At 46.4% G+C, this 115,343-nt stretch carries 87 protein-coding genes and 4 tRNA genes (2 of these 91 running past the window's edge); 36 read left to right on the forward strand and 55 right to left on the reverse strand.

Translation table 11 applies throughout. The annotated features are described in order from the left end of the window. The 3 genes from ACYVD4_RS29685 to ACYVD4_RS29695 form a co-directional block, all read left to right on the forward strand. Positions 1-1,206: the 3' portion of a Gfo/Idh/MocA family protein gene (locus ACYVD4_RS29685; protein WP_460951815.1), read on the forward strand. It extends 78 nt beyond the left edge of the window; only the last 1,206 of its 1,284 coding nucleotides appear in the window; the start codon falls outside the window, past its left edge; its stop codon occupies positions 1,204-1,206. Positions 1,207-1,376: 170 nt separating this feature from the next. Beyond that, positions 1,377-3,422 (forward strand): transketolase, encoded by a 2,046-nt coding sequence (gene tkt, locus ACYVD4_RS29690; protein WP_460951817.1) that lies wholly within the window; start codon positions 1,377-1,379, stop codon positions 3,420-3,422. Positions 3,423-3,549: 127 nt separating this feature from the next. Next, a complete protein-coding gene (locus ACYVD4_RS29695) occupies positions 3,550-5,331 on the forward strand; it encodes a glycoside hydrolase family 9 protein (protein WP_460951819.1) in 1,782 nt (593 codons plus the stop codon). 3 nt (positions 5,332-5,334) lie between these two features. Here the strand turns inward: ACYVD4_RS29695 and ACYVD4_RS29700 are convergent, their stop codons facing one another. Beyond that, positions 5,335-5,682 (reverse strand): DoxX family protein, encoded by a 348-nt coding sequence (locus ACYVD4_RS29700; protein WP_460951822.1) that lies wholly within the window; start codon positions 5,680-5,682, stop codon positions 5,335-5,337. A gap of 746 nt (positions 5,683-6,428) precedes the next feature. Between ACYVD4_RS29700 and ACYVD4_RS29705 the strand changes: the two genes are divergently transcribed. Together ACYVD4_RS29705 and ACYVD4_RS29710 are read left to right on the forward strand one after the other, a co-directional pair. Then, positions 6,429-6,501: transfer RNA gene (locus ACYVD4_RS29705), tRNA-Gly, on the forward strand. A 72-nt stretch (positions 6,502-6,573) separates the two neighbouring features. Then, positions 6,574-6,659, forward strand: a tRNA-Leu gene (locus ACYVD4_RS29710). Between the two features lie 278 nt (positions 6,660-6,937). On the opposite strand, the gene ACYVD4_RS29715 is transcribed toward ACYVD4_RS29710, so the two are convergent. From ACYVD4_RS29715 to ACYVD4_RS29735, 5 genes are all read right to left on the reverse strand, one after another. Next, positions 6,938-7,021, reverse strand: a tRNA-Leu gene (locus ACYVD4_RS29715). A gap of 80 nt (positions 7,022-7,101) precedes the next feature. Further along, complete coding sequence (locus ACYVD4_RS29720) at positions 7,102-8,439, reverse strand: dihydroorotase (protein WP_460951823.1); 1,338 nt, start codon at positions 8,437-8,439, stop codon at positions 7,102-7,104. Continuing rightward, positions 8,436-9,410, reverse strand: a complete 975-nt coding sequence (gene hemB / locus ACYVD4_RS29725) for a porphobilinogen synthase (RefSeq protein WP_460951824.1) — start codon at positions 9,408-9,410, stop codon at positions 8,436-8,438. Before hemB ends, ACYVD4_RS29720 begins: the two co-directional genes overlap by 4 nt. A 121-nt stretch (positions 9,411-9,531) precedes the next feature. Continuing rightward, positions 9,532-10,215 (reverse strand): response regulator transcription factor, encoded by a 684-nt coding sequence (locus ACYVD4_RS29730; RefSeq protein WP_460951826.1) that lies wholly within the window; start codon positions 10,213-10,215, stop codon positions 9,532-9,534. 56 nt (positions 10,216-10,271) lie between these two features. Beyond that, positions 10,272-12,179 (reverse strand): sensor histidine kinase, encoded by a 1,908-nt coding sequence (locus ACYVD4_RS29735; RefSeq protein WP_460951827.1) that lies wholly within the window; start codon positions 12,177-12,179, stop codon positions 10,272-10,274. 177 nt (positions 12,180-12,356) lie between these two features. Between ACYVD4_RS29735 and ACYVD4_RS29740 the strand changes: the two genes are divergently transcribed. From ACYVD4_RS29740 to ACYVD4_RS29775, 8 genes are all read left to right on the forward strand, one after another. Beyond that, entirely contained in the window at positions 12,357-13,181 is an 825-nt protein-coding gene (locus ACYVD4_RS29740) for a T9SS type A sorting domain-containing protein (protein ID WP_460951829.1), read from the forward strand. Positions 13,182-13,351: 170 nt separating this feature from the next. Beyond that, positions 13,352-13,597, forward strand: a complete 246-nt coding sequence (locus ACYVD4_RS29745) for a hypothetical protein (protein ID WP_460951831.1) — start codon at positions 13,352-13,354, stop codon at positions 13,595-13,597. A 446-nt stretch (positions 13,598-14,043) separates the two neighbouring features. Beyond that, a complete protein-coding gene (locus ACYVD4_RS29750) occupies positions 14,044-17,136 on the forward strand; it encodes a glycoside hydrolase family 3 N-terminal domain-containing protein (RefSeq protein ID WP_460951832.1) in 3,093 nt (1,030 codons plus the stop codon). 492 nt (positions 17,137-17,628) lie between these two features. Continuing rightward, entirely contained in the window at positions 17,629-20,925 is a 3,297-nt protein-coding gene (locus tag ACYVD4_RS29755) for an Ig-like domain-containing protein (protein WP_460951834.1), read from the forward strand. A gap of 84 nt (positions 20,926-21,009) precedes the next feature. Then, complete coding sequence (locus ACYVD4_RS29760; RefSeq protein ID WP_460951836.1) at positions 21,010-21,444, forward strand: nucleoside deaminase; 435 nt, start codon at positions 21,010-21,012, stop codon at positions 21,442-21,444. 57 nt (positions 21,445-21,501) lie between these two features. After that, positions 21,502-22,116 carry a superoxide dismutase gene (locus ACYVD4_RS29765; RefSeq protein WP_460951838.1) on the forward strand — a complete coding sequence of 205 codons (615 nt, stop codon included), beginning with the start codon at positions 21,502-21,504 and terminating at the stop codon, positions 22,114-22,116. A gap of 91 nt (positions 22,117-22,207) precedes the next feature. Then, positions 22,208-22,283, forward strand: a tRNA-His gene (locus ACYVD4_RS29770). Between the two features lie 296 nt (positions 22,284-22,579). Then, complete coding sequence (locus ACYVD4_RS29775) at positions 22,580-23,458, forward strand: MerR family transcriptional regulator (protein ID WP_460951840.1); 879 nt, start codon at positions 22,580-22,582, stop codon at positions 23,456-23,458. Positions 23,459-23,476: 18 nt separating this feature from the next. On the opposite strand, the gene ACYVD4_RS29780 is transcribed toward ACYVD4_RS29775, so the two are convergent. Together ACYVD4_RS29780 and ACYVD4_RS29785 are read right to left on the reverse strand one after the other, a co-directional pair. Beyond that, the gene (locus ACYVD4_RS29780) at positions 23,477-24,010 is read right to left on the reverse strand and encodes a GNAT family N-acetyltransferase (RefSeq protein ID WP_460951841.1); all 534 of its coding nucleotides are present in this window, start codon (positions 24,008-24,010) and stop codon (positions 23,477-23,479) included. A gap of 18 nt (positions 24,011-24,028) precedes the next feature. Next, positions 24,029-24,994, reverse strand: coding sequence for a YheT family hydrolase (locus tag ACYVD4_RS29785; protein ID WP_460951843.1), 966 nt, complete (start codon positions 24,992-24,994; stop codon positions 24,029-24,031). Between the two features lie 54 nt (positions 24,995-25,048). On the opposite strand from ACYVD4_RS29785, the gene ACYVD4_RS29790 reads away from it, so the two are divergent. Then, complete coding sequence (locus ACYVD4_RS29790) at positions 25,049-25,492, forward strand: hypothetical protein (protein ID WP_460951845.1); 444 nt, start codon at positions 25,049-25,051, stop codon at positions 25,490-25,492. Positions 25,493-25,502: 10 nt separating this feature from the next. On the opposite strand, the gene ACYVD4_RS29795 is transcribed toward ACYVD4_RS29790, so the two are convergent. The 12 genes from ACYVD4_RS29795 to ACYVD4_RS29850 all read right to left on the reverse strand — a co-directional run bounded on the left by ACYVD4_RS29795 (position 25,503) and on the right by ACYVD4_RS29850 (position 39,251). Beyond that, on the reverse strand, positions 25,503-26,273 hold the full coding sequence (locus ACYVD4_RS29795; RefSeq protein WP_460951847.1) for a glycosyltransferase family 2 protein: 771 nt from the start codon (positions 26,271-26,273) through the stop codon (positions 25,503-25,505). A 46-nt stretch (positions 26,274-26,319) separates the two neighbouring features. Continuing rightward, positions 26,320-27,291 carry an aldo/keto reductase gene (locus ACYVD4_RS29800; RefSeq protein WP_460951849.1) on the reverse strand — a complete coding sequence of 324 codons (972 nt, stop codon included), beginning with the start codon at positions 27,289-27,291 and terminating at the stop codon, positions 26,320-26,322. A gap of 164 nt (positions 27,292-27,455) precedes the next feature. Further along, positions 27,456-28,247: a TauD/TfdA family dioxygenase gene (locus tag ACYVD4_RS29805; protein ID WP_460951850.1), complete on the reverse strand. Its 792-nt coding sequence runs from the start codon at positions 28,245-28,247 to the stop codon at positions 27,456-27,458. Between the two features lie 78 nt (positions 28,248-28,325). Further along, the gene (locus ACYVD4_RS29810) at positions 28,326-29,294 is read right to left on the reverse strand and encodes a glycosyltransferase family 2 protein (RefSeq protein WP_460951852.1); all 969 of its coding nucleotides are present in this window, start codon (positions 29,292-29,294) and stop codon (positions 28,326-28,328) included. A 106-nt stretch (positions 29,295-29,400) separates the two neighbouring features. Continuing rightward, on the reverse strand, positions 29,401-30,348 hold the full coding sequence (locus tag ACYVD4_RS29815) for a glycoside hydrolase family protein (RefSeq protein ID WP_460951854.1): 948 nt from the start codon (positions 30,346-30,348) through the stop codon (positions 29,401-29,403). 85 nt (positions 30,349-30,433) lie between these two features. Continuing rightward, a complete protein-coding gene (gene asnB, locus ACYVD4_RS29820; protein ID WP_460951855.1) occupies positions 30,434-32,311 on the reverse strand; it encodes an asparagine synthase (glutamine-hydrolyzing) in 1,878 nt (625 codons plus the stop codon). A gap of 55 nt (positions 32,312-32,366) precedes the next feature. After that, positions 32,367-33,329, reverse strand: coding sequence for a glycosyltransferase family 2 protein (locus ACYVD4_RS29825; protein ID WP_460951857.1), 963 nt, complete (start codon positions 33,327-33,329; stop codon positions 32,367-32,369). 10 nt (positions 33,330-33,339) lie between these two features. Beyond that, entirely contained in the window at positions 33,340-34,815 is a 1,476-nt protein-coding gene (locus ACYVD4_RS29830; RefSeq protein ID WP_460951858.1) for a hypothetical protein, read from the reverse strand. After that, on the reverse strand, positions 34,809-35,780 hold the full coding sequence (locus ACYVD4_RS29835) for a GDP-mannose 4,6-dehydratase (RefSeq protein WP_460951859.1): 972 nt from the start codon (positions 35,778-35,780) through the stop codon (positions 34,809-34,811). The genes ACYVD4_RS29830 and ACYVD4_RS29835 overlap by 7 nt, the downstream gene beginning before the upstream one ends. Before the next feature lie 42 nt (positions 35,781-35,822). Beyond that, positions 35,823-36,896: an NAD-dependent epimerase/dehydratase family protein gene (locus ACYVD4_RS29840; RefSeq protein WP_460951860.1), complete on the reverse strand. Its 1,074-nt coding sequence runs from the start codon at positions 36,894-36,896 to the stop codon at positions 35,823-35,825. A gap of 219 nt (positions 36,897-37,115) precedes the next feature. Then, positions 37,116-37,394, reverse strand: coding sequence for a hypothetical protein (locus tag ACYVD4_RS29845; RefSeq protein WP_460951862.1), 279 nt, complete (start codon positions 37,392-37,394; stop codon positions 37,116-37,118). Between the two features lie 123 nt (positions 37,395-37,517). Further along, positions 37,518-39,251 (reverse strand): M3 family oligoendopeptidase, encoded by a 1,734-nt coding sequence (locus ACYVD4_RS29850; RefSeq protein WP_460951864.1) that lies wholly within the window; start codon positions 39,249-39,251, stop codon positions 37,518-37,520. A 300-nt stretch (positions 39,252-39,551) separates the two neighbouring features. Here ACYVD4_RS29850 and ACYVD4_RS29855 point away from each other — a divergent pair, with 300 nt between their 5' ends. Together ACYVD4_RS29855 and ACYVD4_RS29860 are read left to right on the forward strand one after the other, a co-directional pair. Continuing rightward, positions 39,552-39,926, forward strand: a complete 375-nt coding sequence (locus tag ACYVD4_RS29855) for a BlaI/MecI/CopY family transcriptional regulator (RefSeq protein ID WP_460951866.1) — start codon at positions 39,552-39,554, stop codon at positions 39,924-39,926. 72 nt (positions 39,927-39,998) lie between these two features. Continuing rightward, entirely contained in the window at positions 39,999-42,266 is a 2,268-nt protein-coding gene (locus ACYVD4_RS29860) for a M56 family metallopeptidase (protein ID WP_460951868.1), read from the forward strand. A 75-nt stretch (positions 42,267-42,341) separates the two neighbouring features. Here ACYVD4_RS29860 and ACYVD4_RS29865 read toward each other — a convergent pair whose 3' ends face one another. The 3 genes from ACYVD4_RS29865 to ACYVD4_RS29875 all read right to left on the reverse strand — a co-directional run bounded on the left by ACYVD4_RS29865 (position 42,342) and on the right by ACYVD4_RS29875 (position 44,774). Then, a complete protein-coding gene (locus tag ACYVD4_RS29865) occupies positions 42,342-43,412 on the reverse strand; it encodes a 2Fe-2S iron-sulfur cluster-binding protein (RefSeq protein WP_460951869.1) in 1,071 nt (356 codons plus the stop codon). 204 nt (positions 43,413-43,616) lie between these two features. Next, on the reverse strand, positions 43,617-44,462 hold the full coding sequence (locus tag ACYVD4_RS29870) for a BadF/BadG/BcrA/BcrD ATPase family protein (RefSeq protein WP_460951870.1): 846 nt from the start codon (positions 44,460-44,462) through the stop codon (positions 43,617-43,619). 75 nt (positions 44,463-44,537) lie between these two features. Beyond that, complete coding sequence (locus ACYVD4_RS29875; RefSeq protein WP_460951872.1) at positions 44,538-44,774, reverse strand: cytochrome b5 domain-containing protein; 237 nt, start codon at positions 44,772-44,774, stop codon at positions 44,538-44,540. A 106-nt stretch (positions 44,775-44,880) separates the two neighbouring features. Here ACYVD4_RS29875 and ACYVD4_RS29880 point away from each other — a divergent pair, with 106 nt between their 5' ends. Together ACYVD4_RS29880 and thiL are read left to right on the forward strand one after the other, a co-directional pair. Continuing rightward, on the forward strand, positions 44,881-45,327 hold the full coding sequence (locus tag ACYVD4_RS29880; RefSeq protein WP_460951873.1) for a hypothetical protein: 447 nt from the start codon (positions 44,881-44,883) through the stop codon (positions 45,325-45,327). A 155-nt stretch (positions 45,328-45,482) separates the two neighbouring features. Then, positions 45,483-46,499 (forward strand): thiamine-phosphate kinase, encoded by a 1,017-nt coding sequence (gene thiL, locus ACYVD4_RS29885; RefSeq protein WP_460951875.1) that lies wholly within the window; start codon positions 45,483-45,485, stop codon positions 46,497-46,499. A 12-nt stretch (positions 46,500-46,511) separates the two neighbouring features. On the opposite strand, the gene ACYVD4_RS29890 is transcribed toward thiL, so the two are convergent. The 8 genes from ACYVD4_RS29890 to ACYVD4_RS29925 all read right to left on the reverse strand — a co-directional run bounded on the left by ACYVD4_RS29890 (position 46,512) and on the right by ACYVD4_RS29925 (position 56,823). After that, complete coding sequence (locus ACYVD4_RS29890; protein WP_460951876.1) at positions 46,512-47,105, reverse strand: hypothetical protein; 594 nt, start codon at positions 47,103-47,105, stop codon at positions 46,512-46,514. Between the two features lie 101 nt (positions 47,106-47,206). After that, positions 47,207-48,280, reverse strand: a complete 1,074-nt coding sequence (locus tag ACYVD4_RS29895; protein WP_460951878.1) for a mannose-1-phosphate guanylyltransferase — start codon at positions 48,278-48,280, stop codon at positions 47,207-47,209. A 136-nt stretch (positions 48,281-48,416) separates the two neighbouring features. Then, positions 48,417-49,910 (reverse strand): efflux transporter outer membrane subunit, encoded by a 1,494-nt coding sequence (locus ACYVD4_RS29900; protein WP_460952159.1) that lies wholly within the window; start codon positions 49,908-49,910, stop codon positions 48,417-48,419. Continuing rightward, the gene (locus tag ACYVD4_RS29905; RefSeq protein ID WP_460951880.1) at positions 49,910-51,010 is read right to left on the reverse strand and encodes an efflux RND transporter periplasmic adaptor subunit; all 1,101 of its coding nucleotides are present in this window, start codon (positions 51,008-51,010) and stop codon (positions 49,910-49,912) included. The genes ACYVD4_RS29900 and ACYVD4_RS29905 overlap by 1 nt, the downstream gene beginning before the upstream one ends. 6 nt (positions 51,011-51,016) lie before the next feature. Further along, the gene (locus ACYVD4_RS29910; protein ID WP_460951882.1) at positions 51,017-51,316 is read right to left on the reverse strand and encodes a DUF952 domain-containing protein; all 300 of its coding nucleotides are present in this window, start codon (positions 51,314-51,316) and stop codon (positions 51,017-51,019) included. Positions 51,317-51,358: 42 nt separating this feature from the next. Beyond that, entirely contained in the window at positions 51,359-54,586 is a 3,228-nt protein-coding gene (locus ACYVD4_RS29915) for an efflux RND transporter permease subunit (RefSeq protein WP_460951884.1), read from the reverse strand. Positions 54,587-54,901: 315 nt separating this feature from the next. After that, a complete protein-coding gene (locus tag ACYVD4_RS29920; protein ID WP_460951886.1) occupies positions 54,902-55,444 on the reverse strand; it encodes a 3-coathanger stack domain-containing protein in 543 nt (180 codons plus the stop codon). Between the two features lie 2 nt (positions 55,445-55,446). Then, positions 55,447-56,823 carry a hypothetical protein gene (locus ACYVD4_RS29925; protein ID WP_460951888.1) on the reverse strand — a complete coding sequence of 459 codons (1,377 nt, stop codon included), beginning with the start codon at positions 56,821-56,823 and terminating at the stop codon, positions 55,447-55,449. Between the two features lie 361 nt (positions 56,824-57,184). Between ACYVD4_RS29925 and ACYVD4_RS29930 the strand changes: the two genes are divergently transcribed. Then, positions 57,185-57,622 carry a peptidylprolyl isomerase gene (locus ACYVD4_RS29930; protein ID WP_460951890.1) on the forward strand — a complete coding sequence of 146 codons (438 nt, stop codon included), beginning with the start codon at positions 57,185-57,187 and terminating at the stop codon, positions 57,620-57,622. Between the two features lie 74 nt (positions 57,623-57,696). Here ACYVD4_RS29930 and ACYVD4_RS29935 read toward each other — a convergent pair whose 3' ends face one another. From ACYVD4_RS29935 to gcvP, 3 genes are all read right to left on the reverse strand, one after another. After that, positions 57,697-58,506 carry a tryptophan-rich sensory protein gene (locus tag ACYVD4_RS29935; RefSeq protein WP_460951892.1) on the reverse strand — a complete coding sequence of 270 codons (810 nt, stop codon included), beginning with the start codon at positions 58,504-58,506 and terminating at the stop codon, positions 57,697-57,699. 65 nt (positions 58,507-58,571) lie between these two features. Next, positions 58,572-60,578 (reverse strand): OmpA family protein, encoded by a 2,007-nt coding sequence (locus ACYVD4_RS29940; RefSeq protein ID WP_460951894.1) that lies wholly within the window; start codon positions 60,576-60,578, stop codon positions 58,572-58,574. Positions 60,579-60,768: 190 nt separating this feature from the next. Next, entirely contained in the window at positions 60,769-63,663 is a 2,895-nt protein-coding gene (gene gcvP, locus ACYVD4_RS29945) for an aminomethyl-transferring glycine dehydrogenase (RefSeq protein ID WP_460951896.1), read from the reverse strand. Between the two features lie 222 nt (positions 63,664-63,885). Between gcvP and ACYVD4_RS29950 the strand changes: the two genes are divergently transcribed. Continuing rightward, complete coding sequence (locus tag ACYVD4_RS29950; RefSeq protein ID WP_460951897.1) at positions 63,886-64,608, forward strand: class I SAM-dependent methyltransferase; 723 nt, start codon at positions 63,886-63,888, stop codon at positions 64,606-64,608. Between the two features lie 6 nt (positions 64,609-64,614). Then, positions 64,615-65,355, forward strand: a complete 741-nt coding sequence (locus ACYVD4_RS29955) for a hypothetical protein (RefSeq protein ID WP_460951899.1) — start codon at positions 64,615-64,617, stop codon at positions 65,353-65,355. An 18-nt stretch (positions 65,356-65,373) separates the two neighbouring features. Here ACYVD4_RS29955 and ACYVD4_RS29960 read toward each other — a convergent pair whose 3' ends face one another. After that, on the reverse strand, positions 65,374-66,585 hold the full coding sequence (locus tag ACYVD4_RS29960) for a glycosyltransferase family 9 protein (RefSeq protein ID WP_460951900.1): 1,212 nt from the start codon (positions 66,583-66,585) through the stop codon (positions 65,374-65,376). Positions 66,586-66,679: 94 nt separating this feature from the next. Between ACYVD4_RS29960 and ACYVD4_RS29965 the strand changes: the two genes are divergently transcribed. After that, positions 66,680-68,500, forward strand: a complete 1,821-nt coding sequence (locus ACYVD4_RS29965; protein WP_460951902.1) for a hypothetical protein — start codon at positions 66,680-66,682, stop codon at positions 68,498-68,500. A gap of 21 nt (positions 68,501-68,521) precedes the next feature. On the opposite strand, the gene ACYVD4_RS29970 is transcribed toward ACYVD4_RS29965, so the two are convergent. Genes ACYVD4_RS29970 through ACYVD4_RS29985 form a run of 4 tightly spaced genes read right to left on the reverse strand, consistent with a single transcriptional unit; the run spans position 68,522 to position 72,819 of the window. Beyond that, complete coding sequence (locus ACYVD4_RS29970) at positions 68,522-69,565, reverse strand: glycosyltransferase family 2 protein (RefSeq protein ID WP_460951903.1); 1,044 nt, start codon at positions 69,563-69,565, stop codon at positions 68,522-68,524. A gap of 8 nt (positions 69,566-69,573) precedes the next feature. Continuing rightward, the gene (locus ACYVD4_RS29975) at positions 69,574-69,987 is read right to left on the reverse strand and encodes a DUF2304 domain-containing protein (protein WP_460951904.1); all 414 of its coding nucleotides are present in this window, start codon (positions 69,985-69,987) and stop codon (positions 69,574-69,576) included. A 1-nt stretch (position 69,988) separates the two neighbouring features. Continuing rightward, entirely contained in the window at positions 69,989-70,741 is a 753-nt protein-coding gene (locus ACYVD4_RS29980) for a glycosyltransferase family 2 protein (protein ID WP_460951906.1), read from the reverse strand. Continuing rightward, complete coding sequence (locus tag ACYVD4_RS29985) at positions 70,741-72,819, reverse strand: DUF7657 domain-containing protein (RefSeq protein ID WP_460951908.1); 2,079 nt, start codon at positions 72,817-72,819, stop codon at positions 70,741-70,743. The genes ACYVD4_RS29980 and ACYVD4_RS29985 overlap by 1 nt, the downstream gene beginning before the upstream one ends. A 131-nt stretch (positions 72,820-72,950) precedes the next feature. On the opposite strand from ACYVD4_RS29985, the gene ACYVD4_RS29990 reads away from it, so the two are divergent. Further along, on the forward strand, positions 72,951-73,952 hold the full coding sequence (locus tag ACYVD4_RS29990) for a lysylphosphatidylglycerol synthase transmembrane domain-containing protein (RefSeq protein ID WP_460951910.1): 1,002 nt from the start codon (positions 72,951-72,953) through the stop codon (positions 73,950-73,952). 166 nt (positions 73,953-74,118) lie between these two features. Continuing rightward, the gene (locus ACYVD4_RS29995) at positions 74,119-78,270 is read left to right on the forward strand and encodes a hybrid sensor histidine kinase/response regulator transcription factor (RefSeq protein WP_460951911.1); all 4,152 of its coding nucleotides are present in this window, start codon (positions 74,119-74,121) and stop codon (positions 78,268-78,270) included. A gap of 36 nt (positions 78,271-78,306) precedes the next feature. Here the strand turns inward: ACYVD4_RS29995 and ACYVD4_RS30000 are convergent, their stop codons facing one another. Both ACYVD4_RS30000 and ACYVD4_RS30005 read right to left on the reverse strand, forming a co-directional pair. Then, positions 78,307-79,518, reverse strand: a complete 1,212-nt coding sequence (locus ACYVD4_RS30000) for a glycoside hydrolase family 88 protein (protein WP_460951913.1) — start codon at positions 79,516-79,518, stop codon at positions 78,307-78,309. 201 nt (positions 79,519-79,719) lie between these two features. Beyond that, entirely contained in the window at positions 79,720-80,889 is a 1,170-nt protein-coding gene (locus tag ACYVD4_RS30005) for an alginate lyase family protein (RefSeq protein ID WP_460951914.1), read from the reverse strand. Between the two features lie 334 nt (positions 80,890-81,223). Here ACYVD4_RS30005 and ACYVD4_RS30010 point away from each other — a divergent pair, with 334 nt between their 5' ends. The 5 genes from ACYVD4_RS30010 to ACYVD4_RS30030 all read left to right on the forward strand — a co-directional run bounded on the left by ACYVD4_RS30010 (position 81,224) and on the right by ACYVD4_RS30030 (position 89,958). Beyond that, entirely contained in the window at positions 81,224-84,364 is a 3,141-nt protein-coding gene (locus ACYVD4_RS30010; protein WP_460951916.1) for a SusC/RagA family TonB-linked outer membrane protein, read from the forward strand. 26 nt (positions 84,365-84,390) lie between these two features. Continuing rightward, the gene (locus ACYVD4_RS30015; RefSeq protein ID WP_460951918.1) at positions 84,391-86,160 is read left to right on the forward strand and encodes a RagB/SusD family nutrient uptake outer membrane protein; all 1,770 of its coding nucleotides are present in this window, start codon (positions 84,391-84,393) and stop codon (positions 86,158-86,160) included. Positions 86,161-86,187: 27 nt separating this feature from the next. After that, positions 86,188-86,583, forward strand: coding sequence for a hypothetical protein (locus ACYVD4_RS30020; protein WP_460951920.1), 396 nt, complete (start codon positions 86,188-86,190; stop codon positions 86,581-86,583). Between the two features lie 18 nt (positions 86,584-86,601). Continuing rightward, entirely contained in the window at positions 86,602-87,597 is a 996-nt protein-coding gene (locus ACYVD4_RS30025) for a DUF4466 family protein (protein ID WP_460951922.1), read from the forward strand. A 174-nt stretch (positions 87,598-87,771) separates the two neighbouring features. Next, positions 87,772-89,958, forward strand: a complete 2,187-nt coding sequence (locus ACYVD4_RS30030) for a polysaccharide lyase family 8 super-sandwich domain-containing protein (protein ID WP_460951923.1) — start codon at positions 87,772-87,774, stop codon at positions 89,956-89,958. Between the two features lie 55 nt (positions 89,959-90,013). Here ACYVD4_RS30030 and ACYVD4_RS30035 read toward each other — a convergent pair whose 3' ends face one another. Next, the gene (locus tag ACYVD4_RS30035; protein WP_460951924.1) at positions 90,014-91,642 is read right to left on the reverse strand and encodes an amidohydrolase family protein; all 1,629 of its coding nucleotides are present in this window, start codon (positions 91,640-91,642) and stop codon (positions 90,014-90,016) included. Between the two features lie 85 nt (positions 91,643-91,727). On the opposite strand from ACYVD4_RS30035, the gene ACYVD4_RS30040 reads away from it, so the two are divergent. The 3 genes from ACYVD4_RS30040 to ACYVD4_RS30050 all read left to right on the forward strand — a co-directional run bounded on the left by ACYVD4_RS30040 (position 91,728) and on the right by ACYVD4_RS30050 (position 97,338). Further along, a complete protein-coding gene (locus ACYVD4_RS30040; RefSeq protein WP_460951925.1) occupies positions 91,728-92,672 on the forward strand; it encodes a hypothetical protein in 945 nt (314 codons plus the stop codon). Positions 92,673-92,746: 74 nt separating this feature from the next. Then, positions 92,747-93,511, forward strand: a complete 765-nt coding sequence (locus tag ACYVD4_RS30045; RefSeq protein ID WP_460952161.1) for a hypothetical protein — start codon at positions 92,747-92,749, stop codon at positions 93,509-93,511. 362 nt (positions 93,512-93,873) lie between these two features. Further along, positions 93,874-97,338: an ATP-binding response regulator gene (locus tag ACYVD4_RS30050; protein WP_460951927.1), complete on the forward strand. Its 3,465-nt coding sequence runs from the start codon at positions 93,874-93,876 to the stop codon at positions 97,336-97,338. A 52-nt stretch (positions 97,339-97,390) separates the two neighbouring features. On the opposite strand, the gene ACYVD4_RS30055 is transcribed toward ACYVD4_RS30050, so the two are convergent. The 3 genes from ACYVD4_RS30055 to ACYVD4_RS30065 form a co-directional block, all read right to left on the reverse strand. Continuing rightward, a complete protein-coding gene (locus ACYVD4_RS30055; RefSeq protein WP_460951928.1) occupies positions 97,391-98,581 on the reverse strand; it encodes a PQQ-dependent sugar dehydrogenase in 1,191 nt (396 codons plus the stop codon). An 88-nt stretch (positions 98,582-98,669) separates the two neighbouring features. Further along, the gene (locus ACYVD4_RS30060) at positions 98,670-99,383 is read right to left on the reverse strand and encodes a LytR/AlgR family response regulator transcription factor (protein WP_460951929.1); all 714 of its coding nucleotides are present in this window, start codon (positions 99,381-99,383) and stop codon (positions 98,670-98,672) included. Then, on the reverse strand, positions 99,383-100,429 hold the full coding sequence (locus ACYVD4_RS30065; RefSeq protein WP_460951931.1) for a sensor histidine kinase: 1,047 nt from the start codon (positions 100,427-100,429) through the stop codon (positions 99,383-99,385). The genes ACYVD4_RS30060 and ACYVD4_RS30065 overlap by 1 nt, the downstream gene beginning before the upstream one ends. Positions 100,430-100,689: 260 nt before the next feature. On the opposite strand from ACYVD4_RS30065, the gene ACYVD4_RS30070 reads away from it, so the two are divergent. Then, positions 100,690-101,538: a hypothetical protein gene (locus ACYVD4_RS30070; RefSeq protein ID WP_460951934.1), complete on the forward strand. Its 849-nt coding sequence runs from the start codon at positions 100,690-100,692 to the stop codon at positions 101,536-101,538. Between the two features lie 89 nt (positions 101,539-101,627). Here ACYVD4_RS30070 and ACYVD4_RS30075 read toward each other — a convergent pair whose 3' ends face one another. The 9 genes from ACYVD4_RS30075 to ACYVD4_RS30115 all read right to left on the reverse strand — a co-directional run bounded on the left by ACYVD4_RS30075 (position 101,628) and on the right by ACYVD4_RS30115 (position 110,041). Next, a complete protein-coding gene (locus ACYVD4_RS30075) occupies positions 101,628-102,521 on the reverse strand; it encodes a metallophosphoesterase family protein (protein ID WP_460951936.1) in 894 nt (297 codons plus the stop codon). 25 nt (positions 102,522-102,546) lie between these two features. Continuing rightward, a complete protein-coding gene (locus ACYVD4_RS30080) occupies positions 102,547-103,194 on the reverse strand; it encodes a hypothetical protein (RefSeq protein ID WP_460951938.1) in 648 nt (215 codons plus the stop codon). Between the two features lie 3 nt (positions 103,195-103,197). After that, complete coding sequence (locus ACYVD4_RS30085; RefSeq protein WP_460951940.1) at positions 103,198-104,466, reverse strand: glycerophosphodiester phosphodiesterase; 1,269 nt, start codon at positions 104,464-104,466, stop codon at positions 103,198-103,200. Beyond that, positions 104,463-105,275 carry a hypothetical protein gene (locus tag ACYVD4_RS30090; RefSeq protein ID WP_460951942.1) on the reverse strand — a complete coding sequence of 271 codons (813 nt, stop codon included), beginning with the start codon at positions 105,273-105,275 and terminating at the stop codon, positions 104,463-104,465. Before ACYVD4_RS30090 ends, ACYVD4_RS30085 begins: the two co-directional genes overlap by 4 nt. A gap of 422 nt (positions 105,276-105,697) precedes the next feature. Continuing rightward, positions 105,698-106,048 carry a LytR/AlgR family response regulator transcription factor gene (locus tag ACYVD4_RS30095; RefSeq protein ID WP_460951943.1) on the reverse strand — a complete coding sequence of 117 codons (351 nt, stop codon included), beginning with the start codon at positions 106,046-106,048 and terminating at the stop codon, positions 105,698-105,700. Between the two features lie 284 nt (positions 106,049-106,332). Further along, positions 106,333-107,217, reverse strand: coding sequence for a Nif3-like dinuclear metal center hexameric protein (locus ACYVD4_RS30100; protein WP_460951945.1), 885 nt, complete (start codon positions 107,215-107,217; stop codon positions 106,333-106,335). A 229-nt stretch (positions 107,218-107,446) separates the two neighbouring features. Further along, positions 107,447-108,193, reverse strand: coding sequence for an SDR family oxidoreductase (locus ACYVD4_RS30105; protein ID WP_460951947.1), 747 nt, complete (start codon positions 108,191-108,193; stop codon positions 107,447-107,449). A gap of 26 nt (positions 108,194-108,219) precedes the next feature. Beyond that, a complete protein-coding gene (locus ACYVD4_RS30110) occupies positions 108,220-109,056 on the reverse strand; it encodes an SDR family NAD(P)-dependent oxidoreductase (RefSeq protein ID WP_460951949.1) in 837 nt (278 codons plus the stop codon). A gap of 82 nt (positions 109,057-109,138) precedes the next feature. Beyond that, a complete protein-coding gene (locus ACYVD4_RS30115) occupies positions 109,139-110,041 on the reverse strand; it encodes a helix-turn-helix domain-containing protein (RefSeq protein ID WP_460951950.1) in 903 nt (300 codons plus the stop codon). Positions 110,042-110,278: 237 nt separating this feature from the next. Between ACYVD4_RS30115 and gnd the strand changes: the two genes are divergently transcribed. Then, positions 110,279-111,733, forward strand: a complete 1,455-nt coding sequence (gene gnd / locus ACYVD4_RS30120; RefSeq protein ID WP_460951952.1) for a decarboxylating NADP(+)-dependent phosphogluconate dehydrogenase — start codon at positions 110,279-110,281, stop codon at positions 111,731-111,733. A 254-nt stretch (positions 111,734-111,987) separates the two neighbouring features. Further along, a complete protein-coding gene (locus tag ACYVD4_RS30125) occupies positions 111,988-114,276 on the forward strand; it encodes a GH92 family glycosyl hydrolase (RefSeq protein ID WP_460951954.1) in 2,289 nt (762 codons plus the stop codon). Positions 114,277-114,366: 90 nt separating this feature from the next. Here ACYVD4_RS30125 and ACYVD4_RS30130 read toward each other — a convergent pair whose 3' ends face one another. Continuing rightward, the gene (locus tag ACYVD4_RS30130; RefSeq protein ID WP_460951956.1) at positions 114,367-115,023 is read right to left on the reverse strand and encodes a hypothetical protein; all 657 of its coding nucleotides are present in this window, start codon (positions 115,021-115,023) and stop codon (positions 114,367-114,369) included. 296 nt (positions 115,024-115,319) lie between these two features. Here ACYVD4_RS30130 and ACYVD4_RS30135 point away from each other — a divergent pair, with 296 nt between their 5' ends. Next, positions 115,320-115,343, forward strand: the 5' portion of a protein-coding gene (locus tag ACYVD4_RS30135; RefSeq protein ID WP_460951958.1) for an ArsR/SmtB family transcription factor. 300 nt of this gene lie beyond the right edge of the window; only the first 24 of its 324 coding nucleotides appear in the window; its start codon is at positions 115,320-115,322; its stop codon lies beyond the right edge, outside the window.

The following is a 115,343-nucleotide window of genomic DNA, read 5'->3' on the forward strand; positions in this document are numbered from 1 at the left end:
ATGAAACGTAAAGTCGCACCCAGCGACAAGGTTCGTGTTGCACATATCGGATTGAACGGTATGGGGACCAATCACCTGAAATGGTTTGCCAATTTGCCGGAGGTCGACGTAGTAGGACTTTGCGACCTCGATCAGACGCACCTCGACAAAGCCCTTGCTACGTTAAAAGGTATTCATCCCGACGCCACTGCCAAAACCTACGCCGATTTTCGCCATATCCTCGACCGTAACGACATCGACGCCATTACGTGCGCTACGCCCGACCATTGGCACGCACAAATTGCCATTATGGCGTTTCAGGCCGGTAAGGATGTATATGGCGAAAAACCCTTGTCATATAGCGTGCGTGAAGGCCAGAAGATGCTGAAAGCCCTCAATCGTTACGACCGGATTTTTCAATTAGGTACGCAGATTCACGCGGGCGACAATTATCACCGTGTTGTCGAAATCATCAAGTCGGGGGTTATCGGTAAAGTACATACGGTACGTCTCTGGAAAACCGGATTTCCGCCCGTACTAGGGCCCGCCAATTACCAAACACCACCCGCTACGTTGAATTGGGATATGTGGCAGGGGCCTGCTCCAACGTCGCTTTATACACCCGAACGCTGTCATTTTACGTATCGCTATTTCCTCGATTATTCGGGTGGAGTATTTCAGGATTTCTGGTGCCATATTGCCGACGTAGTGTGGTGGGCCATTAACCCGACTGGTCTCAAACGCATTTCGGCCAAAGGCGAAACACCCGAAGGTATCGGCGATGCGCCCAAGTGGATCGATATTGACTACGAATTCGACGGGTTGAAACTACACTGGACCAGCACACCTCCCAATGTACCGGGTGCCGAAAAACGAGGTATTGGAGCTTACTTCGAAGGAGAGAAAGGTACGTTACTCTGCGATTACGGCTCCCGCGAAATCACTATAAATGGCGTTGTAATGACCGATGTAGCCGAAGTGCCGATTACTATCGAACGCTCGCCGGGGCACCAGCAGAATTTCATTAATTCGGTGAAATCGCGGAAACAGCCTGAGTCAAATCTGGCTTACGCCCGGCAAATGACAATGCCTATGCACTTGGGCCTGATTTCGTACCGATTGGGCCAACCGCTGGAATGGAACGCTCGGAAGGAAAAATTCAGACACAACTCCGAAGCCAACGCGTTGTTATCTCGTCCGTATCGAAAAGAGTGGGACTTACTATAGGTGCTATAAAAACTGATTAATTTTCAGGCCGCTTCGCGTTCTCAATAGTTATTCCTTAAAGTAGCTGTCTTTTCCAGTCTGCATTTGCTGGAGTAGGCTTGCTACGTGCGTCTAATTAAGTTTCAGGCTGTTTTAATTCGGATGGCCTGTAATCGTACAACGTAATAACTATGAGCGGGACTTCGAAAGACCTCGACCAACGTAGCATCGATACGATCCGACTTTTATCGGTCGATGCGGTTCAGAAAGCAAATTCCGGGCATCCGGGCTTACCCTTGGGCGCTGCGCCAATGGCCTATGTGCTCTGGTCGCGCTTTTTGCGCTTCAACCCAAACGATCCGGAATGGCCCAACCGTGACCGATTTATATTATCGGCAGGGCACGGTTCTGCCTTGTTGTATAGCCTGTTGCACTTGTATGGCTATGATCTGTCGCTGAACGATCTAAAAAACTTTCGGCAGCTACATTCCAAAACACCCGGCCATCCCGAATCGAATCTGACACCGGGCGTAGAGGTAACAACAGGACCACTCGGGCAGGGTTTTGCCAATGGTGTAGGTATGGCAATGGCCGAAGCTTTTCTGGCCGCTACGTATAACAAGGAAGATCATTCAATTGTCGATCATTACACGTATTCCATTGTGAGCGATGGTGATTTGATGGAAGGCATTGCGTCGGAAGCGGCTTCATTGGCTGGCCACCTCAAACTGGGTAAGCTGATCTATCTCTACGATGATAATCTGATTTCGCTGGATGGCCCGACGAATCTGGCGTTTACCGAAGATCGGATGGCTCGTTTCGAAGCCTATGGGTGGCACGTTCAGCACGTAGCAGATGGCAACGATCTGGAAGCAATCGAACAGGCGATTCGTGCCGCGCAGGACGAAACCGAACGACCGTCGATTATTTCAGTACGCACCATTATCGGCTATGGAAGCCCGCAGGAAGGTACGAGTAAGGTCCACGGTAGTCCGCTAGGTGAGGAGAATGTTCGGAAAACGAAAGAGTTTTTCGGTTGGGACCCCGACAAATCGTTTGTGATACCGGCCGACGTAAAAGAGCATCTGCATGAACTCGGCAAACGTGGAGCTGAAACGCAGGCTGAATGGAAAAAACAGTTTGCTACGTATAAAGAGCAGTTTTCGGAAGAAGCTGATGATTTCAGTCGGTCGTTTGTAGGTAAACTTCCAGCCGATTGGGACAAAGATTTGCCGACGTTCAAACCCGAAGATGGCCCCTTGGCAACCCGACAGGCATCGGGTAAAGCGTTGACAGCCCTAAAGCAGCGAGTTCCTTCATTGTTTGGTGGTTCTGCTGATCTGGCTTCTTCCAACGATATGCCTACGAAGGGCGATGTTAGTTTCCAGCCGGGCAGTTACGGAAATTCGAATATCTGGTTCGGTGTGCGCGAACACGCGATGGGCGCGGCATTGAACGGTATGGCACAACATGGCGGTATTCATCCGTATGGCGGTACGTTCCTGAATTTCTCCGACTATATGCGGGGAGCTATTCGCCTGACTGCTCTGGCAGAATCGTCGGCAACGTTTGTTTTTACGCACGACAGCGTTGGTCTGGGCGAAGATGGCCCTACGCACCAGCCCGTTGAACAGGTTGTAGCGCTACGTACCATTCCGAACATTATTGTGATACGTCCGGCCGATGCCAACGAAACCGTTGAAGCGTGGCGTGTGGCTATGCAGCAACCCAAAACACCCGTTGTGCTGATTCTAAGCCGTCAGAAATTGCCCGTTCTCGACCAGAGTAAATATGAATCGGCGCGAGGAGTGGAAAAAGGAGCCTATATTCTGAGCGAAGCTGATGGCGAACCTGAGCTGATTCTGATCGCTACGGGTTCTGAAATATCGTTGGTGCTGGATGCACAAATCGAACTCAAAAAGCAGGGAATTTCGGCGCGAGTTGTTAGTATGCCTTCCTGGGAGTTGTTTGAGAAACAATCTGATATGTATAAGCAAAAAGTATTGCCACCCAATCTGAAAAAGCGATTAGCCGTTGAAGCGGGTACGCCTATCGGCTGGCATAAATACGTAACTGACGAAGGCACGGTGCTCGGTATGAATAGTTTCGGCTTGTCGGGGCCGGGCGAAGAGGTAATGGAGTACTTTGGCTTTACAGTGGATAACGTAGTGAAAAAAGCGAAATCGGTGCTAAAAGGCCAGCCCGAAGAAAGCAAAAAGAAAGAAGTGTTGTCGTAGAATTAGTAAGCCCGGTCAATACGTTGGTCGGGCTATTTTTTTGTAGGGAATTCTCTAGTAAGTAAAACTAGCTTTTGATCGAACTTTATAGCTATTCCTGCTCATTAATCGCTACGTATTACGTTTTATGAATCGCCTGCTCATTATTTTTCTACCGCTATTATTTGCTACGCTTTTGCTGTTTGACTGTCAGTTAGTAAAGGGACAATCTGCTACCGAAGCTATTCGGCTGAATCAGATTGGTTTTTATCCGAAATCTACCAAAATAGCGGTGCTTGTTGTTGACTCGGGTAGTACGGCCCAACCAAAAACATTCCAGATTGCTACGTCTGATCGAAAAAAAATAGTTTTTACGGGTAAACTTGGCGAAACTCGAAAAGCTGGTTCTGGTAAAACGACTCGACTGGCTGACTTCTCGGCCTTTCAAAAATCCGGTACGTATGTGGTCACGATTCCGGAAATTGGCCAATCCTATTCATTTCGTATTGAACCGAATATTCACCGCAACGTAGCGATTGGCGCACTCAGAGGCTTTTATTACCAACGCGTATCGACCGAACTTCCAGAAAAATATGCCGGGAAATGGCATCGGCCAGCGGGCCATCCTGATACACACGTGCTGATTCATCCGTCGGCGGCTTCGGCCACACGTCCTGCCGGAACGACCATTTCATCACCCAGAGGTTGGTACGATGCGGGCGATTATAACAAATACATTGTCAACTCAGGTATTACCGTCGCTACGTTGCTGTCGCTCTATGAAGACCATCCGGCGTACTTTACTACGTTCAGTACCAACATACCCGAAACAGGTAACGCTATTCCTGATTTACTGGATGAGGTGCTCTGGAATCTTCGCTGGATGCATACGATGCAAGACCCGGCCGATGGCGGTGTTTATCATAAACTAACCAATGCCCGATTCGATGGGATGGTGATGCCCCATAAAGCCACAAATGACCGTTACGTTGTTCAGAAAAGCGTTACGGCTGCACTCGACTTTGCGGCTGTAATGGCACAGGCCAGTCGGGTGTTACGTGCCTTTAACAAAGACTTACCCGATTTGGCTGATTCCTGTCAGACTGCCGCTGTGAAAGCGTGGCAATGGGCGAAACAACACCCCGACGCGCTTTATCGACAAAATGAGATGAACACTCAATTCGACCCCGACGTAGTAACGGGCGACTACGGCGACCGTAGCGCCAACGATGAGTGGATATGGGCGGCTGCGGAGTTATACACCACAACGAAAGAGGATAAATACCTTGCCGATACTAAGCTTATTCCCGACGAAAAAATGCCGCTGCCGAGCTGGAATCAGGTGCGTTTGTTGGGTTATTATACGCTGGCTCGCTTTGCTGATCAGTTAACACCCGCTTCGAAGAAAGACGTTGATCAGATCAAAAAACAACTGGTCGAATTTAGTAATAAGTTATTGGATGGAGTTGATAAACAGCCCTATGGAACAGTAATGGGATGCTCGGCCAGCGATTATATTTGGGGGAGTAGTTCTGTTGCGGCCAACCAAGGTATTGCTTTGTTACAAGCTTATCGGCTAACCAAAGATGCCCGTTATCTGCAACGTGCTATCGGAAATCTTGATTACCTGCTCGGACGTAACGCTACGGGTTATTGCTTTTTAACCGATTTTGGGCATAGACAGGTAATGCATCCGCACCATCGCCCATCAGAAGCCGATAACGTAGCAGAGCCTGTTCCGGGTCTATTATCGGGTGGGCCTAACGGCAATGCGCCCCGGCAGGATAAGTGCCCTGGTTATCGAGCTACCTCGCCCGATGAGACGTTTATCGATGCTACGTGTTCTTACGCTTCGAACGAAATTGCTATTAACTGGAACGCTCCAATGGTCTATCTGGCCGCTGCGCTGGAAGCCCTGCAAACGAAATAGGCATTATGTAAATTGATAAGCCCACCAGATCAGAATAACCTGTAAAGGAAGTCGTAACCAACGTAGCAAAGCCGGGAATTTCCGAAAGCGGTTCGACATAGCCATATACACATTGGCGGGAAAAACTGCGACGAGTAGTAGCATAATTCCCCAGGCTGATAACGACCGCGTTACCGGAAAGAGCAGGCCAATGCCTAAAATTACCTCTGCTAATCCGCTCAGTTTAACCATCAACGAGTGGGCCGGAATATAGGGCGGCATAATAGCCAGATACATTTTGGGGCTAAGAAAATGATTGATCCCAGCAACGATATAAAGAAAAGCCTGAACGTAAAGGCTGATGGTGTTCATGGTTTACAAAATCTGTCTGAATGCATATCGTAAACCATGAACACAAATTCGAGCTATATTGATTTGCGGATTGCTTATGTAGGAAGAAAGCTCACACAAAGCTTTCAGGATATATTTCGAATGAAAAAGCCGTAGATAGGCCAGATTTAAGGGATAAAAGCTAATCATTTGCGAATAATTTCAATCGGTTCGGGCTCATCTTCGAAAACCGACTTTCAAGGCACTAACTTGAACCAGAAAATGCTTTTTTTGAAATGATCGCGTGCGGTGAGTATTGATGCAATTGGATGGAAAAAACGATCAGTGAACAGGCAGGTGATAGAAAAACGGACTATCTGATTGTCTTGAAAGCGAATCAGGACGAGTTATACGACTAAGTAGCTGCCTGGTTTGAGCGGGAGCACCGGTGGTAAGTTAGCTTAAGCAGGTGCGGCCAAGATGAGATTGAAGCGTAAAGTCAAGAAAACTGCTGGAAACGAAGCCTACTTAACGACGCTTCTATGTCAACTGGATATTCGATAACTCATTTATCAATCATAACTTTGTCAATGCCTGCACAAGGGCTTTCTTGTTTAAAGTCGGTAGCCATGAGGTGCCTGCTCGAAATTCATTCAGCTTTGGGGATTCTCACTAAAATACTGACAACACCATACGGATCTGATATTTTTTTTGGCTTTATACTTGACAAGAGAAAAAAAAACTCTAAATTTGCATCCACAATTCGCCACCAAGGTTGAATCAATAACGCGAAAGTAGCTCAGCTGGTAGAGCGCGACCTTGCCAAGGTCGAGGTCGCGGGTTCGAACCCCGTCTTTCGCTCTACGAAAAGGCACCTACTCTGGTGCTTTTTTTGTAAATGTCTGTACTATTAGTTAGCTATAGACATGGCTTGCCGGGATGGCGGAACAGGTAGACGCGCCGGACTTAAAATCCTGTGGTCCTTACGGGCCGTGCGGGTTCGATTCCCGCTCCTGGTACAAGACCCTCAAAAAGGGAAATCAGAAATACCGTAAAACAACAAAAGCACTAATAATTAGTGCTTTTGTTGTTTTACGGTATTTCTGATTCAATACAAAAAATTGTGGGAAGGACTCTATTGTTCTAAGTTTGAGCATTTGACCAAAGCGCGTTGTTTAGGAAAGTTTCGTGGGGGCAACTGGAATGCTCTACGCAATTTTGGGATTTGTCCTCTGAAAAAATAAGTGGTACTAAATGAAAAATGTCTGCAAATCGCTGATTTGCAGACATTTAAAGGTGCCGAAGGCGAGACTCGAACTCGCATGTCCGTAAAGACACACGCCCCTGAAACGTGCGTGTCTACCAATTTCACCACTTCGGCAGTACGTTCCCCGTATTGGGATAGCAAAGGTACGATTTACTGATGAAAACTTGCAAATTTTAAAAGCAAAAAATACGTCATCAGCGTACAAATCTTAATTGCTCACCCGACTTATCGGTTAGAATCTGGCCGTTTTTATAGACTAACTGACCCGATACAATTGTGTGACTAATAGTATGGGCAAAGGAGTGATCCTCTAAAGGCGACCAATTACATTGATACAAAATATTTTCCTTTGAAACGGTAGTTGGACGCGATTCATCAACTAATACCAAATCAGCCCAATAACCTTCACGAATATATCCACGTCGATCAATCTGAAAACAGTCGGAGGGTGCGTGACACATTTTTCGAACAACTGTTTCGATAGAAAGCTTACCCTGTTTCACAAAATCAAGCATCAGTAGAAGCGGGTGCTGTACTAGTGGCAGGCCAGATGGAGCTTGCCAGTAATTTTGATGCTTCTCTGCCCATGTGTGTGGCGCATGATCGGTAGCAATAATATCCAACCGGTCATCTAACAAGGCTGCTAGTAAAGCTTTTTTGTGATGGGGAGCTTTTATGGCAGGATTGCACTTTATAAGATTGCCTAACGTAGCATAATCTGTACTATCGAACCAGAGATGGTGAACGCAAACTTCAGCCGTAATACGTTTCTCCTTTAATGGCAATTGATTGTCGAATAAGGATAACTCATCGGCAGTAGAAATATGCAGGACATGCAAGCGGGCATTGTGCTGTCTGGCTAAGGCTACGGCTAACGACGACGATTTAAGACAGGCTTCTTCGTTACGTATCAACGGATGTAGCGAAGCAGTTGCAGCATCGCCGTACTCGGCCTTGAATCGTTCTGTGTTCGCTCGAATCGTGGCTTCATCTTCGCAGTGCGTTGCAATGAGCATGGGACTTTGCCGAAATAGCCCCTCCAACACCTGCTCATTATCGACCAGCATATTTCCGGTCGATGAACCCATAAAAACCTTGATGCCGCAAACCGTTTCCGGATCAGTACGTAGTACTTCATCGAGATTATCGTTCGAGGCACCCATAAAAAATGAATAATTGGCGAGCGAAGACTGGGCCGCAATCGCGTATTTATCGGCAAGAAGTTCCTGCGTAAGCGCATTTGGAACCGTATTGGGCATTTCCATAAAACTGGTAACACCACCTGCTACAGCCGCTCTCGATTCGGAGTAAATAGTGGCTTTGTGGGTTAGCCCAGGCTCGCGAAAATGAACCTGATCATCAATAATGCCAGGTAGCAGGTATTGGCCATTAGCATCGATGATCTGCTGAACACCCTGATCCGAAATTCCTGATTTAATCTGGGCTATAAAGCCTCCTTCAATCAATACATCTGTTTCGGTAATTTGCCCCTCGTTCACCATCCGGGCATTACGAATCAATAATTTACTCATAACAACCGGGCTGCTTCTTTGGCAAAATAAGTCAGTATAACATTGGCTCCTGCGCGCTTAATAGACAGTAAGGTTTCCATCATAGCCCGTTCGCCATCGAGCCAGCCGCGTTGGGCAGCCGCTTTTATCATGGCATACTCACCACTAACATTATAGGCGGCAATCGGTAAATGAAAATTATCGTTGAGTAGCTTAATAACGTCTAAATACGCTAATGCTGGTTTTACCATCAGAAAATCAGCACCTTCTTCAAAATCAAGCTGTGCTTCGATAAGGGCTTCGCGAACGTTGGCCGGATTCATCTGATACGTCTTCTTGTCGCCAAATTTCGGAGCCGAATCGAGTGCATCCCGGAATGGACCGTAAAAAGCGCTAGCATATTTCGCACAATAGGACATAATCGCTACGTCCTGAAAACCGCCTTCGTCGAGAACCTGACGCAAATAACCAATCCGCCCATCCATCATATCGGAAGGGCCAATGATGTTGGCTCCAGCTTGAGCTTGAGTCAATGCCATTTTTCCCAACACTTCCAACGTAGCATCATTCACGATTTTGCCATTTTCAACAACGCCATCGTGCCCGTCGGAGCTGTATGGGTCCATTGCTACGTCGGTCATTATCACTACGTCGGGAAAACGCTCTTTAATTGCCCGGATCGCCTGTGGATAAAGGCCATCAGGATTATGGCTTTCGGTAGCGTATTTATCTTTTTTCGATTCAGGCAGATTCGGAAACAAATCAAAAGTTTGAATACCTAAATCCACACATTCCTGAACTTCTTCCAGTAATAAATCCAGCGAAAGACGGTGAATGCCCGGCATTGAACTCACTTCAGAACGAACATTCTGGCCCTCCATAATAAAGAGGGGTAAAATAAAATCGGTGACTGAGAGTCTGGTTTCCTGCACCATATCGCGGATAACACCCGACTGGCGGTTCCGGCGAGGGCGACGTATTAGATTTGCCAAAGTAGTAACGTTGTTACGTTGTAAAGTTATAAGCTTATAGAGTTATAAAGTTGTGAGGCTAGTCAATCCAGCATAACCCAACAACTTTATAACTCTACAATCTTACAACCCGATAACGCATTTAAACAATTAGTTTGAATCCTTCGCCGTGTACGTTAACGAGCTGAACGGCGGGGTCTTCTTTGAGGTATTTGCGAAGCTTTGTTACGTACACGTCCATGCTTCGGGCGTTGAAATATGAATCATCACCCCAAACCATTTTCAGTGCAAAGCTACGACTGACAGGTTGATTGAGGTTCTGCGCCAGCAATTTTAATAATTCTGATTCTTTACTGGTCAGTTTTTGCGACGAACCATTGTGCTGTAAAAGCTGATGTTGATAATCAAACGCAAAACTGCCAATCTGATACATATTCGGTTCGCTTATGGTGTCGGCCGAGCGTTGAGTACGGCGAAGAATAGCCTGGATACGTAGCAGCAATTCCTCCATGCTGAACGGCTTTGTGATGTAATCATCTGCCCCCACTTTGAAGCCCTGAATGGTATCTTCCTGCATGGATTTGGCTGTCAGGAAGATAATGGGTACGTCGCGGTCGCCCATGCGAACTTCCTTGGCGAGCGTAAAACCATCTTTCTTCGGCATCATTACGTCGAAAATGCACAGGTCATACGTCTTTGCCATGAAGTATTGCAAACCCTGATTACCGTCGGTAGCTCGATCGGTTTCTAAACCTTTCATAATCAGGTATTCCTGCACCAATTGTCCCAGATTTGGGTCGTCTTCAACTAAGAGAATGGTAGGCATAAGCATAAAGAGTGAACGAGCAAAAGAGCAAAAAAGAGCAAAAAATCTGCGCTCTATCACTCTTTCGTTCTTTCGCTCATTTTATATGGTAAAATTATTTCGAACGAACTTCCTTCCCCGAGTTGACTGTCGACCAGAATCTGACCGTGGTGCTCTTCAACCATCTTTTTAACGTAGCTCAACCCCAATCCGAAACCTTTTACGTCATGTCGGTTACCAGTTGGTACGCGATAAAACTTCTCAAAAATTCGACTGGTTTGATCTTTGGTCATTCCCAGCCCCCGGTCGGCCACGGTTATACTAACTCCCTGAATAGGTGAACCTTCTGGAAGGTTACGCGTACTAAGCGTGATATGTGGCGTATCAGGCGAATATTTCAGAGCATTATCCAGCAGATTGTAAATAATGTTGGTCAGATGAACTTCATCCGCTTCTACGACTTCCTGATCCGCATCGAAATTAAGATCAAGTTCGCCATCGCGTTGTTCAATCTGTAGACTCAGGTTATTGAGCACTTTTTCAATAACGTCGTGGATGTTGACCGATGATACGTTCAGTTTAATTTCTCCCCGGTCGAGCAGGGCCATCTGAAGCACTTTTTCTACGTGCGAACCCAATCGGCGGGTTTCGTCCCGGATGATTCCCATGTAACGCGTCAACCGATCTTTTGGCTGATTATCTGGCTCAATACGTTCCACTGAATTTGCGGAGCGTAGTTGCTCCTGCGCCATTTCAACGGCTAGTGAAATTGTTGAAATAGGCGTTTTAAACTCGTGGGTCATATTATTAATAAAGTCATTCTTGATATCGGCCAGTTTTTTCTGACGAACAATGGTGCTTATCGCGATGTAAAAACACGCCAGAATGACCAGAATCAGCACTACTGATGCCGCGAACGTAAACCCTAGTCGGCCCAAAATAAATTGTTGCTGGGTTGGAAAATAGAGATAAACGTAATTGCCAGTTTCGAGTAGATTATTTGGAAACAAGGCTGCTTTATACCCATTTGTACTTAACTGCTGCACATCCATACCTGTCGACGCGAACAGAAATTTAGGTTGTTGGCGCGTTCGAACAGCATAGGCAAACGGAATACTAATACCCCGATCATCAAGAGTTTGACGAAGCAACGTATCAAGTGCTACCCGATTAATACGATCTTCAATAGGCCGGTCGGAGAGGAGCAGACCTTTCAGCACATCTTTAATCATGTGCGATTGTTCTTCGTTTTTCGACCGGCCAGCAGTTAATCTCGTTGTTGTATCTAACTTTCCTTCCGCTACAGCATTCGCCTGTCTAGCCCGTTGTTGCTGAGCGGCTATTTGCAATTGTTTCCGACGTGCTTTACGCATCGAATCCTGTTTATGGGCAGCCTGAACTGCTTCATTGTTGATACGTGGCAACTCAGTGTTCATTACGTTCTCAAACCAGTGGTCGAATTGTTGTTGCTGGATGAGCTGCGTTTGCCAGTCACCAATCGCCATCAATTCGTGTTGCTGTCGGAAAAACTCTTCCACTACGGCCATTTGCTCAGGCGATAGCGGATGGATGGTTGGGTGTAATACGTCGGACTGAACGACAACCGCACCTCCAAGAGGCATTCCCTGCCGGTAACTGGATTGTGTAGTCGGTGATAATTTTTCCGAGTGCTGTGCTATTGGTTCCGATGCCTTGGCGCTCTGTTGTTGCTTTGGCGAATTCCGACCTGTTTTATCTTCTTTTTTGGCAATGGCCATCAGCTTATTTTGCTGTTCGCGAGCCTGAATACGTTGTTTGGTCAGGTAGACAATTTCCTGCCGCTCCAGAGTCCGGACCACCTCCTGTAACGCGTCGGTCACTTTGTAAGCGAACTGTTCTTTCTGTAACCGGAGTGCGCTACTGATCCAATAAAGCTGAAGGCCGATTAAGCCCAGCAGCCCTATTGCCATGAGGGCAACAATCCAATTTATGCGTTGTTTCGACATTTTTTACTTGCTCATGCAACCTTTACTCCGTTTTTACATCTATTGAAAACCGAGTGTAGTGGTTAGTAAAAGTACGAATCGACTTGGCGACTCATTGACTCGTTAACAAACTTTAACAGCCATACTATCAATCGGTTCAGTAACCTATTGTTCCTTCGTTTGCAACATGTTTGTACTATGAAAAAAACAGTTTTTAGCGGACTACGGTTCGTACCGGCTCTGTTCCTGGCCGTTACGTTGAGCGGAGTGGCTATTGCTCAGAAGAAAGTAGCCCCTTTACCAAAATCGGCCGATAACGATTCCGAGGTGCATGTTCGCATCATCGAACGTGATGGTGAAGATGTTCGGGAAATCGAGCGGACGTATCGGCTCGATGGTAAAAAAGACCGTGATGAGTTGGTCATGAAACTGGTCGATTCGTTAAAAGCCAGCCGGAAAGGAGGAGGACGCCGTCAGATGACAATTACTGTCGATGAAAACAATGGTGACCGGATTGTAACCCGCGAACGGTTTGGAACGGGTAAGAAGCGTGTACCGGGAGATGCTTATGTATATCGTGGAAAAATTTCGCCTAAAAACAATCACGACTGGAATAAGAATGACTGGAGATATGAGTTCCGGCAAGGATTTGATTCGTTGGGTGATCGAATGAATCGGTTTCGGTTCGAATTTCCAAAAGATTTTGATCGGCAACTGGCTCGTCCATTTGAAGAATGGTCTAAGAATTTCAATGCGAAACCGTCGACAATTCGTGGGCTGGAGGCTTACCCGAACAATCCTGATCGCAATCAACTGAATGTACGCTTTACGGCTCCGGCCAAAGGGGATGTAAATATCATAGTGACGAACCCGAAAGGTAAAGAAGTTGCCCGGCGTGAGATAAAAGATTTTTCAGGGGAATTTGTTGGACAGATTGAGCTCGACAGCAAATCGCAGGGGGCGTATTTTATTACAGTTACCCAAAATGAAGATGGTGCTGTAAAGCGAATTATTATCGATTAAAAGTTTGTAAAGTTCCAGATTTTGAGGTTTTGTTTACTTTTATGACTTTGAATCTGGAACTTTATTCTAATTAACGCATATACAGCAAAAAAAAGAAAAAAATTTAGTACTATGTATTGCAAGATACCAACTAAAACATATAACTTTGTGCTGTCTAAAAAACTGAGGTCATGAAAAGTATTCTTATCGCCGGTGTTTTATTGGTAGGGTTGAGCGGACAGGCCATGAGTATGGGACATCCCCACAATGTATTTGCTGCACGTAAACAATTGCGCGCCAAAACTTGTGTATCAACTTCTAAATCGAAATTACGGGCAGCCACAGAATGGAAAAATGCTGTGCAGGCCACAAAAGTTGCCGTCAGTGAGCGGATTTTATCTGTATTGATGAACATTCGCCCGGCTCGTGCTTATTAATATTATTTATCAATAGCCACTAATCAGACATTACTACGTAGTGGCTGTGCGGCTAGCTTCCGTTCGCTGTTTTCGAAAAGGTGTAAACAGCTCCTACTGACTTCATCGTGTAAACCGACTGCTGTGGGCTCCCACGGCATTATTTTTGCTCTTTTTTTAGGGAATCCTATCCTATCAATCAGAACACGCAGCTACCAAAAGCAGTTATGCTACGTAGCAAATCGGGTTAATGACGTATTGCCCAGTACGTTATCATATAAAGAGCGCGGTTATTCTATTTTTAATTTGGATTAATCTAGTAGATAACACGATTAATCACTAATTTTTCGTTAAAAACTTAGACAATTCAAGGATTGGCTATGGTTTTTGACAGGCTTTGCCTATTTTTAAGGTTTAGCTAAGATACCACCGATAACTGATTGTACATTTTTACGTACTAAGTACCCATGCAGAACATCGTTGTACGACCCATTTTACTTGTCGCACTCTTGTTCGTGAGTTTGCTGACTGCTTTCGGACTAATGAAACCAGATCACAAATTCTGGGTTCGCCTTGTTCATACAGCTCACAGGGCTATTGAAAAGGCAGCACCTAAAAGCCCGGAGGTTATTCCGGCACGTACTAAGTTTGAAACCTATAAATTCGCCCCTGACGCTCGTCCAGTTGATGTTTTTACATTGCCCGATAGTGGTAACCATTGGGTAGATAGTGTTTTTCAGACACTTACGCCCGAGCAGAAAATTGGTCAGTTCTTTATGGTGGCTGCTTTCTCCAACCGTAGCGAAAACCATAATCAATACATCAGCCATCTTATCCAGAATAATCATATTGGTGGATTGATCTTCTTTCAGGGAGGGCCCTATCGGCAGGCAGTATTGACTAATCGGTATCAGGCGCAATCGAAAGTACCTTTGCTAATTGGTATCGATGGCGAGTGGGGGTTAGGTATGCGTCTGGATAGTACAATGGATTTTCCAAAGCAGATGGCTTTGGGCGCTATTCAGGATAATGAACTGATTTACCGAATGGGTGCCGAAATTGGCCGGCAATGTCAGCGACTGGGTATTCATATCAATTTTGCTCCAGTATCTGATATAAATAGTAACCCTGCCAATCCGGTTATTGGCGTTCGTTCGTTTGGACAATCGCGTGAGAACGTAGCGCTCAAAGCTTCGGCTTACATGCGCGGCCTACAACAAACACACGTTATTGCTACGGCCAAGCATTTCCCCGGCCACGGCGACACCAATGCCGATTCGCATCACACCTTGCCAACAGTGAGCCGCTCGCCCGAAGAAATGCGTGAAATTGATCTGTATCCGTTCCGCAAACTGATTGCCGACAGCCTCATGGGGGTTGTAACGGGTCATCTGCACGTACCGGTGATGGACAATACCCCCGCGCTGGCTGCTACTCTTTCCGAGAAAATCGTTACTGAATTACTGAAGAAAGAACTAGGCTTCAGAGGGTTAGTATTTACGGATGCGCTGAATATGGGTGGCATCAGCCGTTCGCCCAAAGCGATGGACGTCAATTTACGGGCGTTAATTGCGGGTAATGATATTCTCCTTTACCCGGAAAACGTTCGAGATGCTACGTTGAATATCCTAAGTGCGGTTCAGCAGGGAATTATCTCACAGGAGCTTATCGATGAAAAAGTAAAAAAAATCCTTCGAGCTAAATATTGGGTTGGTTTGAACCATTACAAACCCATCAGTATGGCTGGATTAGCAGGCGACCTCAACTCGTCAGAAGCGCAACTGCTTAAGCAAGACCTTTGTGAGCAGGCTGTTACGGTTACTGAAAATAAAAATAACCTGCTTCCACTAAATCGAATCGATACGTTGCGGATGGCCTCAATTGCGCTTGGCGCAGAACCGGGTAACTTATTTCAGAAATCGCTGAATCAGTATGCCCCTTTCCAGACGCTGGCTGTTGATAAACCGGTTTCGGATGCTGATTTAAACAATATTATGGCCGAAGTTGGTAATGCAAATACCGTGGTTCTCAGTTTCCACAAAATGGTCGAATCTGCCAATCGTAAGTACGGTATTACCAAGTCCTCGCTCGATTTGATTTCTCGTCTGAAGCAGCGCGGTATAAAAGTGATTGTTACGGCCTTTGGTTCGCCGTATAGCCTGCCCCAGTTTGCTGGTGCCGATGCGCTGGTTTGCGCTTATCAGGAACTTGACGCCATGCAGCGCGTAGTGCCTCAGGTTTTATTTGGCGGATTGGGAGCACGTGGTAAACTACCCGTATCGATTGGCTCTCTGGAGTTGGGAACAGGCCTGACGCTGAATCCCGAAGGACGTCTTTCGTTAGGGTCGCCAGAGAGCGTAGGTATGAAATCGGACGTATTGGCACAAATTGATGCCATTGCACAGGGGGCTGTAAAAAGTCATGTAGTACCGGGTTGTGAGATTTTAGTAGCACGGAAAGGGAAAGTAGTTTATAGTAAAAACTTTGGCGCACTCACCTATGCACCCGGTGCCGAAAAAGTTACCGACGAAACCCTTTACGATCTGGCTTCATTGACGAAAGTTCTTGCTACATTACAATCGGTGATGGTGCTTCATGATCGTAAGCTGATCGACCTTACCCAGAAAGCATCGCTTTATCTTCCCGAACTACGTAACACCAATAAGCAGAATATTACCCTTCAGGATTTGCTATGGCACCAATCGGGCATGGTTTCTTATTATCCGACCTCCTGGGATCGAACGCGCTTGCCCGGTGGTGGGTTAAAGGCCGAATATTATTCCGCAACGCATGATACGTTGCACACGCTCCAGATTGCACCAACGCTATGGGGCGTACCAGCTTTGAAAGACTCCGTCTGGAAATGGGTCGTGCAATCGCCGATGTCGCGTAAGGTCGATGAGTCGGGTAAGCCAGCGTATGTGTATAGTGATTTGAATTTCCTGACGTTGCAGAAAATTGTGGAGCGTATTAGCAAACAACCACTCGACAAGTTTGTAACCGATAATGTTTATAAGCCATTGGGGCTGCATCAGTTAGGCTTTACGCCCCTGCAACGTCTACCACGTCCGATATGTGCTCCTACCGAGCAGGATACGTATTATCGAAATCAGCTTTTAATTGGAACGGTTCACGATCAGATGGCCGCTGTTCAGGGTGGTGTTTCTGGACATGCCGGTTTATTTGGGAATGCTCGTGATATTGCTACGTTGTTACAGATGAATCTGCAAAAAGGGGTCTATGGCGATCAACGCATTCTGAATCCTATGACGGTTCCTTTCTTTACACAAACGCTCAGCAATCGGAGTCACCGAGCTTTAGGGTGGGACAAACCCAATCCGGAAAGTGCTACCAGCGTTTACATGGCTTCCAAAGCTTCTCCCCGTTCATTTGGTCATACCGGGTTTACGGGCAACGTAGTATGGGTTGATCCAGACCAGGAACTAATTTTTATATTCCTCTCAAATCGAATTTATCCTACGGCTGGCAACAATTCGATTAATACAACAAAGCTGCGTAGACGTATTCACGAGGTTATTTATAACGCTGTTCAGCAATGAATGTGATACAATGACCCAATTGGGTAACTAAGGCTTTATCTTAGTTAAATGCCACTTCCTGACAGAAGTGGCATTTTTATTGCTAGAACAAGCTATTAACTGTTATATAGTTCTTTTAAATAGGAATGTTTTCTTGTTAATATATTCACATTCAGTAGTTTATGTTAATTGTGGGAGTGCTACTATTAGGAACTATAGTTTGGGTATATGTAGATATAATAATCTGTAAACCTAGTTATTGTTAGCTAGTAATCAGCTAATTAAAGCTAACAAAGTTAATATGTTTAAAGCTGTTTTGCCTCTTTTCCTTAATAACTTAACTTTAATAAACACAATTGCTTTATCGCTTCTACTTTTATGAAAGGACGTAATTTTTACTCCTGTTTGGTAATTCTGCTATGGCTTATAAGTCTGGCAGACCGTAGTAGTGCTCAAGCGCTCACTGCTATAAAATTTACGCCGATAACCTCATGCCCAGGAGGCTCTATTAACGTGATTTTCACCGCAACAGGCACTTTTAGAACAGGTAACGTATTCATCGCACAATTATCGGATGCGTCTGGAAATATGCCTGCTACGCCAACAGTTATAGGTAGCATTGCACTCACAGCAAGCGGTACAATCGCTGCCGTTATTCCAAAAACGGCAGTGGCCGGAACAGGTTATCGAATTCGAGTGATCTCAAGTACGGTTGCCAGTGCTTCGATAACCAGTGCTTCTGCTCTCACGCTTACCGTTCCTGTTCAACCAACAGCAGCTACTCCGGCTCCATATTGTGAAGGTGTAACAGCGGCTCCCTTAACCGCAACGGCTTCGGCAGGAGGGTCGTTACTGTGGTATGGCCAGAATGCAACAACTGGAACCGGATCTGCCACGCCATCTGTACCTAACACAAACGTGACAGGCAATACGCTCTACTACGTTAGTCAGGTAGTTGGTGGTTGCGAAAGTGCGCGGAGAAGCATTGCTGTTACTGTAAGACCGAAACCCGCCATCCCAACTGTTGCACCCGCTCCTACGTATTGCGTAAGCCAGACGGCTACGGTATTATCGGCAACGGCTGCAGCAGGCGCAACACTGAACTGGTATGGTACTGCCGCTAACGGTGGAACCGCATCGGCAATAGCGCCCAGACCTACGACTACACAAGCTGGAACAATAAACTACTACGTTAGTCAGACGCTCAATGGCTGCGAAAGCGCCAGAATCGCTATACCGGTAACGGTAAGAACCAGCCCAACTGCTCCTACGGTAAAAAGCCCGACAATTGCCTGCCAGAACGGCGAACAAGTACCACTTTCAGCCACTGTCTCGGCAGGTGCATCGCTGAACTGGTATGGTACATCGATTACGGGCGGAACTTCATCTAGCGTAGCACCCAGACCTACAACCACGCAGTTAGGCTCAACCACGTATTATGTTAGTCAGTCGGTAGGCGGTTGTGAAGGCCCACGGGCACCGTTGGTAGTTACGGTTAATTCTGTTCCGTTTATGCCCAATATTGCTATCCCAAGTGCGTATTGCGAGGGTGCTACGGCTTTGCCCTTGTCGGCAGGTGGGCAGAATTTGAAATGGTATGGAGCTAACAGAACTGGGGGTACAGGTTCTGCATCGGCTACTATACCCAGCACTACCTCCTCGGCAATTGGCACAACGACGTATTACGTTACCCAGACCGTAAACGGTTGTGAAAGTGAGCGGGCATCCATTCCGGTGCAGGTAAAAGATACACCCAATGCCCCCGTTACGTCGGCAATTGATTTTTGTCAGGGAACAACAGCCCCAACTCTTTCGGCTTCATTTGTGACAGGTGCTACGCCAAACTGGTATGGAACATCAGCCACAGGAGGAGCCGCGTCGACTACGCCACCCCGGCCATCAAATACGTCAACAGGAGCGGTGGTTTACTACGTTAGCCAGACACTTAACGGTTGTGAAGGCCCACGGGCGAGTTTGCGTGTTCAGGTAAAAGCAATTCCTGCTGCACCAGGCGTTAGTCCCGTGAGTTTCTGTAATAATGCCACAGCAAGCCAATTGACAGCTACTGGTAGAAATTTGAGGTGGTATGACCCATTTGAGAATTTACTTGGCGTATCGCCAGTGCCAAGCACAAGGAATGTGGGTACGTTGGTCTATAAAGTCTCTCAGGTATCGGACGAGGGGTGCGAAGGGCCAAAAGCCAATATTTCTGTGACTGTGAATGCACTGCCGAATATGCCCGGTGTAAAGAATTTAAGCTACTGTCAGGCGCAAACTGATCAGCCGATACAGAACGTAGGTGTGCTTCAGGCCGAAGGCCAGAACCTGAAATGGTATAATCAGGCTGGCGGCTTGTTGTCGGGTGCTCCCATACCAGCCATTAATAACGCTGGAACAATAGTTTATCAGGTTACGCAGACTGTCAACAATTGCGAAAGCAATAAGGCTACGATTCAGGTAAACGTTGGAACGGTAGCAGCGCCAACCGTTGCTAAATCATTGCTTATTTACTGTATTGATGAAAAAGTTGGGCCACTCGAAGCAACGGGAGAAGCAGGTAGTAGCCTTCGTTGGATTGATCCTTACGGTCGTCTTCAGACAGTTACGCCTATACCATCGACACAGAATACAAATATTGACCCAAACGGTGATGTGTTTTATGTATATCAGATTAGCTCAGGCGGCTGTTATAGCCCACGCACGGCCATTCGGGTAATTGTAAATGCACCACCAACACTAGCATTGCGAACGTCTTCGACAACGATAAATCTGGGAGAGAAAATACCTCTGGAATTAAAATTCACAGGCTCTGGACCTTACAGTTACAGCCTGACCGATGGGTATGTTGGTACGTGTCGAAGATCCGATACCACGATTGTTGTTCAGCCGAGAGGTAACACTACGTATCAGGTACTAGGTGTTTCGAATGGTTGTGGATTAGGATTGCCTGGTAATCCGGCTACTGCAAGTGTTACGGTGCGAGTACCTACTGTTTCGACCAGCGCTCTTACTTCGGCAACGTTTTGTGCTGGTACGTCGGTTGAAGTCCCTTTTACTACGTCGGGGCAGTTTACGCAGGATAATCGCTTTGGAATCGAAATCGCCAGTGCAACCGATACGTCCAAGAAATATAGAGTAGTGGCCAGTGCATTAACTTCGCCCGTTGCTGGTACATTACCCGACTCGATTCCCAGTGGTCAGTACTACGTTCGGGTAGTGGCGTCGAATGCAGGGGTTGGCATAACGGGTTCAGCTAGCCCAACGCCTTTAGTTGTTCGCTCAAAGCCAACCGCAGCCTTGTCGGGTTCACTTGTTACGCAGGAAGGGGTACCTGTAAATCTTACATTTACGTTTGGCGGAGATGGGCCGTGGACCATTGCTTTTGCGGATAGCCTGCAAAGCTATTCGGCAACGACCACAACCAATCCATACATTGCCGAAGTACGCCCGATAGCTAATACAACGTATCGACTAACAAACGTATCGAACAACTGTGGTATAGGTGTGGCATCGGGCACGGCTACAGTGGCTGTTTTCTCTGTGCTGAATACAGAAAACAACCCGCTTGACCCATTGGTTAAAATATTTCCTATGCCCTTCTCGTCAACGTTTACAGTTGAACTGGATTTACCATTGATATTTAATCCGGCAGTTATTACAATTTCTGATTCGAGAGGACGTCCATTGGTACAACGAACAACTCGGCTCCGGCGAAATGAATTTGATTTGAGTGGACAGCCAAATGGTATCTATTTGGTACGTGTACAAATTGTTGAGCAGCAGTTAATTCGAAAAGTGCTTAAACAATAAAAGAAGTATTTCCCTCAAAAGTCGACAGCCGATAGCACAAAATTGCTACCGGCTGTCGACTTTTGAGGGCTAATTAAGACAAACATGCCTGACGAGTATTTTATGGAAATTGCGCTCGGTCTGGCCGAAGAAGCGGCTGAGAAAGGAGAAATTCCCGTTGGTGCTGTTGTTGTATGCCGAAACCGAATTATTGCTAAAGCCAGCAATCAGACCGAACAGTTGAACGACGTAACGGCGCACGCAGAAATACTGGCTATAACGGCCGCTACGCAGCATTTGGGCAGTAAATATCTGACCGATTGCACACTCTACGTAACCCTCGAACCCTGCGTTATGTGTGCTGGTGCGCTTTATTGGGCGCAATTAAGCCGGCTGGTTATTGGCGCAGATGATTCCAAGCGAGGCTACAATCGGATAGGTGCCACGTTGCTTCATCCTAAAACGAGAATAGAAACCGGAGTGTTGGCAGCCGAGAGTCAGATTTTACTAACTAAGTTTTTTTCGCGCTTAAGAACATAATTTTACGTCGGCTTGTTAACAAAACTGAATATCTTCCATTCTAACTAAATAAGTAAAATGGCTTTTGTATTAGACCCGCTTCCTTACCCAAGTGATTCGCTCGAACCGAATATCGACAAACAGACGATGGAAATTCACCACGGCAAGCATCACAATGCTTACGTGACGAACCTGAATAATGCCATCGCTGGTACCGAACTGGAAAATAAATCCATCGAAGATCTGCTGGCTAGTGTTAGCAAAGCACCGATTGCTGTTCGGAATAATGGAGGGGGGCACTATAACCACACACTTTTCTGGAATACTATTTCTGGAACAGGTGGTGGCCAACCCACTGGCGAATTAGCGGAAGCAATCGATAAAAAATTTGGCTCGTTTGATGCCTTTAAAGAAGAGTTTACGAAGGCTGCTACAACGCGCTTCGGTTCAGGATGGGCATGGCTTATTGTAACTCCCGAAGGTGAGGTGGCTGTTACGTCGACTCCTAATCAGGACAATCCGTTGATGGATATTGCCGAAGTGAAAGGTTTCCCTGTAATTGGCCTTGATGTTTGGGAGCATGCGTATTACCTGAAATATCAGAATCGTCGGCCCGATTATATTGCTGCGTATTTCAACGTAGTAGATTGGAACGCTGCTGAAAAGCGCTATCAACAGGCGAAACAGGCATAAGGAAAATTAATGTGTAATGAATAATGATGATCTTAATTGTTATTATTCATTGCACATTATTCATTATTGATTACTTTTGCATTCTCAAAACGGTGATTGTAGCTCAGTTGGTTAGAGCGTCGGATTGTGGTTCCGAAGGTCGCGGGTTCGAGCCCCGTCTTTCACCCTGCACAGCCCTGGTTATTCCAGGGCTTTTTTTATTGCATGTAGTCTAGCTACTGACTAACTGCTACGTTCGATATAGATGGTTTGAAAAATTTGATTTTGTTTACTTTTTTAAATGTAAAAGTTAAACAAGTTGTTCTAATTTCAAGTTAATTTTAAAGACTATACGTTCAGCAGCCCACGCTACAAGTACCATTATGATAACTGCTTTGAGAAGGTATCTTCTCTTCTGAAAAGTGGCTTTGACGGTATTCATTCTGATGGTTTCTGGGCAGTTTATCAATAGCTATTCTGTCTTATGAGTAAGTACTCTATTAAAGATTTAGAGCAACTTTCTGGAATAAAGGCTCATACACTTCGTATCTGGGAACAACGCTACGCCATTATTGACCCAGACCGGACGGATACCAATATTCGAACCTACGATGATCAGGATTTAAAACTGGTTCTGAATATATCGCTACTTAAAGAACACGGGTATAAGATTTCGGAAATTGCGAAACTACCACCCGATGTTATGAGTCGAGAGGTTACAAAAATTTCGGAAAGGCAATTAAACCAATCTGACCAGGTTCAGGCACTGGTGTTGGCTATGATTGATTTGGATGAAGAGCGATTCAATAAAATCATTAATGCCAATGTTCTTCAGCATGGTTTTGAGAATACGATGATTCGAATTGTGTATCCGTTTCTCAATCGAATCGGTACCTTGTGGGTAACGGGGGCAGTTGGTCCAGCTCAGGAGCATTTCGTTACAAACTTGGTCCGCCAGAAAATTATAGTCGCGATTGATGGGCAAATGAATAAACAGGAGTATACTGGTAAAAAATACCTGTTGTTCCTTCCTGAAGGTGAATTCCACGAATTAAGCTTGTTATTTGCTAACTACGTAGTGCGCGCCCGTTCGCACAACGTCGTTTATTTGGGACAAAGCCTACCTTTTAGTGAGCTGCTTTTTATTAGTAAGCGGTATCAGCCCGATTTTGTTTTCACCGTTATTACGTCCTCACCAATTAATCATCAGGTGCAGCCTTTTGTTGATCGGTTGGCCGAAGTCTTTCCCGATGCGCAGATTTTGCTAACAGGCTTTCAAGTTGTTGGGCAGGACATTACCACGCCTGCGAACACTCGGATTATTAATCAAATTGAAGAGCTAACACGTATTGCCAGTACGTAGTGCATTATAAGATCTAATTTAGGCTAGCGGCAGGAGTTCAAAACAGCGTTTTTCAGGACCATCACTTTCGATTTCATAAAAACCATTCTTGGTCAATACACCAATAGAAGCTTCGTTTTCTGGTAATGTATGAGCAATAATTCGCTGAACACCCGGTTGTTGCCAGGCGTGTTCAACTAATATGCTAACGATTTCGGTGGCAATACCCTGTCTGCGCCATTCGTTTGACACAGAATATCCGATTTCGAGGGTTCCTTCTGTATTGGGTGGCCCAAAATATCCCACGCTGGCTACGAGCGTAGCAGGCTTGTTAGGCGTTGGATAAGTTATTACGTACCAGTTATACCAGCCAATAAGTTCAGGCTGTTTGGCTAGTTGCTCCAGAAAGAATTGCATGGCATCCCGATCATACTCGCCAGGAGGCCAGTCGGCAGGCACTGCTACGTTGAGTAACTGAGCCAACTGACTTACATCACTTAATTCGATTTTTAACAGAGATGGTGAACCGGCAATAAAGATAAGTCGGTTAGAATACAGAAAAGCTGGGCTCATGCTGGTTAATAGTTAGTGTTAGAGTTTACCTTGTGCAAAAGCCAGCGCTCGGCGTTCGGCATAGGTGTGTTCGTCACGAGCGAGTTGAAAACCAACATGACCACCTAAACGGGGAGTTTCCAGAAAAACAGATGGATGTTGCTGAGCTAGCCATGCTGGCGAACACTCAGGCGAAAGTAATGGGTCATTCTGTGCGTTCAATAACAGCGTTGGAATCGTGATTGTAGGCATGAAATTTACAGCAGATGCCTGTGTATAAAAATCATCAGCATCCCGATAGCTATTAATCGGTGCCGAAAAAAACTCATCGAAATCTCGCCATTTTTTTATGTGCTGTAACTTAGACAGATCTAACTGACCCGGAAATAGGGCGTCTTTCTGGCGAAGCTTAACAATTAATTTTTTCATAAATCGATTCCGATAAAATCGATTGGCTGCTCTATCAAGTAAACCCGCACTCGCTCCTAAATCGGTAGGCGACGAAATTGCAATTCCTTTTTTAACGGCTTCAGGAAGCTCCCGGCCATGAACGCCTAAGTATTTTAACGTAATGTTGCCACCCATGCTATAGCCGACCAACACAATTTCATGGTATGATTTTGTTCGCAATGCATATCGAACAATTTCGCCTAAATCGCCTATTTCGCCATGATTATAGAGTCGGAAAGCATGATTCATTTCGCCACTGCACGAACGGCAATTCCAGGCGAGAACGTCATATTGTTGTTGGGCAAATAGTTTAGCCGTGCCACGGATGTATTGCCGATTGCTGTCGCCTTCGAGCCCGTGGGTTAAAATAACCAGCCGAGACTGGCCGCTATCTATCCAGTCCAGATCAACAAAATCACCGTCAGAAAGAATTAAGCGTTCGCGTTCATACGTAACGCCCAGTACGCGCCGTGTGAGGCTTGGAATAATGGTTTGAAGGTGCCCATTATACTGGTAGGCCGGTGGCCCATAATAAGAAGATTTAATTAGCGGCATATATCGTGAACAACGGATAGTTTTGTATCGTTGTTCCAGCATAAAAACAGAACCATGCCAGTTGCCAAATACCTGTCCGTTATAATTGCCAGTACACTCAAATTTGTGGGGGGACCTTTATCTGGTGTTGCCTTGGGGCTAACGTGGCCTGAAACGGCCTTGTTTACCATAATAGGTATGATGGTGAGCGTCGTTGTTGTGGTTTATGCGGGCGCTGCTCTCCAATTACTTCTCCAGCGTTATCGCTCAGCACCCCCCAAACGCTTTACGAAACGAACACGGATGGCTATTAAAATCTGGAAACGTGCTGGTCTAGCCGGAATTGCGTTTCTGACACCGATACTGTTGACACCCATAGGCGGCACCATACTCGCTGTTTCGTTTCGAGTGCAACGGCTTCAAATTCTGTTGTATATGCTTATTAGCGCTGTTTTCTGGGCTATACTACAATCGATTGCTGTCTACCAGATTCCGGGCCTGAAAGGGATTTTTGGCTGATGCTGCCAGGTTAATTGGTAATTTTATTGACTGGTGGTGCGGCTGTTTTTTTTCGGAAATCGCCCATTGAAAAAGATTTCTCTATAAAACAGTACATCAGAATAAAGAAGTAACGACTGCCCATTTCCTTGATTTTGAGCTTTGATTCGCCATACTTCCGATTTGTCCAGCTGTTTGAAACAACTTCGTAACTATAACCCCGAACAATCGCTTTGAGTGGGAGTTCAATGGTAAGATTGAAATGTGGCGATAGAAAAGGCTTGATGCCTTCCATAGTTTCGCGCTTGTAGAGCTTAAACGCGTTTGTAGTATCGTTGTATTTAATTCCCATCACCATGCGAATAATTAAATTGGCGATGCGATTAATGAATTTTTTCAGTGCGGGGTAATCGATAACTTTCCCGCCTTTTCCCCAGCGCGAACCAAACACAGCATCGACGTTCGTTTCGAGCATTTTGTTGTAAAAACGAACCAAATCTTCCGGGTCGTCAGACATATCGGCCATAAAAACGGCAACACAATCGCCACTGAAGCGTTCGAGACCGTAACGTACTGCATAACCAAATCCGTTGGGGCCGGGATTGGTATAATACACTAACGTCGGAATTTCAGTTGCGGCTAATTTCTCCAGCATTTGTAACGTACCATCTTTCGAATTATCGTTGGTAACGCATATCTCGTGAGGGATACCGTGTTTTGCTAAAGTTTGGTAGAGAGATCGCAACGTTGGTGGAAGCGACTCTTCTTCATTATAGGCTGGTATGACAACGCTTAATTTCATCGACAGAAATAACTAGAACACAAAGCTCACAAATAAAAAGCAAAAATCAGCTTTTGGGTTTCCAATGTTCGGCTACGTCGGGTACTTCCTGCCGAATTCGGCGTAGTACGTCGTCGGGCAACGGGCCGAGTTTTGCGGCTTCACAGTTTGCAAGTACCTGTTTTTCGTTATGCATACCCGGAATAACGGCATTCACCGCATCATCAGACAAACAGAAACGTAACGCCGAAACGGCCAGACCTCCCGGTAAATCGTTTAGAAAGGCTAATTTTCTTGCCGAATCTAATAACCAGTTCCGGTCTCGTTCGGGCAAATAGTGACGATACTGGTCTGGAGCAAATGAAGGCTCTGATGTCAGATATCTGGGATTAAGAAAACCGGACGCTAACGGAACACGACCAATAAAGAAATACTCGTTGGCAGTAGGCATTGGGAAAAGTAATTCTTCAGCCCGACGATCGAGCGCATTGTAAATTACTTCTACTACGTTGCCAAAACCTGCTTCTATAACCCGTTTAGCGCCATAAACGCTACGTGAACTAACGCCGTAGAAACGAATTTTTCCAGCCTTTTTCAAGTCTTCGAAAGGCGTAGTATCGTAGGTCGACCAGTCGAATGAATCGGGTGGGCTGTGCAGCAAAAGGATATCTAACGTATCACGGCCTAATCGACCCAGACTTGCCTCAACAGCTTCGGTTAAATAGTCGGCGCTATAATCCTGAATCGGCTGTCCATCGGGCGTTTGGCGGTTTCCGAACTTCGTGCAGATGAGTTGATTTCCGCTTTGACCCTTAAGCGCTTCCTGAAGAATTTGCTCCGACTGACCACGTCCGTAACTATCGGCAGTATCGAAAAAATTGATTCCCTGCTCAATTGCTACGTGTATGGCTCGAATAGCTTCCGATTTATCGACTTTTCCCCAACCTGTTGGATTTCCGTTAATAACATTTGGGCCGCCAAACTGCCAGGTTCCAAAGCCAAGTCGCGACGTCAGTGATTCGTTCAAAGGAGTACTCATGGGCAATGAAGAATGAATAATGTAAACCGAATAAGTGTGCTACGTAGTTGAATGCGGCTTCGTCTTACATTATTCGGTTTGTTTATATACAAATACTGGTCGTTCAGCGGCTGGCTATTGGTTCACTAGCTCGCTGAACGACCAGAAAATAGGTGTAATCGAAATTAAAATACAGACTCAGCCGGTGCTGGGTTCATGATAATTTTGCCTTTAATCAGGCTCCGTTGACCCGGATACTCAGCGAAGAAAGCGTTACGTCCGTGCATAACCAGATCATCGTGGAAGAAAACGGCTTCCCCTTTTTGTAACTGTAGGGGAACAACAACGCCAGCATTCATAATACGGGTTTCGAGATACTGATGGAAACGTTCGCATAAATCCAGCACTTCGGGTGTGTTTTCTTCGCGCGAGAGACAGAAGTAATTCCAGTTAGCCATATACGTATCTCCCTCTTTGTAAAGGATTTTTCGAACTTTGCGGCTTCCTCCTTTCGCGTGAATTACGTCTGTAACGGCTAATTCTTCCAGCAGCGCGTCTTCGCCATCTAGTTTCATGCATTCAACCAGCTCAGGCAGATCGAAGAACGTAGTAGCACCACCGATTTTAGCCCGTGAAGCACAGTAGAAGAAATTAACGGCTTCTTCGCCATTCAGTTCTACGTAAGAATCATCGGTGTGCATAGGCTGGCGTGTGTTGCTCGACCGGTAGCGGTCAGGAATTTGCGGATCATACGTAATATCGATCCACCGATTACCGGTTTGTTTGCCAGTAGCTATATCTTCGTCAGCAGCATGAATGCGGCCAATGGTTTCAGATAATTTGCTGTAAAAATCATGAACAGGTAAATCTTCTTTAAAGCCTGCCAGATGAACTACTTTGCTGTTCTGAACAGCCACTCTTACATTTTCAATTGTTTCTTCCGGCGTAGTATAGACAACTGTTTCGAAAAAATTCATGGCCTATAGTAGTTTCAGTGTTTGAAATACAAAATAAGGAAACTCAAGCAGTTAGCCAAAAATGACTAATTGTACGTACTAATTATTTAGAATACGGTGTAAGCCAATGGCTACTACGCCGTAAGCACGCTGTATGGCAGGCGGTGTTAGATGATCATAAATTAGTGACTTTAAATCGTCCCAGCCTGGCTTGGCCAACGAATAATATTTGGCCGTTATCCGAAGCTTTGCCAGATATGAATTCCGGTACTGTTTGCTATTGAGCATCATTCGATAATATCGGGCAATATTTTTCTTGAGAACCCGATCGTATCGATAATCCAGCTCGCGATTTATACTACTGTACATATCAATTCGGTTTTGCAGGAAAACGGCATCAGCTTCATTATCGGTAAAGCTGGTTCCGTTCCTGTTTTTCCGATAAACTGACATTACGTCAGGTATGTACCCGATATTTCCCAAGTTAGCTTTCAGAATCAGGCGGGGAATATCGCCACTGACTGACTCTCTGAACCAAGCCGGATATTCTTTAATGTTATTCCGATACATGGCGCTCGACGTAGCGATGAACCAGATTTCTTTTTCACCAATCAAATCATCCAACGTATAATAGGGTTTCATGTCGGTCCCATTAAGTAGCTCAGATGGACTGCCATCTTCATACGTAATCAGGGCATTATGAAACACCATAGAGTAATCGGGGTGGGCATCCAGCATGTCGACCTGCTTCTGAAGTTTAAGCGGGTCGGTCAGGTAATCGTCACCGTCCATTCCCGCGTAATATTCCCCTTTAGCGTGCTTTAGGGTCTCCAGAAAGTTAATACCGCCATTTTTCCCCAGATTACGTGGGTGTAAAATGCCTTTTATTAGGCTCGGATGTTTACGCTCGTACTCCTTAATAATTTCCCGTGTACCATCGTTCGAGAAATCATCGCCGACCAGAATTTCTATAGGGAAATTTGTCTTTTGTTCCAGTACACTATCAAGGGTCTGGCGGATAAATTTCGCTTGATTGTAGGTCGCTATGACAACACTAACTTTTGGCATGAGTAATAATGTATTCTGCTAATTATGTCTTGGTTACGAACCTATTATCTGGCACAAAATAGGAGCCTATCTTCGCAAAATGCAAGTTCGTTATACCTGATTTTTATCATAGAATGGGCTGAGTTGCATACCCAAATCCTGATGCACCAAACCCATTCCCGTTATAAAACATAACCCACTGGTGCTGATGCGGGAAAATATGGCAATAGTCCATCATCAACGAATCCCAGCCTTCTGCCGACCGTTCGATGCCAGCTAATTCATCTTTCCGATTCCACGTAAGCCCATCTTCTGATTCGGCATAGCCAATCCGATAACTCTGCCGTACATCGGTACGAAAATTGGTCGCGCTGCGGTAGGAAAAATACATTTTGTACAAATTCCCATCTTTATAAACTGTTGGCCGACCAATGGCATCTGTAAACTCGTCGTAACCAACGCAAACGTGGCCGGTACGTTCCCAGTTTATACCGTCAGTCGATTCGGCGTATTTTACGTTATAAAATGGCTCTGGGTGATTATTTATTACTTCAATTTTCGTGCAGGATAAATACCACATCCGCCACCGAATACTGCCGTCAGCTTGTTCTTCGCGCATGACGCAAGGTTGCGCCACCCAAATCTGGTCGTAAATAGATCGGTCAAGTAAAGGGCCTGTGTATTTACGCTCAAATGTTAAGCCACCATCTTTACTGACCGCTAAACCAATACTAAGCCGATACCAGGCTGTTTCGCTTTTATTCCAACCCGTGTAATACAGCCAGATTTCGTCACCAACGGGTAAAAACCATGAAGGCATTACCCCTGATTCATCGAACGTACCAACATCTCCTTTTGTAATACAAGGCTTATCGTGGATGTAAGTGACTTTTGTCAGGTCATTTGGGTCGAGTTCTACAAACGACGGGGCCGACGATACGTTTTCATCGCGGGTTGAGAAATAAACACGAAGTTTATCTCCCATTGGGAAACCAAATGGTACTTGAGCGTGTGTGCGGCTGAATGATTGTGAGCCGTCGGGTTTATAAATCAGTCCTTTTTTCTTCCAGGCCATGCTATAATGAATAATGGAGAATAAAGAATGTTTAAAGAATCATGGCAAAATCTAATTACTGCTACAATGAGTCCTGTAACATTCTTTATTGAACGTAGTGTCTATACCACTGCTGAAATACCATTAGTGTCCAGAGTAGTTTGCGATTATTCTGTTTACCCGCGTAGTGTTCATTTTTAAGTTTCGCTACGTAGTCGTAGTTGAAAAGGCCATGCTGTTTCAGCGATGCTTCTGACAACAAATCGTCGCAAAGTGGACGTAGTTCGTTACGTAGCCACTGCGATAACGGAATACCGAATCCTTTCTTGGGGCGGTCGATAATGTCGTCAGGAATTTTACCCCGCATCAGTGTCTTTAGGATGTATTTGCCTGAAAGCCCTTTGCGCTTATATGACTCAGGTAAGCTGTTAGCAAAATCAACAATCCGATAATCGAGGAAAGGCGCCCGAACTTCCAGCGAATTATACATACTAGCCCGGTCAACCTTAGTCAGAATATCATCCAGCAAATACGTCTGGTAATAGATATAGGATGTCTGGTCGAACGAATCAGTATTAGCGGGCAACTGAGACAAGTGCTTGTCGATGAGTCCCATTCCGGTTTTATCAGTAACCTGACTCAACACGGATGATGACAGCAATTGCCGTTTTTGTGAAGGCGAAAAACTGCCCAGCCAAAGCGTGTGCGTGTAAGCCGGTTTTTCCTGAAAACCTTTTAGGAACTGCTTCACCTTAAAGTCAAAGCTGATATTGTCATCTTTAACAGGCAGCAAATCAGCGGCATGGCCAGCCAGCGCGTGTACAAAACGCGGCATCCGACTGTATACACCCCGCGCATAATCGGACGTAAAGGTTGGATAACCCGCCAGTAATTCGTCACTGCCATCTCCCCCCAACGCTACGGTTACCTGCTCACGTGTAAACTGAGAAAGCAGATAAGTTGGAATGATCGACGCATCGGCAAAAGGCTCGTCGAGTTTATCGGTAATGTTGGGCAGCAGGTCAAGCGAATCCTGCGCTGTCAGGGTTTTCTCATGGTGATCGGTACCCAGATGTTTGGCAACCGCCCGAGCGTAGGTGGCTTCATCGTATGACTTCTCCTGAAAACCGATGGAAAACGTTTTAATCGGAGTTTTACTATTCTTCTGCGCGTAATACGCTATTGCCGAACTATCGAGGCCGCCACTCAGAAAAACGCCCAGCGGTACGTCGGCCACTAGTCGACTGGCGGTTGCATCGTCGAGTAACGCATCGAAACGGTCAAGAGCCGAGTCAAACGAAATAGGTTGATGGTTGAACGTAATATTCCAGTAAGGCTCATGTTTAGAGATACGTCCTTCCTCAAAAATCATGAACTGCCCCGGCTCCAGCTTATGAATATCGCGGAAGATACTATAGGGCGTCGGTACGTATTCGAACGTTAAATAGGCATTGATGGCATCCGGACTAATTTCGTTTGAAACGAGTGGATGTTGCAGAAGCGCTTTCGGTTCAGAACCGTAAACCAACGTATCGCCAGCGACGCTGTAATAAAGCGGTTTTTTGCCCATACGGTCGCGGGCGAGCAGGCTACGTTTCCGTTTGAAATCGTGAATAACGAAGGCAAACATCCCATTAACTCGGTCGAACAGCTTTTCCCCGTATTCTTCATACAGATAAAGCAGAACCTCCGTATCAGACGTAGTGCGGAACGTATATTTATTCAGCTTCTCGAGATCATCGCGTAGTTCCTGAAAATTATAAATCTCGCCATTGAAAACGATACCTACGCTTTGGTCAGGATTGAAAAATGGCTGATTCGCTACGTCGCTGAGATCAAGAATACTCAGCCGCGCGTGACCGAGCCCAATGCCCGGTTGCCACCATCCACCCTGAAAATCGGGGCCACGATGGCGTAGCTTACGAATCATACGTAGCAAATCGTCTTCACTGCCACGTCCTATAAATCCCGCAATCCCACACATAGACCTATAGTTTTAAAGTATAATTTGTTGATTCGGTTGGTAGACGTACTGATGTTTAAACTACTTCAGACGTCTGACCGAAGTTGATCGTTTCTTTTACGCTATACGGCATTTTTTTCTGAGATTCGTAATACGTTCGTATCAGAATCTCGGCCAATACGCCCATCAGCACCAGTTGAATGCCGACAATAAAAAACATTGACCCAATGGTTGGCAATGGCGTTTCAACGAGATCTTTCTGGCCGGTAATTTTAAAATAAGCCGCTAGTAAAACCGCTGCCAGTGATACTAAAAAAGATAGGACACCGGCTCCGCCAAAGAAGTGAATCGGGCGTTGCATGTATTTGTCCAGAAACTTGATCAGCACCAAATCAAGCAACACTTTATAGGTTCGGAAAATGCCATAATTACTTTTTCCGAACTGACGCGGACGGTAGCTAACGGGCATTTCAGTAACCTTACCACCCTGCCAGGTGCAATAAACCGGAATGAACCGGTGCATTTGTCCGTATAGAATAACATCTTTAATTACCTCCCGACGATACGCTTTTAGTGTGCAGCCATAATCATGTAGCTTCACCCCTGAAATCGCGCTGATGAGTTTGTTGGCCATCCGTGATGGAAGTTTCCGGGTTAGAAACTCCTTCTCCCAGCGATCCTGACGCCAGCCACTTACTACGTCGTAGCCCGAGTCCAGTTTTTCGATTAGCTTCGGAATATCATGCGGATCATTCTCTAAATCACTGTCTATCAGTACAATGATTTCACCTGAAGCGTACTGGATACCCGCATTGATAGCTGATGTCTGCCCAAAATTGCGCTTGAAGTTTATAGCTTTTACCCGATCGTTCTGGGCGCAGATTTTACGCAACTCAGCAAACGAATTGTCTTTCGAACCGTCGTTAATAGCAATAATCTCGTAGTCATACTGTCCAATAGCATCGTCCAGCGCGTCGAATAAGATCGGGATGCTCTTCGCTTCGTTGTAGATGGGCAGTATTACGGATAGATACGTCATAGTTGTATAATTAACGTACAAATTTAAGCATTGGAAGGCTTAAAAAAGTACAAACGGCGCTCAAAACCAGAAATGGGTAAAACGGTACCAAATAACGAGTCTCCGGATGCCGAAGCATAACTACGTAAACAAGGGTACAAATTACAATCGCCATCGGTGCAGCTAGTAATCTGGGTTCTTTTCGGAGCCCACGAATCAGGAGTAACGCCAGCCCGACAACGCCCGGCAATAAAATAAATACGTAGTGATAGGCACGAAGCAACCACCTGGGCCATTGGGCAGGTACAATATCGTCTAGGAAATTATACCCCCAAGTCCCGTTGAAGAACGTAAAGGTGTAGCGACTAAGTGCCCGAACGTAGTAAACGAACGGCTTTTCTTCCTGAACGGACTTGGTATATATAGCCAGCTTCTCATGAATCTCGGCGTGGTACGCTTTCCGTCGGGTTGAATCCAAATTCGGGTTATTTGCGGTTTCGTAATACAGGTTACGTAAATGCGTAATTGAATCCCGATTGAATTTGGACGTGTAGACGTACTCGGGGGGAGGGCCTAAATCTTCTTTTACGTACCAACGTAGTGGCGGCATAAAGGCATCGTTTTTCCAGCCCAGCATCCAGCGAACGCCCGTATTCGGAAACCAGAACGAATAATCTTCGCCGTAGGTCTGGTAAAAGGCCATCATGTCGAAATAATTCGTTGGCCAAACACTTTCGGCATACCACGGATTTTTCAGCAGCGGAATAAATTCGTGATAGTGCCGGTAGTTACGTAGCGTCCAGACGCCGTCGGCAACGAAAAAGGGGAGCAGGAATAACGTACTGTAGCGAACAACTTGCCCGAATTTTAACTGACCTTTCAGCCATTGTAACCCCCAGATAGCCGGCAATATAGCCAGCAGGGGCGCATGGGCTGGTTTCAGAAAAATAGACCAGGTTAACCAGCCTCCGCTAACTACTAAACCTAACCATGCCCAACGGCGCTTATCTTCAGACCGGAGCCAGGCATGTATAAAAAAAATGGATGCCGAAGCCGACAAACTTTCGGTCAGGAAATACGCGTCGAAGATACTGGCAAACGTACTGAACAGGTAAATGAAATAAGCCCAGTAAAAAGCCCGTTCATTTTTGAATAACCGTTGCGCACAAAGGCCCAGTATATATACCGAAATGGCGGAAACGATTAGCTGGATAAAAATGAGCGCATTACAGGCATCGGCCTGATTCATGAGCTTACGTAGTACGTAGTAAAGCAGGGGGTATCCCGGCATACGTTCGCCCGTGTCGAAACTGCCTGTGATGAGCAGGTGTTCGACAGGCGTTACGTAGGTGGTCATATCACCATTGCTTTGCCCTAAAAATCCGGGCACATCGTGGTAGTAGGTTTGGGTCAGGTACCAACCAAAAAAGGCTCCTTTTACGAGTAGAGCAATCGTTATCCAGAAAAGAGGAGCCAACCAGCGATGCGCCAGAATTTTTTTTAGCATGACTGCTCCTTTTTGTACCAGGCTACAAAGCGGCTCAAGCCTTCTTCCAGTGGTACGCGAGGCTGATAACCAAGCAGGCTGCTAGCTTTCGATACGTCGGCAAACGTACGCTCCACATCACCAGCCTGCTTGGGCAGATTGATAATTTGCGGCTCTTTCTCCATCAGCCTATACAACGTATCGACCAGTTGTTGCAACGTAACGGGGCTTTGGTTGCCGAGATTAACCGTTTCGAATGCCTGTGGATGCTCGTTTAAATAGTTTACAGATGCCACGATGCCGTCGACAATGTCATTCACGTAAGTATAATCGCGCGACGTATCGCCCATACCATACATCGTGATGGGTTCATTGTTGGCCATCATCCGCACAAACTTATGAATGGCCAGATCGGGCCGTTGCCGTTCGCCATAAACCGTGAAAAAGCGAAGGTTGATGATTCCCATACCATACAGATGATGGTAGCTGTGGTTCATCAGCTCGCAGGCTTTTTTGGTAAACGCATATGGTGAAATCGGATTATCAACACTATCGGATTCGCTAAACGGAATTTTTTCGTTGTTGCCGTATACCGACGATGACGAGGCAAAAACCATTTTACTAACATTATTGGCACGCATCCACTCCAGGAGGTTATGCGTACCAACAATGTTGGTAGAAATATAGTCGGCAGGCTGATCAATAGACGGGCGTACACCAGCTTTACCGGCCAGGTGAATTATCGTATCAATACCAGTATCTAAACTGGCTAACCAGTCAGTTTGCCGGATGTCGGCTTCAACAAACGAGAAGTTTGGGTTCTGCCGCGCCAGTGAGAGATTTCGCTCTTTATACTGACGTGCATAAAACGTATCGAAATTGTCGACACCGGTAACACGATATCCTGAATTTAATAATCGCTCCGTAAGGTGGCTACCAATAAAACCCGCACAGCCCGTAATCAAAAAATGGGAAGAAGTTGCCATCTTTAGCTTAAATGAGTTGCAGCCAGTTAAGGCTGACTTTGCTTAGGTCGTTGGTGCCAGTCGGGCAGCCATACTATCGTGAATCTGGACCATGGTTTCTTTCAGATTGAATGTCCAGTCCCAGGTTGGATAGTGTTGTTTGAATTTGGTCAAATCTGAAATATACCAGATATGGTCGCCACTGCGGTTGGTTTCGGAGTATTGGTAATTCATTTTGTTCCCCGAAATCTCTTCACATAGTGCAATGGCTTCTAGCATTGAGCAGTTCGCATGACGACCACCACCGGCGTTGTAAACTTCGCCCGGACGTGGGTTCTGATAGAAATGCCAGAACATATTCACCAAATCCCAGCTATGGATGTTATCGCGAACCTGTTTGCCTTTATAGCCGAAGATGGTGTATTGATTGCCTGTAATAGCGCACTTCATCAGATACGACAGGAAGCCGTGCAATTGAGCGCCGGAGTGGTTTGGGCCAGTTAAGCAACCTCCCCGGAAAACACCCGTATTCATTCCGAAATAACGACCGTATTCCTGCACCATAATATCAGCCGCTACTTTCGACGCGCCGAAAACTGAGTGTTTAGTATGGTCGAGGCTCATGTGCTCATCGATACCATTCGCAAAATAAGGGTGGTTCTGGTCGATTTCCCAGCGCGTTTCTGTTTCGATCAGCGGCAAAAAGTTAGGGTTGTCGCCATAAACTTTATTTGTCGATGTGAAAATAAAGACAGCTTCTGGGCTATGCAGACGTGTCATTTCCAGCATATTGAGCGTACCGACAGCATTTACGCCAAAATCGGTGAACGGCTCACGAGCGGCCCAGTCGTGGCTGGGTTGGGCTGCTGCGTGGAGTACCAGTTTGATATCAGTGCCAAATTCCTGAAAAATTGGCTCCAGTTGGGATACTTCCCGAATATCGGCTGTGCGGTGTTGATAGTTTGTATATGTTTCGTTCAATCGGTTCCGGTTCCATTCGGTTGAACCATCAGCACCGAAGAAGTACTGTCGCATATTATTATCAATACCAATTACAAGGTCAAATTTGTCGGCAAAGAAAGAAACCGCTTCGCTGCCTATTAGACCCGCTGAACCTGTAACTAATGCAATTTTCATCGTGTTTTTCGCGTATATAGCTACTTGCCTATTCAAATAATACTCTTTTGCAGAGCAGCTTGACCGAACAAAGTAACACAAAAAACAGACGCATAGTGCGTTTGTTCAGTTGCTTTGCCCAACATTTAGGCCGCTTTTAGTGTACGGTCAGGCGCCAAAAAAGCGGTGAATCGACGCGTATACGTTGATCCACCGCTTTTCTATAATTTATCCAATGGCCTACAGACTTTGCGTTGTATTGCCTGGACCATATAATTTTTTGCGAATCGCTTCGGCTTTGGCATCCAGATTTGGATCAGCAGTATATTTATATTTCGACTGAACAGCCACCGAATCTTTTCCAAGACCGTATACTTCCGGATCACCGGCACGATAGGTCGAGCTATAATCCTGTGCCCGGTAATCTTTCTGACGAACTGAGTTGTATTTCTGGTAGTCACAGGAAGCCAATGACATTACCATGGCTGCCAGTAAACTTATATGCAGTACGCGCTTCATAGCTCTTTGGTTACGAATTGATTCGGCAAAAATAAGAAAGAGTCGTTAGTCGACCGTCGTTAATGGGTAGTTTTTTTACTTCGGACGAAGCAACTTGCCAAAAGTTGGCAAATTTTTAGGTCATTAACGGCTTAGTTTCTGGATTTCGTCCCACACAAACTGCATAAGTTCCTGAATGTGTGCACGTGAAAAATCGAATGGTACGTTGGCCGCAGCGTAGATTTCACGAATGGGCGCTTTATAGCCTAAACGTAACGCGTTCTTATATCCCTCCAGTCCTGCTTTTGCATCGTTACGATAGTTCCGCCAGACGCCAATTGCCCCCAACTGCGCAATACCGTACTCGATATAATAGAACGGAACTTCATACAGATGAAGCTGCCGCTGCCAGATATATTCTTTGTAATAAGCGAAACCGTCCCAGTTCGTAACCGAATCGGCAAACTGCTCATAAATCTGTAGCCAATGTTCGCGACGTTCGGCGTCGGTATGGGCTGGGTTTTCGTAAATCCAGTGCTGAAACTTATCAATAGTGGCTACCCAAGGAAGGGTTTCGATAATTGATTCCAGATGCTGGAGTTTCGCCCGACGTAGCTCATCTTCATTTTCGAAAAACACGTCCCAATGATCCATCGACAGTAATTCCATGCTCATCGACGCTAATTCGGCCACTTCCATCGGCGGATTCCGAAAGGCTTTCAAGGGTAAATCGCGCGTTAAAAACGAATGCACAGCGTGGCCTCCTTCGTGTACCATTGTTACCAGATCGCGCAGACTCGACGTAGCGTTCATGAAAATAAACGGTACGCCAATTTCCTCGAGCGGGTAGTTGTAGCCACCGGGTGCTTTGCCTTTCCGCGATTCGAGGTCAAGATGACCCATAGCCCGCATGATACGTAGGTCGTCACCCAATTCTTTGTCGAGCCGGTCGAAACACGTAATGGTTTTTTCGAGTAGTTCGCCACCCGTAGCAAATGGCTTCAACGCAGGACGCCCTTCTACGTCGACTTTAGCGTCCCACGGACGTAGCGGATCTACATTTAGTCGTTGCTTGCGTTGCTGGGCAATCTCGTTTAGCAATGGCACAACCGACTTGGCTACTGATTCATGAAAATTAAAGCAATCCTGTGGCGTATAATCGAACCGGCCCAGCGATGCGAACGAATAATCGCGAAAATTTTCAAAACCCGCATTTGTGGCTATCTGGTGACGTAGCGTGCGCAGCCGGTCGAACAATTGGTCGAGTGTTTCATGGTCTTCGTAACGACGTTCCCAGATTTTGCGCCAGGCTTCTTCACGAACGGCCCGGTCGGTCGATTGCATCCGGTCGCTGGCGGCCGGGAGGGTCATTTCCTGGCCGTCAATCGTAACAGTCATGGCTCCAACAATGGCTCCGTATTTTCGCTCTTCAGTCTGTAGTTCAGTCTGAAGCGGAATATTTTCTTCCCGAAAAATTTCGATAGCCTTCTTCATGCTACGTACCATTACGTCGTAGCCATCGTCGGTCAACTGACTTAAATAAGGGCTATGAACGGCTTTCAGATCGAGATCATTGCCGAACGCGGTCATGGGCGGCTGAATTTCGGCAATGAAAAAATTCAACTGATTCACCAGTTCTTCATTGGCCGTATCGCATGTCATTCGAATATACCGCCAGGCAAAATCTTCGGACAGATATGATTCCAGTTCGCTCCGGTCTAACAGCCACTGATGCAGTTCGTCGGCTGTCTGAATAGGTCGCTCACGCAGATTTTCGTAGAATGGTTGTACATCGTCCCAGTTTTTTAACACCAGATTATCGCCGATGAATGGGCGCTTCGGACGGGTAGGAATGGTTAATGTTTCGTTTGAATTCATTCGTATTGGAGTTGAAAAATCGCCAGGTCCTTTGGCATCGAAAAGGCTCTGACAGTCTCTGGCTGTCAGTTATGGTTATCTGATTAGTTGCTTTCGCAACTCCAACAGCCAGAGACTGTTGGGGCCCTTTCGATCGTCAAGTTGTTGTAATTGAAAACTGATTTTCGGTCAGGGTGCAAAAATAGCATAATAGCCGCTCAACAGCTTCTTACTAAAGGTTCTCATAAATTTTTTGTTCAGAAATTTGTATCTACGAAATTGTTCGTATATGTTTGCTACGAAGATCTTCGTAGATAGATTATGAAACCAACAGATGCTGAACTGGAAATACTACATGTGCTTTGGGCAAATGGCCCTAGCACAGTACGGCAAGTGCACGAAACGCTGAGCCAAAGTCGTGATATTGGCTATACAACCGCGCTGAAACTGATGCAGATTATGTATGAAAAAGGACTACTCACCCGCGAGGAAGATGCTCGCTCGCATACATACACGGCGGCTGTGCAGGAGGAAGATATTCAACGTAATCTGGTCGATCGTTTTGTAGAAACAGCTTTTCGCGGGTCGGCCTCGAAGCTGGTGATGCAAGTGCTTGGCCAACACAAAACATCGCAGAAGGAGCTGGATGAGATCAAAGCATTGCTCAACAACCTGGACCGGGATTCCGCTGATTGAAGGATTAAATACATTCTGTTTTGATACCTGATTTATTCGAAATTTCTTAACAACAACATTTTCCTATAACTCATGAACGCTTTTAAGTTTTTGCCAAATTCAGTAGTCGATGCGTTGGGCTGGACGTTGCTCCATGCCATCTGGCAAGGTTTTGCGCTGGTGCTACCCATAGCGGTTATGCTTCATCTGCTACGTAACAAATCAAGTAATTTACGGTATCAAATTAGCGTCTTTACCTTGCTGGCACAAGTGCTGGCGTCAGGTGCTACGTTCCTTTGGTATTATAAACCCGACGTAGCGACGCAACCGCTTTTATCCGGTTCTCTATCGCAGCAGGCCATGCTAATTCGTTGGCAGACAGCTTCGCAGACCCTTTCGTGGACGCATCAATTTCAGCAATTTTTGCAGATGCATTTAACTGAGTTTGTACTGGTATATCTGATTGGCGTTACGTTGTTTGGGTTGAGGCTTGCCGGTGGATGGCTGTATTTACAGCGGTTGACCAACACCGCTACGCCGACGGTATCGGTAGCCTGTAAGCAACTGGTTAGTCAGCTACGTTCGTCAATGGCTATTCGTTCGGCTATACGCGTGATGGATTCGGCACATATTACGGTTCCGATGGTAGTTGGCGTCTTGAAACCAGTGGTTCTAATTCCCATTGGTTTGTTGTCTCATCTGACACCGCGTGAGGTAGAGGCTGTTCTGGCGCATGAATTGGCCCACATTAAACGGCACGATTACGCGGTCAATTTGCTGCAATCGGTTGTTGAAGTACTGTATTTCTTCCATCCGGCTCTTTGGTGGCTTTCGGCACGTGTTCGCGAAGAACGGGAACATTGCTGTGATGATCTGGCTGTACAAATCTGTGGGGGTAACGGGCATATTCTGGCACAGGCGCTTGCTCGTGTAGAAGAGTTACGGCTGATGCAAGTAGCGAATACACCCGTTTTGGGGATGGCGCTCGCATCGAAAAAACAGCATTTGTTACACCGGGTTCGGCGAATGTTAGGTGCCCCCAGTCGTCCATTTATTTCAAACAGTAGTTTGGCCGGTATTACGTTTGCTACGTTGTTACTGATGAGTGTATCGGTCTACGCCGTGCAGAAACAGGATAAGCCAGTACGTAATAAAACAACCCAACCAAAGCCAGCTAGTCGTAAGCATAAAATCGACCGCAATTCGGAATACGGAATGGTTGATGGCCATACGATTAGCTACGTTGTCTGGAAAAGTCGAAAACTGACGACTGCCCGTGTTGCTAGGTTACAACGTGAATTAGATCAGGTAAATGCTGGCAAATTATCGCTCGATGCTATTCCTGCCTCAGACCGCGATATTCTGCTGACCATCATTGAAAAGAATGCTGCTTTCGATGGCGGAATGACTGCATTGGCGGACGGTTTATCGCACATTGACTACGACAATATTGTTGCGTCAGTGACTAACAACGTATCAGTAAATGTTGATAAAACACTAGAGCAGTTGGCTAAGGTGGATCTTGACGTAACGGTGAATAATTCGATGAGAACACTTTCTCATCTACTGCCTGCCAACGACTCGCTGGATCGACTGCGGGCACTTCAACGACGTAACATGGATAGTGTTAGCCAGCTTATGGCCGAGCGGTCGAAACAGGTAGAGGCTTTACATTCTCAGATGGAAAAACTTCGGTTCCCAATTGAAGAATCGGAACGTAGCCAACAGGTGTTGGAGTGGCGAAAACAAAAGCTGGAACAGCAACGTCAGGCACTGATCGAAAAACACTATCAACTGCTCAACAACGATAGTAAACAGAAACTGAGTCAGACTGAAATAGAAAAACAACTAGCAGCCCTTGAGCCTGATATTAAGGCACAGGAAACTAGTATTGAGGAGCTAAATAAGCAATTGGAAACTGCTCGGCTGAAAATGCAGGATGTCCGATTGCCGATGGAGAAGCTGGAAAAAGAAGCGATGCAACTACAGGAGCAGATGGATCGTATGAACGAAAAATTAGACCGTCAGCGCCTGTATCACATGTATTCTGACCAGGCTTTTGAGTTGGCTGCTGACCAGTTGCGCGAAGAAGTGAAACCATCCCGAACACGTTGGATGCGATCTACTCCACGACCTCCTCGTTCTCCCAGACCAGCCAGCGTATCGCCAAGAGCCAGAGTAGGTGTTATTTCGCCATTAGATCCTGCACAGCCTGTACTTCCGGCACCACCACTAGAGGCCATTGCACCACTTGATGCCGCTATTGCACCAATTGCGCCTGATGTTGAAGCCGCTGCCCCTGCACGAGCCACGAAACCAAGGGTTAAATCGAAATCCGCGAAAGCACCAAAACCAGAGTAAATTTGAAAAAGTATAAAACACTACGTCCCGAACCAACTAATTATGATTCGGGACGTAGTGTTTTATACGGATACATTATTCGATTTCAATTACTACGTTCGGCCCAACCGGGTGCGCTACGCAGGTGAGTACGTAGCCCGCTTTCAGTTCAGATTCGGAGAGGCCATCTTCCTCATCCAGTTTTACCTTGCCCGACGTACAACGCCCTAAACAGGCCGTACACATACCTGCCTGACAGGAGTACGGTAAATCAATATCTAAATCCAGTGCCGCTTCCAGTATGGTTTGATGCGGGGCCACGGCAAATTTATATTCACTGCCTTCGTAGATAACCGTTACTTCGGGTGTTCCCGAATCCGAAGCAGTCATTGGTTCTTCAACCACATCGCCAGCCGCGACAGGTGCATGGGCGAAACTTTCCTTATGAACTCGCTCGGTTGAAACCCCCATTAGTGATAAAGCCGACCGGGCTTCGGCCATCATACCATCGGGGCCGCACATATAAAAACTGGCGTTCTGACGTTCGGCAGCTGGAAGTTGTTCCAGTAATTTAGCCAGCGAATGCTGATTTAATCGACCTTCGGCACCCGACCACCCGGCCGAAGGCTGGCTTAATACGTGCGTTACCTGAAAACGTGAGCGGCCATAAGCTTGCTCCATTGCGTCCAGATGCGCCTTGTAAATAATTGAGCTTTGGTTTCGGTTACCGTAAATGAGCCAAACCCGGCTATTGGGCTCCACATGCAGGGCCGATTTTGCCATCGAAAATAAAGGAGTAATACCACTGCCTGCACCAATCAACACCAGTGTACGATGCCCCTGTGGCTCAAGTTTCGGAACGAAGGTGCCCATTGGTTCCAGCGTCTCCAGAATATCGCCCGATTTGATACGGTCGCACAGATAATTCGAAGCAAGGCCACCAGGCACCCGTTTCACCGAAACCGATAGAGATACGTCGACATGGGGTGACGACGCCATCGAATACGACCGGCGAATTTTTTGCCCGTCAATAGTGAGTAGAAACGTTAAAAACTGACCGGGCTGATACCGTACTTCTTCGTTGATGGGGTGCCAGAAACTTATCGTTACAGCGTCGGCCGTTTCACGAACGACGTCTTTTACTTTCAAAAAATACCGATTTGCCATTCCTTTTCTTCAGATTGTAAACGTTGGCAGTTTTGGGGTTGTAAAGTTGTATTGTTATAAAGTTGTAGAGTTATAAGGTTATATAGTTCCTGCCGGATCAAAATCAAGAGTGAAACGAAACAACTAACTCTACAACTTTATAACAATACAACCTCATAACTGTATAACGTACCGTCGGCAAAGTTACGAGTGAACTGTGGGAACTTACCCATTTTTGTGAAATTCAATCAATTGTTCCACAGGCGCTTTGAGGATTCGGCCCATAGTCAACTGCGTTTGCGTTATTGCCGATTCCAGTAACGTAGCAAAATAGTGCGCAATTGATCCTACAAAATGAACAGGCCATTGCTCAGCTTCCGGAAACCGTCGAACATACGTAGTCAGAAACAAAACGAATGCGTCGGTAACTAGCTGACTGATATAGGGATGTGTAAGATGTTCGGATAAAAACGGCGTGAACGACGCGAAGTATCGGTTTGGATAAGGTTTTTGATACGCATTTTCGAGCAACGTCGGGCGGTCAAGATTATACCGACTCTGGAAAGCACTACGTAGATCGTCGGGTAGCCGTTGTTGAAAATAGTCACGTACCAGCGTTTTGCCCAGATAACCACCACTTCCTTCATCGCCCAGCCAGAAACCCAGCGACTGAATACCACGAACAATCTGATTGCCATCGTAACAGCAGGCATTCGAACCGGTTCCCAGAATACAGACGATTCCGGGTTCATGCTGAGCCGCTCCTCGGGCCGCTCCCAGCATATCGCTATTCACCGAAACCGTCGCTACGTTAGGCAATACGGCACGTAGCGCATCCGAAACAATGTAGTTGACCGTGTCACCGGTGCATCCGGTTCCGTAGAAAAAAACATCTGTTACGGCGTCGCTTTGAAGTTGTGGCACCAATTGTGCTTGTAACGTAGCAACCATTTGCTCGGTTGTCTGATAATAAGGGTTAAAGCCATCCGTTTGAATAGCATCAGCCCGATCCTGCGTGTCAATTAATCGCCAGTCTGTTTTTGTAGAGCCGCTATCGGCGATGAGAAGCATAAGAAAAGAGTTTATGTTTCTGGTTTCAGTACGTTTGCCAGAATAGCTAAACGATAAACCAAAAAAACTGTAACGTTAAATAAGTTTGCCTACTACCGGAAATCGCTGAAAAACACTGTTGGTATGTGGCGCATCAGGAAGTTCGTCGGTTAAATCCTGACCCGCCCAATGTTCGTAATGATGACCATTGCGCCATAGTCGTGAGCTGGAAACGTCGTATATGAGTCCCTGGTACGCACACCAGATTTCATCGCGGTCTTGTCCGTTACGTAGTGCCAACTGAGAACGGGTAAATACAGCGACAGAATTCATGGCAACCGTTTAGTCAAATGGGTGAATTATTCAGCTTGCGTTTTTTGCGCAGAACAACAAAATTAGCGTAACTTTAGCCACTACTGGTTCTATGTATAGATTGATTATGAAAAAGATTCATTTTACTGCTTTTTTGGCGGTTGCAACGTTGGTGAGTGTGTTTACTGGTTGTAAGAGTAAAGCTGTTGCCCCCGTCTCGGAACGTATCGCTAAAGTTTGGACAGCTAACAAAGTGGATGAAAATAGTTCAACGGTATATACACGGGGAGCTACGAGCAACGTTCGAAACTATGCCAGTTATAAACTCGATTTAAGCGCAGCACCTACTGTTCGGTATACCGAGTTTGATGGAAATACATTTGTTGGTCAATATACCGTACCGTCTGATACGCGCCTTGTGCTGAGTAATTTGAACCCACAACCTACAGGTACAAACGGCACAATTGAGTTCAATGTTGAATTAGTTGACGATACCAATTTGAAACTCACCCGGACAACGGCCAGCCAGAAAACGGGTAACACTACGAATGTGTACACACTGACAAATCCGTAAGAGCCACGCAAACCAATTTGCTCCAAAAGCCGTTCCGTAAATCAATCGGAACGGCTTTTTTAATGGATAATGTATAATGAAGAACGGCTGGATTAACTCTCTAGCTTATTTCTGAAAAGCATTATTCATTGACCATCATTCATTCTTGATTTACCATGACAGATCTTAACACATTGGGCGAAATTGGCCTGATCGAACGCATAAAGACAGCAACTCCAGCACCCACTCATCCCGAAACTATATACGGCATTGGCGATGATGCGGCTGTATTCGACTGGGTAACCGATTATGGATTGCTGACTACCGATATGCTTGTCGAAGGAATTCATTTCGATCTGACTTACGTACCGTTGAAGCATCTGGGCTATAAAGCCGTTACGTTTGGCGTATCGGATATTGCCGCTATGAACGGACTACCTTTACAGATAACCGTTAGTATTGGACTGAGCAGCCGGTTTCCGGTCGAAGCTATCGATGAACTCTACGAAGGCATCCGAGCCGCCTGTGAAGCCTATAATGTCGATTTGGTGGGGGGCGATACTACGTCGTCGCGCTCTGGATTGATCATATCCGTTTCAGTGTTGGGGAAGGTGCCCAAGTCGTTGATTACGTATCGAAACACCGCTCAACCCGACGACGTAGTGTGCGTAACGGGCGATCTGGGCGCGGCTTATCTGGGATTACAATTGCTGGAACGGGAAAAACAGGTATTCATGGCCGACCCAAATATGCAGCCCGGCTTATCGGAAGAGCGAGCGTATTTGATGCAGCGGCAACTCCGTCCAGATGCCCGAACCGACGTTGTTCATGAATTGCGCGATCTGGGTATTCGGCCAACATCCATGATCGATGTTTCGGATGGGTTGGCTTCGGAACTATTGCACCTTTGTCGCCAGTCGGGAACGGGCGCTGTTATTTTCGATGAAAACATTCCTATTGATGATCAGGCTTATCTGGCTGCCGATGAGTTTAAGATTAGCCCGGTTACGGCTGCACTGAATGGGGGAGAGGATTATGAATTGTTGTTTACAGTACGTCCGCAGGAATACGAAAAACTGGCGACCAACGCACGTATTACCGCCATCGGTTATCTCACAAAAAATCCAGATCAAATTGTATTAGCCACTAAAGCAGGCCAGCAGACACCCATTCGGGCACAAGGCTGGACGTAGCGTGAAGAGCTTCTAACGAGCCCTTATAAATTTAGAATAACAGGGCTGATCGCAACGGGGAAGTAGCACTAACGTATCCTTTCGGAACGACAAACCTTGACGGGAAGGTACGTTTGCGCTATTGGTGGTAATGAAAAAGTCAACCGACAAACTGTCGGGATAGGTTTTATCGATTCGGTAATACTTTATCGGAAAGTAATACGACATTTCCGGACCACTACCGCTAAGCAGCCCAGTGGCATCGAACGTAAGAGTTTGTGGCTGATTGATTGGATAACGACGTGTTGTATAGAACGACGTATCGCGACGAACGTAAAGCGTATCGCGACGGAAATAGGTCGGTCCATTTGGCGTGATGAGGGTATCCCATTTCACCGACGTACCACCAATTGTTGTCACCGTAGTATCGGTTGGAGTCCGGTTTATAATACTAATAGTCTGAAACGAATATGTAGAATCTTTCTGATACCGACGTTCGACCAGTTGCCACGTACCTGTGATACGTGCATCACTTTCGCCGGGCGAAAAAGCCGGGCCATTCTCTTTACATGCGCCAAGAACACTAATGACGAATAACGTCAGGCTCAGGTAGAAAACTTTTTTCACAAGTCAGTTCACAGTTCGTAAGGCTAACGAACAAATATTGGTTGCCATTGCCTTGATTAAGGCATCCCGAACCGAAAAAGAGTCGGGATGCCCTAATCTATCTACACAAACTCCGTGCCTCGTTCTTTGGCGTCGGCCACAAAGTTTTTCACTTTCTGTTCTTCTTCTTTCCGGCAGATCATCAATACGTTATCGTACTCGGCCACGATATACCCATCCAGACCATTCACAACAACCAGCCGATCTTTGGGTGTTTTGATAATGCAATTGCGTGTGTCGTAGAGAATAATGTGACCGTCGATGACATTCAAATCCTCGTTTTTATCCGACACTTCATAAAGCGACTTCCACGTGCCAAGATCCGACCAGCCGAATTCGCTTAGTACTACGTAGACATTTTTCGCTTTCTCCATCACGCCATTATCGATGGAAATGCTTTTGGTAAGCGAATACGCTTTATCAACAAAGGCTTTTTCTTCGGGCGTGTAATAAGCGTCTTTACCTTCGGCAAAAATTTCGGCCACTTCCGGTAAATACTGTTCAAAGGCCCGAATAACCGTCTTCACATTCCAGACGAAAATACCCGCGTTCCACACAAACTCACCACTGTCGAGAAACTGCTGTGCCAGTTCAAGATGAGGCTTTTCCGTAAAAGTTTTTACTTTTAACGGACGTTGCCCAGTACCTTCTGGAATATACTGGATATACCCGTAACCCGTATCAGGTCGGCTGGGCTGAATGCCTAACGTAACCAGAATGTCATCGGTTTGGGTAGCTGCGAGCGCCGTCTGGATGGTCCGCTGAAACTCTTCTTCCTTCAGAATGATATGGTCGGCCGGGGCTACTACGATATTTGCCTGCGGATCACGCTGGGCAATTTTATAGCAGGCGTAGGCAATGCAGGGGGCGGTATTTCGCGCAATAGGCTCACAAAGTACCTGATCGTCGGATAGTTGCGGAAGTTGTTCCTGACAGAGATCCTTGTAAAGCGAACTGGTAACGATATAAATATTTTCGGGTGGGCAAATGCCTTTGAAACGATCTGCGGTTTGTTGTAGAAGTGTTCGGCCAGTGCCGAGAACGTCGTGAAATTGCTTGGGGTAGCTGGTGCGGCTGAAAGGCCAGAACCGGGTTCCGACTCCTCCTGCCATAATAACCACATATGTATTATTCATTTATACGTCGATAATTTTCACAAAGTTAACTGATTTGTGAGGTACGAGTTATGAATTACGATTTAACGGAGTAGCGAAAGTCTGCTACGTATCCGATCTGCAAGCTCAAGTCAACCGGATACGTAGTACAGAACCGTTAGTACTCGCCACCCACGGCACGTAGCAGCGCTATCGAAAATTGTGCTTCCTGACTGCGAAGCTGTACTAACTGCTGCTCAGCTGTGAGAATGGTACGTTGGGCGTCGAGTACTTCCAGATACGTAGCAAGTCCCCGAACATAAAGTTCTCGGTTGTATTGTTCCGTACGACGAGCTAACGCCAACGTTTGGCCCTGTAAATCAATTTGCTGACGTAGCAGTGTGAGGTTATCCAAAGCTGTTTCGGCTTCCCGTTGCGCCACTTGCAACGCCTGTAGATACGTCTGCTGACTGGATTGCGCTAACTGTTTCGAAAGAGCGATGTTCTGCCGGGCACGATGACCTTCATACAATGGGACGGACGCGTTGACACCCAACAGATACGTAGCACTTCCGGGCGTAAACCATTGCCCGATACGTCCGGCCAGAAGACCGCCTGAACCCACAATATTGATACGAGGCTGTGTACTGGCCTGCTGAACGGTTATCTGCGCCGAAGCAATCTGATTTTGCCGACTAAACTGCACTAAGTCGGGCCGTTGCTGTACTTGTTCAACCGATATACTATTGTAGGAATAAGCCGGAATTTGGGCGGGTAAAGCACCTGTCGGAATCGAAAACTGACCTAAATCCTGTGCACAAAGTTGCGCGAGGCTATTGACCAACTCGATACGTGCGCGTTCGAGCCCTTTCAAGGTTACCTGCAAGCCTGCATAGTCGGTTTCGGCACGTTGAACATCAATCTGATTGATTAAACCAATTCGAAAACGCTCGCGAAGAATCGACAACGTAGTATCGCGGGATTGAATATTACGCCGGAAAACAGCCTGTTCACTATCGTTTCCGCGAATAAGCAGATACGTCCGGGCAATATCAGAGGCCAGCGTGAGACGGAACGCCTGATAATCGGCCTGACTTGCCTGCACCTGCAAATCGGCTACAGCAATTGTACTCCGAATTCGTTTAAACAGATCGACTTCATAACTCGCGTCAATTGGTAGAAGCTGGAATGTATTTAACTGGAAACGAGGTAATTGATCGGGTGCGTTCGGAATCGTAAGTGGTCGATGTTCCGACAAACTCTGCGTTGTGATAAGTGCCGAACTCCGAAGCGATGGCGACAGAAATGATTGCGCTACTTTTACCCGAATCCGAGCTTCTTCCAGTCGGCTTATTGCTGCTTTTAAGTTCGGACTGTTATCAAGGCCAAGCTGAATGAGTGATTCCAGCAAGGGATCGTTAAACCGCTGAAAACCGCTGAGCGTCAGTGCTGGCACTGCACCGTTTGGCGTAATAATCGTTGCCGACGATGGCGACTGAACCGATACTGGTTGAGAATTTGCATTTTGGGGTTGAACGGTTCCCGGCGCTACTGGCGAACTGGCTCCCGGTTGAATGGTAACAGCACCAGCGGGCGGATTAACGGGCGTAGTTTGAGCCTGTGCTACACAACTAAACAAAAAAATGCCCAAACTATAAACAAAAGATTTCATCATTGACGTGCTACATTTTTTTCGGCCATGGGTTTCCGCAGCCTAACTTTCTGGCCATCGCGCAGACGGTCGTTTGGATTTGTTACTACGTATTCCTGCCCGGTTAATCCGCTTGAGGCCTCGAGTGTTGTTCCATAATCGCGACCTAACGTAATGGCAACAAATCGAACGCGCTGATCAGCATCAACCACCACCACTTTGGGGCCTTGTGGCGTTATCAGCAAAGCGTTGGCCGGAATCAAAATGGGAGATTTACTGCTGATCATATCGAATTTTACCTGACTATATAAGCCCGATGGTAATTCCTGTTTCGGGTTGGGTATCATTACTTCGGTCAGCAATGTGCGTGAATCGTTACGTAGTGCGCCCGATGTACGAACCACTTTTCCTCTGAATTGCTGATTTTTTAATTCAGGAATAATAACCGTAGCGGGTAAGCCTACTTTAACGTAGCGGAAATACGTTTGCGGTACATCAACGAATACACGTAGTGTTCCTAACTCCGAAATAGTGAACAATGGCAGCCCGGTACCCGGCGATACTAACGTACCATTTTCGGCATTCCGGCTGGTGATGACGCCCGTAAATGGCGCGCGAATCTGCTGTAAGTTTTTCAGCACTTCCAATCGATTCAGGTTTGCCTGAGCAACCACTACCGCCGATTGACGTGTGTCGATGTCCTGCGTAGCGATTGCACCAGGCAATTGTACGCTTTTCAGACGGTCAAGATTAGTTTGGGCCAGTTGCTGGTCGGCTTTGGCGCGGGCAATATCCTGATCAAGCTCAGGTACATCGATAGTGGCCAGTAGTTGCCCCTGTTTTACCTGAGCACCAATATCGACGTACCACCGACGTAAAAAGCCCTGTGTACGAGCATATAAAAAAGTTTGCCGGTATGCTTGTATCTGCCCCGGTAGTAGCAGACCAGTTGTATCAGACGCATTTTTCAACGGAACCGCATTGACAATCGGTTCCCGATTTTTTTCTACCTCGGCCGATTTTTGCAATTCCTCTTTATTGCGAAGGCGCGGCAGAACCCCGAAAAACACAAAAGCGCCAATCAGCACCAAGAGGGGAATAACAATTCGTAACAGTTTCATATAGATTTAATTCAAGGCTTCAATCATAATCACAGCGTCTTTGTTGAGCGGTCCATAGAGATGTGGAAACAATTCATTATTGGTCGACTCTTCGTACTTCAATTCGTGGGTAAGCTTATCGGTATCTACGTGTAGCAACAACAAATTTGGCACGTTTTTATAATAACGACTCAACGTTTGTTCCACCTGCTGTTTCTGCGATAGGTGAATAAATCCTTCCGTCTGCAAACTAGTGGCTTCGTAAGTTGGCTGGTCTGTAAATGCGAGCCAGTTTGCTTCTGGAACAATATGATAAATAATACTCATGCGTTAAGAATGTATAATGGAGCTATTGTGGAGTTTGTTATTCTACATTTTTTCATTGCCCTGACGAGCCAGATAGCTGAACACCACCGGAACAAACAACAACGTAGTGAACGTAGCCATTAGTAAACCGCCAATTACGGCACGGCCCAGTGGCGCGTTTTGCTCTCCGCCTTCTCCCAACCCCAGCGACATCGGTAACATCCCGATAATCATGGCAATAGCCGTCATCAGAATCGGCCGCAGACGAGTACGTCCAGCTTCGAGCGCAGCTTCATAAGCGTTGTTTTTCACCTCGGGTAAATGGTCTTTAGCAAAACTAACTAGCAGAATACTATTCGCAGTTGCTACGCCTACGCTCATAATGGCACCCATCAGCGACGGAATGCTGAACGTAGTACCCGTCAGAAAAAGCATCCAGACCATGCCGCACAAAGCGCCCGGTAACGCTGTAATGATAATAAACGGGTAACGGAACGACTGGAAATTGACCACCATAAGCAGGTAAACGAACAAAGCCGCAAACACAATTCCCAGCCCAAGCCGATTGAACGCACTCTCCATGCTTTCGACCTGCCCGCGTATGGAAATGGTGTTTCCGGGTTTCAGTTGCGTTTTATATTCCGCCGTCAGTTTATCAAGTGCTTTGGCAATTGACCCTAAATCTGTTTTCTCGACAGAAGCATACACGTCGTAAGTTGGTTGCGTATTAACCCGATTGATAATGACCGGTGCTACAGTACGTCGAACCGTTGTAATGTTATTTAGCAAGTGCGGGGTAGCCTGCTGGCCCGGTGCCAGCGGTGTTCGAAGCAGTTTATCGTATGAATCGAGCTTGTAGGGTGGAGTCTGAACGGCGATGATATAAGGAAAACCAGTGTTCGGGTCTGGCCAGAAATTGGGTCGAGTTTGACCAGTGCCACTCAGTGAAATATTCAGATTGGTTGCGACTCGTTGCTCCGTCAGTCCAAATTGACTGGCCCGTTCGCGGTCAACATCCAGAAATATTTCGGGCGCATCCAGAACCTGATGCAAATGCACATCGACTAATCCCGGAATCTGGGTCATTTTTTCCTGCATTTCACGAGCTAGCTTGAGGTTATTTGCCCGGTCGAAACCCGAAACCTGAATATCGATAGTAGATGTTAGACCGAAGTTTAGAATCTGGCTTACAATATCGGCGGGTAAGAAAAAGAAGGTAATATCAGGCATTTCTTCGCGTAGCCGTTCACGTAGCGCCCGTACATACGTATCGGTAGCTTGCTCACGTTCTTCGCTGAGCGAAATAAGCAACTCGGCATCAGCCGAACTAGCCGTCGCATTATCGGAGAAAAAGAAATTGTATCGTTCTGACGTCAGGCCGATATTGCTGATAACTGAACCAATGGCTTCTTCAGGAATAACTTCCCGAACAATCTCAGACGTTTTTGCCGAAATCTGCTCCGTGGCTTCCAGTCGAGTACCTGCCGGAGCGCGAAGGTGAAGTCGAATCTGGCCCGCGTCGACTTGCGGAAAGAAATCACGACCAACGAAAGGCAAGAGCACCAGTGTAAACGCTACAACCGCTACAAATATTCCCAGAACAGGTTTTCGATGGTTTAGCACCCACTCGAGTGCACCCATATACCGTTCCTGAAAACGTTCGAAACGGGCGTTAAATCGGTCGTGCAAACCTGCTTTTGGTTGCGAACGTGGCGCTGGTGGAGCAAAGCGGGGAGCGGCCGGGAGTTCGTGATTGACCGTTTCTGTATGAACTACGTGTTGTTCGTGACTTTCTCTAGTATGTCCTTTCTCGTTACGTAGCATTAGATCGGCCAATGCCGGAACCAACGTTCGTGATAGTACGTATGATGCCAGCATAGCAAATACAACAGCCTGTGCCAGAGGGCCAAACAGAAAACGGGCTGGGCCTTCCAAAAAAAGCACAGATGTAAATACAATGCAGATGGTGAGCGTCGAAACGAGTGTAGGCGTAGCAATTTGCTGCGCTCCTTCCAGAATCGCCTGACGTAGCGGCAAGCCCAGTTCTTCGTTTCGGTGAATATTTTCGATGGTTACTGTAGCATCATCAACCAGAATACCAATGGCCAGTGCCAGTCCGCCTAATGTTTCGATATTCAGCGTCTCGCCCAGCAAATAGAGCGCAATCAGCGAAGAAAGAATCGATAATGGAATCGAAATGGCCACAATGAGCGTACTACGCCAACTTCCCAGAAACAATAGAATCAAAGCTGCCGTTAGCAATGCGGCAATCAGCCCTTCTACCAAAACACCTTTGATCGATGCTCGAACAAACAACGACTGATCGAATAGTGCTTCGACGCGTAGATTGGATGGGGCAGCGGCACGGATTGTAGGAAGAATCTGATTCTTAATCTTATCGACAATTTCGGTGGTCGATGCGTTTCCAGTTTTCACAATCCGCATCAACGCTCCCCGGCTGCCGTCCTGTTTGACGATATTAGTTTGTACGGCGGCACCATCGTGAACATTTGCTACGTCGCGCATGTGCACGATTGTGCCATTCACAACCTTAACCGGAATATCATTCAACGTAGTGATCACATCGGGTTTTGAGTTAAGCCGGATGTTATATTCTCGATCTTCGATACGTAGTGAACCACCGGGTAAAGTCAGGTTTTGCGCGGCTACGGCGTTGAGTACTTCTTCAGGCGTTACGTTATAGGCAATTAATTGGTCGGGTTCCAGATCAACAGCAATCTGTCTGCTTTTGCCTCCAAATGCTTGTGAAAGCCGACTCCCCTGTACGGTCGAAATCTGTGGACGCACGCGCGTTTGGGCATAGTCGGTAATCTGCGGTTCCGTCAAACTATCCGACGAAAGACCTAACTGGAGCACTGGTACGTCGGTTGCGTTATAGCGAACAATCAGAGGTGGTTGCGTACCGGGCGGCATCCTGACCAGAATGGTCTGCGAAATGGCAGTTACCTGCGCAATGGCTTCCTCAATTTTTACGGTTGGCTGAAAAAAGATTTTCAGTACGGCGGTACCATTATACGTTTGCGATTCAACCCGTTGAATATCACTGACGTTATTGATAAGCGAGGTTTCGGAGAAGTTGGTGATCATTTTCTCCATCTCATTGGTCGACAGGCCGCTATAACCCCAAATGACCGATACAACCGGAATATTGATACGTGGAAAAATATCGGTTGGCATTTGTGTAACAGCCAATCCACCCATAATCATAATGAGGAGAGCCATTACGGCAATCGTATATTTTTTTTCAAGCGCTAAACGAACTATCCACATAATACAGGCTGAATGGCAGAGTAGATAGTGAAAACTGCGGAAGTACTACTACTCAGGAAAAGGTAGCAACATGAGTATAATTGAACAAAAACAAGCTATAAAGCCCTGTTCAGTCTCCTTACTCGTTTACCGTCAGGCAATTTAGTTGTATTTTTCTAAAAACTGTCGCCGTGGAATTGGCTTATTCCAAGAAGTTGTTGCGTTGTGGATTTTAGCAGAACAGACATCTGGTTAGTTCCCTACATAAAGAAAACACCCCTCACCAAAAAATTTGATGAGGGGTGTCTATTAATAAACCCTATACTATCAATCCACCTACTTTCTAATCAGACGGCTGGCGACACGTTTGCCACCTGCTTCCAATACACAGAGATACGAACCCGACGGTAAATCTGCTGCCCGCCATTCTACGTCATACTGACCTGCCGATTGGAATTTGTTGTCGACTAATCGTCCAACAACTTTACCTTCCGTCGTAGTAACATACAAGTTTGTATAGGCGTTGTCGGCCAGCTTATAGCTAATGTTAGTCCGTTCGATAAACGGGTTTGGATACCCAATTATCGCTAACAACGCGTTATCACCTTCTTTGAAAGTAGATTTAACAGCACCTGTATGAGCCGTGAAAACTGCACCGGGCCGAGCTTCGAAACCAGGGGTAAGTACAACCGACTTGCCTGCCTTGTATTCAACCTGCTGACTGCTCGAAACAATGTTGCTAGCAACTAGCGATACGTTGGCCTGTTCAAGGGATTTAGCATAATACGTTGCCCCCAGCGAGCGAACAGGTTCCTCGTCCTGAGCAAAAGCCAGCGAACCCGAGAGACAGAGGAACATGAAAAGAGTTACTTTTTTCATGATTACTTCCGTTTAGCTTTGAGGGAACGAATCTCTTTTTTCATCTGCTGATTTTCTTTCTTCAGATCAATCATATAAAGCGTCAGCTCTTCGATTTTTTCCAGCAGTTTAGCGTCCATTTTACCAACATCGATACCGTTTTCGGCTACTTCAGAAGCAGAAGGCACACCTGGCAGATGTTTGTTTTGTTGGATGAACCGATCTACTTCGTTTAAGCTACGTAGTTTGTAGTCTTTCGCAAAAACATAGTCAGCCCATTCGCTACTGTTTTTAACAGCAACTTTAACTTTCTCAGTCAGAATACCTTTGCTCACAAACAGGTTATAATCAGATGATGTTTTGGTAACACCACTTCCGATAATTACACCTTCATTGCTTGTATTTTGTGCAAAACCGTTTTTGGTTTCCCAAAGACCTACTCCCTCACGACCGCCTAAGATACCTCCCAGAAGACCTGTCAGGTTTATGCCGATTCCTTGTAGAATCACATTACCATTGTCATCTACGGTTAATACTTTGACAACTGGGTTCGCCAGACCAATCGACAGACTAAGAACACTTGAGTTTCTGGTTAAGTTGGTGAAGCGCAAACCTGATGCGTTGGCTGTTCCTGCTGTAATTTCCAGCTTGTTATTTGGGGCTGTATTACCAATACCAACATTCACCTGATTGTTACCTAAAATCATGGCGTTGGAAGCGGTTACCGAGGCCTGATAACCAATAGCTGTTGCATTGGTGAGGTTACCACTCCCTGGTGGGTTGGTGGCAGCTGTACCAATGAACGTGTTGCGAGAGCCAGTTGTATTATTAATGCCGGCATAACGTCCGATGGACGTATTCTCAAGACCGGTTGTACTATTGTATCCAGAACCGTCGCCAATGGCAGTATTTCCTGTTCCTGTTGAATTTCCATTACCAGCTCCATTACCAATGAACAGGTTATATTCACCACTAGTATTGTTCGGTCCTGCCTGTTGACCGATAAACATGTTACCAGTTCCTGTTGTGTTGTTGAAACCAGCTTCACTACCGATAAATACGTTAGATCGACCTATAGTATTAGAGAAACCGCTTTTAAAACCTACGAATGTATTATTACCACCCGTATTATTTGTAGCACCTGACTGGTAGCCTATAAATGTATTGTTAGCAGCGCTAACTGTTGACTTCCCTGCCTGACCGCCAATCATCGTATTGTAGGAGCTGCCGGTTGAAAGCAGTGGTCCAACACCTATACCAATGAGCGTGTTGTAGGTTCCGGGAGCTGCAGCCGCAGGTGAGGTTGCGATGTAATTGTTTTGAGCTAATGCTCCCGTTGTCAATAGTGCCAGCACTGCAGGCAGTACTTTAGACTTTGAGGTTGAGTAAATTGAAAACATAAGTTTTAATTGTTTAAAATGGTAACATTTGTTTGACTTCGATTCAAATGTATAAATAAATAATTCCCAAAAAAGCTTTTAGTGTGAAATTTTATTGTATGTTTTTCGTTGTTTCGATGGCTTTTTTGTACTTAAATAGGGCGTTATGTTACCGTAAATGGATTGAGAGCTATCTGATATAATTATTTCTTTATTATATTATTTGTAAACACCAAAATTTGATAGAGAAATTACCAGATTTTTTTACTTTTCTGAGAATCAAGCCGGGTCTGGCTAACAGGTGAGAGAGGGAAAATGGCTATAAATTCATTGGCGAGAAATTCTGTCGTAATTTTGTCGACACAACAAAATTTGATTTACTATGCCAAAGGCACAAATGAACACCGACAAAGGCACAATGCTCATCGAATTCTTCGAGAAAGATGCTCCTAAAGCGGTCGATAACTTTATTTCGCTTTCTAAAAAAGGATTCTACGATGGCATTACGTTCCACCGGGTTATTCCCAACTTTATGATTCAGGGAGGAGATCCAACGGGCACAGGAGCGGGTGGCCCTGGTTATACTATTGATTGTGAATTAACGGGCGAAAACCAATACCATGATCGGGGTGTCTTGTCGATGGCGCATCGGGGACGTAACACGGGTGGCTCACAATTCTTTATCTGCCATAACCGTCAAAACACACAGCATCTGGATCGTAATCACACCGTTTTCGGAAAAGTTGTTGAAGGTTTAGATGTGATTGACCAGATTCGTCAGGGTGACAAAATCAATAGTATTACTATTATAGAAGAGTAAGTGTAACGTAGCATAAAGCTCCGATTCCGTAAACTACAGAAAAGTCTGCAACTTTACAGAATCGGAGCTTTGTGCTACGTATAGCTTGGTGTTTTGTTCGAAAGTAGACCAACAACAGCAAGTATCACCGCTAACATTGCTCCTACACCCGCAATGATTTTTATGTCGCCATGATCCACCTGTTTTAAGGCAATAGCTACGTATGCCCAGGTAAAAACCAATATATAAGCCACACTACGATAGCGATTGAAAAGTATAGCACCTACGGTGAGCCCAACTACCAATACGCTTATAGCCCACGTTTCTTCCGATATTCCCATCATATTGAAGCCGGAAGCTTTCAGGTAAACTGCTACGTTCAAAATTGTAGCTACAGTAAGCCAGCCGAAATAAATCGAAAATGGAATTCGGGCGAGCCAGGTTTCGGCAGGTATTACCCTCATTTCAGGAAGAGAAGCGTCTTGGTTTGCCGAAATCAATGAAGTATTTGTACGGGCCAGCAGCCGTTGTTCAATAATGGCTAGTGAAAATAACATTGCCAGAATGACGACCAGCGCTAGATCGATACGTTCATTATTGAATAATGGGCTCCAGATAGCGTTGCATATTGCATTCAAAACAACCCACCACCCAACTGCCCGGAAGCGCGGATTCGCTTGTTGGCTGGGCAGAGCCTGATAGACAGCAAAAGCGAGTAATCCCAGAAAAATAAGCCCCCAGATTGAAAAGGCGTATCCGGCTGGAGTGATCAACGTAGGGTATTTGCCTGAAATATCAGCGTTGGTTGTTCCGCCAAAGAAACCGGCGTTCGATAAATAATTCGTCGTAATCATGGCGACAATACTGATTACGACTGCGATTTGACGAAGCTTGTCAGTCTTCATAAACACAAAACCCGTTGATTGATAGACGTATCAACCAACGGGTTTGCGTGAATGTTTCCGGTCTGTTACAACTCCAGAATTTTGAACTCTGTCCGGCGGTTTCGCTGGTGTTCTTCTTCGGTTTTAGCGTTTTTGATAATCAGCACCGTTTCGCCGTAACCTTTAAAGGTCATTCTATCGGCTGCAATTCCCTTTGAGACAATATATTCAACCGCCGATTTCGCTCTATTCTGCGACAATTTCTGGTTATAGTTATCGCTGGCGCGCGTATCCGTGTGCGAGCCTAATTCGATTTTTAATGTCGGATTGTCTTGCAGAATCGCTACTAGTTTATCGAGCTCAATAGCTGCATCCGGGCGAATGTTGTACTTATCGAGGTCATAATAAATGTTTTCGAGTACAAACGTTTTGTTGAGCGTAGCTTTGTCGAGCAGGATTGGCACGTTAAACGTAGTATCGGTTTGTAGCTTGGTCAGGAAAATCTGCGGAATACTTTTGCCCTGCATCGTAAATGATTCACGACGGGTTAGATAACCTTTCCGCTGAACCAAAATCGTGTAATCCTTACCTTCTTCGAGCGGATATTTTCCGAATATACCGGGCTTATCGGTTACTACTTCGGCAATAGGTTGGCTGGTTGCATCGTCCAGAATACGTACCTGAGCTGAGTCGAGGGGAGCTACGGGTGTTTCATTGGCCGAAACCGTTCCGGCAATGAAATAACGTACCGTTTTAGGGGAATTACTGTTCGGGTCATTAGGTGGATTTTGCGCAACGGTTGGTGTTTCAGGAGTTATGCCTTCCTGGAAATAATAAATATCGTCATCACCTTTACCACCGGAGCGGTTCGAGGCCAGAAAGCCCTTGGTAGGTTCGGTATAAATCAAACCAAAATCATCGGCTGGTGAATTGATTGGCTGGCCCATGTTTTCTACCCGCGTAACACCGCCCGAACGAGTCGCTACAAAAACATCAAGCTTGCCCAAGCCGGGATGACCATCCGAAGCAAAATAAAGTTTCGCATTGGCTCCTACATGTGGAAACATCTCATCGCCAGGCGTATTAATATCACGGCCCATATTGACCGGACGGCTAAACCGACCTGATGCGTCGATACTCGTACGATAGAGATCAATGCCACCCGCTCCACCAGCGCGGTTCGAAGCAAAATAGAGCGTTTTTCCATCGCCCGAAAAAGCCGGTGAGCCGTCCCATGCCGTCGAATCACTGATAGGTAGACGTAGCGGCTGACTCCAGACATTACCATCACCTAATCGGCTGATATACAAATCAACATCAAGCCCACCTTTACGTTTTCCATTGTTTCCACGAGCAAAAACCATCGTTTTGCCATCCTTTGTGAAAGCAGGCGTACCCTCATTTACATCGCCCTGAAATACATTCGTACTAAATGGTTCAGGCGCTGGCGACGTACCAGTTTCGTCGGGGTTCTGATTGAGCTTGGTTTTATACAAACCCAACATCGGGAGACCGTTATTTTTGTATTGCTGGTCTTTTCTCGACGCTGTAAAAACCAATTCCTCTCCTCGTATAACCGGCGCAAATTCGGAGCCTGTTGAATTCAGGTTGCTCATATTCTTGAGCGTGATGAGCGATTGGTTCTTTGAAATGATGTCGATAGCCTTCAGGGTTTCCACCTCACGTTTGGCTTTGTCGAGCAATGTTTTCGCTGTGGTTTTAGGCGCATTCGCTACGTATTGCTGAAGCTGTCCGAGCGCAGCCGCATAATTTCCCTGCGATTTGAGTGCATAAGCGTAATTCAGACGCGCATCCGGCTCGGTTGTATTGGCCTCAATGGCTTTTTGATAGAACGGAACGGCTTCGCCAAAGCGGTTCGACAGTCGGTACGACTCGGCTGTATAGTAGTTTAATCGGGCAGGGTCGAGGCTTCCTTTGGCTGCTTTCTGGAACTGAGTCAGCGCTAGATTATATTCACCTGCATCGAAATGACGGACGCCTTTTTTATACGCCTGCATGGCCGAATTGCAGCCTCCGAGACCGAAAGCCAGACTCAACGCTACCAGCAGTACCGACAACGTATTGATTTTCATAGAGATTATTGAGCAGAAAGATTTCCGCGCCCAAGATAACGGAAATTTGAGCGGGTATTACTTCTAACGAATAGAATCGCCCAAATATTGAAACGTAACGCGGACATTCTGTCTGCATCGCGAAAAAGAATAACAGCTTTTCAGGATGCAGACAAAATGCCCGCGTTATTGAGTTACTTATTGCCGTTTACTAGGCTACTTCTTCAGCATACGCTTCGGTTGGTACACAGGCACAAACCAGATTGCGGTCGCCATAAGCCGAATCTACCCGACTTACACTTGGCCAGAATTTACGGGCTCGAACCTGTGGTAACGGATAAGCTGCTTTTTCGCGGCTATACGGACGGCTCCAGTTATCGTTAATAACCACTGATGCCGTGTGTGGTGCGTGTTTTAATACGTTGCTGGCCCGGTCGGCAGTGCCAGTTTCGATTTCACGAATTTCGTTACGTATCGAAATCATTGCATCGCAGAACCGGTCGAGTTCGGCTTTCGATTCCGACTCGGTTGGCTCGATCATCAACGTACCAGCTACTGGGAACGAAACCGTTGGCGCGTGGAAACCATAATCCATCAAACGCTTGGCAATATCCTCCACTTCGACACCCGATGTTGATTTGAACGGTCGGCAGTCGATAATCATCTCGTGGGCACAACGACCGTTTGTGCCCGTATACAACGTATCAAAATGGCCTTCCAGCCGCGCTTTGATGTAGTTTGCATTCAGGATAGCGCGCTTGGTTGCGTTCGTTAATCCCTGCCCACCCATCATAGCAATATAAGCGTAGGAAATGGTTAGAATGCTGGCCGAGCCAAAAGGCGCAGCCGAAATCAACAGGCTGGTGCCTTCGGCCGACGAGGTTGGATTGGCTTTCTGAATCGCCGGAACCTGCGTCGGTAAGAACGGAACCAGCTGAGGAGCAACGCCAATCGGACCCATGCCGGGGCCACCGCCACCGTGAGGAATACAGAATGTTTTGTGCAGGTTGAGGTGGCAGACATCGGCACCAATCGAAGCGGGCGAAGTCAGGCCAACTTGTGCGTTCATATTAGCCCCGTCCATATACACCTGGCCGCCATGCTCGTGGATGGTAGCACAGATTTCTTTTATACTTTCCTCAAACACACCGTGCGTAGATGGGTAGGTTACCATCAGACACGACAGTTCGTTGCTGTATTGTTCGGCTTTCGCTTTCAGGTCTGCTACGTCGATGTTACCGCGTTCATCGCACTTAACGATAACAACTTTCATGCCCGCCATAACCGCGCTGGCGGGGTTCGTTCCGTGCGCCGATTGCGGAATCAATGATACGTTCCGGTGAATGTCGCCCCGGCTTTCGTGGTAGGCACGTATCACCATCAGACCGGCGTATTCGCCCTGCGCTCCCGAATTAGGTTGCAATGACATGGCCGAAAAGCCGGTGATTTCGCACAGCCAATCGTTGAGATCACTGAAAAGCTGCTGATAACCCAGCGTCTGATCTTTTGGCGCAAACGGATGCAGTTTACCAAACTCGGGCCACGTAACAGGAATCATTTCGGCAGTGGCATTGAGCTTCATTGTACAGCTACCCAGCGAAATCATCGAATGAACCAGTGACAGGTCTTTTTCTTCGAGCGATTTCAAGTAACGTAGCATCTCGTGTTCCGTATGATGCGTGTTGAACACAGGGTGCGTCAGGTACTCCGATTTCCTAACGAGCGATTCTGACCAGTTGGTTTCAAGATCCTTGAGTATCGCGTCCATATCTGCTTTCACACCGAAAACCGTCAGCAATTCGGTTACGTCATGTAATGTCTTCGCTTCGTCGAACGATACACTGACGTGTTCACCATCAGGCAGATAACGCAGATTGATCTGAGCCGCCCGCGCCGATTTGCGTAATGATTCCACGTCATCTACACGAACTGTAACTGTATCAAAATATTGTTGCGTACTGACTTCATGAGCGCACCAGCGTAGTGCTGTGGCAAATGCTTTTGTGAGTGCGTGAACTTGTTCAGCAATAGCGCGAAGCCGCTTCGGACCGTGATAAACGGCGTAGCTACTCGCCATAACGGCCAGTAAAACCTGTGCTGTACAAATGTTTGAGGTTGCTTTCTCCCGACGGATGTGCTGCTCGCGCGTTTGAAGCGCCATCCGAAGAGCAGGTTTGCCTTCTGCATCCTGCGAAACGCCAATGATCCGACCTGGAATTTGCCGCTTGAAGGCATCGCGTGTTGCAAAATAGCCCGCGTGTGGGCCACCGTAACCCATAGGAACGCCAAACCGTTGGGCCGAACCAACCACTACGTCGGCACCCATCTCACCCGGTGAGGTGAGGAGTGTTAAAGCAAGCAGGTCGGCGGCAACCGCTACTGTAATACCGAGTTCGTGAGCCGCAACAATTAGATCGGTATAATCGAATACAGCACCATCGGATGCAGGATATTGGAGCAATACCCCGAAAATATCGTTATTGGTCAGATCAACACTCTGATGATCGCCAACTACTACGTTAATATTCAGTGGGATAGCTCGTGTGATTACTACGTCGATAGTTTGCGGATGGCAACGATCCGATACAAAAAACGTAGTAGCGGCTTTCTTCGTAGCCGGACGTAGCGCATACAGCATATGCATGGCTTCGGCGGCTGCAGTAGCTTCATCAAGTAGCGAAGCATTCGCCAGATCCATACCCGTCAGTTCTGAAACGACCGTCTGAAAATTCAGCAGAGCCTCAAGACGACCCTGAGCAATTTCAGCCTGATAAGGCGTATAGGCTGTATACCAAGCCGGATTTTCGAGAATGTTACGTAGGATAACGTTTGGCGTAATCGTATCGTAATAACCTGTACCTATGTATGACTTGAAAACTTTATTCTGACCTGCCAGCTTTTTGAAATCTGTCAGAAACTGCATTTCTGATTTCGGAGCTGGTAGATCAAGCACATTAGAAAGTCGGATAGCTTCTGGAACCGTCTGCTCAATAAGTTGATCGATAGATTCGACACCAATCGTTTTGAGCATATCGGCCTGAGCCGCATCGGTTTGACCGTGGTGACGGTCTTCAAATAGGTCTGTCTGCTGAAGAGTCAATTTCATGCCTGGGAAACCCGCGTGTTCGTTTGGATGGAAACCCAAATTTACGCCAAAATGAAGTAATGATTGCGTAAAAAGCTTCAGACATTTCGTTACGTGTACTATTTGTTCAAAAATGGCCCTATTTTTGATGAGAGTCAGCCAAATAGCCTTTGTATTATGAAGTGCCGTATTTGCGACTGCGAAACCTCTATCTTGTTTCAGACTAAGGTTCTGAACAAATATATGGTTGACTACCATGAATGCCCGAACTGTGAGTTTGTTCAGACAGAAACGCCCTATTGGTTAGACGAAGCGTATAGTAACGCATTTACATCGACCGATACCGGCACACTACAGCGAACGCTAATATTGGGCAAATCGGCGGCTGCGCTGGCTTTTTTTGCCTTCGACCGCCACGGCCGATTTGTGGATTATGCGGGCGGATATGGTACATTAGCCCGTTATATGCGCGATATTGGCTTCGATTATTATAGTACCGATTTATACGCTACCAATTTTATGGCACGCGGATTCGATGCGGAACCGGGTAAGTACGCGATGGCAACGGCCTTCGAATGCTTCGAACATTTTGTTAATCCGGGCGAGGAGCTTGAAAAAATACTGGCTTATAGTGATTCTATTTTTTTTACGACACAACCCTGCCCTAATCCAGCACCACGCGTAAAGGACTGGTGGTATTATGCGCCCCATCATGGGCAACATATTTCCCTATATCGCCCCAAATCTCTCGAATATCTGGGTAAGCAATATGGCCTTCATTATTATAATCTGCTAAACTACCATCTGTTCACCAAGCATGAAATGTCGCCTTTATTGTTTAAGACGTTGGTTATTGCCGGAAGATTAGGGTTAGTTTCGCTTGTTCGATTATTGATGAAAAGTCGAACACTCTCCGATGCGGCTCTGCTGGAAAAAAAATCACCAGTTTATTCCTCTGTTTACTAACCTACTATGAAAAGTTATCAGGATTATGCCCGTTCGTCTGTATCAATGTCGACAGATGAGCGGTTTCAGCAGCAGCTACGCCAGTTATTTGCCCAAAATCGGATTGATTATATCGTTGAAACTGGCACTTGGTTGGGTACGGGTTCAACCAGAACCATTGCGAAAGCCGTTGGTGAAAATTATAAGCCTAAAGCGTATTATACAATCGAAGGAAATTTGACGTTTCATACCCTTGCGCGATTTAACCTTCGTCACTGGGATTTTGTGAAACCGCTTTGGGGTGATACCGTAGCGAAAGAAAAAGCGCTTACGTTTATCCGTCAGGACGATGTGCTACGTAACCATGAAAAATATCCTGACGTATTTATTGATACGTTGAACAACCCGGTTCAATTCTATACCGACGAAGTAGAAGGGCGATTGGGAAAAAACCCAGTCATTAATGCCGTCGACTGGTTTGGTAATACGTTCCTGAACCGGAAAGAAGATATTCTTCGCAATCTGCTGCTACGTCACCGCGACGACCGTCCGCTGGTTTTGCTTGATTCGGCTGGTGGCATTGGCTGGCTCGAATACCAGACCGTCCGCGATACGTTGGGAAATCGACCTTACTGGCTCATTCTGGACGATATTCATCACTTAAAGCACTTTCGTTCGTTGGCCGATGTGCAGGAACGTAGTGATTTCCGGATGATTGATTACAGTTTGCCCGACGGCTGGATGATTGCCGAACATCTGGCGAGCTAAGTTGTGTTTATTATTACATCAAACGATTTTACTACGTATTATTTGCTGCACTTGTCCGATAACTCGCTCAACGGTAATTTCTGTTAGCGAAAACGGTGATTCCGGGTTGAAATTGGGGGCTATTGCCTGAAGATTCTCACGGCGCTGTTCTACGTATTCAGGATAAAGATGAACAATCTGTTCATGCAACGGAGCCGAATACGGATGCCAGCGCACCAGCGATTTCCCTTGCGAAATAACGATGGTTGGCGTTTGGGTCGAAGCGGCTAAATGAACCACACCCGTTTCATTGGCAATCAGCAGATCGGCTTTCCCTAGCACATAAATCAACTCAGCAATCGATAGCTTTCCTGTTAAGTTTATGATACGTTCTGACTCTGGTATGTAGGTTAGAAAATCGTTGGCATAAATGGCCTCATTCGGTGCACCCGTCAGCAGAATGTGCTGTTCAGGATAAGCTTCCAAAATGGCGGAGGCCACCTCCGCAAACCGGCTCGCGGGCCATACCCGAAAATCCTGCCCAGCCCCCAACGATAAAACGATAGCACGATCTGGCATTGGAACGGGTTTGGCATATTTAGCTTCCAGTACGGGCGATGTAAGGTTAACGGGTTCATTTAGAAACCCTTCTACGAGCTGTCTGTTACGTTCCAGTTCAAACAAAAGACCGTCTGCCGAAGGAATCAGGCGTGTATACAGTTGATTGCCAAACCAGGCTTCCCAGCGTTTGATATTCACAAAATCGGTCAGGCAACCCACTCGTTCGGGAGCACCCGTGGCATTAGCCAGAAAATCGTCGAGCACTAAAACTCGGCTGTAGGTCGGGCAAAAGACGCTGGAAAAGCCAAGCCGACGAAGCTGGCGCACAAACTTGAATCGGTAAACGGGCTGTGTGCTAAGCTGATAAATATCCGTCCAGATAAACGTATCAATAATGTCGTGATCGAACGTTTCTGCTACAGTTTTTATGGCTGTGTTACCACAGAGGGTGATGGCATAATCTTTGTACCGTGACGACTGGCGGATAGCTCGTAAATAAGGCCGAAACAGTAAGTAATCGCCCAATACGTCGATACGTAGTATAAGGAGCGTATTCGGTTTCGGGCTGACCGAACCGGCTGCTACGATGGCGAGCTTATCGGTAAGGTATAAGACAAGATCAATAAGCCCTAATACAGGTGCTAAGAAGGGCGATGTTTTTAACAGCCTGATGATATTTTTTAACGACATATAGCTTCTGGATAAACTATTGTTGGTGTAGCTTGCAGTTTGTATACATATCTGTACACTACACCAGTTAGACTAACCCATTGTATTTTCTACTGTGAAATCGAAACCCAAAAATAAGCCAACAGGCCAACCGGTAAAAGCAAACGTTCAGGTACCTGCAAAAGCCGCTTCGGTCGGTCAATCAGTCAATCCAACGCCGGTGGCACCTCCGAAAGAAAGAAAGCCTATCAAATTTCCTCCAGCGGCTCAATACGCGCTCATAGGTTTGCTAACATTGCTGATATTGTTTCCGGCCTATAGGTATTATCAGGCTGTATTTGGCAATGCAGTTAACGTGCCATTTGAAGACGATTTCGATAGCGCACTAGCGTTTATGAGCAATTATCTTCATAAAACGCCCTCATTCATTGGGAAGATACAACGTATTTTTTCGCAACATAACGAACACCGGATTGTACTGGACCGGCTGGCTTTTATCATCGATTACACATTTACAGGGAAAGTCAATTTCCGGCATTTGATTTTATTCGGTAATTTCTCTCTGCTTCTGGTTCTAGGCTTATTGTATCTGTCGTCTTTCAAGGGATTAACAACAATACAAAAACTGGCTTATTTTCTACCCGTTCCGTTTCTGCTGTTTCAGATGCACTTCTGGGAGCTTACCGTTTGGGGAATGGCCTCTATTCAGAACTTGTATATTGTGGCTTTTGCGCTGCTGAGTTTTTATGCGCTCAGTAGGCGGGAGGAACGTAACACTTGGTTTTGGGTGGCCGTTGCGAGCGGTGTTGTTGCTACGTTTACCAGTGGTAACGGTATCTTTGTGTTCATTATCGGTGTGCCCGTTTTATTGCTCCAGAAAGCGTATCGACCGCTAATTATTTGGGCAGGAATAGGTGTTGTTACGGCTGGACTTTATTTCTGGGGATACGCCAAACCGGGGCATCATCCGCCCATTTTCGAAACGCTGACAAAAACGCCCGGCCAGTTCTTCGATTATTTCTTTACGTTGACTGGCTCTGATTTTGCGGAAGAAACTACATGGCCAGTACGTGCTGGTAAATGGATGCTGGCTCTTTTTGTTGGTTTGCTGGTCTGGAAAACGACCAAAAAGCAATTGACGAGTAACGTAGCGATTCTTGCCCTGCTGTGTTTCATGTATTTGACCTGTCTATCGGTAACAATGGCCCGATCTGGTTTTGGTATTCAACAGGCACTTAGCCCACGGTATGGTATTCTGCCGGTAATGCTGTTGATTAGCCTCTATATTACGAGTCTGGAAACTGTTAAACATCGTATTATACAACCTATACTGGCTGGTTTAGGGCTTATTCTGGCCATTTATCTCTGCCAATATTCTTACAAACAAAACTTCCCAAAAGTAGAAGATAGAACGGCGTTACTGGAATATGGAAGTGCTCTTTACAATGAAAACAAAGCCAATTTGATTTTGTATCGGTCTGATAATGGTGAGGCAAAAGCTATTTTTCAGGACGCGCTTCAAAAAGGAATTTATCAGGTTCCGTCCATTACGCTGGCCGATTTAAGCAGCAAACCTCGCTCGGTAGATGGTAATTTTACGGCTACGAACGACGTAACGGCGCAGGCACAGCCTTATATGACAAAAGACTTTTTGGTGCTTTATCAGGCCTGGGCGTTTATGAATGGAATTGAGTCGGCAGATACGCAAATAGAAGTCATCGCCAAATCGGCACAGAATAGTTACGCCTTCGGTACCAGTCGGCATATTCGATATGATATTGTTAATCAGTACCAATCGATGCAATACGTTCATGCCGGTTTTTCGAGTGTGATTCGTAAAGCCGACCTGAAATCCGGCCAATACACCCTCTGGATTCACTTGACCAACAAAAGCGCGAACTCGTATTTCCCGCTAAGCGGTACGTTCGATATTTAAGCTGTGCTACGTCCTGAAAAATTAAATCTTTTTGGGACGTAGTAACTTATAAAAAGGCCGCATGAGTGCGTCCAGGAGACGTCCTAACGTGCCGCCAGCCAACTGCTCAAAGGGTAAAGTCAGTAAGCTGCCTTCAACTAACGTAGCGTCTGTAACCTGTCTGAATGATTGAACCGTCTGGTGACGTAATCGGATTGCTTTTCGATTCCTGTATAAGTATGCGTAGGTACGGAAACGTTGCTTCAGATAGGCCAGACCACGTAGCGCGAAAACCCACATCAACAACTCGGTGAGCAACAGAGCCGGGAGAAGTTTTAGTAACGTAGCACGTCGGAACGTAGTGAGAAAGGTGAGAAGTCTGTTACGTTCGAGGTAATAAAATTTAGCTGGTGAGAAGCCGAGTTTGTAGTAATGCGTAATAACGGCTTGGGCATCACAAAGCAGTGGATACCCAGCTAATCGGGCACGTAGCGACAGCTCGGTATCCTCGAAATACATAAAGTACGTCTCATCGAAACCGCCAATCTGATCCAAGATTGCTTTTGGCGTTACTAATGCCGCTCCCGAAAGTAGTGGAATCGATTCTATTTGCTGGTATTTGTCAGCAGGTTGATTCAGTCCCCGACACGTAGTGATTCCGGTATAATGCATCTGATTGCCGCAGGCATTTATGGTGCCGTCTGGGTTCAGAAGTTTCGGAGTAATTAAAGCCGTTGGATTTGCTTTGGCAGTACGTAGCAATTGACCAAGAGAACCCGCCCAGAGTTCTGTATCGGGATTCAAAAATAGAATCCACTTGCCTTTAGCAAATTTCAAACCCAGATTATTACCACCCGCATAGCCTGTATTGGCCGGATTTCGGATAAACTGAATCTGTGGGTAAGCATACGGAAGGGTGGAGGCAACGCCATCATTGCCGTGATTGTCGACAACAATGACTTCAAATGGATCGGTAAACTGTTGGGAAAATAATGTCGGCAGACAGCGGGTTAAATCAGTCAGACTGTTATACGAAACGATGATGATACTCAGTACGACAGCAGATTCAGAAGAAGCGTTTTCCACTGGATTCGTTATTTCTCATGCACCTCATGCACCGGGAGAGCTGCATCGGTTTCAGTTGCTGGCAGACTTGACCGTATATCGCTTAGTTCTTTTTTCATCATGGCCATTTCCTGACTCAGATTCTTGATCTGATTCTGCAATTTCGAGTTTACAACCGACAAGTGAACCAGAAAAACAATGATGGCGAAAATGGCCGCCAAAAAAATTAGTGACGGCGGGTAATAAACCCCCAGCATGAGCGAAATTTCTTCTAAACCCTTGCGCCAGATAGAAAAGACGATCAGAATAATGGTGCAGAGAATCCAGATGATCGAGTATTCTTCGCGAAGGCGTCCCCGAATAATCAGTCGGAAAATCATTACCATAAAGAGCGACGCTCCCAGTAGGCTGATGATCTGAATAGTAATAGATAATGAGGCCATATCAGTTCGCTAAATGAGTTCGTCGGCCAAGCAGACGAATGTAGACAAACAATATTCCAAGGGTTACCTTCATCATGTAATAGATGGCCCGTCCGGTATCGATAGACGAAACGCCACCCTGCCGCTCGCGCATCACAACGGGCACTTCGAGAATACGCAGGTTATACAAACCAAACTGCACAATCGACTCGGGTTCAGGATATTCGTCGGGATAATAATCATTAACGATTTTCAGCGTTCGGCGATTAAAAGCCCGAAATCCTGACGTACTGTCGTAAATGGACCGACCGATCAGCATCGCATTCAGTTTACGAAAATAATTGATGCCCATCCGACGCGCTAACGTCGATTGAAAACCTGCCTTTTCCAGAAACCGGGAGCCGATCACTACGTCGCTTTTGCCGTCGATGATTGGTTGTAAAATTTTAGGTAATTCGCCCGCCGGATGTTGCCCATCGCCATCGATCTGTACCGCAATGTCGTAGCCGTTTCTAAACGCATATTTGTAGCCCGACTGCATAGCTCCACCAATACCCAGATTGACGGGTAAATCCAGATACAAACAATCGAGTTTCCGAATAACGGCTATCGAATTGTCTGTTGAACAGTCATTTACAACCAAGATATCCAGATTCAGGCCGAACTGGTATTTTACCTGATTGATTTCCCGAACAACGGCCGTAATGGCCGCTTCCTCATTAAAACATGGAACAACAATCAGAATAAGAGGGTCGGTGATGGGTTTCGTTTCCATTAGTCATTGATCCGATAAATCGTAAGCGTTCCTAACGTAGAGACGAGCTTCATGCAGCGGTTTTCGGCCGGGTGCAATGTGTGGTCAAAGACGATGTATTTAACGTTCAGTTGCTTCAACCGGGGCGAACATGGGTCCATTGCAACGGTATATCCATCTTCGAACGTATTCTGGATAATGACCGAATCGCGCCCATCGACGTAGCTGTTGTAAACCGTGTGTGCAAAACGGTTATAGGCCGAATCACGCTTCATGGTTGGGTCTAGCACTTTAAGCACCGAGCGGGGTGGAATATATTTAACCCCACTAATCAGATCGACGCCCGTTGCCGTTACCAGATATGATACGTATTGACTACCAAAAACGGCCCATTTGGCGTTCGGTTCCTGATTATGAATGTTCTGTACGGCCTGATAAAGCTGGTGTTCGGTAATAGGTGTCATACCTTTCGAAACCGGGTTTATCTTCAGGTTAGGTAGCAAAAATACCATCATCGCACTGCCGAATATCAGATTTCGATACGGTAGTGCCCAGGTGAAGAGAAGCAGCGAACCCGCAGCCGTGAAAAACAGAATCGGCAGAATCAACTGAGTCATTCGGAAAAATCCAGCCGAATCTTCTACGTTGACATTAGCCGCATAAATCATGAACGCCAGTACGCCAGCAATACCTACTCCCGTATAAAGCGCATTGTTACGTATCGGAATAGTTGTGAGGTAGTACAGGTACGCAATCGTCAGCAATACGTTACCAATCCCAAACGGAATCTGTGTACGGCGCGTAGGACTCATGTTCCAGAGCGTCAGCTTGGCGAGCCATTCGGGGAACCCGATTTCAATCCAGATATAGCCAACAATAACAAACACGCTCAATAGTAATACTACCCAGTCAATTTTGCGATTAATGACAAAGCTGGCAGCCGCGCACGGAATAATAATTGGTGCGAACGTAATATAGTGCGATAACTCGCAACTATTCAGCCAGTTCGACGGGAACTTGGCGTCAGAAACCATCCAACTAAAATACTCCGAAAACCAGTTTGATACGAAACCTGTGCCGCCCAATTCACTACGTTTACCGGGATAAACGGTATTCATAATGGCATCGAGCGATGGCTTCACATCATTATAAAAACTTAAGAAGGCTATCCCTGTCAACGCCAGTGCCAGTATGCCTCCACCCAGTTTAATTGGCCATTGCGATAAGATGCGCTTCAGATCGAAATTGTTAATGATGTAGCCAGCCAACACGCAGAGCAGTACGTAGCCAAGCGGTACTTCGTAGGGCGGATACAAAATCAGCGCATAATTCATGAGTAGCCAAGCCAGCGCCACCGCACTACCAATAATTGCCGTTCGATTCTGGCTGTAAAACAAGTAGATGGTTGCCACAATAAGCAGACTCATGGCGGCAATCATGGGCGTTGGTATATACATCCACGATTGTGTACCGGAGGATAAAAACAGCCAGAGACTTCCTAGAACCGAGAGCCAGAAGTTGTTACGTGTTAGCAAAAGCAACATCAACGTAGCACCAATCAGCGCAAACATGACCCTGAAGTTGTATAGCCAGGCGTAACCCCGTTCAACGTCCAGAATAAAAAATCCCCAATGATCGGGTTTAAATAATTCGCTGAAATGTTTGGTAGGAGCAACCAGAATAGGAGCTTTTTCGCCACCAATCGTCAGGTTTTCAGTAGGAAATCCTTTATTGGCTTGCGACAGAATCCAGGGAGTTCCAACCGCATAATCGTCCATACGAATCCGACGTGGTTCGCCCGAGATCAGCCCTCGGCGAGGATTTGAGCCATCGGGCATAAGCTGATTCCAGACGGGTAGCGATATCGAGTGGATTTTTGCCAGCGTGAGCAATACAAACAAGCCGACACAAATACCCATAAACCATTTCAGCCGTTTGTCGAAACGAATCAACTCGAACGGTTTAGAAACGGGTAATATCTCGGTTACGCTCGATGATTCGGTTGGCTGAGATCGTTCTGGTGTAGGCTGTGGCTTAGGCTGGTTCGCAACCGGACGTACCGTAGTAGCAACGGGTGGGCCTTTCCTCTTTTTCGACATGGGGAATACTAACGAAACAATTCTTTAAAAGGGTCAGCTAATGAGATTTACTCAATTAGTCAAACTTACTAATACCGTGCCAGATTGCCAACATCTGGTAAATTGTTTAACAAAATAGCAAATTTGTACCCATGGTGAAGGGTTATATTCGGCAGGCACTCCCTATTTTACTGGCTATTGCGCTGCTTTGGTACGTATTGAAAGATGTATCGGCAACAGAAATTATAAGCCAGTTTGATCGGGCAAACTACGGATGGCTAGTGCTAGTGGGCGTACTTATCTGCCTATACTACGTCATTCGTGCGGCTCGCTGGCAGATTACGTTACAGGCCATTGGCTATTCCCCTTCGCTATTTAGAACAACCATCGCCATAATGGCCGGTACGTTAACCAGTATGATTATTCCCGGAGCGGGCGAACTTACCCGTTGTGGTACATTGCAACGTACCGACGATGTTCCTATTTCACAGGGAGTGGGTACAATTGTGGCCGAGCGGGTTGTTGATTTGCTGATGTTGGGCGTTGTGCTAGTGCTAACGGCTTTACTCGAATTCAACCGGATGCAGGTTTATCTGTCTACATTGCCCTTCTCTTTCCCCAGTTTATACGTATTGGCTGGAATGGCTTTGCTGGGGATAGTCGCCATTTTCGTGAGCTGGCGATTACTGGCACGAAGAACGTTTAACGAAAATTCGTTCGTTGCAAAGATTACCAACGTAATGGCCGGATTTAAAACCGGATTTCTGGCCATTCGACAACTGGAGCGCCCGGTTATATTTATTGGGCTTACGCTATTGAGTCAGCTACTCTCGTGGGTTTATACATACGTATTGCTGTTGGCTAGTCGTGATACCGAACATCTTCCGCCAACGGCTGCCTTGATGATCTTAGCCGTTGGTTCGCTCGGTGGGCTGGCCGTACCAACGCAGGGAGGCATTGGTACGTATCATTTTCTGGTAAGTCGGGCATTATTGCTCTATGGTTTTACGGCAACGCAGGGCGCTCTGGTTGCTACGTTCCTTCATACCGTTGGTTTCGCTATAAATCTGCTTTTAAGTAGTACCAGCTTCCTGATTTTACCGACACTGATCAACGCGAAACCGAGTAAGTCTGTTGAGAAAGCAATCAAATAGCTTAGAAATGGCCTTAGTGGAACAGAAGCCCTAAGTCTCGATAGTTGGCTTAAGCTAGTTGGTATATTGAGTTAGAGTAAAATAATCACTAAACGTATTTTTAGATTAAAATCCGGTTGAACTGATGACCTGATTTATCTGATAAACTATACGTTAGCTGGTGACAATGGGCCTTAACCTCCTACTTAATCTCTTATGGATCGGAGCGGTCTATTGCTTTTGGCTGCCCCCAAAGGCAATTGGCCAGCCGGAGATACAGACCTTTGGTCATCTGTCGGTCGATGAAGGTCTATCGCAAAGCAGTGTTTACTGCATTACGCAGGATACCAAAGGGTTTATGTGGTTCGGCACCCGCGACGGATTGAATCGCTACGATGCACATCGTGTAGAGGTTTATTACCGGCAGAATAGCCAGAAAAACAGCATTCAAGCCAATACGATCAATAGTTTAGTAACTGATAAACAAGGGCAGTTGTGGGTAGGAACAAGCAGAGGGTTAGCCCGTTATCGGCCAAAACAGGATGATTTTGAACGTATTTCGTTCACTGATAACCAATTGAATACGTCGGCAGATTCGACGATCACCAGTCTCTTTGACGACCGGAAAGGATATCTTTGGGTTGGTACGTTGCATGGCCTCTATCGTTTAAAATCGACAAAACCTTACCGATTTGAACCAATCCAGACGCTTACGAAAAATGCCCATGGTTTAGGTCGTGCTACTATCCGTACCATTTATCAGGATCGGGATCAAAACCTCTGGGTAGGAACACCAGATGGGTTAACAAAGCTTCAATCAGTAGCTTCCGGACAGTTTCGTTTAACCAACTATTTTCTGGCCCCTGCCGATTCTATTTACCGCGATGCATCCAATGGTATCAATGCATTGGCCGAAGATCAGGCTGGGCGATTGTGGGTGGGTACTGAACGAAAAGGCGTTGCCTTGTTTGATAAACAGAATGGGCGTGTTGTATCGTGGCATGCCGCATCAGGTCTGGACTTAAGTACGCAGACTGTACGAACCATTAAGTCTGATGGGAAAGGCAGTTTCTGGATTGGCACCATGGCCGGTTTATATATTGTTGCACAGGATGGTAGCCGATTTAGAAGTTTAACCAATAGACCAACCGACCAGGGCACCCTGAGCGACAATTCGGTACGTGCGCTTTTTCGGGACCGAGATGGGTCTTTTTGGGTCGGTACGTATTATGGCGGTGTGGATATGTATAGTCCATTATCCCGCCAATTCGGATCGTTTCGCCCAACCGATCAGCAGGGAGGAATGCCGTTTAAAATTGCCAGTTCTATTCTGCTCGCTCACAACGCACGGCAACTCTGGCTGGGAACGGAAGATAAAGGGCTTTTGCTGGTGAACCCCAACCAGACTATTGCCCAGCATTTTACACATGATCCTAAAAATGCTCACTCCCTATCCAATGACAAAGTTAAATGCCTATTGCGTGATGGTGAAGAAGGGTTGTGGGTTGGTACGATTAAAGGACTCAATTACTTTGATGCACGTCGACAGCTTATCACGCGCTACCTGCACGAACCAACAAACCCCCGTTCATTACCGAATGACCGTATTTATGATCTCAAGCGGGATAATCAGGGAACATTATGGATTGCCATGAATCAGGGTGGGCTTTGTCGATTTGACCCGGCTACGCGTTCGTTCGTGTCCTTGATTCATCAACCTACCAAAAAAACGTCGCTTAGTTCCAACAATGTTACTACTCTTTTATGCGACAGCCGAGGTGAGTTATGGGTAGGTACAATGGGCGGTTTAAATCGAAAAGTGACGGGCAAAGATGAGTTTGTTCGGTTCATGCATAACGATGAAGATCCAGCGTCCGTCAGCAGTAATCATATCAGTTGTTTCTGGGAAGATCGCCAGCATCGGCTGTGGATAGGAACGCGGGACAATGGACTGAATCTGCTCATGCCAGATCAACGGACGTTCAAACATTTTACAAGTGCTCATGGATTACCCAGTAATTCTGTAATCAACATTCAGGAAGATAGTCATGGGCAATTATGGATCAGTACGGATAAGGGACTGGTTCAATTTGATCCGAACCGAAATTCGTTTATTCGGTATAATAAAAACGACGGATTAGTCTGTAAAGAGTTTACTCCTAATTCGGCGTATAAAGATGAACAGGGCTACCTTTATTTTGGCGGATATAATGGTATTGTCCACTTTCACCCCGACAGCATTCGCCGAAACAAAAAGGCTCCTTCAATGGGCTTTACGCAATTGCGGTTGTTCAACGAGCGAGTCTCCAGCCTTCAACAGGGAAGTACAGATGGTATCGACTATGCGCAGGGCCTTACATTCACCCATCGTCAGAACGTATTTTCGCTTGAATTTTCCGCATTCAACTTTATTAATTCGGCCAAAAACCGCTACGCCTATAAGCTTGTAGGGTTCGATAAAGATTGGAATTGCGTAAGCGATCCTAAAGCCCTCTACATGAATCTGGACCCTGGCCAGTACCTTCTTCGGGTAAAAGGAGCTAACAATGACGAGGTGTGGAATCCAAAACCGTTAGAGCTGGCAATTACGGTGCTGCCGCCTTTCTGGAAAACGCCCTGGGCATACGGGCTATATATACTTGTTTTTATCGGCTTATTACGTCTGTGGTCTGGCTTTAACCGAAGCCGGATGCAGCTTACTCACGAGCTGGAAGTTGAGCAGCTTGAGAAAAACAGGCAACAGGAATTGCATCAGACCAAGCTAAACTTCTTTACCGAGATCGCTCATGAGATTCGTACACCGTTAACACTGGTAATTGGCCCGCTCGAAACGTTGCTGGAAAACTATGCCGGTGATACGTTCATGCAGAAACAGGTCGCAATGATGCGTAATAGTACAGACCGACTGCTACGTCTGTTAAACCAATTACTTGATTTCAGAAAGCATGAAACCGGCAATGTTCAGTTACAGTACCAGCAAGTAGACGCTGTCATTTTTTTGCATACCATCACTGACTCATTTCGGGAATATGCCCGGTCGCGGCAGATAGCCCTAACAATCGAATCAGAAGTAGAAAAGCTACTGGTTAAGTTCGATGCGGGTGAAATGGAGAAAGTGATTTATAACCTCCTACTAAATGCGTTTAAATTCACACCAGCAGGAGGTTCTATCTCTGTACGATTACAACAGGATTTTACCAGTGTTGATAACGAGCAGATAATCATCATCATCGAAGACTCAGGAATTGGCATGCCTGCGAGTGAGTTAGCGCATATTTTCAGCCGTTTTTACCAGGTTGGCCATGCCAAAACTCAGGACATGGGATTTGGACTTGGTTTGGCACTTAGTAAAAGCATTATTGAACAGCATAAAGGACAGATTTCTGTAGAAAGTCAGGAAGCGCAAGGAGAGCAGTCCGGTTTTACGCGGTTTACGATTTCCCTTCCGGCAACAGGCTATTTTGATGATACGTATGCGTCAGTTGCTCCTGTGTTGCCAAGACTGAATACACAAACGCTTCCATCGGAGGTGATTGCTACATTTGAGGATAAGGCTATCCAGAAGCAACCCATTGCCGATAAGCCATTACTCATGCTTGTTGAAGATCAGGACGATCTACGTATTTATATCAGGGATCTGTTTTCGCCGTTTTATCAGGTCATTGAAGCACCTGACGGGGCCAACGCTTGGGAGAGGGCTATACAACTGCTACCTGATATAATTATTAGTGACGTAGCAATGCCTTTTATGGATGGCCTGACCCTCACGAATCGACTTAAATCAGATGAACGGACAAGCCACATTCCGGTGATTTTGTTAACGGCCAAAGATACGGTGGAGGCTCAACTGGCAGGCTGGGAAACAAGAGCTGATGACTACGTAGCGAAGCCATTTCATCCTCAGCTTCTTCAGGCGCGTGTCCGAAATCTGCTCCTGCTACGTCAGCAGTTAAAAACAAAATACCATCGACTGGTTACACTGCAACCTCAGGCTCCGGAGCTGGATCACCCCGACGAGAAATTTCTTCAACAGATCATGGCCATTCTCAATGCCAACCTTGCCGATGCTGATTTTAACGTATCAGGTCTGGTTAATGAAATGGGAATGAGCCGACCTGTTCTATTTCGGAAAGTGAAGATGCTGACAGGTTTATCCATTATTGACCTGCTTCGGTCAACACGCCTAAAAAAAGCAGAACTTCTTCTCAAACAGAAAAAGCTAAGCGTGGCCGAAGTCGCTTTCGCGGTCGGTTTCAACGATCCCAAATATTTTAGCCGTGCCTTCCGTGCTCAATTCGGACAAACACCTACTGATTATAAGGAAGTTGTAGAGTTATAACCCTACAACATTACAACCTTACAACTGTATAAAACCCTACAACTTCTCTTTCCCGTTAAGTTTTTTAGCACGTAGTAAGGCTTCCAGAAAATAATAATCGGCGTAAATAATTGGTACGTCTACTTCGCTGTTCTGCGGTTTAGAACCCGTACTGTGCAACAATAAAAATCCGTGGTTCTGTCCTACTGGCGATACGTAGCGTTTTGCCAGATTGGCGATAACCTGATCCGCTTTCTGACGTAGTTGAGCACCGTTCTGGCTATACGTACTTAACTCGTAAAGCGCCGACGCCATAACCGTAGCGGCCGATACATCGCGCGGTTCATTGGGAATGCCGGGGGCGTCGAAATCATAATACGGTATCAGATCGGCGGGCATACGCGGATGGTTAAGCATAAAACGGGCGATAGCTTCCGCCTGTCGCAGAAATTGCGGATCGCGGGTTTCGCGGTAACAGAGTGTGTAGCCATACAATCCCCAGGCCTGCCCACGTGCCCATGCCGACTCATGGCTATAGCCCTGATGCGTATTTTTCTTCAATACGTTTCCAGTCAGCGTATCATAATCGATGACGTGATAAGAGCTATTATCAGACCGATAATGATTCTTCATTGTTGTACGGGCATGCGTAACAGCAATCTTGTAATACGTAGAATCGCCGGTGAGTCGGGTAGCGGCAAACAAAAGCTCCAGATTCATCATATTATCGATAATGACCGGGCATTGCCACACATCTTTATGGTGATCCCAGGAGCGGATGATCCCAGCGGCCGGTTTAAAACGCTTAATCAATGTTTTGGCACCCTGAATGATAACCTCCCGATACGTATTGTCACGCGTCAGTCGATACCCATTGCCATAGCTGCAATAGAGTTTGAAGCCCATGTCGTGCGTACCCGCATTCATCTTTTCGTTTTCAAGCTTAGCTGTATAAATTCTAGCTTGATCGGCCCAGCTTTTCTGGCCTGTGTACTCGTAGAGATACCATAGTTCTCCGGCGAAAAAGCCACTTGTCCAGTCACGGGCGGGCACTAGCTGAAGCTCTCCACTTGCGTTCAGAGCGCGAGGGGAAACCTGCGCCGGACTTTTACCTGATGCTGCCTGACTAGCGGTTGCTACGTCTGTTAATAGTAATTGAGTTTGTTGCTCAGCTTGTTTGAACAGGCTTTTGATGAGCGAATTTGGAATAGAGCTTGTGAGAAAGCCTGTGACAATCAGCAGCAGGGAAGCCGTTTTGAGTATCTGCATGGATTTTGAAAGCGGGTTTAGAAAATAGTTAATCTAACAAATTGATAGACATCACAGAGTTTACCACCCCAACCCCTCCTAAAACAGGAGGGGCTTCGTTAATGACAATCGCTAGTCGTTGATTCAAGCATTGATTAAGGGAAGTTGTACCCTGCTACATAGCCCCCGCCTATTTTAGGAGGGGGTTGGGGGTGGTAAACTCTAGTTAAGCCAGATCAGCGGATTACGAATGGGTAAATTACGTAACACTTCCTCTACCTGTGGGTTATGATCAAGTCGTTTCCAGGTGGTCAGCCACGCATGTTGCCCGTATGCCAATGCGCCAAAAACAAGGAACGGATGCGCAACAGGCCACTCATTCCAATACATGACATCGGGTTTGAGGGGCCAGTTGGCTTTGTTGGCAACAAACGGATACAGATACGTAACGCCTGTTCGAATGCTACGTCCGTCGGCGGTTTGATACGTCCAGAGATTATCAGCGGGAATAGATAAAATCTGGCAAATCGTAGCCATTGCATCCAGATTGAAGAGCGAATAACCATACGGTTTTGTCCGACGTAGCTCCTGCGGAAAACTGCCATCGGTAGCCATCTGATCGGGTAGCAATACGTTCTTGTAGCGATTTCGGCAGAATGTCATCAATGTATCATTTCCCGTGAGTCGGGCAAAAGCCGCCACCTGCATCACCCAGCACGTACCGTGGTTGTTTTTGGCATTCATTTCATCGCGACCATACGGGTGAGTCGTCAGCCATCGTAGGTAATCAGAAAACCACTGCTTGATTGCGGCCACCGCACGCTTGTCAGTCGACGTAGCGTTTTCCAGTGCCCGAACGGCCTGCGCAGCCTCCATTAAATGTATCGTATCGATAATGCCGATGCCACGTCCGGTTGCCCGACCTTTAATGGCTTGTGCATACAAAAGCGATGGATTCATTCGAGTGCTGGAATCTACAAACCAGGCGTTGAGATGCCGGAATGCGTGCCGAACGTAGCGTTCATCTTGAGTCACTACGTAGGCCGAAGCTAAAGCACCGACAACCCGACTAAACCGGATCATGGCCTGCCGATGGGCTACGAAGTTATCGGGATTGGTCATGCCATCCCGTTGAACATACGGTCCCTGTAGATTGGTTGAATCTGGCCACCAGTAATCGCCCTCGGAAAAGAAATCGTGTTTACCACCCGCGCTACGTACTGACGATTGCGCAGTTACCGTAACGGGTTGTTGTTGCATGGCCCAGCGCGCTTCAGCCAGAATATGCGGCTTCAGACTAGCGGCAACAGCAGCCCGCTTGAGCGATTGCCCAGTTGCTTCTATTAAGACAAACTGGCAAATCGCCAAAAAGAAAAACAGGTGCGTGCGCATAGGCAAGGGTGAGGTTATCATCAGAGTAAAATAGACAGGATAAAAACGAGCAGCGTAACGAGCAACACAAGTGCGCCAACTTCTGCCAAGGTTAATGTTAATCTGTCTTTTTTCACCTGTCCTCAACTATTGATGTTTATCAGTGCAAGTTTAGTTGCTTAATAAACTCTCGTAGTTACGTCAATTGCTCAAAAAGGAGGACAAAACGTTCGGACGGGTAAAAAAACGTTCAAAGGGGTGGATGGAGCGTTCAATTTAGATTATTCCATTATTTTTTATTCCTATGGCAATTAATATTGCTTCATCGGGCAGCAATTAACCAACCCTTATTGCTATGTATAAACCTTTATTTCAAAAATTTCTCCACCGGATGCTCTTTGGCTGGCTGGCATTGGCGCTATTAACGGGCGGCTATGTGACAGGGCAAAACGTATCGCCGGGTAGTGGCCAAACGCGTCAAACGTATCGATTTACGGGACGCGTACTCGACGAAAAAGGCACTGGTCTCCCTGGTGCAACTGTGGTGTTGAAAAACGATGCCAAGACCGGTACTACGTCAGATGCCGATGGTAAGTTCACGATGAACATCCCAACAGGTGGCGGTACGTTAGTGGTATCTGCCATTGGCTACGTAGGTCAGGAGGTGGCTATAACGAGTGAGACTACGATCGACGTAACGATGGCTCCCGACGTTAAAATCCTGAACGAGGTTGTTGTGGTGGGTTACGGAACCCAGAAAAAAGAAAACCTGACGGGCGCGGTAGCCGCTATCACCATTGATGACAAAATTTCGAGCCGCGCTGTTGCCAACGTATCGTCGGGTTTGTCGGGTCTGGTACCGGGACTAGCGGTGCAACAATCGACGGGGCAGGCGGGTCGCTCCGGTGCCGCGCTCGTTATTCGGGGATTAGGAACGGTCAATAATTCCGGTCCATTGATTGTTGTTGATGGGATGCCTGACGTAGATATCAACCGAATCGACATGAACGACGTAGCAAGCATTTCGGTGCTTAAAGATGCTGCGTCAGCATCGGTTTATGGTTCACGGGCATCGAACGGCGTGGTGCTAATTACGACTAAAAATGGGTCACAGAACAAGAAGGCGCAGATTAGCTATACCGGAACGTATGGACTTTCGCAACCGACCAATTTTTATAACTACTTCGCCGACTACCCTCGCTCGTTAACAATGCACCTGCGGGCTTCAGCGGCTGGTGCTTCGTCCACTACGTATCGCTATGGCACCGTAGAAGATTGGCTTTCCAAAGGTTTGGTCGACCCCATTAACTATCCAAATACGGATTGGTGGAAAACGATTCTGCGCGATAATGGCCGGATTCAGACACATAATATATCGGCTGCTGGCGGTAACGACAAGATGAATTTCTACCTGTCGGCAGGTATTTATGACGAGCTGGGTGTGTTGATCGAGCATGATTACAAGCGATACAATACCCGCTTCAATCTGGATTACAAAGTTCGTGATAACCTCAAGGTCGGCATTCGGATGGATGGTCAATGGTCGAAGCAGAAATTTGCCAATTCGGAAGGTTTGATTAGCTACTCCGGAACGGCAGGTTACGACATTCGCTACGCTGTTTCGGGGATTCTCCCGAAGAACCCTAATACTGGTCAGTACGGCGGTATCATGGCTTATGGCGAAGACGCTTTTGCCCGAAATATGCTCTCGCTGTTTGAAATTAACCACAATTTTCGCGACCGGCAGGAAATCAACGCCAACTTATACAGCGAATGGACGCCCATCGAAGGACTGACGCTACGTGGTGATTACGGACTACGTTATTACAACCAGTTCACGAAAACCTACTCAGATCCAACCGACGAGTGGAACTTCCAGACTGGGCTGATTTCCCGGAACGTAGTGGCCCCTAGCGCGGGTATCAGTAACAGCACCAACCAGGGTTTTAAAACGCTGCTTCAGGGTCGCGCTACGTATAATAAAACGCTGTTTGGTAATCATCAGCTTAGCTTACTGGCGGCTTATACCGAAGAATACTGGTTTAACCGGAATTTGTCGGCGAGTCGTCAGGACCGGATTAACCCACTGCTCAGCGAAATTGACGCAGCCCTCACAACGACACAGGCGGCTGGTGGCAACTCGGATGCAGAAGGATTGCGGTCGGCTATTGGCCGTCTCAACTACGTAGTGAACGACAAATACCTGTTTGAAGTGAACGCTCGCTACGATGGGTCGAGTAAATTTTTGCCGGGCTTTCAATATGGTTTCTTCCCGTCGGCTTCGGCAGGGTGGCGTTTTTCGGAGGAACCATTTTTCAAACGTTTTTCATCGGTGGTGTCGTCGGGTAAACTGCGGGCGTCCATTGGAAAACTGGGAAATAACTCCGGTGTGGGCCGCTATGAGCAGCGCGACATTTTCAACCTGACCAACTATATTTTCAATAGTAAAATTGTCAAGGGGTTTAGTTCGGCTAAAATCATCAACGAAGACTTCTCTTGGGAAGAAACCAACGTAACGAACCTCGGTCTGGATCTGGCGTTCTTTGGTGGTCGACTAACCAGTGAACTTGATTTTTATAACAAGCTGACTACCGGCATGATACGTCCGTCGTCGCTGTCTTCGTTTTTGTCGGGCTATAACGCTCCCCGCGTCAACATCGGCAAACTTCAGAACCGGGGTATGGAGCTGAATCTGACGTATCGGGCGAAAGTACGCGATGCCAACGTGGGTGCTACTTTCAACTTTGCATACAACAAGAATAAGTTGCTGGAGTGGAATGAGTTTCTTGGCAAAGGATTTACGTACCTGAACCTCCCTTATCACTTTGCGTACAGCCGCGTATCAACGGGCATTGCTCAAAGTTGGGAAGATATCGCCAACGCACCGTATCAGGGACAATACTTCTCGCCGGGTGATATTCTCTACAAAGACCTGAACGGCGATGGACAAGTAAACGATGAAGATCGGCTGGCGCAACCCCAGTTTAACCGTGATCAGCCAATGTCTACTTACGGCCTAAACCTGTTCGGCAACTGGCGCGGTTTCGACATTAGCATCCTCTGGCAGGCTGCCGCCGGACGTAAAGATTTCTGGCTTGAACCGTTCAATCAGGTGAACGTACCGTCGGCCCGGAATGCCTTTCAGGATTATCACTGGAATGACACCTGGACGCTCGATAACCGTGGTGCTACGTTGCCGCGTCTGCTCACCGGATCGGGAGGAAACAATCAGGTGGAGTCGACTTTCTGGCTGGATGATTTCAGCTACCTGCGGCTCAAAAATATTCAGGCGGGATATAACATTCCGAGCAAGTTCCTGAGCCGCGTCGGAGCTAGTCGGTTACGGGTCTATGTGACGGCCGAAAACCTGCTAACGTTTACCAAATATCGGGGTGTTGATCCGGAGAAAAGCACCAGCGTAACCGATGCTGAAAACAACGACGATCCGTTCCCGCTGCTGAAATCTTACTCGTTCGGTCTTAACCTGAGCTTCTAATCTCTTCCGATTTCGGGCTTTCACTCATGAAAAAACTCATTAAATTATATCTGCTGCTGGGTCTAACGATCTTTGCGGCCGCCTGTACCGAAGATTTACTTGATCAGGTACCGACCACCCAGCTTTCGTCGGATTTATTCTGGAAAACCACCGACGATGCCATTTTCGCGGTTAACGGCGTGTACGACGCCAACCGCACTACGTTCGACCGGGATTATTATTTCGATGGCGCCGGTGAATTTGTGCACACACGCGGTACCAGCAACAACCAGGGAACATTTAACCCCGGCCCAATTGGGTCAACAGCCGGGCCATTCACCGGAGCCAATGGAACACCTGCAAACACTGGCAGCTTTAGTTTTCTGTGGGCCGACTGCTACCGGACGATTAACCGTGCTAACTACGTATTGGAAAATATCGGTACGCTACGGGCAAGTCTGAAAGCACCAAACGATTTAGCATTGATGAATCGGCTGGTGGGCGAAGTACGGTTTCTACGGGCAATTAATTACTTCCGGCTTATTGATTTATGGGGCGACGTACCGTTTTTCAACAAGAAGCTAAACGGCAATACCGAAGCATTTACACTCACCCGAACGGCCCGTGCGGTTGTAAAAGACTCAATTCTGGCCGACTTGAGCTATGCCGCCAACGTATTGCCCGAAACTTACACTGGCGATAATCTGGGACGCGCGTCTAAGCTGGCGGCCTGGGCTTTTAGTGGTAAAGTGAATTTGTTCTGGGCCTGCTGGATGAAAACGGCCAATAATAATGCCGATGCGCAGAAACACTACACAGCCGCTGCGGCTGATTTTAAGAAGATTATCGACAAAAATATTCCGCTCTTTCGTGGAGGAGAACCCGGCCCTGCCGATAATCCGAATTATTGGCATCTGTTCCAGTATTTCAACGAATACGACCCTGAAATCATCTTTTCCGTACAGTTTGGCGGCCCGCTGCTGAGTCAGGGCGAAGAGTTAATGCGCGATTTTGGCACACGTAACACCGGAAATGCGCAATGCTGGGTTGCACCTACGTATCGTTTGGCCAATCGGTACCAACTGCTGGGTACCGGCGATTTTGCCACTCCACTCGTTCTATCCCGCAATACGACGCTGGTCAATAGTGCAACTAATCCAAGATCTTACGCTGGCCGTGACTATCGGATGCGGGCGACCATGCTGTGGGATGAACAAAAAATGCTACGTCTCTCGACCGATGGCCTGGCTGTTCAGGACAGTATTCCGTTCCGGTTCGGCAGTCGTGATGGTGTTACGTACATAAACTACGATGGCGCACCTGCGGGTTATATTTTCCGGAAGTGGGTTCGGCAGTCGGGCGGTATCGGACGTAGCGATGGTCCACAGGATATCTACATGATGCGTTTGCCCGATGTCTGGCTGATGTATGCCGAAGCGGTTAACGAAGTGAATGGTGGCCCAACGCCAGAGTTATTTACGTTGCTTAACCGCATTCGCCGTCGGGGAAATTTACCGGCACTGGCTCAGGCTAAATTCTCTTCAAAAGCCGAATTCTTCAAAGCCATTGAACAAGAGCGGATTGTGGAGTTAGTAGGTGAGGGGCAGCGTTTCTTCGACATCCGTCGTTGGCACAAAGCCGAAGAAATCTGGCCAGCACCTGCCGGTCAGGTTCTCTTCGACTCACAGGGAACCCGTATTCGCGATGAGTTCGTGAATGCCCCAGATCGGAACTACCAGCGATACTACATCTTCCAGATTCCGACCAGCGAAATCGAAGTAAATATAAAGATCATCCAGAATGAACCCTGGCTGTAAGCCGTTCACGGAAAACTGATATAAGACATGAAATCCTCAATTCTTCATAAATTTTTTGGCTTGCTGGCAATCGTAGCGCTGTTGTCGTGCAGCAAAGACCCGATTGACGATACTGGTTTACTAATTACCAACCGATCGCAGTGTTTTATGACATTCTTTGATCTGCTTGGTTCTGACCACCGAACGGTACTGGTGAGCGGCCAGACGGTAATCGATACTACTGCTCTCACGGTTACGGCAGTAGCGCGATTTGGTACCAATATGCAACGGGTAAAACCGTATTGCAGTGTTGTGACGGATGCCATTGTGGAACCAACGATGGGTATCTGGACGGACTATTCGCAACCGCAGAAATACACCGTAGTGTCGGGCAATCGGCAGGTGCGTAAGACGTATACAGTTACGGTAAACCTTCAGAGATAACCCCATCCGCTATTCATTATGAAAACGAAAACACATATTGTTCTGCCGTTTTTTGGGGTACTTCTGCTAACGCTGGGCTGTCAGACGAAAGACGTAGCACCCGAAGCCTTCAGAAACGATTTGTTAAAGAAAACGACCGGTCCTGCCGTTGTTGGCGACCGTATTGAGTTCGCCTACGCTGTTGGAACAACCGAAGGTGAATTGAAGGGCGTCCGAGCAGAAGCTTCTATTGTAGGAGGGACTGGTACAGGATTTAGCCGATTTTCCTGGTTCACGAACCGTAGTACGGGTGTCGATCAGCCCGTTCAGACGGCTACTGATACGGTAACAAATGGAGCCATTTCTTCGGCCAACATCATCGATGTAGCGACGAACAAAGCGGTGACACTACGTTATTATTATTACCCAACTGAAGAATCCAAAGGTAAAGACGTTACGTTCCGATTCAGCGGCACCAACTCAACAGGGAAAGAAGTTAGTTTCCAGTCGCCCGCTTACCGCGTTAGTCGAATGGATATGAAACGATCACTGGCATTGGTCGATGGAGCCAAAGCCTACGTATCAATTACCGACATGGCCGTCTATACGAAAGCTGAAGTAGAACAACAGAATCTGGGAAATAAAATAGACTTCGTGTACATTTATCGCGCTACGTTGGGCACGGGAAATTACGCCTTTGGACACGCCATTGTGGCTCCTTCCAATGCCGATTTCCTGAAAGACGTAACGCTGCCAACCGGTATCTCAAAGCAACGCACGCCCATTGATAAACGGGTGGATGTGAAAGATGCGCAGCTACGTGGCACTACGGGCTTCGACGTTTACATCGACGATACCGATTTGCAACAAACAACATTCCCCAATGCGGCCGATTTTGCCTACGGGCTCGCGGCTGATCAGGGAGCATTTGTTAAAACTGCCGATGGCGCGTATGCCGCCTATATTTACGTAAATTCGGTGAACAATACAGCTAAATCGATGACCGTCAGTATCAAACGTTTAAAGCTGAACTGATTAGTATTGACGAATGGATTATGCAATCCGTGAGGGCAGGTTCTTCAACCTGCCCTTGTGAGGTTTCTCAAAACCTAATACTATCGTTCAGTTTTGAGAAACTTCACAGGGTCAGATTCTTCAATCTGACCCCACTTACATCTTGAAAAGGAATTATAAGTTATGTGTTTCCATATGGGTAAACAGTTTATTTACAGCTTCATTACATTGGTATTAATCGGTTTTGATACGTTCGCGCAACCGACGAAAACCAGTAGCCAGCTTTTGAACGACGTAAAAATCATCAAAGAGCGGATCGTAACCGACCTAATGGTGACTAAAGTCAATGATAGTCAGGTAGAAAGTATTCTGGCCAAGATGAATACAGATGGTAGTTTTCAGGGTATAAACTACGAAGACTTGAGTCGGACGGCCAGTTTTCCGCATGGGGGGCACACGCGGGATCTGGTCTATTTAGCCAAAGCGTACAAAAACAAAACATCGAAATACTACCGGAGTAAACAATTGAAGGAACGTATCAGTAGTGGGCTCGACTTCTGGGTTAAACACGATTTTGTGGGCGACAACTGGCATGATAACCAGATCACAACGCCGACGAATCTGGGCAATCTGATGCTGATCATTGGCGATGAACTCCCTCAGGATCTTGTCAAAAAAGCGCAGCCGATGATTGGGAGAGCCAATATGAATGCGTCGGGTGCCCGACCAAGTGGGGATCGAATCGTGATTGCCGGAATTTTAGCCAAGAATCTACTATTCCTGGGCGATTATCAGGAGTTTGATAAAATCATCCGAATCATTGAAGGAGAAATGAAATTCTCGACGGGCGAACGGGGTTTACAGCAGGATTACAGCTTTCACCATCGGGTAGACCGGGTAAATAATACGTCATCCTATGGATACGGTAAATTCGCCAATGCATACGGCGACTGGTCGTACTACGTAGCGGGTACTACGTATGCATTCTCGAAGGAGAAAATTAACCAACTGGTTGATTATTACCTGGATGGAATCTATAAGCAGATGGTATATGGTATCTACGAAGACATTAGTGTCAAGAACCGAAGTATTTCAGGCAAAGCCACATTTCAGCCGCAAAGCACGCTGGAGATAGAACGTCTTTTGGTTAGCACGGATTATCGAAAAGCAGAACTGGTGGAAATAATCCGGTTGCGAAAAGGCGAACGTAAACCTTCGGCATCCTTCGCGAAATTCTTCTGGCAGAGTGAGCATTTTGTTTTCCAGCGCCCCCAGTTTTATACAACAGTTCGCATGTTTTCGACCCGCAATCGAAACATGGAAGAACCGTATAACGGACCGGGGAAAACAACCCATCACCGCGCCGACGGTACCAACTACCTGATGCTGAAAGGCGACGAATACCATAACATCTGGCCTGCATACAACTGGCAGAAGATTTCGGGAACAACTATTGTGCAGAAGTCGCAGTTACCCGCCCCCACTGAGATTCAGAAAGAAGGATTGACTGATTTTGTGGGTGCCGTTTCTGACGGTTTGTATGGGGCTGTGAGTTTTGATTTTAAAAGTCCGCATGATCCACTGGAAGCCAAAAAATCGTGGTTCTTTTTTGATAAAGAGTACGTATGTCTGGGAACCGCCATCAAGTCAACGACTAATTTGCCTGTATTCACTACTATAAATCAGACGCTGATGCGTAGTGATGTACGTATTATGCAGGAGGGCAAACAGCAAGATGTTCCGAAAGGCAACCGCACTCTTGACAAGGTGAAATGGGTTTATCAAGATCAGATAGGCTACATCTTTCCTGAGCCGACCACTATAAACCTGTCAAACCAGGCCGAAACAGGACGCTGGTCGGATATTACGGATCAGAAAAATATTAGTAAAGAATTGGTTAGTGAAGATGTTTTCGCACTATGGTTCAATCATGGTAATAAACCCAATGGGGCTTCCTATCAGTACATTGTGGTGCCTGCCGTATCAGAACAGCAACTCGCTGAAACAGCAGCATCCAATCGATCTATCGACATTCTTTCCAATACGGCTGATCTACAGGCAGTCAAACACAACCAGTTAGGAATTTCTCAGTTGGCTTTTTACAAAGCAGGAAGTGTAAATATTGAGAAAGGTATCGACGCAAGTCTGGACAGTCAGGGCATGGCTATGCTGAAAATGCAGGGCGGACGCCTAAAAGAGCTAACGCTGGCCGATCCATCCAGAAAATTGAGCCGAATTGTTTTTTCGATAACTGGCAATTATACCGCTAACGGAAAAACCTACCGAACAATCGCCAGCGACGACAAAACTAAAACCCTGTTTCTAGTTGATTTACCACAAGGTGTTTATACTGGAAACAGCGTTCACATAACGGTAAATTAAACGGAAAAACTTGCTCAAAGCTGATTCATGATCGGCTTTGAGCAACTGACAAAACCTAGTTTTTTCCACCGCCTACTTTTCCCGCTTTCATTGGCATGCCGGGTTGGCTTATCTCAAAGTTTTCTTTTGTTTTTGCGTCGGCAACCAATTTACGGACGTCAGCAAGGAGTTTTTTTGCATCGTACACAACGCCGTCTTTCACCGTATACGTAACACCGCCGACGCGCTCTACTTCGTTTTTATCGTTGAGGTGAATAGCGCCAGTGCCATAAAGAACTTTCAGATTTGCCAGCGGATTCTGGTCTATGATGACAAAATCGGCCAGTTTGCCCACTTCTACCGAGCCAATCTGATCGGCCATGCCTAGAGCTTCGGCTCCTTTCAACGTAGCGGCACGGATCACTTCGAGTGGATGAAAACCAGCCTCACGTAGCAATTCGAGTTCGCGAATGTAGGCGAAACCGTAAAGCTGATAAATAAAGCCCGAGTCGGAACCCGTAGTGACGCGCCCTCCCCGGTTTTTGTATTCGTTGATGAACTCCATCCAGAGCTGGTAATTTTTTTTCCAGGCTACTTCCTGTTCGGTTCCCCAATTGTGCCAGTACGAACCGTGCGAAATCCGACTTGGGCCGTAGAAACGCCATAGGCTTGGCATGGTATACTCATCGTGCCACTCGGCCCGGCGGGCCAGCATCAGTTCGCGGTTGGCTTCGTAAATATTGAAGGTAGGATCGAGCGTAAAATCCAGCGCAATCAGTTCGTCCATCACCTTATTCCAGCGTTCGGTTCCGGGCTTGGCGGCCTGTTGCCAGAGATTCCCCGCTTCTTCGAACCGATTCTGCTCGTTGTTATAATTATACGTAGCAGGATAGTTTTGAACGGTTTTATCATCGAACAAGGCTTCTGGCAGACCATACCAGTGTTCCAGCGACGTTAGTCCCGCTTTAGCCGTTGCCAGCGCATTCATTCGGGCTACCTCCAATTGGGCATGGTGGCAAGCCGACCGCAGACCCAATTTTTTATTTTCTTCCAGTGCCGCCCGAAACACAGCCGGTTCGGCTCCGAAAAATTTAATCCCATCGGCTCCCCGTTTGGCATTTTGTTGAACCCAGGCCCGTGCCTGTTCGGGCGTGCTGATAGGTTCTTTGGCACTTTGCCCGAACACCGTATACGCTTTGATACGTGGGGCGGTAATTTCGTTACGTTCGCTTTTAGCGCGATGGTCAAGCACCCAGTCGAGCCCGTTTCCGCACGATGGGTCGCGGATGGTGGTAATGCCATGACCGAGCCAGAGTTTAAATACGTATTCAGCATTTGCCCCCTGTGCCTGTCCGCCAATATGACCGTGCATGTCGATAAATCCTGGCATGAGATACATGCCTTCGCAATTCAATTCCTTGTCGCCGGGATCGGCTTTCGGACGATTTTTAGCGTCAATCGGAACACCCGGATAGCCAACCTGTCTGATTTGCGCGATACGATTTTTCTCGACCACAATATCGACTGGCCCAACCGGCGGAGCACCTGTACTATTCACCAACGTAACACCCCTAATGATGAGCTTGCCAAACGGTCCGTCGCCCTCATGTCGGGCCGGTGCTTTTTCAACTTGCGCCAATAATGAATGGACAATGAAGAACGTAAACTGAAAGAGGAGTAAAAATCGTGTAGAAGGTTGTAGCATAATTGGTAAATCGTTTCGGTAAACAGTTGTAAGATAAGCGAATCTGCCTGAATTTTGCGCGCTGACCGTATTCCGGACTGTCGACATGAAACAATTCGTAACCAGATACTTTCTGCTTTTTGTGGTGCTGCTGGCAATTGTTATAGCGTTTGCTATGAAAGCCACTGTTTTTCAGACACATTCGCCTGTATCAGAGCAGTTGTCAACGCAACAGAAAGCGACGGCATGGGGAGCTGAAGAAGGCGCATATTGGGCGAGTAACAGGTTCGAAATTAATACGTATCAGCTCGAACAGGCGTATAAAGGCAAACTAAGGGCGGGAGAAGCCCAACTTATTTTCAAGGTCGAAACCATTTCGCCTGAAAACCAGAAGCCAACGCAAAACGACGAAAACTCGATTCTGGTAATGAAATCACAGCTAATCCGTCGATTCGCGGCTGATACGTTGGCTGTTTCATTGGTTACGTCAGCGTTGACGCCTATTCACAATCCTTTATTTCCCAATACATTGGCTGTCAGTACGTCGAATCAGGGGTGGGAAGGGCATCGTTACTGGCAGCTACACTACCGCGACAATGCGTATCAGGTACGGGAACAGTCGTCTGATGAATCAGCGGTAAAAGAGCCTTATACGCTGGCTAAAACAAGGTTGGAAGATGAGTTGTGGAATCGTATTCGTCTGGAAAACAATAAATTGCCAGCGGGCGACGTAACGATAGTTCCCGGAACCGCGTCGACGCAGTTACGTAATATTCCGCTGAAAACGTTACCTGCCAAAGCTACGCTGGCCGATTATGAAGGCGTGCTTTATCCCGGCAAATTTCTGAAGTCCTATACGCTCGAATACCCAACCGACGGACGAACGCTGGTGCTGATTTTTGAAAGCAAATTTCCGCATAAAATTGTGGGTTGGGAAGAAACGTATCGCACTCAGGATAACCTTCTGACCTCCCGCGCCGTTTTAAAGAATACGATTCAAACGGACAATCGGGAACATAAATCGCAATCCGACAGTACGTTACGTAATTAATGTTTCACTATAACAAAGACGGCGCTACGTATCGGCAATCCCACGAACGTAGCAGTCGCCAACCAACAAATACAATGAACCGATTCATCATTTTCTGCATCATTACCCTATTCAGTATCGCCTGTTCGTCGGACAAAGAAAAACCAGCCAAGACCGATGAGCCCGTTTATACGCTCATATTTCTGGATAAAACCCGAAGCGTAAATGTGAACAAAGCGTTTGTAGCTCAAAAATATCAACAGGCACTAACCGATATTATAGAGCAGAATATCCGGCAGAAGGGCGACAAGCTGGACGTGTACTTTATTCATGAAAATACGTCGAAAGCGCGTGCACTGAACCTGACGGTACGTAGTGAAATGGAAGACGTAGCAGCAGCCAGCCCAACCGACCGTGAAGCGGCTGAAACAGAATTCAATCTGTCGCTGACGCGTGAAAAAGGACAGATGCGGCAACGTGTTTTGCAACAGTTGATGACCCAAAATGATGGCGCATCAAATCAGGAAACCGATATATGGGCGAGTCTACCCGTAATTGCCAAAGCCAATGAAACGGGTGCTACGGTAAAAGTGTATTACCTCAGCGATATGATCGAGAGCGTAAAAGGGACCAACCGTCGCGATTTTCAGGTAACTCCGCCAAAAGACAATTCACAGGCTGATGATTGGGCAAAAGCTGACGCTGAACAGCTAAAACGCTACGTTATTGGCAGCCCCGACGTAACGATGATTTTGCCGTTTGAACCAAACGCATCGGTTAAAGAAAACAATCCGGCCGTGACAGAATACTGGCAAAAACTCCTGACCGAATTAGGTGCCGGGAACGTAGCGGAGGAATAGAGTATCAAACGAACGTAACAGAAAGGCCAGCAAGGAAATAATTTGTTTCCTTGCTGGCCTTTCTGTTACGTTCGTTCGTTATTCGCTGAGGACGTAGCGTTAATTGCATTATACGGACGTCACTTTCTGAAAAAACTATGTCTACAGGCATTTGTATTTTGCTCTGTAGATTTTCCGGCACTATCAGTTTAACCATTCTAAGGACGAATCGTTTACTTTTGTAAGAAGCCGGTTTGTTCTTTCTTGAACTGATTTTAAACGGGTTGGCTGAATTATTCGGAATAATTCAGCCAGGCTAATTTTTGATCAGAAAAGAAAATTATAAACAGCGCCACCAAACACGATTAGCTATTAGACTGACAATGACAAGTGTGACCGGCACTGACGCCACGGAACAGTTTCTGGCCGGGGGCGGAGAAATGGGTAAATTAATTCGATCGATGGACTGGAGTAAAACTCCGTTAGGCCCCGTCGAATCCTGGCCGCAAAGTCTGCGTACATCTGTCAGTCTCTGTCTATCATCAACCTTTCCGATATTAATTGCCTGGGGGCCAGAAACTATTCAGATATACAATGATAGTTATCGCCCAATCTGCGGAGCTAAGCATCCGGAATCGATGGGGCAGAATTTTAGAATCTGCTGGGAAACGGCCCTCCCTGTAGTTGGCGATGCTTTTTCCCGAGGAGAACAGGGCGAAGGTACCTACATTAAAGACCAGCGGATGTTTCTGGATCGATTCGGCTACCTAGAAGAAGCGTTTATGACGTTTTCGTTTGCGCCTATCCGTGATGAATCGGGTGGAGTTGGTGGTATTTTTCACCCGATTACGGAGACAACCGACAAAATGCTGAGTGCCCGCCGAACGCAGGTTTTACGCGACGTAGCAGCACTAACGGGAGATGCCAAGCTCAACGAAACAATCTACAGCAACTTCACAGCATCCCACGCCGATTTTACGCTGGATTTACCTTTTCTACTTTTTTACGAGTTTCAAAATGATGGACAGCGAGCGAAACTGGTGAATGCCGAGGGCCTTGCCGAAGGTGAATCGATTCCGACGCATTTGCTCGATATCGACGTAGTGGCTACTGACTGGCTTTCCGACGTATCAAAGCTTACCATTGTAGAGGATTTAGCGCATCGTTTTGCCGAGATACCTAGCGGGCCATACCCGGAATTTCCACATACGGCGGTCATTTTGCCGATTCAGATTTCTACAAAAGAGCAGCCATTCGGTTTTATTATGGCAGGAGTTAGCCCCTGTAGAGCACTCGATACCGATTATTTGAATTTTTATTCGCTTTTAGGGAATACCATTAGTACGGCTTTTTCAAACGTATATGCTTATCAGGAAGAGCAAAAACGGGCCGAAGCACTTGCCGCCATCGATCAGGCAAAAACAGCGTTCTTCAGCAATATAAGCCATGAGTTTCGTACCCCTCTCACACTCATGCTTGGGCCACTGGAAGAGCTTTTGTATGACGAAAATATTCGTCAATCAGACCATAAAGAATCTATTAAAACCACCCATCGTAATGCAAAGCGTTTGCTGAAACTGGTTAATAATTTACTTGATTTTAGTCGGATTGAAGCCAATCGTGTGCAGGCTCAGTTCCGGCCAGTCGATCTGGTGGGGCTTACAACGGACTTGGCCAGCAGCTTTCGTTCGCTGATTGAAAAAGCTGGTCTGCAATTCATTGTCGACTGCCAGTCGTTGCCTTCGGCGGTGTATGCAGACGCTGAAATGTGGGAGAAAATTGTTCTTAATTTATTATCGAATGCGTTTAAATATACACTAAAAGGAAGTATTCGTATTGAACTGAAGGCTCAACAGGATCAGGCTATTCTTCGCGTTTCTGATACGGGTGTAGGTATACCTGCCAATGAACTTCCGCACATGTTTGAGCGATTCCACCGGGTCGAAAATTCCGGTGGTCGAACCCACGAAGGCTCTGGTATTGGACTTTCACTCGTAAATGAACTAATCCAGCTTCATAAAGGCTCCATTCGTGTTGGCAGTGTGGAGGGCGAGGGTACTACGTTCACGGTTTCTATGCCTCTCGGAAATACGCATATAACAACTCCATTATATAGTATTAATGAGCAGAAAGAACGTAACAACGCATTGGCCGACGCTTTCCTAATGGAAGCCCAATCGATGCTGCCCAATGACGAGCGGTTTTCGGCTGAAGGGGAGATAGTACCTGAATCTGTGTTCGTTTCTGAAAGTAGCAAAGAGACGAGTGTGCTGATTGTTGATGACAATAATGACATGCGGGCTTATCTGGGTCGTTTGTTAGAACCACATTTCATTGTACGTGATGCAATAAACGGGGTTGATGCGTTACAGAAAATTGCCCAAAACCATCCTGATCTGATTCTGAGCGACATTATGATGCCGGTGATGGACGGGAAAGAATTACTGAAGCAGGTAAAGGCCAGCCCTGATACGGCACGTATTCCTTTGATTTTTCTGTCGGCACGCGCGGGTCAGGAATCACGTATCGACGGTCTGGAAGCAGGTGCCGACGATTATCTGGTAAAACCTTTTTCGGCTCAGGAACTCCTTACCAAAGTCCGTACGCAGGTAGTACTGGCTAAATCGCGGCACTATGAGGAAACACGTCTGCGCAACTTAGTACAGCAGGCTCCTGTAGCTATGTTATTGGTTAAAGGCGAAGCCCTAACGATTGAATTGATTAATCAGGCATTCCTTGACTTGATCGACAAACAGGCTGATATACTAGGCCAACCGCTCTTAACTATTATACCCGAACTGGAGCGTCAGAACGTAGTAGAGCAGTGTATCGACGTATTAAAAACCGGCGAATCATATCAGTCAACAGCCGTTGAAATACCGGTCCGCCGAAACGGGCATCTCGAAAATGGCTATTTCAACGTTTTTTATACGCCTTATTATGAGGGTGATATGCGTACGGGCGTATTGCAGGTGGTTACCGACGTAACAGAACAGGTATTAGCCAGCAAACGTACTGAAGAAAGTGAGAATCGGTATCGCCAATTAGCCACCGAGCTTGATCTGCGCGTTGAGCAACGTACTAAATCACTGGAAGAGGCTAATGCCGATCTGCTACGTTCGAACAAAAATCTGGAGCAGTTTGCCTATGTTGCTTCTCACGATTTACAGGAGCCGCTACGTAAGATTCAATCATTTAGCACCATCATGCAGGAGCAGTACGGTACTATGTTGCCGGAAGAAGGCAATGATTATCTTCGGCGAATGCAGGTTGCTGGCTCCCGGATGTCTACCCTTATTAAAGATTTATTAGCCTACTCACGTATCTCTACCCGGCAGGCTCCTGTAGCGCCTGTGCCGTTATCGCTGGTGCTGGAGAACGTAACGCAGAATCTTTCCATGATGGTCGATGAAACACAGGCAGAGATTACGATTGGCTCATTACCTGTGGTGCAGGGGGATCGTTTACAGCTAGAGCAACTTTTTCAGAATCTGCTCAGTAATGCGTTAAAGTTTCGTCGGCCCGACGCTTATCCGCAAATTCAGGTTACTACGTATCAACTGAATGCTGCCGACCTGCCCGATTCTATTCGTCCTACTCGTGTGGCAAGCAGCTATTACCGAATCGACGTAGCAGATAATGGTATCGGTTTCGACCAAAAATATACCGAACGTATTTTTCAGGTTTTTCAGCGACTGCATAATAAAAATACATACGAAGGCACAGGTATTGGCCTGGCTATTTGCGAAAAGGTAGTCGCCAATCACGGCGGAGCTATCACCGCAACAAGCACCCTCGGTGAAGGAGCCACGTTTAGTGTATACCTGCCCGTTGATAGCGATTCATAAAAAAAGCACTACGTAGCGCTACGTAGTGCTTTTTTTATGCGAATCAGAAGGATTATTTCTTGTCGATGCGGTACAGTCTACCCTGATCCGTTACGGCGTAAATAGCACCATCATTTCCCTGGGTAACATCCCGGAAACGCTGATACTCACCTGATAATAGCCGTTCTTCGCCTACTACCTTGTTGTTCTCGATAACCAACCGGGCAATGTGCATACCGCTTAGCGAGCCAATGAACAGGTTATTTTTCCATTCAGGAATACGATCACTGCTATAGAAAGTCATGCCGCTTGGCGATATCGATGGGTCCCAGTAATAAACAGGCTGCTCAAGACCGTCTTTCTGTTGGATGCCTTCGCCTACTTTTTCGCCACTGTACTCGATACCATACGTAATGGTGGGCCAACCGTAGTTCTTACCGGGCTGAATCCGGTTCAGCTCATCGCCACCTCTTGGGCCAAATTCATTTTCCCACAGATCGCCCGTTACCGGATGCCAGGCCAGCCCCTGAACGTTACGGTGCCCATACGAATATAGTTCAGGACGAGCATTCGACTGTCCTTCAAATGGATTTCCAGCAGCCGGTTTGCCATCTTTTGTAATACGAATCACTTTACCCAAACCCGAATTTACCGACTGAGCTTGTGGACGGGTTACTTTATCAGAGCGCTCTCCCGTACTGATTACCAGATTGCCCGATTTGTCGATAAGAATCCGGCCTCCGTAATGCAGCGTGCCTTTATAGCCGGGTGTTGCGCGATAAATGACCGTTGCGCCTTCAATCTTTTTCTCATCGGCCGATAGTTTTCCCTTCGCTACGGCGGTTAGATTACCTTCAGCACCGGCTTCCGAAAACACCCAGTACACCATTCGGTTGGTGGCAAACTCTGGGTCAACGCGCAGCCCAAGTAATCCACCCTGACCCGCTGAATTGACTTTAGGAAGCCCGGTGATTGGCTCACTTAGTTTACCAGCCGACGTAGCGATACGTAGCGTCCCTTCTTTTTCTGTAATTAATAACCGACCATCGGGCAAACTCGTGATGCCCCAAGGCTTCTGAAGAGCTTCGGTTAAGACCTTACCTTCGTAATTGGTGGTTGATTTCACCGCTCCGATCCGGGTTTGGCCGGCCGAAGCTGATTTATAGGCCGAATTTGGCTCTTTCGTCTCTACGGAGGCACTTTGCCCATAACTTGCCAATGCCAGTGTAGAACCCGCAACGGTTAATAGAATACTGCTTTTCATTGTTAGTTAGAGTATTGATTTACGTGAATTTGGAATGATGACCTGTCAGGATCGAAGAAAGCTGTTCGGTTTTACGGTCTATATACGCTCAACCTCGCTGGATTACTTCGTCAAATTTAGCTTTATAAATTCTCCCTATTGGAATTTCTTCATTATTGATGCGAATATACGTAGCACTAACGGCTTGAATATGGTTCAGTGCCACAATGAATGATTTATGAATTCGGGCAAATCGATCAGGAGGTAGTTTCTCTTCCAGATAACTAATACGTAGGTAAGATACCAACGTGCCCGACACCGTATGAATTTTTACGTAATCTTTCAGCCCTTCAATCCATAGAATATCATCCAGAAAGAGTTTGACCATCTCTTTATTTACTTTAAAGTACTGATAATCTTTTCCCGTTTTTACGGGTTCAGGTGTTTCTGAAACCAGCGGCATCGTGGGCGAAAACCGGTAAATCTTTCCCACTGATTGCAAAAAACGTTCAAACGATATTGGCTTTACTAAAAAATCCAGTACGTCAAATTCATAGCTATCTAACGCATATTCCCGAAAGGCCGTTGTGAAAATTACCTTAGGCCGATACCCCAACGGACGTAGTAAATCAAAACCTGTTAGACGAGGCATTTGAATATCCAGAAAAACAACATCTACAGGCGTGTGCTGCAACATACGTAGCGCCTGCGTTGGACTGTTGGAAACGCCTAACAAATCTAAATCGGGCAACCGACTGATATACTCTTTCAGCAGATCGGTTGCCAGTGGTTCATCATCCAGTACAAAACAACGAATAGCCATCAGTTTACACTAAATTTTAGAACCGCCAGAAACTGCCCCTCTTCCTGTAACGTAATCAACTCATAATTGTCGGGAAACAGGATATCCAGTCGTTTTTTCAGATTCGCTAAGCCCAGACCTTGCGTGGATGTTTTCGTTACTACGTCCTGCACGGAGTTTTCGGCAGAAAACACCAGCCGATTACCGCTTTGCGACAAGTGTAACTGAATCCAGCAATCGGTTTCAGTTTGGGCGGCTCCATGCTTAAAAGCGTTTTCGACAAAGGGCAACAATAACATCGGCGGAATCATTAGCTGCGTTGAACCAGCCAACTCGCTGAAGTTTGTCTGAACATCCAGTCTGTTTCCATAGCGAATTTGCTCCAGCGAAATATAATCCGTTAAGTAATCCATTTCTTTCGTGATAGGAACCGTTGACCGATGGCTTTCGTGAAGTTGATAGCTGAGCAATCCGGCCAGACGTTGCAGTAAATGCGGCATCTGCGCTGGCTGATGAATAGAGACCGAAATCAGATTATTGAGCGTATTGAATAAAAAATGGGGCTGAACCTGCGACTGAAGCAATCGATATTCGGTTGCTAGTTTTTCACGACGATAGGTTTCATTTAATCGTTGTTGTTGCAACGTGTGCCGAACCAGATCGACCGCTACAAAAAGCGCAACAACTAGATGCAATTGCATGGATTCGGCCAGAACTTTCGGCCAGTACAGATACGGTTTTTGCAACCCGTCTGGAAAGTAAATCGGATAATATAAGGTATAATTGATTGCCCGACGTAGTAAGCCAAACACGAGTAAACCACTAAGTAGGCTGAGCCAAAATCCAGTCATACGACCCGATAGTAGAAAATGGCGAATAGTGACCAGCAGATGCCAGTAACCAGCTACTACGAGCAATGGGAGGTTAGGCGTAATTAAACAAAGGCTTTGCTGGAAGTTATCCATATAAGCCCCTGTGTTCAACCATTCGAAAAGAAAATAACCCAGCCAGAAAATACTCTGTAAACGAGCTTCCTGATAGAGCTTAATTATATTGAAACGAGCCATTATCAATGATTTGCTTCATAATGAACGGTTAAATCTACGCGCTCTCCCGCTTAAATGGAGAATAATTTGACCAACAACCTGAATGCACTCCCTAACAGAGAATTTCTTCGACAAACAGTCAGTTGGGTCGACCAACAGCGCTGAACGAGCCAGTGAAGTTATGCGTAGCGTCCAGCGAATTGTTAGTCTAAAATAGACTACACGTATTGAACTAATGAATTGCTTTGTCGGACAAATGCAACCTTTATCATTCTCTAGCTATGGCAATCTTGCAAACACCCCTACGTTTATCTACGTTACGCTACGTAGCATCTTTTTTGGAATATGGGTTATCCGCTTGTCTGATACGTTTCACTACGTTCCCTAAGCAGACGTATCTGATTTTGTTATTGATCAGCAGCTTGGGTTTCACTATAAGTCGGGCTCAGACGTATCAGACAACCGATCAACAAGCAGCGCAAATAGATTCAACGAATGGATACTGGCGTCTTAACACGCAGGCCGCGACACGTAGCACGCGAGTTCAGTTTTTTAGTCCCGATAGCCGACTCCTTTATGAAGAGATTTTGCCCGGGAAATGGGTAAGCCTTAATCGGAAAACCCAAAGACAGTTCGATAAACTGTTAGCTCAACTCATCAGTAACCAACTTGTGTCGTCACGAATCAAAACGGAAACGTTGCCACCAACGCCACTTGAACTACCAAAATCTGGCTTGACTGTTACGCCCGATAATCCTACGAATTCGCCAATGCCCGCTTCTTATAAAGTCCACGCCTATGTTAGCCAGTCGGGAAAACTATATTTGGTTATTGACAATCCCGACCGGTTTCGCTATAAAATCAAGATAATTGATCAACGAAATCGATCACTCTATGAAGAATTTGCCAATCTTGACCAATACCGACGTAGACTTGATGTGTCAAGTCTTTCAGTTGATTCATATCAGATTGTGATTCAGATTGGTAATGAACCTTTTGTTTACAAGATAAAGCAACAAACCTCCAAAACGGCTTATAGCCTTTATCCTATTGTTGCTAAAAAACAGCCGGATAGCAGTGAACTAAACACACCCCATAGCCAAATTCCACCTGCCAAACTCGATTTGTAATTGACTCAATGCTGGCATTGACAAATCTCAATGAAACTATACGTAGCATACTGTGCAGCTAGCTTTCAGTTAGGCTAAAAACGACAGAATCAGGAAATAACGGGTGACGTACTAACCTCCGCTTCTATTGGAACTTCGAACTGGTAACCTACTGAAAAACCTGAAAAGTCTTTATTCAGGCAATAAGACGTCAGTTCCAGACGGTCGTCATTTCGGTGAACGGCCAGATAGTGAAACAATGGTTTATAATCGGAAGCTAAATCAGGCAAACGACTAGGCGAGTTGTTAAGTGGTTGACGAAGTCCGCCACCACCGCCAATAACCAGAAATGTTTTTCCGTCGAACTCATATCGCTCGAACGCGTGCGAATGCCCCGTAATAAAAAGTTTCGCTTTTGACGAACGCAAATAAGGCGGTACAAATCGGTGTTGCACCAGTTTTGAAGAGCCAACCAGTTTGCTGTTCGAATAGGGGGCATGATGACACGTAACGATAACTACTTTTATGGCGGGGTCGTTATCTAATTCTTCAAGCGTTTGTTCATACCAGGTTTGCTGTTGCACCAGATCGGCTACGGAGAGAATACTGAAATTAGAGTTCAGCATCACTACAGCAATTGAGTCGGTTGTTTTTACGTAACCAGTTGGAATATGGTCGGGAAAGCGCTTCTGGAAATTTCTGGCTCCTTTTTTGGGGCGGCCCATTACGTCGTGGTTGCCCATGATGGCGTAAACGGCCGTCTGTACTTCAGTACACTTCAGCAGAAACTGGTCAATAATTCGCCATTTGTTGTTCCGATAGCCTAACGACACAATATCGCCCAGCCAGTAAAGTACTGCTGGCTGTTTTCGAACGATTTCGTTGAAAATGGTTTGGGTTGCCTTTTTGTTCTGATGGGTACGTAATACCAGCCGTTCGACCCACATCGGGGCTTGGGTATCGCTCAAAAACAAAATTTCTTTCTTTTCCTGTGAGTTTTCCATAATACGTCATTACCAGAACGATACGTTACCACGAGAAAGCGCGCCAGACCAAATGGACTTCGGCCACAAAAGCAGCATTTTCGCTGGCAACAGCATCATACCATTTTAATTCGACCGCTGCTCTGAACCGTCGGCCAATGGGTTGGGCATAGGATGCACCGGCCATCCAGCCAGTACTATATGTACTGGCATTAACTACGCCATTATAATTTAGTTGCGAACGTACTATATAAACGCCTGTTCCACCCATAATTGACATACGTCGGGCAAAACTACGTTCTGTTCCAGTGAGCCAGCCAAGGGGCATCGCAAACATGAGTAAAATAGGCGTAGTTGATACGTATACACGCGAACGTTCACCGTTGATCCAGCCCCGATAACCATACAAAGTTGTCCATCCTGTTTCCAGCCCGATACGTAGTCGGTGGTCGGGATACCACATCACGCGGATTGTTGCCGGAACCCCAAATCGGCTTACGTGTGGATCTTCTAAGGTTGGCGGAATGCCCAGGTGTGTTGAAAAATACGAAAGCCCGGTTCCTGCCGTAACCACCAACGCATAAGGCCCTCGCTGGCTAAGCAGGGAATCTATCTCCGGCGTTTGAGCATAGGTAGTAGAATAACTGGCGAGCAGAATAATAAGCCAATAGAGCGGACGCAAAAATGATCTCATCGGTTATTGTTGAATGTAATGATGATAAGCGACCAGCGTTGAATAATTCGATAAAATGCCGTCGAATCGGCCCTCATTGATAAATTCACGGATAAACTGAGGCTCGTCGAGCGTCCAGACAAATACAGTACGTCCTTCTTTTTGCATAAACTGTACCTCATCGTTAAGTGGGCCGAGTGTCCAGCGCGGGGCCCAGATGGGCGAATTCAACGTAGTACGCGTGGTGGCGGTGTCTAATTCCGATAGAATGGGCGTATCGGTTTTGTCAGGTAAGGCCATATACGATGCGAGGGCTTCGGCGCTCGGTATACCAATCACAATCTGTACGTTACGTCCTAATTGTGCGGCCCGTTGTCGATATTTTCGCTGAATTGCCTGAATTGGACCCATCGGACCAATGTATTTTGTATCGAGCCAGACAAAATTCAACGGCGTATTCATAAGAACCGTTTCCAGTGCTTCCTCCAGCGTTGGGATTTTCTCGCCATTGATCAGCCTGACCATGTTGGTTAACTGCTTATAGGTATAATCTTCGATTGGTCCATTCAGGCCGTTTTTCTGAATGAGCCGAAGATTTAGATTATTGTCATGATACAGAATCGGGACGCCATCTTTTGTATAGCGCACGTCAATTTCGATACCATTTGCACCTAATCGAGATGCCAGTTTGATAATTTCAACCGAATTTTCGGACGAAGGCAATAAATCGGAAGTACGTCCGCCACTGCGGTGAGCAAGAATGCCAAATGATTTCTGATTAAGTGGGCGGCTATAGGTTAACGTGAGCCGACGAGTGGGCTTTGCTTTTGCATCGTTATACAATCCGCTGATCACAAGCGTATCGCCAGTGGCCAGACGTCCTGCGTAATTCTGAAGCTGCCCGTTGTGTTTCATCTGTACCGCAAACTGAGCGAGTCCAGTATCGGTATTTGATAATTTTCGCCAGTAACCTGCTAGGGCCAGACTGTCGGCCTGTGGTTGGCCTGCCAGCGAAAAATACGTAGCATCGGTGCCAGAAAAAATCGACAGGTAATACGTAGTATCGTTGCCTTCGCGCAGGAATGTCCATTTTACCACCATCTGATCGCCGAATCGGTCGGAACCATCCGTAACATTATATACGCCTTCCATCGACTGTCGAATCGACGTAGTGAATTTTCCAGCACCGGGTAAATCAGGGCCTGTGTATGGTACGGGCGCTTCGTAAACTTGTCGGCATCCTACCACTAGCAGCCACGCAAGACCAATTAGCCAGAAATATGATGCTTTCATAAGATAAAACCGAAAAAGAGTTGTGGGTAAAATAAAGGTCGGTCAAAGGTTTCGTAAAGCGACCAGAATTGCCAGTTGAAACGAGTATAAGACGCCCGGATGCCTAGTGTTACGTGTTGCTTTTTGTAAAATGGCTGCTCCAGTGCAAAGGCAAAAGCACCCCCGCTTAATTGGTTGCGGTGATAATCTACCGATAAGCTCCCTACCTGCGAGTGGTAATAGAAATCGAAAATGGCCTCAGTTCGTGCCACCAGTTGAAGTGTTCGGGTTAATCGGTAACCAACGGAAAGGTTTGGATAATTAGAGACACCATAGGCCTGAGCGTCAAACACATCCTTTATTTTTAAAACGCCGATCCAACCGTTCACATCGTAACCAGCCGACACAAACAACTTCTCCGAAAGCGGCATAGCCCAGCGTAGACCAAGATTCAGACTATTCTGAATAAACTGAGTCTGTAAACGACCTACCAGGTAAAGGTTTTTGGTGAGTCCACGCTGTAAATGCAAATCAATGGCTGGTACCGACACCCTGACTTCTTCGGTAATTTCTGGGGGGGTAGCGGTAAAAACCAATCCAACAGACCGTCGCCATTCGCCCGGCCTTGGTGCTTGTGGAAAATAGATAGAAGGCTGCTCGGGCTTTTCGAATCGTTCGCGTCTCTGCCGAACTAGCTCTGGGTCACGCCCAAATCTGAATAGTGGTCGACGTGTTGTGGAACGGGTTTGCGCTATAACAACTTCAGCAGTTGTAAGCAGCCATATAGATAGAAAGCTGGCTATGAAAAAAGAATGCCGACGTGTATTCACTTAACAACAGAACTAATAAGTCAGATGAAATAAACTATGCAGAAAAAAATATGTTGCAATCAGCGGCCGAATTGATAGGAATGCACTTAAAAAGGGCATCCATTACCGTAAAAAAGTAGTGATATAAGAAGGAAGGGAGCGGCTAACGTATTAGCAGATACGAAGGCAATGTAATGGCTTTTCGTTGATAATAGGAATGGCCATAAAAGTAAAAACCCCCGACACCGAACAGGCATGAACAGTGCTACGGGGGTCACCTCAACTTTAAAGGCTGTGCGGCTGAGGTGAGCTGCCACGACGCAATATGCAAAGCCTGTGATTAAGTCGGAGATTTATTGATTAAACGGTACTAAATTGCAATAGGGGCCGAATAAGCCCCTATTTTAGTGTACATATACGATAACTAACCCTTATATAAGTGACTACAAAAGGGCCGTCAACGCTCGGCTATTGGTGGTGAGTTGCGGACGTAACCGTCGGGTGCGCCGACGGGAAATCGTAAGTTGACGATCCTGCGAAAGCTCGACAAACGGCGACGATACGTGACGGAACCGATACGCAACAATGTGGGCCGGATTTACCAGGGTTCCTTTGTGAATTCGGAGAAAAGTTGGCAAGCGTTCTTCCAGCCGTTTCAACGTGATGGCAACCAGCAACGGTTTCTGACCCACCACATACAACGTAGTGTAATTGCCCATGGCTTCCAGATATTCGATGGCGGCAACAGGAATGGGGCGTTTTGTTGTGTAGTAGGGTAGTAAGAGGGTGTCCATAGTAGTGTGTTTGTTTACTGTGTTCAGTACGTATCAGCTCGAAATCTGATGAACGAAAATAGAACCTGACAAAATCAGGCCCAGCAGTAAGGCGGATGAAGAGTCAAAAAACTGGATTGAACTGTCATTTTTAACGAATGACCAGATAGGCTACTACGTAGAATATCAATAAAATAAGAGGCTACTTACACTACGTTATAAAATCAAAAAGAATATCCTTTCCGTATAGGCTACGTAGCTAACAATTGATTTCGACTCAAAGAAGGGTTCTTGATGAAAGGGAATCATTTCCCCATTCGTTCTGGTGTCCAGTAGGGTTCTGGCGATGAGATAAATTCGACGGGAACTTCTGGAATAAACTCTTTTAACCACTCGGCACAGTATTTCATGCCCGCTTGCTCAGATAACACGTGGCCTAGCACGATTAAGCCTTTCTTCTGCCCGGACGTAATCGCATCCTGTACATACTCAACCAGCTCCCATTCGCGGGTTTCGCCTACAATCAGTACGTCGGCCTGAGCCAGATAAGGAACGCCGGGCATCATACTGGCATAGCCCCAACTCGCCATCACTTTGTTGACCGAAAGCTTCGGGTCACCAATTACACGCATTGATTTTATGTTGAGCTTCACTGCCATTTCCCGCGCCAGACGCTCCAGTGTCATATTCTGAAATGTGAATAATCGCGGGTTTTCAGCATCCTGATTTTTTGCCCAGCCCAACTCTCGCACCATTCCCGTAGCGATACCATCCGGTTTTCGGCCATGCCAGTGATCGTGAAAATGGAAAACCGCCATGTTATTCTTTTGAATAAAGTCGCGTTTGAGCTGATAAAGTGCATCTTTCTCAACAGGCTCAATCTGGTCTTGGTGTGAGTAATACGTTGGCTCATGCGTAATGACCATATTCAGCCCTTTGGCGTTTGCCCGCTGGAGGGCATCGAGCGTTGCCATCATGGTACTGGCAACTCCTTTGACTGCTAAATCAGGACTGCCAGCAATTAGATTGTCGACGGTTTGCGTTCGCCAGGAAATACCAACGTTGGTTTTGATCCGGTCAATTATCTGCCCAACGGTAAGTTGTTTCGGGCCAATTACAGGAAGATTTCGGAGTGTTGCAAGCCCCAGTGAGGCCATCAGAAAGTTGCGACGATTGGTCTGGAAAGTCATGTTGTAGGCAGTGATTTAATGGTTGGTCAGATAACCTGAGTAAAAGAGAAAACCATCACTAAAATCACTACTGGCTACAAATCTATTTTCTATAGTTAGATAATAGTGTCAAATCCAACATGATTTTTGCCAATTACATGACCTCAATCCGCCTTCCTCCGTTGAGCGTTGTAAGAGGGCGAATTGAGGTAAAGAGCAATACTGGCGTGTATCCTCTGCTGCTGTCCTTTTAAATATTCTTCTGCGTAATAGGCCGCACAACCAGCTCGTTCACATCTACATCAGCGGGTTGGCTGACGGCGAAAGCGACAGCACGGGCTATCGCTTCGGCTGGTAACGTAATGGTCCGGAACTGCTCAATCGCCAGCTTCTTTAATGCCGGATCAGAAATTGTTTCGGCCAGTTCGGATTCCGTAGCACCGGGAGCAACTAGCGTTACACGAACGCCCGGCCCCGCTTCCTGACGAAGTCCATCGGTGAGGGCACGTACCGCAAATTTTGTGGCACTATACACAACCGAGGTTGGCCCAACCCAGCGGTCGCCTACCGACGTAATGTTGACAAACTGCCCACTCTTGTTACTCTCGAAAATAGGCAACGCAGCCGCAATACCGTGCAACACGCCCTTGATATTCACATCGACCATCTGATGCCATTCGTTCACTTTGTACTGGTTTAGAAAGGAGAGTGGCATCAGCCCGGCATTATTGACCAATACGTCTATCTTTCCGAACGTATCCAGTGCAAATTGAACAAACGCTTTCATGCTATCGAGTTGCGTAACGTCTAACGTAGTGAACGCTGCTTTGCCACCTTGATGCTGAATATCAGTAACTATTTTCTCCAGTTTTTCGACCCGACGAGCACCTAATACTACGTTGGCTCCCTGAGCGGCCAGATGGCGCGCAATGGCTTCACCGATGCCGCTACTAGCTCCCGTAATGGCGACAATTTTTCCTTCAATTGATTGATTCATAGTTTGATAGATTAGTAAGCTCCGGCCTAATTAAAATCGGTTGATTTAGTACGTACTTTCTGTTCCTGAAATGTTTGCTTGAGAGAATCCAGCTTCTGATTGGCTCGTTGATAGGCGTCGCTTCCGAGAAGTAAGTGAACAGGTGGGTTTTCGTCCTCAGCAAGTTGCATTAGCACCGCAACCGCTTTTTCGGGATCGCCAGCCTGTGTACCGTCCATTTGCAAATACCGTTCGTGTGAGGCTTTTATCGCTGAATACGCATCAATGGATTGTTTTGCCAGCACCAGCGAATCGTTTGTCAGAAAATTGGTACGGAAAGCACCGGGCGAGACGACCGTAGCATGAATGCCAAACTCTTTCACATCGGTTGCCAGCACTTCAGTTAAGGCAATGACGGCGGCTTTGGTGGCTGCGTAAACCGACCAGCCAGTCGCTCCGGCGATTCCTGCAATAGAAGCAACATTGATAATGTGTCCCGACTGTTGTGCTCGCAAATGGGGCAATACGTTACGTATCACATTCAGCGTACCAAATACGTTAACATCGAAGCTATCGCGGGTTTCCTGATCGGTCAGCTCTTCTATACTCCCGCCAATGCCATAACCTGCGTTGTTGACTACTACGTCGATGCGGCCAAACGTAGCAATCGTTTCCTGAATCGCCTGCGCTACGTTGCTATCGTTGGCCAAATCCACTGTTATTGGCAGAAACTCTGGAGAATTGTGGATAACTGCCTGAACCAAACCGTCTTTGTTACGTGACGTAGCAGCTACAGAATGACCCGCTCGCAACAACTGTTTCACCAGCGTCAGGCCCAGCCCTTTGGATGCTCCCGTCACAAACCATACTTTTTTGTTGTTCATAACCTTGCTCATTTTGTGAGAGCAAAGGTAGAGCGACGATTCTGGACAGCTATTACGGGCTACAAACCAATACTTACAAAATTCAAACCTTGCGGTAAGCCGAAGGAGTTAACGAGGTGTTTTTCTTGAAAAAGTTGTTGAAGTGAGCCGGTTCATCGAAGCCAAGGCTGTAGCTGATCTGGGCAACATTCCAGTTCGTGTGTTTCAGGAGCGCCTGCGCTTCGTTGATAACCCGCTCGGTAATTAGATCGGAGGTGGTTCGGCCGGTTGTAGCCCGAACCGACCGATTGAGGTAGTTGACATGCACCGCCAGTTGATCAGCGTAGTCGCTGGCCGAACGTAGCTGAAATCGTTGTGTGGGCGTTTCGATGGGAAACTGGCGTTCAAGCAATTCGGTAAAAACAGCCGTCAGTCGGGATTTGGCGTCGGTATGTTTGTGTAACGTATCGGAAGGTTGCTGCTTTAGTGCATAATGAATCAACTCCGATACATAGTTGCGAATGAGGTCGTATTTGAACGGATAATCCGATTCGATTTCGGTCAGCATTTTCTCGAATAACTGTCCAACCTGATCGAATTGTGATTCTGAAAGTATATAAGCAGGCAGTCCACCCAGCTTAAACATAGGCAATTCATGCAGTCCATTACGGCTCGTTTCGCTAAAAAAGCCTTCCCGAAAAACGCAAAAATAACCGTTGTTAACTTCCGAAACCGGCTCCCAGGTGTAGGGCACCTGCGGGTTGAAAAAGATCAACGTAGTGCCGTTTATTTCGAGACTTTTATCGGCGTAGTGATAAATGTTATGACCACGTAGCAGACTGATTTTGTAAAAACCACGACGGCTGTACTGCCCCGGTGCTCCGGCCGACGATTGATGATCTTCTAGTCGAAATACGTTGAAGTGGCCAAGATCCTGTTGAAGGTTATCGGGTAGCCAGTTGAATTTATTCTTATAAAAATCTTCAAGCGTTTCGGTTGTTGCCATAGTTCGAAATTACATAATTCAAACCTGAGAATCCAGCAATGCTACGTTACGTTCGTTATTTTATCGTTTTTTATGATAGGAACGTACCAGTTAAAAAAGAGAAAAAAGCAGAAAATCGGACACAGAACTATTTTATGCCGTAAAATTGCCCCGCTGAAAGTAGAGCAATGAGTAGGAAGAGCTTTTACCTATTGTACTACGTATTACGTATCGTATAGATCAATTAATCTCATCATAATGACAAAATCTGCAGATATCGGCTTAATCGGTCTCGCCGTGATGGGCGAAAACCTTGTGCTGAACATGGAAAGCAAAGGGTATACCGTAGCTGTTTATAACCGGACCGTTGAGAAGGTCGACCACTTCATCAATGGACGAGGAGCGGGAAAAAATTTCATCGGCGCGCATTCCATCGAAGAACTGGTTGCTTCGCTGGAACGGCCCCGGAAGGTAATGATGCTGGTGAAAGCTGGTCAGCCGGTCGATGATTTTATCGAGCAAATTATCCCGCATCTGGAGCCGGGCGATATTATTATTGATGGCGGTAACTCGTATTTTCCGGATACCATTCGCCGGGCACAATACGTTGAAAGTAAAGGTTTTCTGTATATCGGAACGGGCGTATCGGGTGGTGAGATCGGCGCACTGACGGGGCCTTCGATGATGCCGGGTGGTAGCGAAAAAGCGTGGCCATTCGTAAAAGAAATTTTCCAGTCGATTGCCGCTAAAGTAGACGATGGTACGCCTTGTTGCGACTGGGTTGGCAGCGATGGGGCCGGTCACTTTGTGAAAATGGTGCACAACGGCATCGAATACGGCGATATGCAGATTATTGGCGAAGCGTATCAGGTGATGAGAGATCTGCTGGGTATGAGCGCCGACGAAATGCACGAAGTCTTTAAAAAATGGAATACCGAAGAACTCGACTCGTACCTGATCGAAATCACGGCCGACATTATGGCCTATAAAGATGAAGATGGTACGCCGATGGTCGATAAGATTCTGGATACGGCTGGTCAGAAAGGTACCGGAAAATGGACCGGAACAGCCGCTCTTGATCTGGGTATTCCGCTGACGCTGATTGGCGAATCGGTATTTTCTCGTTTTCTATCGGCGCAAAAAGCCCTTCGTGTTGACGCGTCGAAAGTAATCAGCGGACCAAAACCCGAATACAGTGGCGATAAAGCGCAACTGCTCGATGATTTGAAAATGGCGCTTTACGGTGCAAAAATCATTTCGTATGCACAGGGTTATAACCTGTTCATGGCCGCTGCGAAAGAATACAAATGGAATCTGAATTATGGCGACATCGCGCTTATGTGGCGGGGTGGTTGCATTATCCGTTCGGCGTTTCTCGGCGATATTAAAAAAGCGTTCGACAAAAATCCTGAATTGCCCCATCTGTTGCTTGACGATTTCTTCAAAGAGAGAATCGAATTGGCTCAGGCTGGCTGGCGTCGGGTTTGTGCGGCTGCATTGATCAATGGCATTCCAGCACCGGCGCTTACATCGGCATTGTGTTATCTGGATGGTTTCCGCACCGAATGGTTACCTGCCAACCTGTTGCAAGCCCAACGCGATTACTTTGGTGCACACACCTACGAACGTATTGACAAACCACGCGGTCAGTTCTTCCATACAAACTGGACTGGCGAAGGTGGAGATACCGTATCGACGGCGTATAACAACTAGTTAGCGTAATGTCGTTTGCAAACAGAACCCAACGTAGTATGAGACTAATGGTCATACTACGTTGGGTTCTGTTTATTTAACATGTGCCTATTAATAAGCCACTTAGCATTCGATACGTGGGAGAGAATTATGTTACGTTATCATTTTGCCATTGATTGATAACACCACCCTGCTGCTACAATTGTTTCAGGGCTTCCCCGCAAATTTCCTGTACTTTCGCCCAGCATTATTACAATCATTGTTTTATCGACCGCATGAAAAAACAACTTTTTCTCCTCTTTATAACCGCATTTTCCTTCACATTCTACACGCAATCTACTGCCCAAACAACAGACTGGGTCGAATTGGTAAATCCGCTCATTGGCACTGATTCGAAACCCAGCTTATCGAACGGTAATACGTACCCGGCCATTGCGTTGCCCTGGGGTATGAATTTCTGGATGCCACAAACCGGAAAAATGGGGGATGGTTGGGCTTATACGTATGCCGCCGATAAAATACGTGGTTTCAAACAAACGCACCAGCCATCGCCCTGGATGAACGATTATGGTCAGTTTTCGATCATGCCTATTTCCGGGAAACTAAGGATTCAGGAAGATCAGCGAGCCAGTTGGTATTCGCACAAGTCCGAAGTTGCGAAACCCTATTATTACAGCGTATATCTGGCCGATCACAACGTAACAACAGAAATTGCCCCAACCGAACGGGCTGCGAGCTTTCGGTTTACGTTTCCGAAAGCTGATAGCTCGTTTGTTGTGATTGATGCGTTTGATAAAGGTTCGTACATTAAGGTTATTCCGAATGAGCGTAAAATCATTGGTTATACAACCCGGAACAGCGGTGGCGTACCTGCCAACTTTAAAAATTATTTCGTCATTTATTTTGACAAGCCGTTTACATCGTCGCTGACCTGGCACGAGAATAAAATCGCGAAAGACACTCTCGAATTAACTGCCAATCATGCCGGGGCTGCTATCGGATTTAAGACCAATGCTGGTGACCAGATTCACGCTCGTATTGCTTCATCGTTCATTAGTTTCGAACAGGCCGAACTGAATCTGAAAGAGATTGGCAACGATTCATTCGAAACAACCTGCAAAAAAGCCAAAGAAGCCTGGAATAAGGAATTAAGCCGGATTCAGGTTGAGGGAGGTTCGCTGGCGCAAATGCAGACGTTTTATTCGTGTCTGTACCGGTCGTTGCTTTTTCCGCGTAAATTCTACGAACTTGATGCCTCCAACAAAGTGGTTCACTACAGCCCTTACAATGGTCAGATTTTGCCCGGTTATATGTTCACCGATACGGGTTTCTGGGATACGTTTCGGTCGTTGTTTCCATTCCTGAATCTGATGTATCCGTCGCTGAACGCGCACATGCAGGAGGGGTTGGCGAATGCTTATAAAGAAGGAGGCTGGTTACCCGAATGGGCCAGTCCGGGCTTGCGTAACACTATGATTGGCTCAAACTCGGCTTCTATTATTGCCGATGCCTACTTGAAAATGGGTGGAAACTATGATATCAATACACTCTATCAGGCAGTGCTGAAAAACGCCGAAAACGAAGGGCCACTGGATGCTGTTGGTCGGCGTGGAGCTGCTTTTTATAATAAACTTGGCTACGTTCCTTACGACGTAAAAATCAACGAAAATGCGGCCCGGACGCTGGAATATGCATACGATGATTTTGCAATCTATCAGTTAGCCAAAGCATTAAAACGGCCACAATCAGAAATTGATCTGTTTGCAAAACGGTCGCAGAACTACCGAAATCTGTTCGATAAACAAAGTGGACTCATGCGTGGCAAGAATCAGGACGGTACGTTCCAGTCGCCGTTCAACCCGTTTAAATGGGGCGATGCATTTACAGAAGGCAATAGCTGGCATTACACGTGGTCCGTTTTTCACGATGTTCAGGGACTGATTTCGCTTATGGGCGGTCAAAAGAAGTTTGTATCAAAATTAGATTCGGTCTTTACCATGCCGCCTGTATATGATGAAAGTTATTACGGTAGTGTAATTCATGAAATTCGCGAGATGCAGATTGCCAACATGGGCCAGTATGCACACGGCAATCAGCCGATTCAGCACATGATTTATTTGTATAACTACGCGGGCGAACCGTGGAAAGCGCAATACTGGCTTCGTGAAGTAATGAATCGGCTTTATTTACCAACGCCCGACGGCTATTGTGGCGATGAAGATAATGGGCAGACATCGGCCTGGTACGTATTTACGGCTATGGGTTTTTATCCGGTTTGTCCCGCTACGGATCAGTACGTAACAGGTGCTCCTTTGTTTAAAAAGGTAACGGCCACGCTCGAAAATGGGAAGAAAATCGTCATTAGTTCGCCCGCCAATAGTGCCCAAAATCGCTACGTTAGCGCCATGCGACTGAATGGTAAGCCTTACACAAAGAACTGGTTAAGCCATAAAGAACTCCAGCAGGGTGCTGTTATCGACATCGATATGGTCGCCAACCCAAACAAACAGCGGGGAACCCAGCCTATCGATTTCCCATATTCATTCTCAACCGATAAGAAGTGAACCAACGTAGCATTCAGGACGTAGCATAACAATTGATAGACTGTTATGCTACGTCCTGAATGCTACGTATCAGTTAGTTCTCATTAGAGCTTATTTCGCTAAATCAACGCCAAGACTGAACGCAATCCATGCCTCTGACCGATCCCGGTACAAGTTAATAGAGGCTGGGAATTTAGTAAACGTGATGGGATTCTTGATTTGAATATATTGTACTGGGGCAATAAGAGCGGCACCGTTACCTGTAGCGTAATTCAGTTGGAGCGTAAAACTAACCCGATTAGGACGACTATTTGCTGAGGGCATGTCAGGGCTAACGTCCACTTTTTTGATCAACGTAACTTCACTTGGAGTGATGGGACTACTGACGGTTGACCGGCCTATTTCATAGAATCCCGTCTTTAGTGGAGGAAGACCAGCGGTATTTGGTTTAGGGGAGAAACTGGGCGTATTGATGCGTTTAAAATCGAGTGATACGTTGTAAGTATAGGAATCGCTACCAGTCGAGTGAATGGTTTTGACCGCCTTACTTTTCGGCAAACTTACGGTTGTGTTGGTAGGAGTAATTTTACCGACGACCTCCTGATTTTTTCCTAGAAAATACAGCGTCTGGATTTGAAATTCACAGGGGAAAAGTCTGGGCTGGCCATTACTCATTTTACAGGGAACGGGAACTGGCGGAACCGCATCAAGATCGGGCCGTGAGGAAAGTAAACTGGCTATGAGTAACGTAAATAGGATCGTTTTCATGGTAAGGATAAGAATATGATTAGTAGTAATGATGCAATATAGTTCAGTTGATATTTAACGTTATTACCGATAGATAAAAGCCTGATAGTTAGAGTAAATACAATTCCATCGGATACTTTGCTTTCTAACTAATTGCTGGTTTATCCTCATGGTAGGTAAACTAATATAGACCGTTGTTGTGTCGACAATGGGCGCGTTTTGGGTAAGGTTGTCAGGTTTATTTACCTAAAAATCGATAAAAAATAAATTGTGTAGTCAAATAGCTACGCCTATATTTGTAGTCAAATGACTACGTAATGAATCTGAGACGAGACGTATTT

The sequence above is a fragment of the Spirosoma daeguense genome (assembly GCF_054776875.1).

Bases quoted from the DNA above. Each gene is read 5' to 3' on its own strand.
- ACYVD4_RS29865 (WP_460951869.1), bottom strand. From the start codon at position 43,412: ATGGCAAATCGGTATTTTTTGAAAGTAAAAGACGTCGTTCGTGAAACG.
- ACYVD4_RS30075 (WP_460951936.1), bottom strand. From the start codon at position 102,521: ATGGAAAACTCACAGGAAAAGAAAGAAATTTTGTTTTTGAGCGATACC.
- ACYVD4_RS29700 (WP_460951822.1), bottom strand. From the start codon at position 5,682: ATGAACACCATCAGCCTTTACGTTCAGGCTTTTCTTTATATCGTTGCT.
- ACYVD4_RS30065 (WP_460951931.1), bottom strand. From the start codon at position 100,429: ATGGCTCGTTTCAATATAATTAAGCTCTATCAGGAAGCTCGTTTACAG.
- ACYVD4_RS29775 (WP_460951840.1), top strand. From the start codon at position 22,580: ATGAGTAAGTACTCTATTAAAGATTTAGAGCAACTTTCTGGAATAAAG.
- thiL (WP_460951875.1), top strand. From the start codon at position 45,483: ATGACAGATCTTAACACATTGGGCGAAATTGGCCTGATCGAACGCATA.
- ACYVD4_RS29930 (WP_460951890.1), top strand. From the start codon at position 57,185: ATGCCAAAGGCACAAATGAACACCGACAAAGGCACAATGCTCATCGAA.
- ACYVD4_RS29905 (WP_460951880.1), bottom strand. From the start codon at position 51,010: ATGAAACTGTTACGAATTGTTATTCCCCTCTTGGTGCTGATTGGCGCT.
- ACYVD4_RS29985 (WP_460951908.1), bottom strand. From the start codon at position 72,819: ATGTCGAAAAAGAGGAAAGGCCCACCCGTTGCTACTACGGTACGTCCG.
- ACYVD4_RS29835 (WP_460951859.1), bottom strand. From the start codon at position 35,780: ATGGCAACTTCTTCCCATTTTTTGATTACGGGCTGTGCGGGTTTTATT.
- ACYVD4_RS30070 (WP_460951934.1), top strand. From the start codon at position 100,690: ATGGCAATCTTGCAAACACCCCTACGTTTATCTACGTTACGCTACGTA.
- ACYVD4_RS30055 (WP_460951928.1), bottom strand. From the start codon at position 98,581: ATGAAAAGCAGTATTCTATTAACCGTTGCGGGTTCTACACTGGCATTG.
- ACYVD4_RS30025 (WP_460951922.1), top strand. From the start codon at position 86,602: ATGAAAACGAAAACACATATTGTTCTGCCGTTTTTTGGGGTACTTCTG.
- ACYVD4_RS29935 (WP_460951892.1), bottom strand. From the start codon at position 58,506: ATGAAGACTGACAAGCTTCGTCAAATCGCAGTCGTAATCAGTATTGTC.
- ACYVD4_RS29880 (WP_460951873.1), top strand. From the start codon at position 44,881: ATGAAAAAGATTCATTTTACTGCTTTTTTGGCGGTTGCAACGTTGGTG.
- ACYVD4_RS29805 (WP_460951850.1), bottom strand. From the start codon at position 28,247: ATGAATTTTTTCGAAACAGTTGTCTATACTACGCCGGAAGAAACAATT.
- ACYVD4_RS30130 (WP_460951956.1), bottom strand. From the start codon at position 115,023: ATGAAAACGATCCTATTTACGTTACTCATAGCCAGTTTACTTTCCTCA.
- ACYVD4_RS29795 (WP_460951847.1), bottom strand. From the start codon at position 26,273: ATGAAATTAAGCGTTGTCATACCAGCCTATAATGAAGAAGAGTCGCTT.
- ACYVD4_RS29780 (WP_460951841.1), bottom strand. From the start codon at position 24,010: ATGAGCCCAGCTTTTCTGTATTCTAACCGACTTATCTTTATTGCCGGT.
- ACYVD4_RS29800 (WP_460951849.1), bottom strand. From the start codon at position 27,291: ATGAGTACTCCTTTGAACGAATCACTGACGTCGCGACTTGGCTTTGGA.
- ACYVD4_RS29920 (WP_460951886.1), bottom strand. From the start codon at position 55,444: ATGAAAAAAGTAACTCTTTTCATGTTCCTCTGTCTCTCGGGTTCGCTG.
- ACYVD4_RS29955 (WP_460951899.1), top strand. From the start codon at position 64,615: ATGAAAAGTTATCAGGATTATGCCCGTTCGTCTGTATCAATGTCGACA.
- ACYVD4_RS29750 (WP_460951832.1), top strand. From the start codon at position 14,044: ATGCAGAACATCGTTGTACGACCCATTTTACTTGTCGCACTCTTGTTC.
- tkt (WP_460951817.1), top strand. From the start codon at position 1,377: ATGAGCGGGACTTCGAAAGACCTCGACCAACGTAGCATCGATACGATC.
- ACYVD4_RS29940 (WP_460951894.1), bottom strand. From the start codon at position 60,578: ATGAAAATCAATACGTTGTCGGTACTGCTGGTAGCGTTGAGTCTGGCT.
- gcvP (WP_460951896.1), bottom strand. From the start codon at position 63,663: ATGAAATTGACTCTTCAGCAGACAGACCTATTTGAAGACCGTCACCAC.
- ACYVD4_RS30060 (WP_460951929.1), bottom strand. From the start codon at position 99,383: ATGGCTATTCGTTGTTTTGTACTGGATGATGAACCACTGGCAACCGAT.
- ACYVD4_RS29720 (WP_460951823.1), bottom strand. From the start codon at position 8,439: ATGAGTAAATTATTGATTCGTAATGCCCGGATGGTGAACGAGGGGCAA.
- ACYVD4_RS29830 (WP_460951858.1), bottom strand. From the start codon at position 34,815: ATGCTAAAAAAAATTCTGGCGCATCGCTGGTTGGCTCCTCTTTTCTGG.
- ACYVD4_RS29810 (WP_460951852.1), bottom strand. From the start codon at position 29,294: ATGCCAAAAGTTAGTGTTGTCATAGCGACCTACAATCAAGCGAAATTT.
- ACYVD4_RS29730 (WP_460951826.1), bottom strand. From the start codon at position 10,215: ATGCCTACCATTCTCTTAGTTGAAGACGACCCAAATCTGGGACAATTG.
- ACYVD4_RS29735 (WP_460951827.1), bottom strand. From the start codon at position 12,179: ATGTCGAAACAACGCATAAATTGGATTGTTGCCCTCATGGCAATAGGG.
- ACYVD4_RS29745 (WP_460951831.1), top strand. From the start codon at position 13,352: ATGAAAAGTATTCTTATCGCCGGTGTTTTATTGGTAGGGTTGAGCGGA.
- ACYVD4_RS30080 (WP_460951938.1), bottom strand. From the start codon at position 103,194: ATGAGATCATTTTTGCGTCCGCTCTATTGGCTTATTATTCTGCTCGCC.
- ACYVD4_RS29840 (WP_460951860.1), bottom strand. From the start codon at position 36,896: ATGAAAATTGCATTAGTTACAGGTTCAGCGGGTCTAATAGGCAGCGAA.
- ACYVD4_RS30050 (WP_460951927.1), top strand. From the start codon at position 93,874: ATGACAAGTGTGACCGGCACTGACGCCACGGAACAGTTTCTGGCCGGG.
- ACYVD4_RS29855 (WP_460951866.1), top strand. From the start codon at position 39,552: ATGAAACCAACAGATGCTGAACTGGAAATACTACATGTGCTTTGGGCA.
- ACYVD4_RS30000 (WP_460951913.1), bottom strand. From the start codon at position 79,518: ATGCAGATACTCAAAACGGCTTCCCTGCTGCTGATTGTCACAGGCTTT.
- ACYVD4_RS29850 (WP_460951864.1), bottom strand. From the start codon at position 39,251: ATGAATTCAAACGAAACATTAACCATTCCTACCCGTCCGAAGCGCCCA.
- ACYVD4_RS30040 (WP_460951925.1), top strand. From the start codon at position 91,728: ATGAAACAATTCGTAACCAGATACTTTCTGCTTTTTGTGGTGCTGCTG.
- gnd (WP_460951952.1), top strand. From the start codon at position 110,279: ATGACAAAATCTGCAGATATCGGCTTAATCGGTCTCGCCGTGATGGGC.
- ACYVD4_RS29790 (WP_460951845.1), top strand. From the start codon at position 25,049: ATGCCAGTTGCCAAATACCTGTCCGTTATAATTGCCAGTACACTCAAA.
- ACYVD4_RS30045 (WP_460952161.1), top strand. From the start codon at position 92,747: ATGAACCGATTCATCATTTTCTGCATCATTACCCTATTCAGTATCGCC.
- ACYVD4_RS29845 (WP_460951862.1), bottom strand. From the start codon at position 37,394: ATGAAGCGCGTACTGCATATAAGTTTACTGGCAGCCATGGTAATGTCA.
- ACYVD4_RS30030 (WP_460951923.1), top strand. From the start codon at position 87,772: ATGGGTAAACAGTTTATTTACAGCTTCATTACATTGGTATTAATCGGT.
- ACYVD4_RS29990 (WP_460951910.1), top strand. From the start codon at position 72,951: ATGGTGAAGGGTTATATTCGGCAGGCACTCCCTATTTTACTGGCTATT.
- ACYVD4_RS29870 (WP_460951870.1), bottom strand. From the start codon at position 44,462: ATGCTTCTCATCGCCGATAGCGGCTCTACAAAAACAGACTGGCGATTA.
- ACYVD4_RS29825 (WP_460951857.1), bottom strand. From the start codon at position 33,329: ATGACGTATCTATCCGTAATACTGCCCATCTACAACGAAGCGAAGAGC.
- ACYVD4_RS30015 (WP_460951918.1), top strand. From the start codon at position 84,391: ATGAAAAAACTCATTAAATTATATCTGCTGCTGGGTCTAACGATCTTT.
- ACYVD4_RS30020 (WP_460951920.1), top strand. From the start codon at position 86,188: ATGAAATCCTCAATTCTTCATAAATTTTTTGGCTTGCTGGCAATCGTA.
- ACYVD4_RS29760 (WP_460951836.1), top strand. From the start codon at position 21,010: ATGCCTGACGAGTATTTTATGGAAATTGCGCTCGGTCTGGCCGAAGAA.
- ACYVD4_RS30095 (WP_460951943.1), bottom strand. From the start codon at position 106,048: ATGGACACCCTCTTACTACCCTACTACACAACAAAACGCCCCATTCCT.
- ACYVD4_RS30100 (WP_460951945.1), bottom strand. From the start codon at position 107,217: ATGACTTTCCAGACCAATCGTCGCAACTTTCTGATGGCCTCACTGGGG.
- ACYVD4_RS29785 (WP_460951843.1), bottom strand. From the start codon at position 24,994: ATGCCGCTAATTAAATCTTCTTATTATGGGCCACCGGCCTACCAGTAT.
- asnB (WP_460951855.1), bottom strand. From the start codon at position 32,311: ATGTGTGGGATTGCGGGATTTATAGGACGTGGCAGTGAAGACGATTTG.
- ACYVD4_RS29995 (WP_460951911.1), top strand. From the start codon at position 74,119: ATGGGCCTTAACCTCCTACTTAATCTCTTATGGATCGGAGCGGTCTAT.
- ACYVD4_RS29860 (WP_460951868.1), top strand. From the start codon at position 39,999: ATGAACGCTTTTAAGTTTTTGCCAAATTCAGTAGTCGATGCGTTGGGC.
- ACYVD4_RS30035 (WP_460951924.1), bottom strand. From the start codon at position 91,642: ATGCTACAACCTTCTACACGATTTTTACTCCTCTTTCAGTTTACGTTC.
- ACYVD4_RS29815 (WP_460951854.1), bottom strand. From the start codon at position 30,348: ATGGCCTGGAAGAAAAAAGGACTGATTTATAAACCCGACGGCTCACAA.
- ACYVD4_RS29950 (WP_460951897.1), top strand. From the start codon at position 63,886: ATGGTTGACTACCATGAATGCCCGAACTGTGAGTTTGTTCAGACAGAA.
- ACYVD4_RS29875 (WP_460951872.1), bottom strand. From the start codon at position 44,774: ATGAATTCTGTCGCTGTATTTACCCGTTCTCAGTTGGCACTACGTAAC.
- ACYVD4_RS29915 (WP_460951884.1), bottom strand. From the start codon at position 54,586: ATGTGGATAGTTCGTTTAGCGCTTGAAAAAAAATATACGATTGCCGTA.
- ACYVD4_RS30085 (WP_460951940.1), bottom strand. From the start codon at position 104,466: ATGAAAGCATCATATTTCTGGCTAATTGGTCTTGCGTGGCTGCTAGTG.
- ACYVD4_RS29960 (WP_460951900.1), bottom strand. From the start codon at position 66,585: ATGTCGTTAAAAAATATCATCAGGCTGTTAAAAACATCGCCCTTCTTA.
- ACYVD4_RS30005 (WP_460951914.1), bottom strand. From the start codon at position 80,889: ATGCGCACGCACCTGTTTTTCTTTTTGGCGATTTGCCAGTTTGTCTTA.
- ACYVD4_RS30105 (WP_460951947.1), bottom strand. From the start codon at position 108,193: ATGAATCAATCAATTGAAGGAAAAATTGTCGCCATTACGGGAGCTAGT.
- ACYVD4_RS29895 (WP_460951878.1), bottom strand. From the start codon at position 48,280: ATGAATAATACATATGTGGTTATTATGGCAGGAGGAGTCGGAACCCGG.
- ACYVD4_RS30110 (WP_460951949.1), bottom strand. From the start codon at position 109,056: ATGAACAACAAAAAAGTATGGTTTGTGACGGGAGCATCCAAAGGGCTG.
- ACYVD4_RS29975 (WP_460951904.1), bottom strand. From the start codon at position 69,987: ATGGCCTCATTATCTATTACTATTCAGATCATCAGCCTACTGGGAGCG.
- ACYVD4_RS29695 (WP_460951819.1), top strand. From the start codon at position 3,550: ATGAATCGCCTGCTCATTATTTTTCTACCGCTATTATTTGCTACGCTT.
- ACYVD4_RS29980 (WP_460951906.1), bottom strand. From the start codon at position 70,741: ATGGAAACGAAACCCATCACCGACCCTCTTATTCTGATTGTTGTTCCA.
- ACYVD4_RS30125 (WP_460951954.1), top strand. From the start codon at position 111,988: ATGAAAAAACAACTTTTTCTCCTCTTTATAACCGCATTTTCCTTCACA.
- ACYVD4_RS30010 (WP_460951916.1), top strand. From the start codon at position 81,224: ATGTATAAACCTTTATTTCAAAAATTTCTCCACCGGATGCTCTTTGGC.
- ACYVD4_RS29765 (WP_460951838.1), top strand. From the start codon at position 21,502: ATGGCTTTTGTATTAGACCCGCTTCCTTACCCAAGTGATTCGCTCGAA.
- ACYVD4_RS29910 (WP_460951882.1), bottom strand. From the start codon at position 51,316: ATGAGTATTATTTATCATATTGTTCCAGAAGCAAACTGGCTCGCATTT.
- ACYVD4_RS29925 (WP_460951888.1), bottom strand. From the start codon at position 56,823: ATGTTTTCAATTTACTCAACCTCAAAGTCTAAAGTACTGCCTGCAGTG.
- ACYVD4_RS29740 (WP_460951829.1), top strand. From the start codon at position 12,357: ATGAAAAAAACAGTTTTTAGCGGACTACGGTTCGTACCGGCTCTGTTC.
- ACYVD4_RS30115 (WP_460951950.1), bottom strand. From the start codon at position 110,041: ATGGCAACAACCGAAACGCTTGAAGATTTTTATAAGAATAAATTCAAC.
- ACYVD4_RS29900 (WP_460952159.1), bottom strand. From the start codon at position 49,910: ATGAAATCTTTTGTTTATAGTTTGGGCATTTTTTTGTTTAGTTGTGTA.